We start from the raw sequence: 81,100 nt of genomic DNA, 5'->3' as shown, positions 1-81,100 counted from the left end.
GAGATCCGGCTCTTCGGCCTGGACCCCGCCAAGGAATCCGACGCCGTGCGCTCCCGCATCGGTGTGATGCTGCAGGGCGGCGGTGCTTACCCGGGCATCCGGGTCGGCGAGATGCTCAAGTTGGTTGCCAGCTATAGCGAGGACCCGCTCGATACCGAGTGGCTGCTGGACATGGTGGGGCTTACGAAACACCGCTCCACCACCTATCGGCGTCTCTCCGGCGGGCAGCAGCAACGTCTTGCGCTCGCCTGTGCGCTGGTGAACCGCCCGGAGCTGGTCTTCCTCGACGAGCCCACCGCAGGGCTGGACGCACAGTCCCGGCACGCAGTGTGGGACATCGTGCGCTCCATGCGCCGCGACGGCGTGGGCGTCGTCCTCACCACCCACCTGCTCGACGAAGCGGAGGCGCTCTCCGACCGGGTCGTCATCATCGACAAGGGCAAGGTTGTCGCCGCCGGTACGCCGAAGGAACTCACCTCCGAGCGCTCAGGGGGCGGAAGCGGGCACACCTTCCAGGTCAGCGTCGACGCTGACCTCGACCGGGATCACTTCCACCGTGCACTCCTCGAGGCCAAGGCCGGCGCTGCGAAGGCAGCACAGGGGGCGCTGCTGGATGAGGCCAGCGGCGCCGTGTCAGCGCCATCGGTACGGGTCCGGGAGATCAAGCCACGCCAGTTCGCCGTGGAGGGCATCCCCGCCACTCCCGACGGTGTCCTGATGCTCGCGCTCGCCACCCGCGACTGCGCGACGATGATCACGAAGCTCGATAGCACTGAACAGACCCTGGAGGAAGTTTTCCTCTCGCTGACCGGATGGGAGATGCGTTCATGACTTCCGCGAACAACCTAGGCGCCCAAGGTGGCCAGCCCGCAGGGACGCCAGCGGGTCAGGGCTCCGGTGTTTCCGCAGACCCGGCTACCGAGACGGGGGCCGTGATGGAGGATGCGCCAGCAACCGGCGGCCGCTTCCCCGTCGGCACCTTTGAACCCGCCCCGAAACAGGCCAGCTTTCTGCGGATGTTGCTGGCACAGACCAAGATCGAGTCCCTGCTCTTCCTGCGCCACGGCGAGCAGCAGCTGCTTTCCTTGATCATCCCGGTTGGCCTGCTGCTGGGGCTGGCCCTGGTACCGGTCGTCCCGTTGGACGACCCCGTGGCTAGCGCGTTCCCGATGGTGCTCGCGGTGGCGATCATGGGTGCCGGTTTCACAGGCCAGGCCATCGCCGTGGCCTTCGACCGGCGCTACGGGGCGCTCAAGCGAATCGGCGCGGCTGGGGTTCCCACCTCTGCCCTCATCGCCGGCAAGATCGCCGCGGTGTTGATCGTGGTTGCCGTCCAGGTGCTGATCCTCACGGTTGTCGCCCTGCTGCTGGGGTGGTCACCACCGGGACTCGGGCTGGTGATCGCCGTGATTTTCCTCATCCTGGGTGTGGGCTGCTTCACCTCGCTGGGCCTGTTGCTCGGGGGTACCTTGAGCTCCGAGATGGTGCTGGCACTCGCGAACACCATTTGGTTTGTGCTGCTGGGCGCGGTTGGTTACTCCACCGTCGCCTCCGACCTGGGACCCCAGGCACAAACCCTGTTGCAGCTGATTCCATCCGTGGCGCTGGCCGCCGGGCTGGAAGAATCCTTCGCCGGCGGGGTCGACTGGTTCGCCATCGTCGTTCTCGCGGTCTGGGCGATCGTGGGTGCGGCCGCCGCCCAGAAGCTCTTCTCCTTCACCATCAAGGGCGATTAGATCAAGACAGCTTCTCACCGCCGGAACTGGCCTCAACGCAAAGTTTTGTGTGTGCTTGTTCACAGCCTGCTGTGGTGGGCCTCGCCTAGCGCGCGCCCTTTAGCTTTGCTCCCTCACCGCGACTAATCTTGAGTGCTGTGATGGATCCGATTAGCCAACAAGCAGCCCAAACGAACAACCCGTTGAGCCGGGCAATGCTGAAACTCTACGCAGCGATTTACCGCGCGGACCGCAAGGTCGGCCTGCCGCGCGAGGTGGACGCCGATGGCACCAAGGCCGTGAAGGTCCCGCGCCTCAAGACCCAGTGGGTGCTGACCCTCATCCTGCTGATCTGCCAGACGGGCATCACCTTCACCGGATCCCTCGTCCGCGTGACCGGCTCCGGCCTCGGCTGTGAGACCTGGCCACAGTGCCACCCGGGTTCCTTCGTGCCGGTCCCAGGGTCGGCGCCCTGGATTCACCAAATCATTGAGTTCGGCAACCGGATGCTGACCTTCGTGCTGGCCGTCGCCGCACTTGCCGCCTTCATCGCGCTGCTGCGCGCAGGGCGACGCTCCTCGATCCTCCACCTGTCCTTCATCCAGGGTCTGGGCATCATCGCCCAGGCCGTCATCGGTGGCATCAGCGTGCGCCTGGATCTGGCGTGGTGGATCGTCGCCGCCCACTTCCTGCCCTCCATGCTGCTCGTCTTCCTGGCTGCGGTCCTGCTCGTCAAGGTCACCGAGGACGACGACGCCCCTATCAAGCCTCAGATGCCGGCCGCCCTGCGCGTGCTCACCACGATGAGCGCCGTGGCGCTGGCCTTCACTCTGATCACGGGTGTGCTCGTCACGAGTGCGGGCCCGCACGCCGGTGACGAGGCAATCAAGCCGGAGCACCGCCTGCAGGTGAGCCTCGAATCCATCGCCCATATCCATGCCCACGCGATGTACCTCTACCTGGGCCTGACGATCGGCCTGATCGCAGCCCTCATCGCCGTGGTGGCCGCACCGCGCGTGCGGAAGGCTGCCGCCTGGATGTGCGCCGGCATTCTCTTCCAGGGCGTGGTGGGCATCATCCAGTTCTGGCTGGGCGTGCCCCGCTGGACTGTCCCGGTCCACGTCATCGGTTCCGGTCTGGTCACCCTGGCCACCGGCTACCTGTGGGCGCTGCGCTACCAGAAGACCCACGAGGAACAGAGCGAAACGGTGAGCCACGCCGTCCAGGGAGACTAAACGGGTTTCCCCACCCGGCTCATAGGACACACTCAAGCGCCGGGCAAACGCCCCCCAAAAAAACTTCCAGGAGCCGCAACATATCGACGCGGCCCGTGACGTGCACCAGCCCGGGTGGATCGTTGTTTTCCAACGGCTCGGCCCGGGCTTTCACCACGACGGGGAGCGAGACCTATTCGCTGATGGCTGTATGCGCCTTGCGCACCGCGAGCATAACCAGCACAAACGTGATCCCCGCAGTTGGCAGAGTTGCGAAGCCAATCTGCTCGTCACTGGCAAAGGTAAAGAAGATTCCACCGAGGATCATCGGCAGGCTGCTGGCTTTGAGATAGCCCGCAGCCGCCTTATGCCCCGTCGGCCAGGCCTCATCGCTGGAAAGCGTCTTGTGGGTCCTGACTCCGATCCAGTCATTGAGGGGCAGAGTTTCTGATCCGCCCTTCACCCCAACCCTCAGCAATATTGCGCCTCCGGCCAGGTAAGAAGTCACCATGATGATGGAAAAGAGTGGCATCGGTACTCCTCTTCGCTAGCAAAAAAATAACGGCCGCATCTGGGAGGATGCGGCCTGCGGAAACGGGGCAGATCCCCGGGTTAGCTCTCCAGTTTAGTTGCTGCGCATCTGCTAGATGGTGTCTCAGCCAATAACGGTGTCGACGGAGAGCGCAACGAAGAGCAGGGAGACTAAACGGGTTTCCGTCCCGGTGCATGCGAGACGCTCAAGCGCCGGGCAAACGCGTCCCCCGCCCATAAAGCCGGACAGGGGTCGCAACACATGTGCACGGCCCGTGACCCGCACAAGCCCGGGTCGACCATTGATTCCAACGGTTCCACCCCGGCTTTTCCACGACGGGAGCGATAGCTACCCGCTAATGGCGGCTTTCGCTTTGCTGGCCGCGAGGATCACCAGCACGAGCATGACTCCGACGGCCGGCAGGCTGGCCCACGCGATCTGCTCCTCGCTGGCGAAGATGAAGAAGATCCCACCGAAGATCATCGGCATGCTACTGACCTTGAGATAGCCCGCAGCCGCCTTGTGCCCCGTCCGCCAAGCCTTATCGCTGGCGAGCGTCTTGGAGGTCCTGATGCCGATCAACTCGTTGCGGGGCAGGGTCTCTGCGCCGGCTTTAACTCCGGTCCAGAGCAGCAGAGCTCCAGAGGCTACGTAGACGGCAACCATGAGGATGTTAATGATGCTCATCAGATTCCTTCCGGCAACCATAAATAACGGCCGCACCCTCCCGGATGCGGCCTGAGGAACGGGGCGATGCCCCGGGTTAGCTCTCCAGTTTAGTTGCCGAGCATCTGCCAGACGGTGTCCCAGCCAACAACAGCGTCGACCGAAAGGGCAACGAAGAGCAGGGAAAGGTAGTTATTCGAGAGGAAGAACAGCTTCATCGGCTTGACCGGCGTGCCCTCCTTGACCCCGCGGTGCAGGCCGTGGGCGCGGAAGATGAACCAGGCGCCGGAGGCCAGAGCCGCGACGGCGTAGATCCAACCCGCGGCGGGGACCAGAAGCAGCGAGGTGATGACCGTCGCCCAGGTGTACCAGAGGATCTGGCGGGTGACCTCCAGCGGCGGCTTGACCACCGGCATCATGGGTACGCCCGCGGCCTTGTAGTCCTCTCGGTAGCGCATGCCCAGCGCCCAGGTGTGGGGCGGAGTCCAGAAGAAGATCACCATGAACAGGATGATCGCCTGAATCCAGGAGCTCCAGCCGGCGTTGAAAGCGCCGCCGTTGTTATCCGTCACAGCTGCCCAGCCGACCATGACGGGCATGCAGCCGGCGGCCCCACCCCAGATGACGTTCTGCCAGGTGCGGCGCTTCAACCACTTGGAGTAGACGTAGACGTAGAACCAGATGGTCAGCAGGATGAACGCGGCAGACAGCGGAGAGTGCACGAGGAAGGTCAGCCACAGCACGCTGGCGATCATCAGCACCCAGGCAAAGATCTTCGCGTGTTCGACCGGAACCGTGTCCTTGGCCAGCGGGCGGCGGCGCGTGCGGCGCATCAACTGGTCAATGTCGTAGTCGACGACCATGTTGAATGTATTGGCGGAGGCCGCGCCCATCCAGCCACCGATGAGGGTGAGGATGATCAGGCCGAGCTCAATCTCACCGCGATTGGCCTGGAGCATCGCCGGGATCGTCGCGACGAGGAGCAACTCGATGACCCGGGGCTTGGTCAACGCTAGATAAGCCTTGACCGCATCCAAGATTCCATTCACGAAGCCTTCTGCCTCCACTTCTCCACGTCTTATCCGCCTATACGCTACCCGAGCGCATTCTGTGGGCGAAACTGCGCCGATACCGCGAGTCGCCAGATTGGGGGCCGGATTGGGGACATTTGATCAAGCCCTCTTGAGTAGTCGAAAAGGCGGCTTGAAAAGTTCCCGCTGCCCCGAGAACGCAGTTTTTCTCGGTGGCCGGTAGATTGAATTATGCATAGCTAGGCCTCGCTCGCCCGTTCGTGGCAGAGAGAGCCCAACACCCGAGTACTTCACACCCCGAGGAAGGCCCAAGTTCGTGTCTTATAATCCGAATCTCCCTGCCGAGCTCCAAGCATTGATGGTCCGCAACTTCCCTGCGGATTGGTCTGAGAAGGACACCCGGGCAGTCGACCTTGCCCGCGTGCTCGCCGCCGATGCGGTGGAGAAGTGCGGTTCGGGGCACCCGGGCACCGCGATGAGCCTCGCCCCCCTGGCCTACACGCTCTACCAGCGCGTACTGCGCCACAACCCGAAGAACCCCACCTGGCTTGGCCGCGACCGTTTCATCCTCTCCTGTGGCCACTCTTCGCTCACCCAGTACATCCAGCTGTACCTGGGCGGTTTCGGCCTGGAGCTTGAGGACATCAAGCAGCTGCGCCAGTGGGGCTCCCTGACCCCGGGCCACCCGGAGGTCGGCCACACCGACGGCGTGGAGATCACCACCGGTCCGCTCGGCCAGGGCCTGGCTTCCGCTGTGGGCATGGCGATGGCAGCTCGGCGCGAGAAGGCACTCTTCGACCCGAACGCCGGCGACGGCGACTCCCCCTTCGACCACTTCGTCTACGTCATCGCCTCCGACGGCGACGTCCAGGAGGGCATCACCGCCGAGGCAGGCTCCCTGGCAGGTACCCAGGAGCTGGGTAACCTCATCGTCTTCTGGGACGATAACGGCATCTCCATCGAGGACGACACCACCATCGCCTTTACCGAGGACGTCGCCGCCCGCTACGAGGCCTACGGCTGGCAGGTCCTGGAGGTCACCGGCGAGGACGTCGAAGGCATCCTGGACGCCGTGGAGCGCGCGAAGCAGGAGAAGAACAAGCCGACCTTCATCCGCATGCGCAGCGTCATCGCCTACGGCGCGCCGACCGCAGTGAACACCGGCGCTTCGCACGGCGCGGCCCTGGGTGCCGAGGAGCTCTCCGGGGTCAAGGAGAACCTGGGCTTCCCGGACGAGCCCTTCCCGGTTGAAGAGGAGATCATCGAGCACACCCGCCAGCTCATCGCCCGTGGTGAGGCGGCGGAGGCCGAGTGGCGCAAGAGCTTCGACGCCTGGGCTGAGGCCAACCCCGAGAATAAGGCGCTCTTCGACCGCCTCTTCGCCGGCGAGCTGCCGGAGGGCTTCGACGCTGACCTGCCGAGCTACGAGGCCGGCGAGTCCGTCGCAACCCGCAAGGCCTCCGGTGCCGCGCTCCAGGCCCTGGCGAAGAAGATGCCGGAGCTGTGGGGCGGCTCCGCCGACCTGGCCGGTTCCAACAACACCCTCATCAATGGTGAGGACTCCTTCGGTCCGACCAGCATCTCCACCTCTACCTTCACCGCCTCCCCAACCGGCCGGAACCTGCACTTCGGCATCCGGGAGCACGCGATGGGCGCGATCATCAACGGCATCGCCCTGCACGGCCCGACCCACCCGTACGGTGCGACCTTCCTGCAGTTCTCCGACTACATGCGCGCCTCTGTCCGCCTGGCCGCGCTGATGAGCACCGATAGCTACTTCGTGTGGACGCACGACTCCATCGGCTTGGGCGAGGACGGGCCGACCCACCAGCCGATTGAGCACCTGGCTGCGCTGCGCGCGATCCCGAACCTTGCGGTGATTCGCCCGGCTGATGCGAACGAGACCTCCGCCGCGTGGGCCGAGGCGCTCGAGGCTCCGGTCGCGCCGAAGGCCATGATCCTTACCCGCCAGAACGTCCCGGTCCTGGAGGGCACCAAGGAGAAGGCCCGCGAGGGTGTGCGCCGCGGTGGCTACATCCTCCGCGAGTCCTCCACCGACACCCCGCAGGTCATCCTCATTGGTACCGGCTCCGAGGTGCAGCTGGCCGTGGCTGCGGCCGAGGCGCTCGAGGCCGAGGGCATCGGCACCCGTGTGGTGTCCATGCCGGTCGTCGAGTGGTTCAAGGCCCAGGACCAGGCCTACCGCGACGAGGTGCTGCCACCGTCCGTGACCGCCCGCGTCTCCGTCGAGGCGGGCATCGCGATGCCGTGGCACGAGTTCACCGGCTTCGGTGGGCGCAATATCTCCATCGAGCACTTCGGTGCCTCGGCGGATTACCAGCGCCTCTACCAGGAGTACGGCATCACGGCAGAGGCTGTCGCCGACGCCGCCCGCGAGCTCGTCTAGCCAGCTCGTTACGGCGCGCTCCCCCGGCGTTTTTTGGCGGGTTTTCTGCCCGGGGGAGCAAAGTCGAAACCATCACCTGCCAGCAGTAGGCTGGTGAGCGATGAACACTCCAAGCAATATCCAGAAACTCGCTTCCGCTGGCACCTCCGTGTGGCTCGACGACCTGTCCCGGCCACGCCTGACCAGCGGTGAGCTCGCCTCCCTCATCGATGCCAAGGGCATCGCGGGAGTGACGACCAACCCAGCCATCTTCGCGGCTGCCATGTCCCAGGGGGATGCCTACGACGAGCAGCTGCGCGAGCTCGCTGCTGCCGGCGTCGACGCCGACGAGGCAGTTTTCGCCATGGCTGTTAAGGACGTGCGGGATGCCTGCGACGTTCTGGCTGGTGTCCACGCGCAGACAGGTGGGGTCGACGGCTGGGTCTCCCTCGAGGTCGACCCTCGCCTCGCCCACGATGCCGCCGGGACGGTCGCCCAGGCCAAGGAGCTGGCGGCTCAGGTTAATCGCGCAAACCTGATGATCAAGATCCCCGCGACCACCGAGTGCCTGCCCGCGATCAGCGAGGTGCTGGCCGCAGGCATCAGGGTCAACGTGACCCTCATCTTCAGCGTGGAGCGTTACGAGCAGGTCATGGAGGCCTTCATCGAGGGCATCGCCGCCGCCGAGAAGGCGGGCCAGGACATCAGCAAGATCCACTCTGTTGCCTCCTTCTTCGTCTCCCGCGTGGACAGCGACATCGATCCGCAGCTGGCTGAGAAGGGTGCGGAGGCCGCAGCGCTGCAGGGCAAGGCGGCACTCGCCAACGCCCGCCTGGCCTACGCCTCCTACCTCGACAACCTCGCCAATAACCCCCGCTGGCAGGAGTTCGTGGGCCGTGGGGCGAACACCCAGCGCCCGCTGTGGGCGTCCACCTCCGTGAAGAACCCGGAGTACCCAGACACCCTCTACGTCACCGAGCTCGCGGGCCCCAACACCGTCAACACGATGCCGGAGGCCACCCTCGACGCGACGATTGACCACGGCGAGACCACCGGCGACCAGCTGAGCGGGCGTGCCAGCGAGTCCCTCGAGGTCTTTTCCGCGCTCACGAGCGCCGGAATCGACCTGCCGGAAGTCTGGCAGCGCCTGGAGACTGAGGGCGTGCAGAAGTTCGAGCAAGCCTGGAATGAGCTTCTCGAGACCCTGCGCGAGCAGCTCGCGAAGGTCAAGTAGTTTTCCGCCATAAGTACCGCCAATCGGAAAGGGGATCGCTTCGACGTGGGCGCTTCACAGGAGAACCTCAACAACCCGCTGCGCAATCCGCAGGATAAGCGCCTCCCGCGCATCGCCGGCCCCGGCGGCTTGGTGATCTTCGGGGTCACCGGCGACCTGGCACGCAAGAAGCTGCTGCCCGCGATTTACGACCTCGCCAACCGCGGCCTGCTGCCCCCGGGCTTCTCCCTGGTGGGCTACGGGCGACGCGCGTGGAGCAAGGCGGAGTTCGAGGCCCAGGTTCTGGAGAGCGTGAAGGCGGGAGCCCGCACCCCGTGGCGCGATGCGGTCTGGGACCGGCTCGCCGAAGGCATCGAGTTCGTCCAGGGCGACTTCTCCGACGACGCCGCTTTCGACAAGCTCGCCGCCGTCACCGCCCGGCTCGACGAGCAGCGCGGAACGTCCGGGAACTGGGCCTTCTACCTCTCCGTTCCCCCACAGCACTTTTCCAGCGTGATCCACCAGCTGCAGCGCTCCGGAATGGCCCGCAGCGAAAACGGGTGGCGCCGGGTGGTCATCGAGAAGCCCTTCGGCCACGACGAGGCCTCCGCGAAGGAGCTCAACGACGTCGTCAACGAGGTCTTCCCGGAGTCCGATGTTTTCCGCATCGACCACTACTTGGGTAAGGAAACGGTCCAGAACATCCTGGCGCTGCGCTTCGCCAACCAGCTTTTCGACCCGCTGTTTAACTCCCACTACATCGACCACGTGCAAATCACGATGGCCGAGGACATCGGGCTTGGCGGGCGCGCAGGCTACTACGACGGCATCGGTGCCGCCCGAGACGTCCTGCAAAACCACCTGCTGCAGCTGCTCGCCCTCATCGCCATGGAGGAACCCGTGGCCTTCAACCCCGCAGAGCTGCAGAGCGAAAAGATTAAGGTGCTGCGCGCCACCCGACCCGTCGGCCCCTTCGCGAAAACTACCGCACGGGGCCAGTACACCGCGGGCTGGCAGGGCAGCGTTCCGGTGTGCGGCCTGCGGGAGGAGGAGGGCTTCGACCCGGAGTCCACCACCGAGACCTTTGCGGCGGCCACCTTCGAGATCTCCTCCCGTCGCTGGGCGGGGGTGCCCTTCTACCTGCGCACCGGCAAGCGCCTGGGCCGCCGGGTGACGGAGATCGCGCTGGTGTTCAAGAAGGCCCCGCACCTGCCGTTCGTGGACGGCCAGACCACCGCCCAGGGCAGCAATATGCTGGTGATCCGCGTTCAGCCCGAGGAGGGCGTGCTCATGCGCTTCGGCTCCAAGGTGCCTGGCTCCGGAATGGAGGTCCGCGATGTGAACATGGACTTCTCCTACTCCGAGTCCTTCACGGAGGAATCGCCTGAGGCCTACGAGAGGCTGATCTTGGACGCCTTCCTCGACGAAGCGAGCCTCTTCCCCACCAACGAAGAGGTCGAGCTCTCCTGGCGCATCCTGGACCCCATCCTGAAGTCCTGGGAGAGCCACGGCGCCCCGGAGGACTATCCAGCCGGCACGTGGGGTCCACCGGGAGCAGACGAGCTCATGTCCCGCAGCGGCCGCCAGTGGCGCCGCCCATAAGCCCGCTTCCCCACCATTCAAGCGAGAGAAGGAAGAGTTCCGGCATGATCATCACGCTTCCGAACACCAGCACCCGTGAGGTGACCCAGCGGCTCAACAAAGCCCGCGAGGAGCGCGGCGAGGTCGCGTCTGGCCGCGTGCTCACCGTGGTCGTCAGCTCGACCGCAGCAACCCCGCTGGAGTCAATCCTGGTGCCGGTCACCGACGCCGCCCGCGAGCACCCCGCCCGCGTGATCATCCTGCAGGAAGCCGATGGTCCCAGCGACGAGCCGCGCTTGGACGCGCAGATCCACCTAGGCGGTAAGGCCGGTGCCTCCGAAATCATCGTGCTAAGCCTGCATGGCGGCCTGACCGAGCACGAGGATTCCATCGTGCGCCCACTGCTGCTGCCGGACACCCCGATCGTCGTCTGGTGGCCGGGAGATGCGCCCCGCAACCCCGCAGCCGACCCACTTGGGGTGCTAGCGGATCGCCGCATCACGGACGTCAACGCGGAGACCACCACCCGCAGCATTTACCGGCGCCGCACCACCTACTCCCGCGGGGATTCCGACCTCGGGTGGAGCCGCATCACCCTGTGGCGGGCCCTGCTGGCCTCCACGCTGGATCAGCCGCCCTTCGAGCCGGTGGAGTCCGCTGAGGTTACCGGGCCCGCCGACGACGCCGCCGTGGACCTGGCGGCGGGTTGGCTCGCCGACCAGCTGGGGGTTCCGGTAAAGCGGATCACTTCCGACGCCCCGGTCCCTCCCGTCGACGCCGCTGGACACGAGACCGTCCCGGTCCAGAGAACGGTTCTCAACCGCGCGGGTGCGGACATCACCGTCGCTGTTCAGGACGCCCACACCGCCGAGGTCACCGTCGGGACGCGACGTTCCCTGGTGGCCCTGGCTCCCCGCGATCTGGGCGACTGCCTCGCCGAGGAGCTGCGCCACCTGGATTCCGACTACGCTTTCGGGCGGGCCCTCCGTGGACTGGTTCGGGTTAATCGCCCTCGCCGCAGCGGCGAGACGGTCACCCGCATCGTCGAGGACCTGGAGAGCCTCGAGTCCCAGCGTTAAGCACTTCTTCCCTACCCAGTTGTGGCTGAACACAAGGAGAAAGCATGACCGCAGATAACCGTGCAGAACGCAGCACCATCGACGGCACCGTGAGCGACGGTGGCGTCACCGTCATCCAGAATGCTGACCAACGAGGCCTGGCTGCTGCCGCGGCCCGGGAGCTCGTGCGCGCGGTCACGAAGATCCAGCGCGAATACTCCGGCGTCCACGGCGATGGGGTCGCACGCGTCGTTCTGACGGGCGGGGGTGCTGGGATCCAGACGCTCCGCGAGCTCGCGGTGCTGGATCACGCCGCCACCACGGCCGCGGAGGACTTCCCCATCGATGCCATCGACTGGTCCCGGGTGCTGGTCTTCTTTGGCGACGAGCGTTTCGTGCCAGCGGATGACGCGGAGCGCAACGAGAAGCAGGCGCGCGACGCGCTGCTGGACCATATCGCGATCCCGGCGGAGAACATCGTGCGCTACCTTGCCCCCACCGGGTCGGCTCCGAATGATGGTGCGGAGCTGGATGAGGCAGCCCGTGACTACGAGGAGAAGCTGGCCCGCCTGGCGCCGCAAGGCTTCGACGTCCACCTGCTGGGCATGGGACCCGAAGGGCACATCAACTCCCTGTTCCCCCACACCCCTGAGCTGCTGGAGGCCACTGGTGAGGTGGTGGCGGTGCGTGACTGCCCCAAGCCCCCGCCGGAGCGGGTCAGCCTCACGATCAACGCGGTGAACCGGGCAGCCCAGGTGTGGCTGCTGGTCTCCGGGGCTGAGAAGGCCGAGGCTGCCCAGCAGGTGGCCAACGGGGGCAATGGGGCCCAGTGGCCGGGCGCGATCGTGGCGGGCATGGAGCGCACCGTGCTGTGGGTCGATGAGGACGCCTCCCCATGGCTGGCCGAGGGCGCCAGCGACTCTGCTACGGTCGCGGCCACAGAGGACGCCGAGAACGCCGAGAACTAGGTATAGGTAGCACGAAGCCCCGCTCGCAAGACTGACGAGCGGGGCTTAAAACTATTGAGCGTCGCTAGCCCAACGCAGCGACGCTAGTTTTCGGTGTCGCGAGAACTGCTTAGCCGTAGTGCAGAACCAGGTTCAGCGCGATGATGCACAGCAACCACACGACGCCGGTGCCGACGGTGAGCCGGTCCAGGTTCTTCTCTGCGACCGTGGAGCCGGAGAGATTGGTCTGCATACCGCCGCCGAAGAGGCTGGACAGGCCGCCACCCTTGCCCTTGTGCAGCAGCACGGACAGCCCCAGCAGCAGGCTGGTGATGACAAGGAGAATCTGGAGAGTGAGGATCAAAGCCTTAAACCTTTAAAAACTTCTCGCTGAAGAATCTAACTAACAGAATAAATCTACCCATCCAGGCGGGCGGCGGGCAATTCGGCGCGCCGCCCGATCGGCGGGAATGTTGCGTGCCGACTAGCTGACGGACGCCGCGACGAGGCGGGCGAACTCTGCACCGTCGAGGCTTGCGCCGCCGACCAGCCCGCCGTCGATGTCTGGCTGCTCCATCAGCTCGCCGATGGACTCCCGCTTCACGGAGCCACCGTAGAGGACCCGGATGCCAGCGGCGACGTCCTCTCCTCCCAGCTCAGCGAGCGCCTCGCGGACCGCGGCGCAGACCTCCTGCGCATCCGCGGCGGAGGCGACCTTGCCGGTGCCGATGGCCCAGACGGGCTCGTAGGCGAGCACGATCTTGGAGAGCTCCTCCCCACCAAGGCCGGAAAGCGATGCCTTGAGCTGGTCGACAACGTAGCCCACGTGATCGTCCGCCTCACGAACCTCCAGCGGCTCGCCGACGCAGACGATCGGGGTCAGACCGTGCTTGAGCGCGGCACGCGCCTTCGCGGCGACCGTCGCATCGTCCTCACCGTGGTACTGACGGCGCTCAGAGTGACCGACGACCGCGAAGCTGCAACCCAGCTTCGCGAGCATCGCACCGGAGACCTCACCGGTGTACGCGCCGGAGTCGTGGGCAGAGACATCCTGGGCGCCATAGCTGATCTGCAGCTTGTCACCCTCGACGATCGTCTGCACGGAGCGGATGTCGGTGAACGGCGGCAGAACCGCGACGTCCACTCGCTCGTAGTACTCCTTCGGCAGAGCGAAGGAAAACTTCTGCACCACCTGGATCGCCTCGAGGTGGTTGAGGTTCATCTTCCAATTGCCCGCGATCAGGGGCTTGCGCTTGACGGCGCTGTGAGCTGCCACTCAAGAATCCTTTCTGTGACTTCCCCCGCCCCGGGCCCGGGTGCGGGAAATCGGCGGGTTGTGGCCGGGTAGCTCGGACTAACCCAGTACCTCGACGCCCGGCAGGGTCTTGCCCTCCAGGAACTCCAGGGAGGCGCCGCCACCGGTGGAGATGTGGCTGAAGCCCTCCTCGTCCAGTCCCAGGGTCCGCACAGCGGCAGCGGAGTCGCCGCCACCGACCACGGAGAAGGCGCCGGCGTCGGTGGCCTTGATGATGGCCTCGGCGACCGCCTTGGTTCCAGCGGCAAACGCCGGGAACTCGAAGACACCCATCGGGCCATTCCAGAAGACAGTCTTCGCCTCGCCAAGCACCTCAGCGAACGCGGCCGCGGACTCTGGGCCGATATCCAGGCCCATCCAGCCGGACGGGATCTCGGAAAGACCGACGGCCTTGTGCTCGGCGTCCTTGGCGAAGTTTTCTGCAGCGACGACGTCCGTCGGCAGGACGATGACGTCGCCGAAGCGCTCCAGCAGGTCCTTGCAGGTGTCGATCATGTCTTCCTGGAGCAGGGAGCCACCGACGTCGTGGCCCTGGGCAGCCAGGAAGGTAAAGCACATGCCACCGCCGATGATGAGACGGTCGACCTTCGGTGCCAGCGCCTCGATCACGCCCAGCTTGTCGGAGACCTTGGAGCCTCCCAGCACGACCGCGTACGGGGCCTCCGGGGCGCCCGAGACCTTCTCAAGAACCTCGAGTTCCGCGGAGACCAGGCCACCGGCGTAGCTCGGCAGCTTCTTGGCCACGTCGTAGACACTGGCCTGCTCGCGGTGGACCACACCGAAGCCGTCGGAGACGAAGGCACCGTTATCGGCGGTGAGCTCGGCCAGCTCCGCGGCGAACTCCGCGCGCTCGGCGGCGTCCTTAGAGGTCTCGCGGGGGTCGAAGCGGACGTTCTCCAGCAGCAGGATGTCGCCGTCGTCCAGGCCATTGGCGCGCTCGTGGGCGTCCTCCCCCGTCACGTCGCCAGCCAGCGGAACCCACTGGTCGAGGCGCTCAGCGAGAGCCTCAGCAACCGGTGCCAGGGACAGTTCCGGGTCGACCTCGCCCTTGGGGCGGCCCAGGTGGGCGGCGACGATGACGCGAGCCCCCTCGTCCAACAGGGCACGCAGCGTCGGGATGGACGCGTCGATACGGCCCGGGTCGGTGATCTCCCCGTCAGCCAGCGGAACGTTCAGGTCCGAACGAACCAGCACGTGGCGGCCTTCCACGCTTTGGGCCAGAAGGTCCTTGAGGGTCTTTACTGCCATGAAACTCGACATCCTTTGAAAGAAGCTTGAGGGAAAGTTTTCTGCTCGCACCCACGCTCAGCGGCCGGAAGCCACCGGGCGTGCGCGATAAGTAACCGCTGCGATTCTACCTAGAGGCGGGCGCCGATATAGTCAGCCAGGTCCGCGAGTCGGCAGGAGTATCCCCACTCGTTGTCGTACCAGGAGACAACCTTGACCTGAGAGCCGATAACCTTCGTCAGCTCCGAATCGAAAATCGTGGAGTGCGGGTCACCGATGATGTCGGTGGAGACGTAGGGCTCCCCGTTGGAGTACAGGGCGATGCCCGACAGCGGCCCCTCCGCGGCGTTGCGCAGGGCGTTGTTGACGGACTCGACGGTCACCGGCTTGCTGGCCTCAAAGGTGAGGTCAACCAGGGAGCCGTTGATGACTGGCACGCGCACGGCGTAGCCATCCAGCTTGCCTTCCAGCTCCGGCAGCACCAGGCCGACGGCACGGGCAGCACCGGTGGAGGTCGGGACGATGTTTTGCGCGGCGGCGCGGGCACGGCGCAGGTCCTTGTGCGGGGCGTCGTGGATGCGCTGATCACCGGTGTAGGCGTGGACGGTGGTCATCAGGCCACGCTCGATACCGAAGGCGTCGTTCATGACCTTGGCCAGCGGTGCGAGGCAGTTGGTGGTGCAGGAGGCGTTGGAGACGACGGTGTGCTTCTCCGGGTCGTAGTCCTCGTGGTTGACACCCATGACGAGGGTGGCGTCGACCTCCTTGCCCGGTGCGGAGAGCAGCACCTTCTTCACGCCGGTCTCGAGGTGGCCGTGGGCCTTTTCGTTCTTCGTGAACTGGCCGGTGCACTCCACGACGATGTCCACGCCGGCCTCGGACCAAGGGATGGATGCCGGATCCGGCTCCGCGAAAGTGCGGATGGTCTCCTCGCCGATGCGAAGAGAGTGTTCGGAGTGCAGCACCGGCTCGCCGAGGCGGCCCATGACGGAGTCGTACTTCAACAGGTTCGCCAGGGTGGCGTTGTCGGTCAGGTCGTTGATCGCGACGATGTTGAGGTGCGGGTGCATCTCGCGCACCGCGCGGAAGAAGCTGCGCCCCACGCGACCGAAGCCGTTGATTCCGATGTTGATTTTCTTCTGGTTGCTAGCTGGCATGCTTATTGCCCCTGTCCTTTCGCTTCCTCGGTCCCCGTGGGGCCGGGTGCCGGCGGATGTCATCAGCCGCCGGCGGAGTATCTATTGCTCGTGGTGTTGGGTGTTGGAGGCTTCCAGTTCCCGATCTTAGGGATTATTCGACGTCCTGGAAGAGATCCTCTGTCACCGCCGCGTGGGTGTCCGGGATATTCAGCTCCTCGGCTCGCTTATCCGCCATCGAGAGCAGGCGGCGGATGCGGCCGGCCACCGCGTCCTTCGTCATCGGCGGTGTCGCCAGCTGGCCGAGTTCCTCCAGGGAGGCCTGCCGGTGCTTGACGCGTAGCTGACCGGCTTCGGCGAGGTGGGTGGGAACATCCTCACCCAGGATCTCCAGAGCCCGGTCCGCCCTGGCGGCAGCGGCCACCGCCGCACGGGCGGAACGGCGCAGGTTCGCATCGTCGAAGTTGGCCAGACGGTTCGCCGTGGCACGAACCTCCCGCCGCATGCGGCGCTCCTCCCAAACCAGGCGCGTGGCCTGCGCCCCCATCAGGGTCAGCAGCGCGCTGATCGATTCGGCGTCCTTGACCACAACGCGGTGCACCCCGCGGGTCTCGCGGGTCTTCGCGGTCACACCGATTCGGCGCCCCGCGCCCACGAGGGCGAGCGCCGCCTCATTGCTCGGGGTCGCGACCTCGAGCGCGCAGCTGCGACCAGGCTCCGTGAGGGTGCCGCGCGCGAGGAATGCGCCCCGCCACGCTGCCACGCAGGCGGACTTTGGGCCGCCGATGATCGTCCGTGGCAGCCCCTGCACGGGCCTTCCTGCGCGGTCGATCAGCCCGGTGCGGCGGGCAATCTCCGTGCCGCCCTTGATCCACTTCACGATGTAGCGCGCGCTCTTGCGCAGGTTGCCTGCGCCGATGATCTGCAGCTGCGCCTCGTGGTGGTAGAGCTGCTCCACAAATTCCATCAGGCGCCGCGCCGTCGCGGAGCTGTCCACCTCGGACTCCACCACGATCTGTCCGGCGACCAGATGCAGCGCGCCGCTATAGCGCAGCAGTGCTGCCACCTCGGCGTTCATGTCCTCAGCGCGAACGACGCTGACGCGGGCGATCTCGTCCTTCACATCGGCGGTGAGAGCCACGGCTTGATTACCTCTTTCCTCTTCACATTCTCTTCAACCCGGGTGCCATGTGGGCCCCGTGGGTTCTACCGGGCGCGGTGCTTCGCGGCGATGTCCGCCAGGGCGGCGGCCAGCTTCTTGGGTTTGTGCCGGTCAGTCCAGCGCCCCCGGTTGTCGTCCTCCCGGACGTCAGCGCAGATCAGCTCCGCCCCCATCGACGCCGCCGCGCGTTCGATGTGGGTGCCCATCGTCCCGCCCGGCATGGTGGACTGGTCGATCAGCATGTAGTCCACGTTCAGGTCGCGGGCGTGTTGGTGCAGCATGTGGACGTGATGCTCCTGGGAGAAACCGGAGGTCTCCCCGGCTTCTGCCACGAGGTTCAACACCACCACGGTCGGGGCCTGCGACTCGTTGAGAGCTTCAACGATCCCCGGAACCAGCAGGTGCGGAATCACCGAGGAGAACCAGGACCCGGGACCAAGAGTGATGAGGTCGGCGTCCTTGATCGCTGCGACGGCCGGCGCAGCAGCCGGCGGGTTGGCCGGGTGAACACGCACCCGACGCACCTCCCCGATGGTGGTGGCCACGGCAACCTGGCCGCGAACCTGCACGCTCTCTCGGGGGTCCTTCGCCAGCCCCAACACATCCGCCTCCAGATCCAGAGGCACGGTGCTCATTGGCAGAACCCGGCCCTTCACACCCAGCATCTTCGCGAGCGTATCCAGGGCGGCGATGTCGTCGCCCAGCACCTGGGAAATGCCGGTGATGAGGAAGTTACCGATGGCGTGACCGTTGAGAGCCCCATTTCCGCCGAAGCGGTGCTGTATGACTTCTTCCCAGAAGCGTCCCTTGTCGCTGTCCTGGGTCAATGCTGCCAGCGCCATGCGCAGATCTCCCGGCGGGAGGCAGTCCAGTTCCCGGCGCATGCGACCCGAGGAGCCGCCGTCGTCCGCGACGGTGACGACGGCGGTCACGTGATCCGCGATGGTGCGCCCCGCGCGCAGGGTGGCGAAGAGTCCGTGGCCACCACCGAGCGATACGAGGCGCTCGAGGGGCTTGTTACCCGTGTCAGTAGCGGGCGGGGTGGTCGGGTTATCGACCACGGGGTGATCGTTATGAGACATGAGGTGCAACTTCCCGGTGAGCTGTGTGTGCTCCCCACACGACGGGGAACGAAGGGGTGAAGGAAAAGTCCAGTGCGTCGGCGACCATCAGCCGCGTTCCAGATCGCGGTGCCTGGTCCGGACCTCCACTCCCCGTTCCCGCAGCCGAGCAGAGACCTCCTCGGTCACTGCGACGGACCGGTGGTGGCCGCCGGTGCATCCGATACCGATGCTTAGGAACCCCTTCCCCTCGCGGTGAAAGCCCGGCAGCATGGCCAGCAGCATCGACTCGAAGGACTCCAGGAATCCCGGGGCGTCTTGCTGGCTCAACACGTAGTCGGAGACCGGCTTGTCCACGCCCCGCAGGCCCCGGAGCTCGGGAACCCAGTACGGGTTTGGCAAGAAGCGCACATCCAGGAGGATGTCCACGTCCCGGGGAGCCCCGTGCTTGAAGCCGAAGGACTGGAGGACCACCCGCGTGCTGTCTGCACCTGCGCCCGAGAACTTCATTTCCAGGATGCGGCGGAGGTCGTGGATGCTGGTGCTGGAGGTGTCGACCACAATGTCGGCTTCCTGCTTAATCCCGTTCAGCATCTCGCGCTCGCGGTCGATGCCGCTCTGCAGCGGATCGCCGTCCTGCAGCGGGTGGGAGCGGCGCACCTCGTCAAAGCGGGAAATCAGGGCCTCGTCGGACGCCTCCAGGAAGAGCACGATGGGCTTGCGCCCGGAGTCGACCAGCTTCTCGAGCACCCCCGTCAGGCTGCCGGCAAAAGAACGCGACCGCACGTCGGTGACGATCGCCAGCTTTTCTACCGGGGATTCCGCGTCAAAGCTAAGCTCCACCATCCGGACGATCAACTCCGGCGGGAGGTTATCCGTGACGTACCAGCCCATTTCCTCGAGGACGGCCGCGGCGGTGCGGCGGCCAGCACCGGACATGCCGGTGACGAGGATTAAGGAGGGTTCTTTTTTCGGCGGGGTCATGCTGACCATAGTAGCTACCCCGCAGGCTTAGTGGGGCGGTGCTGTACCGCCTCGTGCACCTTTTCGGCCAGCGCAGGGCCGAAGCCGGGCACCTTGGCGATCTCCTCGACGCTGGCGGCGCGCACCTTCGCCACGGAACCGAAGTGTTTCACCAGCTCCTGCCGACGTTTCGGGCCCAAACCAGGGACCTCGTCCAATACGGAGGCGCGCATGCGCTTGCTGCGCTGCTGGCGGTGGAAATTGATCGCGAATCGGTGCGCCTCGTCACGGATGTGCTGCACGAGATAGAGGGCGTCGGAATCGCGCGGAATGATCACCGGGTACGGGTCCTCCGGCAGCCATAGCTCCTCCAGGCGCTTGGCGATGCCCACCAGGGTCACGTCGTTGACGCCCAGCTCGTCCAGCACCTTCTGCGCGGCGTTGACCTGCGGTGGGCCGCCGTCGACGATGAACAGCTGCGGCGGGTAAGCGAAGGCGCGCTTCGGCTCCTCGCCTGCCGCCTGCTCCAGTTCTTCCTCGCCTTCCAGCCGGTCGCCGGCGTCATCGCCGGTCGGGACTGCAGTGATGTCCTCCTTGTGCCGCAGAAAACGACGACGGACGACCTCGGCGATCGAGGCGACGTCGTCGGAATGTCCGTCGCCCGCGGCGTCCCGGATCTTATAGCGACGGTAGTCGGCCTTCTTCGGCAGGCCGTCTTCGAAGACGACGAGGCTGGCGACGACGTCCGTTCCCTGGATGTGGGAAATGTCCGTGCACTCAATGCGCAGGGGCGGCTCGTCCATCCAGAGAGCCTCCTGAAGGTCACGCAGGGCTGCGGAGCGTGCGGTGATGTCCCCGGAGCGCTTCAATTTGTGCTGTACCAACGCCTGGGTTGCGTTGGTGTGCGCGTTGCTCAGCAGCGCCTTCTTATCGCCGCGCTGCGGCACCCGGATGGTGACCTTGGAGCCACGAAGTTCGCTGAGCCACGCACCGAGGCGGGCATTGCCGGCGGGTAGCTCGGGCACCAGCACCTCGCGGGGCACGGGCGAAACCTGCACATCCCCCACCAGGTCCCCGAGCTCCGCGGCCGAGGCCGGGTTGATGACCGTGGCCAGGTCGACGTCGACATGCGAGCTCGCGGCACCGCCGACCGCCGTTTCCGTCGCGGCGACTAGCTCGGCCTCCCCGCCGTAAAACTGCGTGATGAACTGGCCGATCATCTCCGCACGGGTTTCGTCGGAATGCTCCACCACCCAGCCACGCTGGCCGTGGATGCGACCGCCACGGACGTGGAAGATCTGGATCGCGGCCTCCAGCTCGTCCTGCTCGATGGCAAGCACGTCGGCATCCGTGGCATCAGAGAACACCACCGCCTGCTTCTCCATCGCCTTCTCCATGGCCTGCAGCTGATCACGCAGGCTCGCAGCCCGCTCGAAGTCCAGGTTCTCGGCGGCCTCCTCCATCTCGCCGCGCACCCGGCGCAGCACGGGCTCGGTGTTGCCCGCCAAAAAGCTACTGAACTGGTCGACGAGTGCGCGGTGCTCGTCCTCGGTAACCTTGCCGACGCACGGCGCGGAGCAGCGGTCGATATAGCCCAGCAGGCAGGGCCTACCCAAGGCCTCGTGCCGGCGGAACACGCCGGGCGCGCAGGTACGGATCGGGAAGACCCGGGTGAGGGACTCCAGGGTCTCGCGGATCGCCCAGGCTTTCGGGTACGGCCCAAAGTAGCGCACGCCCTTGCGGCGCGGCCCACGGTAGAGATAGGCGCGCGGGAAGCGATCCTTCACGCTGATGGCCAGCATCGGGTACGTCTTATCGTCCCGGTACATGACGTTGAAGCGCGGGTTGAAGCGCTTAATCCACGTGTACTCGAGATTGAGGGCCTCGAATTCGCTGCCCACGACAGTCCACTGCACCCGGTTGGCGGTTTGCACCATCGTGCGGGTGCGCGGGTGCAGCTGGCTTAAGTCCTGGAAATAATTGGACAGGCGAGCCCGGAGGTTCTTGGCCTTGCCCACGTAGATGACGCGGTCGTGCTTATCGCGGAAAGTGTAGACCCCCGGCTGCGTGGGGATGGTGCCGGGGGCCGGCCGATAATCGACGGTGTTGGGGGTGCGTTCCGCCACCGGCTAGTCCTCCGGCATGTAGCGGTCCTCAAGCAGGCGGAACCGCTCGACGTTCGCGGCGATGGTCTCCTTGTCGTAGATATTCAGTGCCATCATCGGCACGAACTCGAAGTCCGGGAGCTCCAACCGCGCCATCTTCGCCTTGGCCGGGAAGGAGAGGCCGTGGATGATCTGCCAGGGGTAAAACTGCGCGTTGGCGATGTTGCGCACCTCAACTCCGCGCTCATCAATGCGGACGCGGGGGCGCAGCAGGAAGAGGCAGACGCCGGAGAAGAGCAGCCCGATGCCGATGAAGGACCACTGGTCCGCCGAGGTCAGCGTCACGCCGGTGTCGCCGATGCCAACGATGATGGCCATGATGATGTGGATGATCATGATGACGACGACACCGATGATCGCGATCCGCTTGAGGAACGGCGAACGGGCCTCAAAGAGCCACTGCCCCTTGGCCGGTGCTGCCTGCGACACTGGGTTACTCATCTGTGAAACTCGACCGCTCTCCTCGTTCGTACTGCCACAACGTATCGGCTACTACCCTACCGCCGCGATCTGGCGGAGAACTAATGCGGCGTGGATGGCCGCGGTCGCGGAGTCCGCGCCCTTGTTTTCCTTGGCATCCGGACCGCCCGCGCGGTCGACGGCCTGCTGGTAGTTGTCGACGGTGAGCACGCCGTTGCCGATCGGCACACCCGTATCCAGGCCGACGCGGGTCAGTCCGTAGGTGACGGCATCGCAGACCACGCGGAAGTGCTCGGTCTCACCTTCAATGACGCAACCCGTGGCGATGACGGCGTCGAAGTTCTTGCAGGCTGCGGCCACGACGACGGGCAGCTCGAGGGCACCGGCCACCCGCCAGTCCTCGACGCTGGCGCCGAGCTCGCGGGCAGCGGTGATGGCCTCGGCGTGGAGCTTATCGGTGATCTCGGAGTTCCACTGGGCGCTGATCACGGCGATACGCAGGCCCTCTGCTGCGCCGGGGCCCAGGTTGATCTGTGGGATACCTTCGGCTGGCATGCTAGTTCTCCTTCTCGGCTGCGGCGGTAGCCGGTACGACGTTGAGGTTGTCGAGCTGGTGGCCCATCTTGTCCCGCTTGGTCTGCAGGTAGCGGGCGTTGTCCTTCGTTGCCGGTGGCTGCACCGGGATGCGGCCGGTGACGGAGACGCCGAAGTTCTCAAGGCTCTGCTTCTTCGCCGGGTTATTGGAGATCAGGTGGACGCTCTCGATCCCGAGTTCCTTGATGATCGACGCTGCCGCGCTGTACTCGCGGGCGTCGGCTGGCAGGCCCAGGGCGGTATTCGCCTCCACGGTGTCCAGGCCCTCGTCCTGGAGGACGTAGGCACGCAGCTTCGGCACCAGGCCGATCCCGCGGCCTTCCTGGTTGCGCAGGTAGATGACGACGCCGTGGCCCTCGTCCTGGACTGCCTCCATGGCGGCGTGGAGCTGTTCGCCGCAGTCGCAGCGCAGGGAGCCGAAGACGTCGCCGGTGAGGCACTCGGAGTGCACGCGGACTGGGACGTCCTGCTGGCCGGTGACGTCCCCGTGGACGAGGGCCACGTGCTCGGTGCCGTCGACGAGGCTGGTGTAGCCCACGGCGCGGAACTCGCCGCGGGTGGTCGGCAGGCGGGCCTCGGTGCTGCGCTCCACGGTCTGCTCGGTGGCGCGGCGGTACTCGATGAGCTGCTCGATGGAGACCATGCGCAGGCCGTGCTCGTCGGCGAATCGGCGCAGCTCCGGGCCACGAGCCATGTCGGTGGGGTCGTCCTCGGAGACGATCTCGCAAAGCACGCCGACGGGAGCCCGGCCGGCGAGCCGGGACAGGTCGACGGAGGCTTCGGTGTGGCCTTCGCGGGTGAGCACGCCACCGCGGCGGGCGCGCAGTGGGACGATGTGGCCCGGCCGGGTGAAGGCCTCGGGGCCAAAGCTCTCGTCGGCCAGGCGAGTGATGGTTTCGCAGCGGCTGCGGGCGGAAATGCCGGTGGAGCCGGTGGCCGCATCCACGGTGACGGTGTAGGCGGTCGAGCGGGCATCCTCGTTGCGGGCGACCATCGGCGGCAGGTTGAGCGCGTCGGCGCGGTCATCCTCCATGGCAACGCAGATGTAACCAGAGGTGTAGCGCACCATGAAGGCCACGAGCTCTGGGGTTGCCAGATCCGCGGCGAAGATCAGGTCGCCTTCGTTTTCGCGGTCTTCATCATCGACGACGACCACCGCTTTTCCGGCGGCAATTTCGGCGATGGCGGATTCGACGGAATCCAGGACTAGCGAGTCTCGTTCAGCGGTCATAGCTTCTTTCCAACGATGCCACCCTCGCCCGGTCGGGGCGGGTGACTGTAGGCTTGTCGAATTCTTCTTTGTGGTTTGTTGCGGCGGGTCAGCGGTCGAGCATGGCGCGGACGTATTTCGCAAGCACGTCGCATTCGATATTGACCTTATCCCCCGGCTGGAGTTCGCCCAGCATCGTGGCCTCCAAAGTGGCGGGGATGAGGCTGACCTCGAAGAGTCCATCGGCTAGTTCCGCGATGGTCAGGGAGGTGCCGTTGACTGCAATCGATCCCTTTTTCACCAGGTAGGTGGCAAGCTCCGGGTCGTCAAGCTGGAAACGGAAGACCTCCCAATGCTCGGATGGCACGCGTTCCTGCAAGGTAGCGGTGCCGTCGACGTGTCCCTGGACGACGTGTCCGCCGAAGCGCCCCTGGGCGGACATCGCGCGCTCCAGGTTGACGGACGCCCCCTCGGAGAGCGTGCCCAGCGACGTGTAATCGAGGGTGACCTTCATGACGTCAGCGGTGAAGCCGGTGTCGTCGAAGTCGGTGACGGTCAAGCAGACGCCATTGACGGAGATGGAGTCTCCCAGGCCGGCATCAGAGACCACTCGCGATGCGGCGACGCGGATGCGCGCGGCGTCGGGAAGCCTCTCGATCTTCTCGACGTGACCGATCTCTTCGATGATTCCGGTGAACACAGCCATCCTCTCTGACGTCTGGGCCAAAACTACCAATGATGATATATCTTCTTGCGCTTAAGCACGGGTCAATCCCCGGTCTGGCGTTGCGCCAGCCAGAGGATGTCCTCGCCGATGCGCTGAACACTACGGGTGGCGAAGCGCTGCAGATCCGTGATCGACGTATTGCCGATGCCGCCGGCTCCCAGTGCTGGTAGGCCGCGCGGCAACCAGGCGGGGGCAAGATAGGCCCGGATCTCGTCGACCAGGCCGTAGGCAAGGAAGCTTCCCGCAAGTTCGGGTCCGCCCTCCACCAGCACATCCGAGATGCCCTGCCGGCGCAGCTCCGCCAGCGCGACATGGAGATCCCGGGTTGCCAGGTGCTGGCCTGCCGGCGCGTGAGTGCCAGCTTGCAGGAGGCGAGCGTTCGTGGGGAGTTCCCGCTGCCCCAGCGCGAAGCGCAGCGGCTGCCGAGGGCCTTCCACCCCGCCGGGCCGTGCGGTGAGCTGCGGGTTATCGGCCAGGACGGTTCCGGTGCCCACGAGGATCGCCTCCCGGTACTGCCGGTCGGCGTGGACGTCCGCGCGGGCGGGTACACCGGTGATCCACTGGCTCGTGCGGTCCGTGGCAGCAGCCAGGCCATTGAGGGTGCTGGCGAACTTCAGCGTGACGTGCGGCCTGCCCAAATGCGCGGCGCGCAGCCAGGGTTCCACGCTGAAACGGTGCTCCCCCAGGTGGAAGGGCTCAAGATAGGGGCCGGTGACGGTCACGCCGGCAGCGCGCAGGCGCTCGCCTCCCCCGCCCTCGGTCTTGCCCGGGTCGGCGAAGAGGTAGTGCACCTCCGCGATTCCGGTGGCGATCAGGGCCTCCGCACACGGCCCGGTGCGTCCGGTGTGGTTGCAGGGCTCCAAGGTGACGTAGGCGGTAGCGCCCGCGGCACGCGCGCCGGCGGCCTGCAGCGCGACCACCTCAGCGTGTCTGCCGCCTGCCGGCTCGGTCGCTCCCCGGCCCAGAATCTCGCCGGCCGCGCCCACAATCACGCAGCCCACTGGCGGGTTCGGCCAGGTATTGCCCGCAGCGTGCCAGCCCATCTCGTCGGCCAGCAGAAATTCCGCCGGGAGATCCGCTGGAACCTCGGTCCGCGACGGGGCCGTCCCCTGCTTTGCAGCCTGGGAACCGCGCTGGGGGGTGTTAGGCACGTGCGTTGGCCTCCGCGGCCGCGCGGATCTCACGGATCGCCTGATTGCGGTCCTCCTTGCCGAAGACCGAGGAACCCGCGACGTAGACGTCGACCCCGGCCTCGGCAGCCTCCGCGGCCGTCTCCGGTCCAATACCGCCGTCGATTTCGATGAGGGTGTCCAGCCCCTCAGCGTCGATGCGTTCGCGCAGAGCGCGCACCTTATCCAGCACCTCGGGCATGAACTTCTGCCCGCCGAAACCTGGCTCCACGCTCATCACCAGGACGAGGTCGAACTCCGCCAGGTGCTCCAGCAACGGCTCCACCGGGGTATTCGGCTTGATGGACACCCCTGCCTTGGTCCCGGCGGCGCGCAGGGCGCGGGCCAGCGCCACCGATTCCTCGACCCCGCCGGCAGCCTCCACGTGGAAGGTGACGTTGTCGAAGTCGGTGTACTCCTTCACCCAGCGCTGCGGGTCTTCGATCATGAGGTGGACGTCGAGGAACTGCTCGGTCTTCCCGATCAGGGACTTGGCGACTGGAGCGCCGAAGGAAAGGTTGGGGACGAAGTGGCCGTCCATCACGTCAATGTGCACCCACTCGGCGTCCGAAATGGCCTCGACTTCCGCGCCAAGGGCGGAGAAATCCGCGGCGAGGATGGAGGGGGCGATGATGGTCTGCTGTCCGTTGGCTGTGCTCATAACACTCACTCTACTTAGGCTTTTCTGATGCCCGCGACGAACATCGCATCGGTGCCGTGGCGGTGCGGCCACAGCTGGATATAAGGGCCGACCGCGCCCCCGGCGGCCGCTGCGGCAGCCAAGGCCGGCACCTCGGAGCCAAGGTCGATGGGCTGGGCTCCCACCTCCCGGCAGAAGGAGTCCACCAACTGCGTGGTCTCCAGCGGGTGCGGCGAGCACGTCGAATAGATGACGACCCCGCCCGGTGCGGTGGCCTCCCAGGCCGAGCGCAACAACTCGCGCTGGAGGGGAATCAGCTCGGTGACGTCCTTCTCCTGCTTTCGCCAGCGGGCCTCCGGGCGGCGGCGCAGCGCGCCCAGGCCGGTGCACGGGGCGTCGACGAGGACCCGGTCGAAACCGTCCTCGGGCAGCTGGAGGCCACGCACCTCAGCGAGATTCCGGCCGTCGCCGGTGTGAACCTGCACCGGCAGTTCCTTGGTGGATTTCGCAACGAGGTCGGCGCGGTGCGCGGAGATCTCGGTGGCATCCACCGTGGCCTGCTCGGCTTGTGCCCAGGAGCCGATGAAGGCGGTCTTGCCGCCCGGACCCGCACAGAGGTCGAGCCAGCGCCCTCGGTCCTCCCGTTTCAGCGGCGCCTGGACCAGGGCCAGGGAGATCAGTTGCGAACCCTCGTCCTGAACGCTCGCCAGGCCTTGGGTGATCGCCTCGAGCTCGCCCGGCGCTCCGGAGTCCAGATAGACCGCGTAATCGGACCAGCGCCCCTGCTCGCCCCCGGTGATGAGGGCGAGCTCCTCAACGGAGATCTGCCCTGGTCGGGTGGCCAGGTGCACGATGGGTCGGGCGTCGTCGGCTTCCAGAGCCTCGGCTAGATCAGCCGCAGGGTTTTCCGCCGTCCCGCCGAGCGCCTGGTTGAAAGCGGCGGCGATCCACTCCGGGTGGGAGAAGCGCAGCGCCATGCTGGCCAGGCTCGAACCGGGGGCCACCCGGTCCAGCCATTGCTCGGGTGTGCTGCGGGAAATCGTGCGCAGCACACCATTGACGAAGCCGCTGGCCTTGTCTCCGCCGTTGGCCTTGACCAACTCCACCGAGGTGTCCACCGCTGCGTGCGACTCGACCCGGGTGCGCAGCAGCTGATAGGCACCGATGCGCAGCGCGTCCAACGCCACCGAGTCGATCTTCTCTACTGGTCGTCCCGCGGCCTTGGCGATGATCGCGTCGAGCAGCCCGGTCGCTCTCAGCGTTCCGTAGGTCAGCTCGGTGGCGAAGTTCGCATCCCGGCCGCTGATCCCGCGCTCCCGCAGGACAGCGGGCAGGGCGAGGTTGCCGTAGGCGTCCTCCTCGGTGACTTGCCGAAGCACGGTGAATGCGGCGTCGCGGGCCTTATCCCCGGTCCCGGCACGTCGGCTCTTTTCCTGGCGGTGTTCCGGGCGGCGCTGCTGATAGCCCCGGGCCCGCCCCGATTCGCGTTGCTTAGCACGTCCGGTGCCGCGGGAGGCCGTGTTGGGGCGTGCCGTGCCGCTACGCGCGGACTCGGACCTGGAACGAAAAGAACTCATTTAGTCGTGTCTTCCTCGACATCAAAGCGTGGGGACTGCGCTAGCAACTCCTGCTGGCCACGGGCCCAATCGGCGGCCCGCATCATCTTCTTGCCTGGTGGCTGGATGCTTTCCACCAGCAGTGGATCGTCACCAGTGCCGACGAGCACCCGCGTCTTATCTGCCCACAGCTGGCCGGGGGCCAGCCCCGGGCACTCCTCCCCCTCTGGAACAGGCAGTAGCAGCCCGAACTTATAGCGCTGGCCGTCCAGCGTGCACCACGCACCCGGCGCCGGAGTGTGGGCGCGGGCGCGGCGTTGAATCACCTTCGCCGGCGTTGAGAAATCGATATGCGCGTCAGCGGGGTGAATCTTCGGGGCGTGCGTCGCCCCCTCCTCCGGCTGCGGCTGCAGGGTGGCCGAACCCTCGCCGAGTGCGACCAGAGTGTCGGCCAGCAGTGCCTTGCCGGAATCCGTCAGCTTGATGAGGACGTCCTCAGCAGTATCGCGGATGCCGATCTCATAAGCCTTCTTTGACAGCATCGGGCCGGTGTCCAAGCCCTGCTCGATGCGAAAGATCGTCGCACCGGTTTCCTCGTCGCCCGCGGCGATGGCGGCCTGCACAGGAGCAGCGCCGCGCCAGCGCGGCAACAGGGAGTAGTGCAGGTTCACCCAACCGTGTTCAACGGCGTCGAGCAGGTCAGCCGGGATCAGGTTTCCATAGGCAACCACGGCCACCGCAGTGGCGCCCGCCTCGCGATAGGCAGCCAGCGTGTCGCGGACATCGCTTGCGTCCTCGGCGCTCGCCCCGAGGGTGGCCCACTTGTGAACCTTCAGCCCCGCAGCCTCAGCGACCTCCGCGACGGGGCTAGGGTGCAGGCTGCGACCACGGCCGCGGCGAGCGTCGGGCTGTGTGATGACGCCGAGGACCTCCAGCCGTGGATCAGCGAGCAGATGCTCCAGAACGATTGCGGCGGGCTTGGGTGTGCCGGCGAAAAGAATCTTCATTTAAAACCACTCCGAGCGTCGAATATCTGCCATAGCTTGTTTGCGATCCTCCGGCGCGAGGTGCTTGAGGAAAAGCACGCCGTCCAGGTGATCGGTCTCGTGCTGTACGCAGCGAGCCAGTAGGCCCGAGACCTCCCGGTCGACCGGATCGCCGTCCACAGTCTGTCCACGCAGGCGCACGGTCTCCGCACGCTCTACCTCGCCGCGGATCCCGGGAATGGACAGGCAGCCTTCCGGGCCCGTTTGCGTCTCCTCTCCCACCGGCTCCCAGGTGGGGTTGATGACGTGCCCACGGTCGGACTCGCAGTCGTAGACGAAGACCCGCTTGGTCACGCCGACCTGGTTAGCGGCCAAGCCGACGCCACCGTGGTGGTCCATGGTTTCCAGCATGTCCGCCACGAGAGTGGCCAGGGCGGTGTCGGAGGAAAAATCGGCCGCGACCTCGGCGGCAGGAGTGCGTAGGACGGGATCGCCGAAGTAGCGCAGGGACAGAACAGCCATGGGGATACTCTAACCGATACGGACCGGATCCATGACCACGCGTAGGGGCGCAGAGTGTCGCTGCGAGGAGCGCACCGCGACAGCGCTTTTGAGAGCTCTGCCCAAGGACAGCGCGTCAGAGTGTGGCACGCGAATGATGAGCCGGCGTGCCTCATCCGCATGGCCGCTAGACAGCCCCGCGGGAAGCCTTACCCCGGTGGGAAGCTCGACGGGACCCAAAAGCTCCGCTGATTCTGGCAGCTCCCAGGACTCCTCGAGCTCGGCGAGGCTGGCAGGAATGCCGTCCACCACCGCCACCACAGCCGCCGGTGGGAATTCTGCCTCCACCCTGCGCGCCAACTCTGCGGAGGCGGCCGCATCCGGGTTCCAGCGGATGAGTTGCTGAATCGCGCTCAGCCGATAGTCCCCTGCCACGATGACCCGGCCACCGGCCTCACGGGGTGCGACGAGTGCGGCAGCGCCCATCCACTGGCGCAAGGCGTTCTCCTCAGCCCGCAGATCCGCGCGCGTCAGCGGTGCCCAGGGATCGAGGACGATTAACGCACCGTAGTGACCATTGGGCTGCTGAGGTGGTGTACCGGCGGCTCGAAGTATTGGTTCGGAGCCGGGGGTGGCGACGACGATGCGTCGCCCGGGTGGCACCGATGTTTTGACTTGTTCCCCGCCAGAGCCGGTCACCGGCACGCCCGGGAAGGCCCGGCCCAGTTCCTCAGCAGTGCGGTCGTGGCCGACCACGCTCATGCGCAGTGCGTGGTTGCCGCAGTTCGTGCAGGTGAAGGTCGGGTGCAGGTGCCCGCACCACCGGCAGGTGGGGGCGGAGTGATCTTTAGCTTGTGGCAATTCGAGTGGGCCATTGCAGTTCCGGCACCGGGCCGGGGTGCGACAGCGAGCACAGGCCAAGGCCGGAGCGTAACCACGGCGCGGCACCTGGACCAGCACGGCGCCGTCCGCATCCAAGGTCTCGCGAATCGTGGCGAAGGCCAGGGCCGGCAGCCGGCTCCCTGGACTGTGGCTCTCGGCTTCGAGCTGGCGTTCGGTATCCCCAAGCCCTCGAATCCAGGGCAGCTGCTCACGCAGGGTTTCGGGCGTGGGGCGGATGGAAGCCAGCTCCCCAGCCGCGACCCACTGCTGAACCTCGGCGGTGCGGTGGTGACCGATGATTGCCAGCGCCGCGGACTCACCCTGACTGCGGGCCTTCGCTACCTCCCTGGCGTGCAGGTAGGGGGCTCGTGGATCGACGAGGGAATCGTCCCCTTCCCCCAAAACGACCACCAAGCCGAGATCTTTGAGCGGCGCGAAGACTGCATTGCGGGTTCCGACGACGATCCTGGCCTGACCGAGCACGATGGAAAGGAAACGCCGGTAGCGCACATGCGAGGACTCTGCGGCCGTCATTTGGAGCACCTGCTCAGTGGACGTCCAGGCCGCCAGGGCCTCGCTGACGCGGTCCACGAGCCGCTGGTTTGGAGCGATCACCAGCGCCGACTTCCCTGCCCACGCGGTCGCAGCGGCGAGGACGGCGGCTAGGCGGGCGTCGTCGTCCCCAGGAGCGGTGAGCAGCGACATGCGCGGGGCGGCACCCTCGTCCAGGAGGGCAGCCAGGAAGCGCGGGCCAAAGTGGTACTTGCCGAGCGCGGATTCGGCATCTGACCGCGCCTGGGTGCGCAACTCGGCGACGGGCTCCAGCGTCGAGTAGAGATCCTCCCACGCCTTACCGCCTGCAAACAGCCCTGCCTTCTCGGCGCTCGCATGCCGGGGCGGGATCGCTGCCCGTAGAACATCCGCTCGGGTTCCGGCGGCGCGCTCGGCGAGCTGATTAACCAGTCGCCACATGTGCTCCGGCAGCAGCCGAATCGGGCTGATGACGCGCTCCAGCGGGCGCAGCTTTCCCGAGTGGTCGCTGCTCGAACGTCGCTCGATGATGAAACCGTCCACGAGGCGCCCGTTGAACCGGATACGGACTCGCACGCCGGCCTGGGCGTCGGCGTCCATCTCGGCGGGAACCTCATAGTCAAAGAGGCGGTCGAGGTGTGGCACCCCGACCAGCGGCAATACCCGCGCGATCCGGCGAGGTTCGCGCCCCGCACGGGCAGCGAGCAGTTCCCCATCACCGGGGTTAGCTGCGGCTGGCTGTGCGGTCGTGTTCATGAGCTACAGGCTAGCCGACGGTTCGGACACGCCTTCACAGGGCGCTGGAAGAACGCCCCGAGAGCTGCCGTTAGTTGCTGCCAACCGCCTTCTTGAGCTCCTCAACCTTGTCCAGGCGCTCCCACGGCAGGTCGAGGTCATTGCGACCGAAGTGACCATAAGCGGCCGTCTGGGCGTAGATCGGGCGGAGCAGATCCAGCTCGCGCAGGATCGACGCCGGTCGCAGATCGAAGACCTCGGCGACAGCGCGCTGGATGTCCTCCACGGGCGCCTTCTCGGTGCCGAAGGTTTCCACGTAGAGGCCGACGGGGCGGGCCACGCCGATCGCGTAGGCCACCTGCACCTCGGCGCGGTCGGCCAGGCCGGCTGCCACGATGTTCTTTGCCACCCAACGGGTCGCGTAAGCGGCAGACCGGTCCACCTTCGACGGGTCCTTGCCGGAGAAAGCGCCACCACCGTGGCGAGCCATGCCGCCGTAGGTGTCAACGATGATCTTGCGACCGGTCAGGCCGGCGTCACCGGCAGGGCCGCCCAGAATGAAGGAACCGGAGGGGTTAACCAACAGTTCCAGGTCCTCGCTCACGAAGGGCTTGAGGCTCTCATCAGAGAGAACGTGGTCCACCACATGCTCGGACAGGAGCTCCCGCAGCTCATCCTGGGTGCGCTCCGGGTCGTGCTGCGTGGAGATGACGACGGTATCCAGGCGCACCGGGGTGCCGGCCTCGTCGTATTCGAAGGTGACCTGGGTCTTGCCATCCGGGCGCAAGCCGGTGACGATGCCCTCCTTGCGCACCTCGGTCAGGCGACGGGAGAGGCGGTGGGCGACGGAGATGGGCAACGGCATGTACTCCGGGGTCTCGTTCGTCGCGTAGCCGAACATCAGCCCCTGGTCGCCCGCACCCTGACGGTCGTCCTCGTCGGTCGAGGAGGAACCGCGGACCTCATGGGAGGTATCCACGCCGGCTCCAATCTCTGGCGACTGTGCACCAATGGACACGGACACGCCGCAGGTAGTGCCGTCGAAGCCCATGTCGGAAGAGGTAAAGCCGATCTCCTTGAGGGTGTCGCGCACCAGCTGCGGGATCTCAACGTAGCCCGAGGTGCGGACCTCACCGACAATGTGGACGAGGCCGGTGGTGACCACGGTCTCCACAGCGACGCGGGCCTGCGGATCCTCGGCGAGCATGGCGTCGAGGATCGTATCGGAGATCGCGTCACAGATCTTATCCGGGTGACCCTCGGTCACGGATTCGCTGGTAAATAGGCGCTTAGACACTAGTTATCTCGCTTCTATCGTTCGTATTGTTGGTGTGACCCGTCGGTGGCAGGCGGCGGGCGACGACCTAGACGGTGAACTAATCCAATAATAATAGACCAAGCGGTCTAGAAATGCACGCTAGCGTTCGGCCGTGCGTGGCACAGCGTCGAGAATCGCTCCGGCCACCTCGAGCTTATGCCCTGCCGGGACTTCACGGACCTCCAGCGCCTCCGGATCGTCGCAACCGGTCGGATTGGCGATCAGCCAGCCCGCGGAATCCTCCTGACCGAAGACCTTACCCCGGCCAACGGCGTTCGCCATCAGCAGGTCGCAGCCCTTGCGGAGAAACTTCCGCTGCGCGTGCTCCAGAGGGGTAGATTCCGCATCACCGGTCTCTGCTGCGAAGCCCACGATGCGCAGATCCTTCGGCAGCTCCCCTGCCCGGCGCAGCTCGACGAGCCCCGCCAGGATATCTGGGTTTTCTACCAGTTCGATGACCTCCAGCTGATCCTTTCCGCCCTTCTTGAGCTTCGACTCAGCCTGCTGGGCGGGACGGTAGTCCGCCACCGCCGCCGCCATGATGACGACATCCGCTTCCCGTGCGGCCTGTTCGGTCGCGCCCTTCAGCTCCAGAGCGCTGCTGATCCGAGTCACCCGCGCGCCGGAAGGCGTCGGCAGGTCCTCGGTATGCCCCGCAATGAGGTGAACGTCGGCACCACGTTGCGCGGCGACGTCCGCCAGCGCGTACCCCTGACGGCCCGAGGAGGCGTTACCCAAAAAGCGGACCGGGTCGAGATCCTCGTGCGTGCCGCCGGCGGTGACCACCACGCGAGTGCCGATCAAATCCTGGTCGAAGATTCCCGGCTGGGCGTGAGCCGCCAGTGCCAATGCGGCGATGTGATCGGGCTCGGGCAGCCGACCGGGGCCACTATCCTTGCCGGTGAGGCGACCGTGGGCGGGCTCCAACACCGTGATCCCCCGGCTGCGTAGCATCGCCACATTATCCTGCGTCGCGGGATTTTCCCACATCTCGGTGTGCATCGCCGGAGCAATGACCACCGGGCAGGTCGCGACGAGGCAGCTCGCGGTGAGCAAGTCATCCGCACGCCCCATACGCAGTCGCGCCATAAGATCGGCCGTGGCCGGGGCGACCACGATGAGGTCAGCCTCCTGACCGAGACGGACATGCTGGACCCCGGAGACGTCGTCCCAGACGGTCGTGCTGACCGGATTACCGGACAGCGCCTCCCAGGTGGCAGCACCCACGAAGTTCAGTGCGGATTCGGTGGGAACGACGTGGACGTTGTGCCCCCGTTCCGTGAAATAGCGCACGAGGTGGGCCGCCTTAAACGCAGCAATGCCGCCCCCAACACCTACCAGGATGCGGAGCGGCTTGCTCGTATTCTTCTTCGAAGCGTTATCAGTCACACGTGACAGGATAGCCTCTTAGCCCTCGGTGTGCTCCAAGAGATCCGCGTTAATCTCGCGAAGGGCGATGGACAGTGGCTTCTCGTGCATCTCCGGAGTCACCAACGGGCCAACGAACTCCAGGACACCTTCGTCGATGCTCTGGAAGTAGTCGTTGATCTGGCGCGCACGCTTAGCTGCGAAGATCGCGAGGGCATACTTCGAGGACACCTTGGTCAGGAGCTCGTCGATCGGCGGGTTGGTGATGCCGACTGGCGGATCGAAAACCGTCTCGTTCGAGTTGACGTCCTGATTTTCCACGAAATGCACCTATTCTTTCGATTGCTTAGTTAAGCCGCGTCTAATCCCCACGACGGCTTAGGGGAAACTATATCTTAATCACCTGGAAGCGCCTAACCCCACGCCCACGTCGGTGGGTCGCGGGGTGCGGTAACAGGCTGGGTGGAGCCGCTGTCTCTGGGGCGAGGTCCCCTAGGCTTCCGGCACCAGGATGTCGCGGATTCCCGCGACGGCCTCGTCCACATCCGAGTTCACGATGACGTGGTCGAATTCATCCTTGGAGGCCAGCTCCCCGCGGGCGGTCTCCAAGCGACGCTGGATAACCTCCTCGGACTCGGTGCCACGGCCGGTCAGCCGGTCCACGAGCACCTCCCACGAGGGCGGAGCAAGGAAGACGGTGTGGGCCTCCGGCAGGAGCTTCTTCACGTTCCGCGCACCCTCGAGATCCACCTCAATGAGGACGGGGTGATGGGCGGCCATGGCCTCCTCCACCGGCTTGCGGGGCGTACCGGAGAGCTGCAGCCCACCGTGGATCTCAGCCCATTCGAGCATGAGGTCACTGTCGATGTTGGACTGGAACTCGTCTCGCGTCACGTAGAGGTAGTCACGACCGTGTACCTCGCCGGGGCGGGGGTCGCGGGTCGTCATCGACACGCTGAAAAAGAGGTTCGGGACCGACTCGCGGAGCCTAGAGACCACCGTGGACTTACCAACGGCGGACGGCCCGGCGAGGACGACCACGCGGCCGCGGCCCGATTCCTGCGTCATGGCTTAAGCCTCTGGGTCGAAGCCAAAGTGCTCCAGCAGAGCGCGACGCTGACGGTCGCCCAGGCCGCGCAGACGGCGGGTTGGGGCGATCTCGAGCTGGTTCATGATCTCCTCGGCCTTGATCTTGCCGACCTTCGGCAGGGAGACCAGCAGAGCGGAGACCTTCATCTTGCCCAGGATCGGGTCAGTCTCGGCGTCCTTCAGGACCTGCTGCAGATCGGTGCCGCCGCGCTTGAGCTTCTCGCGAAGTTCGGCGCGAGCCTTACGTGCCTCGGCAGCCTTCTTCAGGGCCTCTGCACGCTGCTCCGGGGTCAGCTGGGGAAGTGCCACGGGATTCCTCCGTACGTAATCGTTTTTTGAAAATCTTGTGGAATGTCTTGCATTTTAGCCAATCAGCGTCTGGCTGCTGGCTTGAACACCCCTTTTAAGGGCGTTACTTGCTTAAGTAAGCAAAGCACGAAGGTGAATCCTAAGGTGCTTTTGCCGTGGTGGCAACTGCGACGCGCGGATTCACTTCCGCCAAATATGCAGGCTACACCTGAAGTTCCGCGGCGAAGCGGCGCACAGCGGCCTGCAGCTCCGCCACGCCAGGCCCCTCGTTCAGGACCGCACGGGAGACATTCGGGCTCGCGAAGCGTGCCGCCTCCCCGCAAATACGCCGTACATCGGCCATCGTGCCGCCCTGGGCCCCGACGCCGGGCATGAGGATCATGCCGTTGACCTGGTCCAGAACCGGTGGATTTTCCACCGTCGCACCGACCACGACGCCGACGTTGCCGGGCTTGTCCCCCACGTTGAGTTCAGCGACGCGGTCGCACACCGCCTGAGCCAGCGTGGCGCCGGACTGCGTCTGGGATAGCTGCACCGACGGGGCCTCCGGGTTGGAAGTCGCCGCGAGCACGATCGCTCCCTTGTTGTACTCGGCCGCCAGCTCAAACACCGGGGCCAGGGAATCCACACCGAGCCACGGAGAGACCGTCACCGCATCCGCTTCCAGGGGCGAGCCCGGGCGCAGCCAGGCGCTGGCATAACCCGCCATCGTGGAACCAATATCGCCTCGCTTGGCGTCAGCGATCACCAGCACGCCGGCCTCCCGCAGCTCCGCCATCGCGTTCTGGAGCACCTCGAAGCCTTCTGCCCCGAAAGCCTCATAGAAGGCAACCTGTGGCTTGACGACAGCGACGCTATCCCGGAAAGCGGCAACCGCGGTATCGGTGAATTCTTTCAGCCCGTCCAGGTCATAGCTCAAACCCCAGCGCTCGAGGATGGGTGTGTGCGGGTCGAGCCCCACGCACAGCGGCCCCAGCTCGGCAGCCCGAGCCATGAAGCGCTCGCCGAAGGTCTGAGACTGGTCTGCAGCCGGCCCCAGCGGCGTGGTCATTAGTGCTCCACTTCCTGGATCGGGGTCACCGTGGTGTCGTGGTCCAGCAGTGCCTCGATCCCCTGCACCGCTGCGACGGTGCCCTGAACGGTCGTCGCACACGGCACGCCGCTGTTGACAGAGGCCGCACGGATCTCGTAGCCATCAGTGCGCGCATCAGCCGAGCCGGCCGGGGTGTTGATGACCAGGTCGATCTCGCCGTCGCGGATGTAGTCCACGACGTTGCGGGCATTCTCGCCGTCGCCACTGGTGGCGGAGACCTTCGCGACGACCTCGCACTCCACACCATTGCGACGCAGCATGCTTGCGGTGCCCGCGGTGGCAAGCACGTTGAAGCCCAGGGAAGCCAGGCGCTGGATCGGCAGGATCAGGGTGCGCTTATCGCGGTTAGCGACGGAGACGAAGACGTTGCCCTTCGTCGGCAGCGCACCATAAGCCCCCTCCTGGGACTTCGCGAACGCGGTACCGAAGTCCGAGTCGAGGCCCATGACCTCGCCGGTGGACTTCATTTCCGGGCTCAGCAGGGAGTCCAGCACCTTGCCCTCAAAGCTGCGGAAGCGGTTAAACGGCAGCACTGCCTCCTTGACGGCGATCGGGTGACCGATCGGCAGCGAGCCACCATCGCGATCGGAAGGCAGGATGCCCTCCTCCTTGAGCTCGGCGATAGAAGCGCCCAGCATAATGCGCGCGGCGGCCTTGGCCATCTGCACGCCCGTGGCCTTGGACACGAACGGGGCGGTACGGGAGGCGCGTGGGTTGGCCTCGATGACGTAGAGGATGTCGTCCTTCAGCGCGTACTGGACATTCATCAGGCCCTTCACGCCGATGCCCTGGGCCAGCTTGCGGGTGGATTCCCGGACCTTTTCGATGTCCTGCTCCCCCAGCGTCATCGGTGGCAGCGCACAGGCGGAGTCACCGGAGTGGATACCGGCCTCCTCAATGTGCTCCATCACGCCGCCGAGGTAGACGTCCTCGCCATCGCAGAGGGCGTCGACGTCGATCTCGATGGCGGAATCCAGGAAGCGGTCGACCAGGACCGGGTGCTCGTCAGTGATCTCCGTGGCGCGCGAGATGTAGTCACGCAGGCTGGCCTCGTCGTAGACGATCTCCATGCCGCGACCGCCGAGGACGTAGGACGGGCGGACCAGCACCGGGTAACCGATATTGGCCGCGACCTCACGGGCCTCCTCGAAGCTGGTGGCGGTGCCGAAGGCCGGGGCTGGCAGCTCGGCGTCGCGCAGGACCTTGCCGAACTCGCCGCGGTGCTCGGCCAGGTTGATGGCCTCCGGGGTGGTGCCGACGATCGGCACACCCGCGTCCGAGAGGCGCTGCGCCAGACCCAGCGGGGTCTGGCCACCGAGCTGGACGATCACGCCCGCGACGGTGCCGGACTCGGACTCCGCTCGGTAGATCTCCATGACGTCCTCGAAGGTCAGCGGCTCGAAGTACAGGCGATCGGCGGTGTCGTAGTCGGTGGAAACGGTCTCCGGGTTGCAGTTGACCATCACGGTCTCGTAGCCGACGCGGGAGAGCTCGAGGGCCGCGTGGACGCAGGAGTAGTCGAACTCAATGCCCTGGCCGATGCGGTTCGGGCCGGAGCCCAGGATGATGACCTTTTCCTTATCCTTCTGCGGCTCGACCTCGGACTCGGCGTTCGGGTCCAGCTCATAGGAGCTGTAGTGGTACGGGGTCTTCGCCTCGAACTCGCCGGCGCAGGTGTCCACGGTCTTGAAGACCGGGTGGATGCCGAGGGACCAGCGCAGGGAGCGCACGCCGTCCTCACCTGCGAACTCCGGACGCAGGGCGGCGATCTGGCGGTCGGAGAGGCCGAGGAACTTCGCGTACCGCAGGAGATCCACGTCCAGGACCGGCGCGTCGATCAGCTGCTGGCGGAACTCCACCAGGGCCATGAGCTCGTGCAGGAACCACGGGTCGATGCCGGAGGCCTGGTAGATCTCGTCAACGGTCGCGCCGAGGCGCATGGCGAGCTCGATGTCGTAGAGCCGGCCCTCGGTCGGACGCTTCAAGTCCTCGAGGACGGCTGCCTTGTCGGTGGCACGCTCGCCCGCAAAGTCCTCATCCGGGACGGTCCAGAAGCCAGCCTGCTTGGTCTCCAGGGAACGCATGACCTTGTTCAGGCCGGTGATGTAGTTGCGGCCGATGGACATGGCCTCACCAACGGACTTCATCGTGGTCGTGAGGGTGTCGTCGGCGCCCGGGAACTTCTCGAAGGCGAAGCGCGGCGCCTTGACGATGACGTAGTCCAGGGTCGGCTCGAAGGCAGCCGGGGTGACCTGGGTGATGTCGTTGCGGACCTCGTCGAGGGTGTAGCCGATCGCCAGCTTCGCCGCCAGCTTTGCGATCGGGAAGCCGGTGGCCTTGGACGCCAAAGCGGAGGAACGGGAGACGCGCGGGTTCATCTCAATCGTGATGACCCGGCCGTCCTTCGGGTTGATGGCGAACTGGATGTTGCAGCCACCGGTCTCCACGCCGACCTCGCGGAGGATGGCGATGCCTTGGTCGCGCATGATCTGGAACTCGCGGTCCGTCAGGGTCATGGACGGGGCGACGGTGACGGAGTCGCCTGTGTGGACGCCCAGGGCGTCGACGTTCTCGATGGAGGCGACGACAACCACGTTGTCCTTTGCGTCGCGCATCAGCTCCAGCTCGAATTCCTTCCAGCCGAGGATGGACTCCTCGATCAGGACGTTGGCTTCCGGGGATGCGGCGAGGCCGCCGCCGGCGATGCGGTCCAGGTCCTCGTAGTCGAAGGCCAGGCCGGAGCCCAGCCCGCCCATGGTGAAGGACGGGCGGACGACGACCGGCAGGCCCAGCTCGGCGACGGTCTCGTGGACCTCGTCCATGTTGTGGCAGACGCGGGAGCGGGCAGAGGATCCACCAATCTTCTCGACGATGTCCTTGAACTTCTGGCGGTCCTCGCCGCGCTCGATGGCGTCGATGTCCGCGCCGATGAGCTCGACGCCGTACTTGTCGAGAATGCCGCGGCGGTCCAGCTGGATCGCGGCGTTCAGCGCGGTCTGGCCGCCGAGGGTGGCCAGCACGGCGTCGATCGGGTGCCCCTCTGCCTTCTCCTTGGCGAAGATCTTCTCGATGTACTCCGGCTGGATCGGCTCGATGTAGGTGTGGTCGGCGAACTCCGGGTCGGTCATGATGGTCGCCGGGTTGGAGTTGATGAGGGTGACGCGGAGGCCCTCTTCCTTGAGCACTCGGCAGGCCTGGGTGCCGGAGTAGTCGAACTCGCAGGCCTGACCGATGACGATCGGGCCGGAACCGATGACGAGGACGTGGTTGATGTCTTCACGACGTGGCATGAGTGTTTTCTCTTTCTGTTGGGCGTTGTGCTGCTGGATGCGTTCTGTGCTGTGAGAAGGCGCCGGCTTAGGCCTTCTTCTCCTGCTCCAACAGGTTGAGGAAGTGGTCGAACAGGGGGTTTGCGTCGTGCGGGCCGGCGGCGGACTCCGGGTGGTACTGCACCGAGAAAGCGCGTCCGCTGGTCAGCGCCACGCCCTCGACGACGTCGTCGTTGAGGCAGATGTGGGTGACCTTGGCTGGCCCGAATGGGGTGTCGAATTCCTTATCCAGCCCGTCGGCGGGGGCTGCGAGGGCGAAGCCGTGGTTCTGGGCGGTGATCGCGACCTTGCCGGTCTCCAGGTCCTTCACCGGCACGTTGGTGCCGCGGTGGCCGAACTTCAGCTTGTAGGTGTCCAGGCCGAGGGCGCGGCCAAAGATCTGGTTGCCGTAGCAGATGCCGAAGAACGGGATGTCGGCCTCGAGGACCTTCTTGACCTGCTCCACCGTGTGGTCGGCGGTGGCCGGGTCGCCCGGGCCGTTGGAGACGAACACACCCTGGGCCTCGTACTCGCTCAAGTAGCCCTCGAGGGTGGAGAACTCGGTGTCGGCCGGAATGACGACGGTGCGGATGCCGCGCTTGGCGAACTCGCGCGGCGTGTTCGTCTTAATGCCCATGTCGTAAGCGAGGACGGTGTACTTGCGCTCCCCTTCCGCGTCGACGACATAAGGCTCGTCGGTGGTGACGTCCGCGGTCAGGTCCGCGCCGGACATCGACGGCTGCTCCTTGACCTGGGCGATCATCTCCTCGTCGGTGCCGAGGGCGTCTCCGGAGAAGATGCCCGCGGCGATGGAGCCCTCCTCGCGCAGGTGGCGTACGACGGAGCGGGTGTCCACGCCACAAATGCTGACGATGCCCTGCGCCTCAAGCTCCTCGTTGAGGCTGCGCTTGGCTCGCCAGTTGCTGACGGTGTTGGAGAGGTCGCGAATGACCAGGCCGGCGGCCCAGATCTTGCCGTCGAGGGACTCGGAGTCCTCGTCATTCCAGCCGGTGTTACCGATCTGTGGGGCGGTGAGCACCGTGATCTGACGGTGGAAGGAGGGGTCGGTGAGGGTCTCCTGGTAGCCGGTCATGGCGGTGGTGAACACTGCCTCGCCGAGGGTCTTGCCGGTCGCGCCCATCGCGAAGCCGCGGTAGATCGTGCCGTCTGCGAGAACCAGTGCTGCTGGAGTGTGAGTCTGCATATCTTTAGTCCTTAGTTTTTCTTTCAAGGTCAGTCGCCGATTGTTGGGTTATCGGGCAGCTAGTCGGTTGTCACAGGGTTGCCGTCGCGGCAGGTCACCTTGCCACGCAGGATCGTCGTGGATACCCGAACCGGCATGGGCATGCCTTCGTAAGGGTTGTTCTCGGACTTGGAGGCCATCTCCTTGGCCTCGGCGGTCCAGCTGGCGTTGGTATCCACCACGCACAGGTTCGCTGGCTCACCTTCGGCGATCGGGCGACCGTGGCCCGGCAGCTTGGTGATCTCGGCTGGCCGCTCGGACATCACCTTGGCGACGAAGCGCCAGTCCTGGTCACCGTTGATGACGAAGAGGTCCGCGATGATCGCCAGGGAGGTCTCCAAGCCGAGCATGCCCGGACGAGCCTGGTCGAATTCGCAGCACTTCTCCTCGGAGGAGTGCGGGGCGTGGTCGGTGGCCACGCAGTCCACCACGCCGTCGATGAGTGCCTGGCGCAGGGCCAGGGTGTCCCGCTCCTCACGCAGCGGCGGGTTCACACGGTTCACGCCGTCGAAGGTCTCCAACCGGGAGTCGGTGAGGATCAGGTGGTGCGGGGTGACTTCGGCGGACAGCGGGATGTCTTGGCTCTTCGCCCAGCGGAGAAGCTCGACGGTGCCTTCCGTGGAGGCGTGGCAGATGTGGATCCGACCGCCGTAGTCGCGAGCCATGAGGGCGTCGCGAGCGACGATGGACTCCTCCGCCACGCGTGGCCAGCCCCGAAGGCCCAGGCGGGCGGCGGTCTCGCCTTCGTGGGCAACCGCGCCCTCGGTCAGGCGGGGCTCCTCGCAGTGCTGAGCGAGCAGCACGTCCATGCCGCGCGAGTACTCGATTGCGCGACGCATCAGGCGCGGGTCGTCGACGCACTTGCCGTCGTCGGAGAACATGCGCACCTTGGCGTCGGAGGCGGCCATCATGCCAAACTCAGTGAGCTCCTTGCCCTCCAGCCCCTTGGAAATGGAGCCGACGGGGTGGACGTCGCAGAGGTTGGTGTTCTGGCCCTTGTACCAGACGCTTTCCGCGATGGCGGGGTCGTCCATGACCGGGGAGGTATTCGCCATGGTGAACACGGCGGTGAACCCACCCTTGGCAGCAGCGGCGGAGCCGGAGGCGATGGTCTCGGTGTCCTCGCGGCCCGGCTCGCGCAGGTGGACGTGCATGTCCACGAGGCCTGGCAGGAGTACCTGGCCGGCAAGGTCGAGCACCTCGGCCTCGGCCGGTGCCTCGGTGGACAGATCTGCGCCGATCTTGGCGATCATGCCGTCGGAGAGCAGGACATCCTGGGGCTCGCCCTCGCCGTAGATGAGCACACCCTTCAGGAGCACCGCGTTCTCGGCGCCCGCCGAGTGCGCAGCCAGTGGGCCAGTCGGGGGAAAGTTCTTGTTGTCGACCATAAAAATCGCTTGTCCTTTCTGGCCTTAAGCGTCCGTCTCGGTCTCGGAGGCGGAGTGGCCGCCGATCAGCAGCTGGAAGAGGATCGCCATGCGGACGTGGACACCGGCGGTGACCTGCTGGAGCACGACGGTGTTCGGGGCGTCCGCGACGCTGTAGTTGATCTCCATGCCGCGCAGCATCGGACCGGGGTGCATGACGACCGCGTCCGGCTTCAGCATGGCGTGGCGGGCTTTCGACAGCCCGTATCGGGTGGCGTACTCGCGGTGCGAGGGGAAGAAACCACCGTTCATGCGCTCCGCCTGGACCCGCAGCATCATGACCGCGTCGGCGCTCGGCAGTTCCGTGTCTAGGTCGTGGCTGACGCGCACGCCCCAGTTCTCCACCCCGATCGGTAGCAGCGTGGGAGGAGCGACGAAGGTGACGTCCGCGCCCAGAGCATTGAGGAGCTGCGCGTTGGAGCGGGCGACGCGGGAGTGCAGGATGTCGCCGACAATCACGACGTGCTGCCCCGACAGATCGCCCCGTTGGCGGCGCAGCGTCGTGGCATCGAGCAGCGCCTGGGTGGGGTGCTGGTTGGAGCCATCGCCGGCGTTGATCACGGCGGTATCGCCGATGAAGTTGGCAACGTGCTGCGCCGCTCCGGAGGACGGGTGGCGCATGACCAGTGCGTCGGCGCCGATGGACTTCAGCGTCAGTGCCGTGTCCCGGAGGGACTCGCCCTTCTTCACGCTTGAGGAGGACGCGGAGATATTGATGACGTCCGCGCTCATCCACTTCCCCGCCGTCTCGAAGCTGGCGCGGGTGCGGGTGGAGTTCTCGTAGAACATCGTGAACACGGTGCGTCCCCGCAGGGTCGGCAGCTTCTTGACCTCGCGGCCCTTCAGCGCCTCGGCGAAGCGATCCGCCTCGTCCATGATGCTCAAAATCTCATTCGGAGTGAGATCGGAAATGCTAAGCAGGTTCTTCACTACGCACGCCCCTTGTCTGCAGCGGGCGGTACCTGCCCGCCCTGATTCGCTGGTTGCTGGTCGGCGGGTGCGGTCGATCGGGTCAGGGTGACCTCGTCGCGGCCGTCGAGCTCGTGGAGAGCGACGGTGACGTCCTCGGAGGCCGCCGTCGGAATGTTCTTGCCCACGTAATCGGCGCGAATCGGCAGCTGCCGGTGACCGCGGTCAATCAGGACGGCCAGCTGAACGGCATCGGGTCGACCGAGATCCCGGAGGGCGTCCAACGCGGCGCGGATGGTGCGACCCGAAAACAGGACGTCGTCGACCAAGATGACGGTTGCGCCGTCGATCCCCTCGTCCGGGATGATCGTGGGCTTGAGCGCACGGTGCGGGCCGCGCCCCAGATCGTCCCGGTACAGCGTGATATCCAGCGAGCCTTGGAACACATCCACGCCACTGAATTCGCTGATCTTTTTCTGCAGCCGCTCCGCGAGCGGCACTCCCCCAGACGGAATACCCAAAACCACGACCCGCCGGGCGGATCCGCTGTCTAGAGCCGTCTTCTCAATGATTTGGTGCGCGATGCGTGCGACCGTGCGATTGACATCGTCCGGGTTCAGCAGAACCACGGAATGACTATCGACTGTCGGATTCATCGTGACCTCCTTTCCCGCCTCTCTGTGCGGTCTGTTAAAGGATGCCTCTGAAAGAAAACCTTTCATGTGAACGATAGCACAAAGCACTACCCCCGGCTGCGCGGGGCAACCGGGGCTAGATGGGTGCGAATCGAGCATTCGCCAGCACGGAGGTGCCGCTCAAAAACCTCGCGTTTTACACGGAATCCTTGTTTTCGGCGGCGGTGCTTTCAGCAGGGCCCGCCTGGCTGTCTTCGGGGCCTCCGGTGGCGACGCCCGCTGCCTGCTCGGCCGGGTCTGCGATCACGGAATCAACCAGCGCGTCGATGCCCGCCAGCTCAGCCGTAGTGCCATTCTCAGACCCCGACTGCTCCTGCTCCCGCTGGGCGGCCAGGCGATCAGCCATTGCGGCGTCGGCGTCTGTGGCCACGCCGTCGAGCACAGCGTTGACGTAGTCCGGGGCCTTGACGTGGGAGTACTCGCTGGCAAGCTCGATCCCCTCGGACAGAGCGACACGGTGCGGAACGTCCGCGTTGAACATCAGCTCCCACGCCGCGACGCGCATGACGGCGCGGTCCACGGCGGGGATGCGATCCAGGGTCCAATCGCTGGTGAGGTGCACAGCGATGGCGTCGTCGATCGCGTCGAGGTTGCTTGCCACGCCGGGCACGATCTGGGAGGTGTACTCCGGGATCGGCTTGATCTGGTTTTCCTGATCCTTGGCCAGCTCCGCGCGCTCTTCCATGATGTCGACCGGGTCGATATCGCGGAACTCCGCCTCGAAGAGGATGTCCACGGCACGGCGGCGGGCCTTGTAGCGCGCACCACGCCGCTTGAAACGCGCAGCCGAGCGCTCATCCTTCGAGCCAAACCCCTTCCCCGCAGACTGCGGGTCGTGGTTCTGAGGGCGCGAGGAGGGCGTCGGCGACTGTGGTTCAACCATGAGGAAGTATCAGGCTCCTGGGGTGTTACTGGGTGACGCGGGACAGGTACTCGCCGGTGCGGGTATCCACCTTGACGACGTTGCCGGTCTCGATGAACAGCGGCACCTGGATCTCGGCACCGGTCTCCAGGGTGGCTGGCTTGGAGCCGCCGGTGGAGCGGTCGCCCTGCAGGCCCGGATCGGTGTGCTCGATCTTCAGGTCAACGTTTGCCGGCAGCTCAGCGAACAGCGCCTGGCCGTCGTGGAAGGAGACGTTGACGCGGGAGTTCTCCAGCAGGAACTTCGCACCGTCACCCATGAGCTCCGGCTGCAGCTCGACCTGGTCGAAGGTCTTGTCGTCCATGAGGACGTAGGCGGAGCCGTCGTTATACAGGTAGGTCATGTCGCGGCGGTCAACGGTGGCCTGCTCGACCTTCACACCTGCGTTGAAGGTCTTGTCCACGGTCTTGCCGGAGACGACGTCCTTGAGCTTCGTGCGCACAAACGCCGGGCCTTTACCTGGCTTGACGTGCTGGAACTCCACGATCTGTTGCAGCTTGCCGTCGATCATCAGAACCATTCCGTTTTTGAAATCTGCAGTGGTTGCCACTAGTTCAGGCTCCTCTATTCTCGTTGAGATTTTTGCGCGCACGTCGACGCCCGAGGTTTCGGGCGAACTCGTTCGACTTATTCTAACACCTTAAACGATGCGCAGATCAGTGCTGGAGGCGTTGCAGCTCTTGGCACCATCGGCAGTGACCACGTAGGTGTTTTCGATGCGCAGGCCGGTTTTACCCGGGATGTAGATCCCCGGCTCCACGGTCAGCGTCATCCCCTCAGCCAGCGTCACTGATCGCTCGACCCGGGAGTTCGCCGACGGCGCTTCGTGGACGTCCAGGCCCACGCCGTGGCCCGTCGAGTGCACGAAGTACTCGCCGTAGCCCGCATCGGTGATGATGTCCCGGCAGGTCTTATCGACGTCGAACAGAGCGGCTCCCGGGGCGACGGTCGCGGCGCCAGCCCGCTGGGAGCGCAGGACGACGTCGTAGAGGGTGGCGGAGAGCTCGTCGGGCTCCCCCACGCAGACGGTACGTGTCTGGTCGGAGGCGTAACCGTCCAGGTAGATGCCGAAGTCGACGGTGACCAGACCCGGCACGATCGGGTCGCGGGAGACACCGGCGTGTGGCTTGGTGGCGTTGACTCCCGAAGCCAGGATGGTATCGAAGCTCAGTGCTTCGGCACCGGCCTTGCGCAGGCGGTACTCCAAGTCCGCTGCGGCCTCGATTTCAGTGCGACCCTCGCGGATGCCGCCCTCGTCGAGGAACTTCTGCCACACCGAGTCCGCGAGCGCCCCGGCTGCCTCGAGGGCGGCGATCTCCGCGCTGTCCTTGACCAAGCGAAGCTCCTCGACGATGCCGGCAGCCACCTCCGGCAGTGGCCCGTCCGCGGCAAGCTTCTTCGCTTCGCCGATGCTCAGGCTGGACTCCACGGCAAAGCCAGTGACCTGAGCCCGCTCCGGGACTTGCTCGAGCAACTTATTGTCGATGAGGATCTCGACGTCATCCGAGTTTCCGGTCTCGATCTCGACCTGTGTGGCGTATCGGCCATCGGTGCCGAGCACGCCCCGGCCGTCCGGCCGCTGCAGGTACACCGCATTGGAGCCGCTGAAACCGGTGAGGTAGCGAACGTTCTTCAGGTCAGTCACCAGCAGCCCCGGCAGGTCGCGCTCCTGTAGGCGTGCGGCAAGCTTGTTGCGACGCTCGGCGTATCGCTGAGTCTGGGTCATTCGCGCTCTCCTTCGATCGTTGTGTACCCCACGCTGGGCTCAATCACTCCTACGCTACTCCCCTGAGCTTTCACACTCGCAGGCGCGGGTTTGTGCGAGGAGCGTCAAGCCCAGGCGGTGCCCACATGCCGGGGTACCCCTAGCCCTTCGCGAGGTAACGCAGGGCCGCCCGGTATCCCTCGATACCGAGGCCTGCGATCACGCCACGTGCGATGGGACTGAGGTAGCTGTGGTGGCGGAAGGGCTCGCGGGCATGGACGTTGGAGATGTGGACCTCCACGAAGCCCTGGCCGTCGGCGACCTCCGCGAGAGCGTCGCGCAGCGCCACAGAAGTGTGCGTCCAGCCACCCGGGTTGATGATCACCGCGTGCCCCTGGTCGGCTGCCGCGTGGATGCGGTCCAGCATCTCCCCTTCGTGGTTGCTCTGGAAGAACTCCACCGCCACACCCAGGCGTGCTGCCTCCTCGGCGATGAGAGCCTCGACGTCGGCCAGCGTCGTCGCCCCGTAGACCTCCGGCTGGCGCTTGCCAAGCCGGTTGAGGTTCGGGCCGTTGAGCACACTTACCGTCAGCTGCTGTTCCTGTGCGGTCACTGCGAAATCGCCTCCCACGCTGCGTCCAGGTGTTCCCTGCTCGGGGACTCGAGCCGGGTCGGCTTAGCCAGGCCCTCGAGGACCACGAAGCGGATCTTGCCCTGCTTATTCTTCTTATCCCGGCCCATGACCTCAATGAGGGTATCGAAATCGGAGTGCTGATAGGTCGTCGCCAACCCGACGCTGCACAGGATGTCCCGGTGCCGGTCCACGAGCTCCTGGTCGATGAAACCGGCGGCCTTGGCCAGCTCGGCTTCGAACATCATGCCCACGCCCACGGCCTGACCGTGACGCCAGCGGTAGTTCTCCTGCTGCTCGACCGCGTGGCAGAAGGTGTGCCCGTAGTTGAGGATCTCCCGGATATAGGATTCCTTGAGGTCCTGGGCCACCACCTCTGCCTTGACCTTGATCGCCCGTGCGATCAGCTCCGGGAGTACATCACCGGCGGGGTTCAGCGCCTCGGCCGGGTCCTCCTCGTAGATCTCGATGATGCGCTCGTCACGGATGAAACCCGCCTTGATGATCTCCGCGGAGCCAGCGATGAGCTCCTCGCGGGGCAGGTCCTTGAGGGTGTCCAGGTCGATGAGGACCGCGGCCGGTTCGTGGAAGGCACCGACGAGGTTCTTACCCCGGGTGGTGTTGATCCCCGTCTTGCCGCCCACTGCGGCGTCGACCATCCCGAGCAAGGAGGTCGGGACGTGTGCCACGCGGATACCGCGCATCCAGGTGGCGGCGATGAACCCGGCGAGGTCGGTGGCAGCGCCACCGCCGACGGAGACGATGCAGTCCTGGCGCGTCAGCCCGGCATCTGCGCAGCGATCCCAGCAACGTTCGGCGGATGCAATGGTCTTGCCATCCTCGGCGTCGGAGATCTCCAACAGCTCGGCGACCTTGCCCTCGGCCTCCAGCAACTTCGCGACGTGGGCTGCGCGCTTAGCCAGGGCCGGCTGGTGGATGATCAGGAAGGTGCTGGCGCCCTCGGTGGCCTCGAGCATCGGCGGGATCATCGTCTCGATGCCGTGGCTGATGAGGACCGGGTACGGCGAAGCGGTGCGCACGTCGATGCGCCGTGGGGTGGGCTGTTGCGCGGGGGTGGGCGTTGTCACGCTGTCACGTTCTTTCTTTATTGCTGTGGTGGTTTGGTGGTCGGCCGTGGTGGCAGTGCCGCGGGTGAACGGCCCAGTGAGGTCGCCTAGAGCTGTTCCGCGTCTTCGAGGTACTGCAGGATGGCGGTCACTGTCCGCTGCGGGTCGTGGTTGCCGGAGCGGATGCGGAAGCTCGCGACCTCTTCATAGAGCTCGTGGCGCTCGTCGTAGAGTCGCTGATAGACCTCTTCGGGGTTGGGGACGTCCAGCAGCGGGCGGGTTTTGTTCCCGGAGGTACGGCGCACGCCCTCAGCGACGTCGACATAGAGGTAGACGACTTGGTGGTTCATGAGGGCCTCGCGGGTCTTCGCGCTCTTCACAGCTCCCCCACCAAGGGACACCACCGCACTGGTCTGCAGTGCCTGAGCGACGGCTTCCTCCTCAGCAGCGCGGAATTTCTCCTCGCCGAGCTCCCGCAGCACGTCGCCGCAGGGCTTGTTGAAGCGTTCGGCGATGAGCTCATCGGTATCGATGACGGGCAGGTGGAGGGCATGCCCGATGCGCCGGCCCATCGTGGATTTACCCGCGCCCGGCAACCCAGCGAGCACAACCTTTGGGCGCTGCCCAGGTGCCGTGTGCTGCGCGTTAACCGGTGTGGATTGCCCTGGTCGAGTCATCTTTCGCGAAGCCTCCTTGTCCGCGGGTTGGTTAGAAATCCAGCCGCTCGGCGACCTGCTGCTGATAGGCGGCCACGTTGCGCTTCATCTCGGCGAGGGAATCGCCCCCGAACTTCTCAACGGTGGCCCGAGCGAGGACGAGGGCGACCATCGCCTCGGCGACGACTCCTGCTGCGGGGACGGCGACGACGTCGGAGCGCTGGTGGATGCCGGTCGCGGCCTCTCCGGTGGCCATGTCGACGGTGCGCAGGGCGCGCGGGACCGTGCTGATCGGCTTCATCGCGGCGCGGACGATGACGTCCTCACCGTTGGTCATGCCGCCCTCGATCCCGCCAGCTCGGTTGCTCAGTCGCGTGATCTCTCCGTCCTCGCGCACCATCTCGTCGTGGGCTTCGGAGCCGCGGCGGCGGGCCTCCTCGAAGCCGTCGCCGATCTCGACTCCCTTGATGGCCTGGATTCCCATGACGGCGGAGGCCAGCTGTGCGTCGAGGCGAGCGTCACCGGACGTGTGGGAGCCCAAACCGATCGGCAGGCCCTTGACCACGACCTCCACGATGCCGCCGAGGGTGTCGCCACTCTTCTTCGCAGCCTTGATCTCCTCGACCATCGCGTCCTCCGAGGCCTGATCGAACGCGCGCACCGGGGAGGCGTCGATAGCTTCCAAGTCGGAGAAACTCGGGGTGGGGCCGGCATAGGGCTCGCTACGACCGATCGAGACGACGTGGCTGAAGACCTCCACTCCCAGCACCTCTCGCAGGAGGGCGCGGGCGAAGGTGGCGGCGGCGACGCGGGCAGCGGTCTCGCGGGCGGAGGCGCGCTCCAGGATCGGGCGGGCCTCGTCGTGGTCGTACTTCAGCATGCCGGCGAAGTCCGCGTGGCCCGGGCGCGGGCGGGTGAGTTTCGCCCCGCGACCGGAGGCCATCGCCTTGGCCACCTCCGGGTCCTCCAGATCAACCGGGTCGGCGGACATGATGGTGGTCCACTTCGGCCACTCGGTGTTGCCAATCATGACGGCAACCGGGCTGCCGAGGGTCTTGCCGTGTCGGACGCCAGAGACGAAGGTCAGCTCGTCCGCCTCAAACTTCATCCGGGCGCCCCGACCATAGCCGAGGCGACGGCGGGCGAGCTGTTCCGCGACGTCCTCGCGAGTCACGCTCAGCCCAGCGGGGAGGTTTTCCACCAGCGCAATCAGCGCCCGGCCATGGGATTCACCAGCAGTAGTCCATCGAAGCATGCCGACAAGTCTACTATGTGAGCCATCGAACATTTATAAGGACACCGCGAAGGCCAACAGCGTGCCCAGAACGCGGTGACGCAACGGTTCGCTGGGCCTACTGCTCACTCGCCCAGGCTGATCCAGCGATGAATGCCCTCTACGCGCCTTGGAGCGCATGATCTCAGCGAGCAGTGCCTACGAGCTAACCGTATAGAACGGGTAATCGGTGTAGCCGTGCTCTCCTCCTGTGTAGAACGTGGTCTCATCCGGCGCGGTGAGGGAAAGTTCCTCTTGCCAGCGGCGAACGAGGTCCGGGTTGGAGATGGCCAACCGGCCCACGGCCACGGCATCACCGTGCTGCACCAGATCCTCGGCTTCCGCGCGCTGAGTCACCTGTCCAAACCCCGAATTCAGGATGACACGCGTACGCCCGTTAGAACGGGCTTCGGCACTCAACTCAGTAATGAGCTCACCGGTGGGCTCGGCATGCAGGAAGGAGACGTAGGCCAAACCAAGGTCTGCGACTGCGCGAAGCAACCCGCCGTAGGTGGCACGCACATCCGCAGCGTCGGTTTCCTCAATGCCCTGAATATTGTGCTGCGGGGACAAACGCAACGCCACGCGGTCGGCCCCGATCTCCCCGGCCACAGCGGTGAGAATTTCCTCCACGAGGCGGTAGCGCTTCTCCGGGGTTCCGCCGTAGGCATCCTCTCGGTGATTGGAGCTCGGGGAAAGAAACTGGTGGAGCAGATAACCGTTCGCACCATGAAGCTCCACACCATCCATGCCAGCGTCGATGGCATTGCGGGCAGCCTGACGGAACTCATCGACGATGCGCGGTAGCTCCTCGATCTCGAGGGGGCGGGGCACTGGGCACTCCTTGCGGGATTCAAAATCCCTCACCGCAGTGCCCGATGCCAACGCAGAGGGTGCCACCGGCTCAGCCCCTTCGAGCAGGCTGGCATGGGACAAACGCCCGCCATTCATCACCTGCATGAAAATGCGTCCGTCGGCTTCGTGGACGGAGTCGGCCACACGCCGCCAGCCGAGAATCTGCTCCGGCGTTTCAATACCGGGCTGGCCGGGGAAAGCGCGGCTAGTCACTGCGGGGAATACCCCCTCCGTCACGATAAGCCCCATGGAAGCGCGCTGTGAATAGTACGTCTCATGCAAGGACGTAGGGACGCCGTCGCGTTCAGCCCGTGAGCGGGTCAAAGCTGCCATGGTCACGCGATTTGGCAGGGTTAGTCGTCCCAATTCAAGTGAGTCGAAGAGTGTAGTCATGCACCACACAACACGAGGCTAGTTTCGCTTATTCCTCATCCTGTTGTCACCGGTGGCGGAGCATCCCGCTAGGTCTACGACTAAGCCATTGAACTTTTATAAGGACACCGCGAAGGCCAGCAGCGTACCCAGAACCATGGCCGGTCCCATGGCAACGGCCCGCTGGGGTGGAGTCTTTCTGCCCCGATCCTGGATCAGTATCCCTCCGGTCGTGAGCACGCCGGAAGCGCCGATGGCGAGCAACACCCACCCCAATCCGTGCCAGGCGGCAAGGATGCCGCACAACGCCGCGAGCTTGGCGTCCCCGCCCCCGAAGTACTGGCCAGGAGCTCCGCTCCCTTCGCGGCGGTTCTTTACAGAGCGTTGGTGGAAGAAACTGAACAATAGCCACCACACCACGCCGCCGACAAGTGCTGCAGGCTGCCAGACACACGCCGCGACGACCGCGCACAGGATGTTGGGGAGCACCACGACGTTGGGGATGCGACGGTACCGCCAATCCACGACCGCCAGGTAGGCCACAGCCACTCCAAGCGTGGCAAGCACAGCGCATATCATCGATTGGCTCCCCTTAAGCCTGCTCCCCTGTAGTCTTCTCCCCTACCCCAAGAGCCCCCTGCTTCCCCGCGCAGGAATCTCCTTCCCCCTCCTGCGCTGAGAAGATAAGGCTCCGGCTTAGTCCAACGCCAGGTGCTGGTGCAGTTCGGCCAAGAATAGCCCCTCGGGAGCCTGCTGGCCGGTGAACAGCCGGAACTGCTCCTCCGCCTGGCCAGCGAGCATCTGCAGACCATCGGAGACTGGCAGCCCCTGATGCTTGGCCTGAGCCAACAGCGCGGTGGGATAGGGATCGTAGATAACGTCGATGACAGACTCAGCGCGACAGAACTCATCCACGTACTCCGCAGCGACGTCCTCCGGGACCGTCGAAATCAGCGCTGCAGCCTGGCCACACACATGGCCCAGCTCCGGGGCGTCGAACCGGGTCCAGGAAAACTCCATGCCGAGCGACTCGGTGAGTGCCTGCAGGTTCAGAGCACGCTCCGAACGGGCGACCACGTTAATCTCGGCAAAGCCGGCAGCTGCTGCGGCAGCGACGGCGGGGCGGGCGGTGCCACCGTTACCGACGATGATGGCGGTCTGACCGTCGAAGGGTGCGCCTCGTTCCGGATCGCGCTCGGTGATCTCGGCTGCCGCCGCGTCCAGGCAGGCGGTGAGACCGTCGACGTCGGTGTTATCCGCGAGCCAGCGACCATCCTCCTGCGGCACCATCGTGTTGGCGGAGCCGATGTCCTCGGCCCGCTTCGTCGCCAGTCCCGCCAGCTCGAGTGCTGCGCCTTTCCCCGGCATGGTGACAGACAGGCCGCGGATGTCCGGGTCCTGTGCCTGAACGATCACCCGGATGTCCCGGGCCTCTGGCGCCTCCACGCGGTAGTAATCCAGATCCAGGCCCGTGGCCCGGTAGCCGGCCTTGTGGATTACCGGGGACAGCGAATGCGACACCGGGCTGCCCAGGACCGCACAGCGGGGGCCGCTCAGCGCGACGAATTCCTCGGGGCTGAGGACGCTCGCGCCCGTCGAGTCCGCAGTGGGGCGAGGGTCACCGCCGGTAGACAGCTGGGCATCCTGGTTTTCCGACATCGGCTTCCTCTTCTTCCTGGCTTATTGCTTAGCGGGCCGAGTCCAGCACGCCGTTGGCGCGTGCCTTCTCGATCGCAACCTCGTGGGCATCGAAGTCCCGGTTGAACACGGTCTCACCATCCTTGTTGATGGTGACGAAGTAGAGCCAATCGCCCTCGGCGGGGTGTTCCATCGCCTGCAGCGCCTGAATACCCGGGGAGGCGATCGGGGTCTCCGGCAGCCCCTTCTTCGCGTAGGTGTTCCACGGGGTGCGGCGGGCGCGGTCGCTATCCGTCGTGGCGACCTCCTGCTCGGCGACGTCATAATTCACCGTGGAGTCGAACTCCAGGCGCTGGTCTTCCTTGAGTCGGTTGAGGATCACGCGAGCAACCTTGTCGAAGTCCCCGGCAGGCGCCTCGCGCTCCACCAGGGAGGCGGCCGTGATCATCTCATAAGGGCTCAGACCCACGGCCTCCGCGGCGCTGAGAAGCCCCGTCGCCTCGTATTCCGCCGCAGAGTTGCTGATCAGCTCGCGCATGATCTCCTGCGGGGTCGAGGTCGGGTCGAAAAGGTGCACGCCCGGGGAGATCAGCCCCTCGATGCGGCGCGGATCGTCTCTGCGTTCCGCGACCGCTCCCTTCGCCCACTGCGGCACCTCCAACTCCTCCGGGGCGGAGCTGACCACGGCATCGCGCAGCGCATCGGAGGAAATGCACTCATCCTCGCTCGAGCAGGTCTGAGCGGAGATCAGCGAGTAGATTCCCTCACGCGTCTTCCCGCCCACGACCGTGACGTCCTCCAGCGTCAGGCCAGTCGGAATATCGACGACGCCGCGGCGGTTGGCGTCGTCCGTCAGCGCGTCAAGTGCGGCCGAGGCCGACATCTTCTCCTGGAGCGGGTAGTAGCCGGTCTGCAGGCTCGCCTCGCGGGCCTCGGCCTCCCGCATCAGTGCCCGCCGGGAGCCGACAATCTCTTTCTCCACCAGGGTCGGAGCGATGGAAGACAGGCTATCGCCCTCGCCGACCTTGACCATCACGACCGTTCCGTTGCCCGCACCCTCGTAGTCGCGCTGGCCGACGACGGACCGCTGGTACCAGACGTACCCGGAGATACCCACCAACAAGAGGGTGAGCGCCAAAGCCAGCGCGACGGCCAGTTGACGGCGGCGCCGGTACTTCGGTTGCATACTCCGCTTCAGGGTCATGCAACTATGCCTTTCGGATCTCGGGTGCTACGGAAGGCGCGGCCACGCTCGAGAGCGTGAAGGCAACGCGAAGCATCGCTATAGGACAGCGATGCATCCGATGATCGTGGATCGATCATCGGACATTATTCCATGATCACGATTCGATTACGACATGACCCGCCGACGGGCGTCGAGCCACCCCTGCAGAATGTGCACTGCCGCAGCTTGGTCAATCCGCTTCCGACCCTTCTTGGCGCTCACCCCGGAGGCCTGGAAGGCCTGGGTGGCTGCCATGGTGGACATGCGTTCGTCGACGAGCCGTATCGGCAGGTCGGGCAGCTCTTCGTCCAGGTCCTCGTAGAAGTCGAGGGCTGCCGCGGTGCTCGCGGTGTGGTTGCCGCGCAGCGCTACCGGAAGACCGACGACGACCTCCACGACGAAGTTCTCCGCGATCAGTTCCACGACGCGCGAAACGTCGGAGCCGTCGACGGCGGCGGCGACCGTCTCCAGCGGAGAGGCCAGGATCCCATCCGGGTCGCTCAGGGCAACGCCGATCCGCACACTACCGACGTCGAGAGCCAGCCGCCGTCCCCGCCCCGGATCTGTCTCCGGGTCGGGACGGTCCGGAGTAATCTCCTCGCGGGAAAAATCGGATGCCATCGACGATCGACCTCGCAGAACTAGCTCAGAGTCTCGTTCACGAGGCGCTGAACGGCGGCCAGGCCGGTGTCGATGCCGGAAGCATCGGAACCGGAGCCCTGCGCCAGGGCTGGCTTACCGCCACCACGGCCACCAACCTCGGCGCCGAATGCCTTGACCAGGTCGCCAGCCTTCAGGCCACGCTCGACAGCCTGCGGATTTGCCGCGGCCACGAACGGAACCTTCTCGCCGTCCTGGGCAGTGAAGAGCACGACCGCCGCCTCGGAGTTGAAGCGGGCGATGGCGTCCTGCGCCACCGAGCGCAGGTCCTTCGCACCCAGGCCCTCCCCGAGGTTCTGGGTCAGCACCTTCACGCCGGACACATCCGCGGCGCTGTCCACGATGCTGCCGACCTGGGCTGCCAGCTGTTGGGCACGCAGCTGCTGGACCTGCTTCTCTGCGGCCTTGAGCTTGGCGGTCAGCGCGTCGATGCGCTCCGGGATCTCCTCGCTGGTGGCCTTGAAATTCGCCGCGAGGTTCGCGACCAAGGAACGGTCAGCGGCGAGGTGGCGGAAGGAATCCATTCCGGTGTAGGCCTCGATGCGACGCACGCCGGAGCCCACGGAGGACTCACCGAGCACGCTGATCGGGCCAATCTGGGAGGAGTGGTCCACGTGGATACCGCCGCACAGCTCCATGGAGAATGGTCCGCCGATCTCGACGACACGAACCTGGTTGCCGTAGTTCTCGCCGAACAGAGCCATCGCACCCATCGCCTTGGCCTCCTCCAGGGAGGTCTCGATGGTGTTGACCTGGTAGTCGGTGTCCACCGCGGAGTTCGCGATCTCCTCGATCTGCTGCAGCTGCTTCTCGGTTAGTTGATCCCCGTAGGAGAAGTCGAAGCGCAGGTAGCCGGGCTTGTTCATGGAACCGGCCTGCACGGCTGTCGGCCCCAGCACCTCGCGCAGCGCGGCGTGGATCAGGTGGGTACCGGAGTGCGCCTGGCGGGCCTGGTGGCGCCACTTCTGGTCGACGCGGGCCTCGAGGAGCTCTCCGATGGCGAGCTCTCCCTCGGTAACCTCGATCTGGTGCGCCCAGACCTTCTTGGCGATCTTTTGGACGTCCACGACCTTAGCCAGACCACCCGGGCCGCGGAGGGTGCCACGGTCGGCCATCTGGCCACCCGACTCGGCGTAGAACGGGGTCTGGTCCAGGATGACCTGGGCGTGCTGTCCGGCGGCCGCACGGTCGGCGAGCTGGCCGTCGACGACCAGGCCCAGAACCTTGCCCTCGTCCACCGTGTTTTCGTAGCCGGTGAAGTGGGTCGGGTGGGAATCGATGAACGCGCGGTAGATGCTCAGGTCCGCGTGGACGTGCTTCTTGGCGGCGTTATCCGCCTTGGCGCGGGCCTTCTGTTCGGCCATCAGCTCGTGGAAGCCCTCCTCGTCGACCGTCAGCGAGGCCTCCTCGGCCATCTCGCGGGTTAGATCGATCGGGAAGCCGTGGGTGTCGTGCAGCGAGAAGGCGACATCGCCCGGAACCACGGTGGCGCCGCTGTTGCGGGCCTCCGTAAGGAACTGCTCGAAAAGCTGGGAGCCGGACTCGAGGGTCTTAAGGAAGGCCTTCTCTTCGGTCACGCCCACGGAGCGGATGCGCTCCCAGTTCTCCTCGATCTCCGGGTAGGACGGGGTCATCGCCTCGCGGACGGTGTCCAGGAGCTGCTCGATGACTGGCCCCTGAGCACCCAGCAGTCGGGCGGAGCGAATGATGCGGCGGATCAAGCGACGCAGGATGTAGCCACGCCCCTCGTTGCCTGGGGTCACGCCGTCGAGGATGAGCATCAGCGCGGTACGGCTGTGATCGGCGATGACACGGAAGCGGATATCGCCCTTGTCCTCCGAGCCGTAGCGAGTGCCGGTCAACTTCTCGGCGGTGTCGATCACCGGGCGCAGCAGGTCGGTCTCGTAGACGTTATCCACTCCCTGCAGCAGGAATGCGAGGCGCTCCACGCCCATGCCGGTATCGATGTTCTTCTTCGGCAGGTTGCCTACGATGTCGAAGCTGCCGTCGGGCTTGGTTTCGCCACGCTCGAACTCCATGAACACCAGGTTCCAGATCTCGATGAATCGGCTATCGTCCACCGCCGGGCCACCGTCCGCGCCATAAGCCGGACCGCGGTCGTAGTAGATCTCGGAGCACGGACCACACGGACCGGGCACGCCCATGTGCCAGTAGTTATCCTCCATACCGAGGCGCTGGATGCGCTCGGTAGGGAGACCAACGAGGTCGTGCCACAGCTGCGCAGCCTCGTCGTCGTCCTCGTAGACGGTGACCCAGAGGCGATCCGGGTCCATACCGAGGCCACCGTCGTCGACGGAGTTGGTCAGCAGCGTCCACGCGTTCTTGATCGCGCCTTCCTTGAAGTACTGGCCGAAAGAGAAGTTGCCAGCCATCTGGAAAAAGGTGTTATGGCGGGTGGTGATGCCGACCTCGTCGATGTCGAGGGTGCGCACGCACTTCTGGATGGAGGTGGCGGTGCCGAACGACGGGGTCTCCTGACCCAGGAAGTACGGCTTGAAGGGGACCATGCCCGCGTTGACGAAGAGCAGGTTCGGGTCGTCGAGGATCAACGACGCGCTGGGCACCTCGGTGTGACCGCTTTTCACGAAATGGTCGGTGAAGCGCTGGCGAATCTCATGCGTCTGCACGGTTGTGCTACCTCAATCTGTCTCGGGTTGTCTCGGCGGCCTTGGTGGGGCCAACCGCCTCCTGCGGGTTGCGTGCCGCAGGGAAAGCTAAAACTACAGATGGCATTCTACTTGCCCGGGCGCGACCCACGCACAATACCCCGCAGCGTGTCCAGGCGACTGTGGATCGTACGCTCGTGGCCGTGAGTGGTGGGCCGGTAGTACTCCACTTCGGCCAGGTCATCCGGCAGGTACTGCTGGCGCAACACGCCCCGGGGATCATCGTGCGGGTACTGGTAGCCGGTGGCGTTTCCGAGGGCCTTCGCGCCGCTGTAATGCCCGTCGCGCAGGTGGGCGGGAACGATGGCCCCCTTGCCTGCCCGGATGTCGGCGATGGCCTCGTTGATACCGACGTAGGCGGCGTTGCTCTTCGGGGCGGTAGCCATGTGGACGGTGGCATGGGCCAGCGTGATTCGGGCCTCGGGCATACCGATGAAGCTCACTGCCTGGTGCGCCGCGACGGCGACCTGCAGGGCGGTGGGGTCCGCAGTGCCGATGTCCTCGGAGGCGACGATGACCAAGCGCCTAGATATGAACCGGGGGTCCTCGCCACCCTCAAGCATCCGGGCGAGGTAATGCAGTGCGGCATCCGGGTCGGAACCTCGCATGGACTTGATGAATGCGCTGGTGACGTCATAGTGCTGGTCGCCGTCGCGGTCGTAGCGAGCCACCGCCTTATTCGTGGAGCGGGTGACGTCGGCGACCGTGATCGTGGGAGACTTATCACCGTCCTGCTGTTGTTGCAGGACGTCCTCGGCGACGGCCTCGAGGTAGGTCAGGCTGCGTCGGGCGTCCCCGCCGGAGACCGCGGCGAGCTGGCCCAGAGCGTCGTCTGCGATCTGCACCTGGCCGGCCAAGCCCCGCTCATCGGCGATGGCGCGACGCAGCACGGACTTGATTCCTTCTTCATCCAGCGACTTTAGCTGGACCAGCAGCGAGCGACTAAGCAGCGGCGAGACCACGGAGAAGCTCGGGTTCTCGGTTGTGGCGGCAACCAGCAGCACCGTGCGGTTCTCCACGGCGGCCAGCAGGGCGTCCTGTTGAGTTTTGGAGAACCGGTGCACCTCGTCGATGAAGAGCACGGTGCGCTCTCCGTGGAGCAATCGGCGACGGGCGTCCTCGATGACGGCCCGCACCTCCTTGACCCCCGAATTCAGGGCGGACAGGGCGACAAAGTGGCGTCCGGATGCCGCGGAGATCAGGGAGGCGATGGTGGTTTTGCCCGTGCCGGGCGGACCGAAGAGGATGACGGAGGAGTCGCCACGCCCGTCGATAAGCCGCTGTAGCGGGGTTCCCGGCCCGAGCACGTGGTCCTGCCCCACCACTTCAGCGAGGCTGCGCGGTCGCATGCGGACCGCCAGCGGCGCATGCGCCCCAGGGTGAAAATATGCTTCCGCCTCCGCAGCACCAGCCCCAGACTGGTTGGGTTCGGCCTGGCTGAACAGGTCCTCCACGGCGCGCCTAGTCCTCGCGTCGCTGCGGGTGGGCGCCCAGCGGGGCGAGCGCCGCCAGGAGATTTTCTGCAAGCTCGACGACGGGGGCGAAACGATCCTCCCCCAGCTCCGCCGTGAAGCGCAGGATAGCGTCCACGGTCGTGGCGAGGTCGATGAGCTGCGCGGTGGTCAGCTTCTTCAGGTCATCAGCCTCGATATCGAATTCGCGCAGGTCGTTGACCCTATCTGAGCCGTAGTACAGGAGCGCGAGAGAGAAGAGGGCCCACCCGATCAGCGAGGCCACCAGAACCTCGTTGAAGTAGGCGTCCTCCCGGAACTCCGGCCAGTAGTGCACCACCTCGGCTCGCCAGGCATCGAGGAACTCGGCGGTCTCCTTATCGCTTAGTGCCGGGGTCGTGAGGTCCTGCGGGAAACCGGCCACGACGCACGCGACGTCGAAGGCGATATCGCGGAAGCCTGCCCACTCGTAGTCGAGGAAGAACACCCGCTGCGCCAACACAATGTTGTCCGGCATCAGGTCGAATGGGGTGAAGGCGCGAGCGGTGGAATCCGACTGCCGTTTCCCCGCCACGTTGGCCAACCGGGTGACCTCCGGGTGCATGGAGATCTGGTTGCGCTCCATCAGCTCCCGCCCGAGCTCAACAGTTTCCGCAATATCCGGCTGCTGGCCGGCGACGTCCTCAGCAGCGTAGCCGTGCTTCTGGCACTGGCGGCGGAAGAGAGTATCATAGGACTCTTCTTTGCCTGCCGTGGCTACGTGCATACGGCCGAGGGAACGCCCCAGCTTCCGCAGCGCAGTGCGCCGTTCCTTGGCGGGCAGCTGGGTGAGCACCTCAGCGAAGTTTTGACCTTCACCGAGGTCCGAGAGGATCAGAAGGCGTTCCTCGATGTCATAGGCGAGCAGCAACGGACCCGGCCGTGACTCCTCAGCCAGGGTGTTTGTGAACTGGTACGCCACGAGCTCGCGGAAAAGCCCGGTGCGGTCGAAGGAGATTCGCCTGCTGCCGCGAGACCGGTTGGCCTCCGGGTCTGCGAGGGATGAGTGCTCCTCCCCCGAGGTCTCCGGTGGCAGCTGCTTGACCACCACCGTGCGCTCCTGGAGGAAGTCATTGTGCCCGACCCGAGCGCGCAGAACCAGGGAGGATCCGTTTCCTCCGAGGTTCTCCGGATTGCTCAGTGCCGGCGATCCCCCGAAGCGGGCGGCGAGAACTCGCTGTGCGGATTCGACGACCGCTGCCACGGAGAGGGCTGGATTGTGTTCGGACACCTGTTTACTCATCCTCATCGCCAACGGGGTGGCACTGTGCGCCATCCCAGCTGGTCTTTAGTCTTTTCGCTCTACTGGGAGCTGGCCTTGGTTGCGCCGGCCTGCGCCGCGGCGGCCTTCTTTGGCTTCGCGTCGATACCGGACTCCTTGCGCTGCTCTGGGGTGATCTCGCTCGGCGCATCCGTCAGCGGGTCGACACCGCCGCCGGACTTCGGGAAGGCGATGACGTCGCGGATGGAGTCGAATCCACCCAGCAGGCTGACAATTCGGTCCCAACCGAACGCGATGCCGCCATGTGGCGGAGCGCCGAAGGCGAAGGCGTCGAGCAGGAAGCCGAACTTCTCGCGAGCCTCCTCCTGGGAGATGCCCATGACCTGGAACACTCGCTCCTGGACGTCCCGCTGGTGAATACGGATGGACCCGCCGCCGATCTCGTTGCCGTTGCACACGATGTCGTAGGCGTAGGCCAACGCGGAACCCGGGTCCTGGTCGAAGGAGTCCAGGAACTCCGGCTTCGGGGAGGTGAATGCGTGGTGCACGGCAGTCCATGCGGAATTGCCGAGCGCCACGTCGCCCTCTGCGCGGGCATCGGCTGCAGGCTCAAACATCGGCGCATCAACGACCCAGGTGAAGGCCCACTTGGTGTCGTCAATGAGTCCCAGCTTCTGGGCGATCTCGCCGCGTGCCGCGCCCAGCAGGCCGCGGGAGGACTTGGTGTCGCCGGCAGCGAAGAAGATGCAGTCGCCCGGCTTCGCGCCGACGTGATCGGCGATACCAGCGCGCTCCTCGTCGGTGATGTTCTTCGCAACTGGACCGGACAGCTCGCCGTCCTCGCCCACCAGGATATAGGCCAGGCCCTTCGCGCCACGCTGCTTGGCCCACTCCTGCCAAGCGTCGAGCTGACGGCGTGGCTGGCTGGCGCCACCATCCATCACGACGGCACCGACGTACTCGTTCTGGAACACGCGGAAGGTCGTATCCTTGAAGAACTCGGTGCACTCGGTGATCTGGATGTCGAAACGCAGGTCCGGCTTATCGGAGCCGTAGAGGCGCATCGCGTCGGCGTAGGTCATGCGCGGGAACGGAGTCTGGACCTCGTAGCCGGCGGTGGACCACACCTCGGTGAGGATCTCCTCGGCCAGGGCGATGACATCCTCCTGGTCGACGAAGCTCATCTCGACGTCCAGCTGGGTGAACTCTGGCTGGCGGTCGGCGCGGAAGTCCTCGTCACGGTAGCAGCGGGCGATCTGGTAGTAACGCTCCATGCCGGCGACCATAAGCAGCTGCTTGAACAGCTGCGGGGACTGCGGCAGAGCGTAGAAGGTGCCTGGCTTCAGGCGTGCCGGAACCAGGAAGTCACGTGCGCCCTCCGGGGTAGAACGGGTCAGCGTCGGGGTCTCGATCTCGGTGAAATCGTGGCTCTCGAGTACCTTGCGGGCCGCAGCGTTGGCCTTGGAGCGCAGGCGGAGTGCGTCGCCCTGGGAGGCACGGCGCAGATCCAGGTAGCGGTACTTCAGGCGGGTCTCTTCGCCGACTTCGCCGGCAGAGGACGGGTCGTCGATCTGGAACGGCAGTGCGGCGGACTCGTTGAGCACTTCGAGCTCGTTGACGTTGACCTCGACGGCACCGGACGGCAGGTTCAGGTTCTCGGAGCCCCCAGGACGGGCCTCCACGCGACCGCGGACGCGGACACAGTACTCGCTGCGCAGCGCATGGGCGCGCTCGGCGACCTCGGACTCGCGGAACACGACCTGGGCCACGCCGGAACGGTCGCGCAGGTCGATGAAAATCACGCCACCGTGGTCTCGACGACGGCCTACCCAGCCGGTGAGGGTGACCTCCGAGTCGATGTCTCCTGGGCGAAGTTCGCCTGCTAGATGGGTTCGCAGCACGTCGCTTATCCTTCCGATGCATTCAATCTTTGAATAGGGTGTCGAATTCAACCCTTCAGCTTAGTCCATCTCCACGTATGGCAAACTTTAGGGCGTGACCTTTAATCAGAATCTAGGCGACTCCTCCGGCCGCGCCCAAGGTGGCGGCAATTCCGGGGGCTCCAACTTCGGCGGCGGCAACCGTGGTGGTGGCAACTCCCTCGTCAACATGCTGGTGAGTCAGGTGGGTGCTCGTTTCGGGCTGCCCGGCATCATCATCGCCGGTTTGGTGATCTTCTTCCTCAACAGCGGCGGTGGAATCCCAGGCATTGGCGGCGGCGCCAACAATGTGCAGAGCCCGCAGACTGACTCGGATGCGCTCGCGCACTGCAAGACGTACGAGGACGCCAACGAGCACGACGACTGCCGCATCCAGGCTACCGCGACGGTTCTAGACGACTTCTGGCAGGAGGCTCTCCCCCAGGAGGCGAATATCCAGTACACCAAGCCGGGCCTCTTCATCGGCTCGGGTCAGCTGAACACCGCCTGCGGGGCGGCGGATGCCTCCCAGTCCGGGCCGTTCTACTGCCCGGGCGATGAGACCGTTTACTTCGCGACCCCGTTCTTTAAGCAGCTGCGGCAGATGGGCGGATCCGATGGCCCGTTCGCCCAGATGTATGTTGTCGCCCACGAGTTCGGCCACCACATCCAGCATCTCGAGGGCAACCTCGGGCTCTCCGATTACAACAACCCGGGTGAGGACTCCAACGCCGTGAAGATGGAGCTGCAGGCCGACTGCTACGCGGGCCTGTGGGCTAGCCAGGCGGATAAAGGGCCGGATGCCATGCTCGACCCGATCACGCAGGACCAGGTGGATCAGGCTGTGAAGACTGCCCAGTCCATCGGCGATGATGCGATCCAGAAGTCCGCCGGCCGCTCGGTCAACCCGGAGAAGTGGACTCACGGCTCCTCCCAGCAGCGCGTCGACGCATTCCTGCGCGGCTACCAGGGCGGAACGATGGCCAGCTGCGAGGCGAACTTCCGCCGCTAGGGTCGCCCCCGGCTAGGGCTCCCCAGTAGCGCTTCGCCCCGGGCGGCCGAAGAACCCACGGCAACGAAAACGGCACTGCGCTACCACACAGTGCCGTTCTTTTTTTGGCCGAAAGCCCCGCGTGGTGATCCGGGGATCTACGCAAGCTGCTGGCGGATGTGAGTGGTCAAGTCTGCCACCGCGACGTCGTGCTGCTCCCCGAGCTGCAAGTCCTTCACCGCCACGGTGCCGGCCTCGAGCTCCTGATCACCGATGACGACTGCGAGCTGAGCGTTCGCCCGGTTGGCTGCCTTCATCGCCCCCTTGAGCCCGCGATTGCCGTAGGCCATGTCCGCAGCAACGCCCGCCGCCCGCAGCTCGTTGATCAGGCCAACCATGTGGCGCTTCGCAGCATCGCCCATCGGAATGCCAAACACGTCCACGCGGCGACCGGTCGAGGCGGTCTTGCCCTCCGCGTCGAGCGCCAGCAGGGCTCGGTCCACGCCGAGGCCGAAACCGATGCCGGAGAGATCCTGGCCGCCGAGCTGAGCCATCAGGCCGTCGTAGCGACCGCCACCGCCGATCCCGGACTGAGCCCCGAGGCCGTCGTGGACGAACTCGAAGCAGGTCTTGGTGTAGTAATCCAGCCCGCGGACCATGCGCGGGTTGATCGTGTACGCCACGCCCATGTCCTCCAGCAGGCCGGTGACGGTTTCGAAGTGCTCACGGGAGGAATCGGAGAGGTGGTCCTTCATCAGCGGCGCGTCTTGCAGCATCTCCTGCATCTGCGGTCGCTTATCGTCCAGCACTCGCAGGGGGTTGAGCTCCGCGCGGCGCTGGGTCTCCTCATCCAGCGGCAGCGTGGCCAGGAATTCCTGGAGCTTCGCGCGATATGCCGGGCGATCGGTGCTATCCCCCAGGCTCGTCAGCTCGAGGCGGAAGCCGTCCAGCCCGATGGAGCGGAAGCAGCGGTCTGCCAGGGCGATGACCTCGGCATCCAGTGCTGGATCGTCGATCCCGATCGCCTCCACGCCGACCTGCTGGAGCTGGCGGAAACGGCCGGCCTGCGGGCGCTCGTAGCGGAAAAACGGACCGTGGTAGGCCAGCTTGGCTGGCAGCTGCCCACGATCAAGGTTGTGCTGGATCACCGCACGCATCACGCCAGCGGTGCCCTCCGGGCGCAGCGTCACTGAGCGACCACCCCGGTCGGCGAAGGTGTACATTTCCTTGCTCACCACATCGGTGGACTCCCCCACGCCGCGGGCGAACAGCGAGGTGTCCTCGAACACGGGAAGCTCGATGTGCTCATAACCGGCGTTGTGGGCGGCGTCGAGAAACGCGGTGCGCACAGCCAGGAATTCGCTGGACTGCGGCGGCACGTAGTCCGGAATCCCCTTCGGGGCGTGCAGCGGCTGGAACTTCTTTTCACCTGAGTTAGTCACGCCACCAGATCTTAGTGGCTGGCCCGCCACGGGCGTAGCACTACCCCACCTCGTGCAAGAAGGGGTTGGTCTTCTTCTCCTGACCGATCGTTGTCTGCGGACCGTGACCGGGCAGGACGACGTCGTCGTCATCGAACTCGGCAGACAGACGCTTAAGGGAGAGCGTCATATCCGCCGGGTCCGAACCAGGCAGGTCCGTGCGCCCCACGCCGCCGTTGAAGAGGACGTCCCCGCCCAGGATCAGACCCGGGATGCGGAACATGACGGATCCGGGCGAATGCCCCGGCATGTGGTGGACGGTAAAGGTTTGACCACCGATGCTGATCTCGTCGCTAAGGTTCCGGATTTCCTCCGGGACCCGCATGTTCTCCGTGTCGAAGATGCGAGCAAAGTCGGGGAAATTGGTGTACATGCCCGGGTTCTCAAGCATCGAACGGTCATATTCGTGGACGTGCACGGGCACCCCGAACTCCGCGGCATCGCGCATGTGGTCAATGTGGCCATGGGTCAGCACGATCGACTCCACATAGAAGTTGTGCTCGCTCGCAGCGCCGCTCATCACCTCATGGGCTCCGTGCCCCGGATCCACCACCGTTGCGGGCCTGCGTCCTTGCTCGTCGTGCGCGACCGACTCATCCGTGTTGATCAGCACGTAGCAATTGGTCTGGAAGGCGCCCGCCGGAAAGCCCAGCAGCTCGAAGGTGGGTGCGGGCAACCCTGCACCAGTGTTCTCGGAGTTCTTCATGCCCCCATCGTGTCAGAAAATAGTTTTCTTAGGGCATAATGGGAAAGGTTACGCAGGCCCGGTCCCCTGAACCCAGGCTCTGCGCGAATCGTCCATGATCACGCTGAAGATGATCACGCAGGAAGAAAGGCACCGGTTCAACACGTGAGTGAGAACACTGGGCGCAAGATGCCCAACGCGCAGCGCCGCGACGAGGCGCTGGATAACCTCGACAAGGCGATCAAAGCCCGCGAGCGCAAGGCTAAGCTCGCGCCGCTCGGCGTGATGGTGACCACCGTCGTGGTCCTGGCCGCGATCGTGGGCGGCATCTACTTCGCCAGCACCTACACGGGCTCCGATGACTCCGAGGATCAGACGGAAACCCAGGCTCAGGAGGAGCAGCAGTACCCGCCGCTGCCGGACGGCCCGATGAAGGCCTACCCGAAGCAGGTCAGCTGCGAGTACGAGGACGAGGGCGGCGCGGCCAAGCAGGTCGATAAGCCGGGCACCGAGAACATCCCGACCGATGGCCTGGTCAAGGTGAACCTGAAGACCACCGCCGGCGAGATCCCCATCGAGCTGGACCGCGGCACCTCCCCGTGCTCGGTGAACAGCTTCGAGTCGCTGGCCAAGCAGAACTACTTCGATAACACGGTCTGCCACCGCCACGTGAAGTCCGATCAGATGGGCATCCTGCAGTGCGGCGACCCGACCGGCAAGGGCACGGGCGGACCGGGCTACAAGTTCGGCGACGAATTCCCGCTCAACGGTGTGGCTGAGGGCGAGAGTCAGTCCCCGCTGACCTACCCGCGCGGCACCCTGGCAATGGCTAACTCCGGCCCGGACACCAACGGCTCCCAGTTCTTCCTCGTCACGAAGGACACCACGCTGCCACCGGCGTACAACGTCTTCGGCAAGATCAGCGACGAGGGTCTGGCCACCCTGGACAAGATCTACGACGCCGCCCCAGAGGGCGACGGCAAGCCGGCTGATGAGGTCAAGATCGAAAAGGCCACCGTCAGCTAGGTTCCTACTCCAGCTGCACAAAGCCCGGGTACCCCACGAGGGTGCCCGGGCTTCGTCGTTGCTCATTCACCGCGACGCGGTTAGCAGGAGCCTAACCGCCGGTGGTGACTCGGTAGACGTCGAAGACGCCCTCGATGTTGCGCAGCTGCCCCATCAGGTAGCCCAGCTGCTTGGTATCGGAGACCTCGAAGGTGAAACGGATCATCGCCACCCGGTCCTCCGAGGTGCGCGAGCTCGTCGCGATGATCGGCACCTTCTGCTCGCTGACCACTCGGGTGACTTCGGAGAGCAGGCCGTTGCGGTCCAGGCCCTCGATCTGGATGGTCACGAGGAACACGGCGTTCTGGAAGCTCTGAGCCCAGCCCACCTCGATGATTCGCTCCTGGTCCTGGTGCAGCTTCGGCGCGTTGGTGCAGTCCGTGCGGTGCACCGAGACTCCGCCACCCTTGGTGATGAATCCAAAGATCGCATCGCCCGGCACCGGGGTGCAGCACTTCGCCAGCTTCGCGGAAAAGTCCGCCTCTCCCTGCACGAGGATGCCGGAGCCGTCGCCACGGCCCTCCTGCGGGGTGTTCGCGATCCGGCTCGCCGGGTGGACGGGCACCTCGTTGGGCAGCATCGGGGGCGCATCGTCCTCGCCAGCGAGCTGATCCATGAGCTGGTTGACGACGTGACCGGCGGTGACGTCGTGGCGGCCGATGGCCGCATACAGGGCATCGAGGTCGTCGTACCCCAGGTCCGCAGCCAGGGCACGGACTGACTCGGGAGTGAACAGGCGCTGCACCGGCACGCCATTACGCTGCACCTCCGCGGCGAGCGCGTCGCGTCCGACCTCGACAGCCTCACCGCGACGTTCCTTGGCGAACCACTGTTTGATGCGGGCACGCGCCCGCGGAACAACGACGAAGCTCAGCCAGTCCTTGCTGGGTCCTGCCGACTGGTCCTTGGAGGTAAAGATCTCTACCTTGTCGCCGGTCTGCAGCTTGCTTTCCAATGCGACCAAGCGTCCGTTGACCTTCGCGCCGATGCAGCGGTGCCCGACCTCGGTGTGCACCGAGTAGGCGAAGTCCACGGGGGTTGCTCCCGCTGGCAGCGTGATGGCGTCGCCCTTGGGGGTGAACACGAAGATCTCGTCGGTGGAGAGGTCGTAGCGCAGCGAATCCAGGAACTCGTTCGGATCCGCCGCCTCCTTTTGCCAGTCCAACAGTTGGCGCATCCACGCCATCTGGTCCAGGTCCTCGCTGTTTCCGCTGTGGGTGCCCCGGGTCTCCTTGTAGCGCCAGTGCGCAGCAATGCCGTATTCGGCGTTGCGGTGCATCTCCAGGGTGCGGATCTGGATCTCCAGCGGCTTCGCGTCCGGGCCAAGCACGGTGGTGTGCAGCGACTTGTAGACGCCGAAGCGCGGGGAGCTGATGTAGTCCTTAAACCGGCCGGGCATGGGCTGGTACAAAGCGTGGACCGCGCCGACGGCGGCGTAACAGTCGCGGACGGTCCCTACGAGGATTCGGATCCCCACCAGGTCGAAGATCTCATCAAAATCGCGGCCTCGGACGATCATCTTCTGGTAGATCGACCAGTAGTGCTTCGGCCTGCCCACGACCTCGGCGTTGATACCGGTGTCCTGCATCGCGGACTCGATTTCATCCTTGACGCGGGCAATATACTGGTCGCGCTTGGGGGCTCGGTCCGCGACGATGCGGACGATCTCCTCGTACTTGCGCGGATACAGGATCGCAAAGGCGAGGTCCTCGAGTTCCCACTTGACGGTCGCCATCCCCAGTCGGTGCGCCAGCGGTGCGATGACCTCCAGCGTTTCGCGGGCCTTCTTCGCCTGCTTCTCGGGCGGCAAGAAGCGCATGGTCCGCATGTTGTGCAGCCGGTCGCAGACCTTGATGACCAGCACGCGGGGGTCGTGCGACATCGCCACGATCATCTTTCGGACGGTCTCGGCTTCCGCTGCGGAGCCGAGCGCCACCTTGTCCAACTTGGTGACACCGTCCACGAGGCGGGCAACCTCTTCGCCGAAATCGGCGGTGAGCTCCTCGAGTGAGTAGTCGGTGTCCTCCACCGTGTCATGCAGGAGTGCGGCCACCAGCGTGGTGGTGTCCATGCCGATCTCCGCGGCGATGGTCGCCACGGCGAGCGGGTGGGTAATGTACGGCTCCCCCGATTTGCGCATCACGCCGTCGTGCAGTCGCTCCGCGGTGTTATACGCCCGGTTGAGAACCTCAAGGTTCGCCTTCGGGTGGAACTTCCGGTGCACCACGATGAGTGGTGCCAACACAGGGTTCACCTTCGGGCGGGCGGTCCCCGTCAGGGTGCGCGCGATGCGCGCCGCCATCCACAGTGAACCCTTTTCGTTACTCATGATCGGTTCCTACGACATACAGCGGGATATCAGGGAAGCGCTGGCGACCGTCCAGCGCTTGTACCTCAAGTACTACCCCAAGGCCACAGACCGTCGCACCAGCTTTGTCAAGCAAGCTGCGAGCGGCCTGGAGGGTACCCCCGGTCGCCAGGACGTCGTCGAGCAGCAGTACCCGGCGGCCCCGCAGGTCCAGGCCGTCGGCTGGGATCTCTAGCGTGGCGGTGCCGTACTCCAGCAGATAGTTGGCCTGGTGAACCGGCGGCGGTAGTTTTCCACCCTTACGCACCGCGAGGATGCCGAGGCCCAGCTCGTAAGCCACGGCACTGCCAAGCAAGAAACCGCGCGCGTCGAGCCCTGCGATCAAGTCGGGTTCCATCTCGCGGGCAGCATCAGCCAAGGAGGAAACGACGGCTCGGAAGGACTCCGCGTCGGCGAGAGCCGGCGTGAGGTCCTCGAAAACGATGCCCTCGACGGGGAAGCCCGGAACGAGCCGAATGTGAGCAGCGAGTTGCTTTTGGGCGTACTTCTGGCGTTCGATCGCGCTCGGGTCGGAGAGAGTGAACTCTGATGCCTGGGTCATGGTTTTCGACTAATCTTTTAAGACTTCTTGGTGGGGGTGTCCGTTGGGCTGGTGGTTTCGGGGATGTGGTCGAGCTCGACCCACCGGTCCATGTTCCAGCTGAGCCCCACATTGCCCGGGTTATCCACGACGTTGTCCACGTTTTTCAGGGTGGCGATGGCTCGCGGCTCGGTGGTCAGCGGGATCGTCCACATTGCTTGCTGCAGTTCCTTCTCCGCCCGCAGGAGCTCCGGCAGCAGCGAAGCCTGGTTGGCCTTGCTGAACCCATTGCGGCCGAATCCGCTGAAGGTCGACAGCCGCGCGTCGTAGTCCTCCCCCAAAGTTCCATAATTCGCGGCGACAAGTGGCACCGCCTCTACGGTGATCCCGGCCTCCGCGCAGCTGTTCTTGATGCTCTCCACCTGCTTGGCGTAGCGCTCGTGTTCCTTGAGGTAGCCGATGCGCACGGTAGCTCCCTCGAGAGTCCCCTTTGCCGCCGGGATATCCCGGTTCATGTGGGCCCCGGAGAGTGCGCGCAAGCGGGGGTGCGTCGGCGTAGATGGTTGCACAACACGCAAACCGGTGGCTGTCACACGGTTGCGGGAGAACTCCGACACGGTCTTCACGAGGGCCTTGCGGTCGATGCAGGCGCTGAAGGCGTGCCGGGCGCCTTCGTCGGCGAAAATCCCGGTGTCGGCGAGGCTGAGGGTGTCCAATCGGTCGCTGGGCTGGCGGCTAATCGAGAACTTCTCGGACGCGATGCCAGCTGCGGCGAAATCCGTGTTTACGGGTGCATCGAGCACCGAAATCTGATGGTCCTCGGCGAGCTTCGACAGGTCTGCTCCCGGGCCCCATACGTAGATCGGCACCTGCGCGGGGCTATCCCCCGCCCATTCCGGGTTCTCCCGGAGCACCAACTGGCCTTGCTCCCCCTTCTCAGCGATTCGGTATGGGCCGAATGTCGGGACGGAGGCGGGGTCCGTCTTGGTAATGTCGAAGAGCTCTTGCCAGGCCTTGCCGAGGCGAGCCAAGTCCTCCTCCACCCCAGACTCGGTGGCTGCGGTGACTGATTCTACCTCGGCCCGCTTGGTGACGCTGTGGGCTGGAAGTACGGTTCCCGCGCTGAAAAGTTCGCGGTACCGCTGGCCGAACCCCGGTTTGAACACCACCCGGAAGCGGTCGGCCCCCGGGGCGCAGTAGAGTTCGGCGACCTGGTGATAGATCGGCAAATCGGAGGCGAAAAGATCGGCACGCTCGCTGGCCAGTTTTGTCAGCTGGAAGTCATCACACACGACCTTGTGCCCATCGGAGTACTTTGCCTTCGGGTTGATCTTGTAGTCGACGACTTCCTGGTGCTTCTCGCTCGGTGTGACCTCGACCAGATCCCGGTTGGGCAGCATTTGGCCCTCCGGCCCCGCGAGGAAGGCACCTGGATACAGGCGCGCGGAAAGCTTCGCCGCGTCAGTAGCCACCCCGACAGCCGACCCCGCGTTGGTGGTGGCCGGGGTGGTCGGAAGCTGGTAGCCGAACTGTGGTTCGGCGCGCCCCAACCCTCCGCCATCGCTCCCGCAGCCGGCCAGCAGAGCGCCAACGGCCAGGGTCGCTATTCCCGCGCGGAATCCGCGATGTTTGAACACTTCACGCCTCCTTGAGCGTCCGCTGGGATTCACCGCCATGCGAACACTCCCCAGGGTTTCCCCGAGTCTTTGAGCTTTCGCCAGCTACATTCCAGGTCGCCAGGATACCCCGCTGGTATCCGGGCCTGCGGCATCCGGTTGCTGTTCACGCCGGGTGCGAAGCCCAGCGTTCGGGCTCACGACGGTGCGGGTTCCCGCGCGGGGCGCATCCTCGGCGTCGTCAGCCGGTTCTTCGCCAGCACCTGCCCGTTCGCGAGCCTTGCGAACCTGCTCATCGTGCTCCTGGTACTTCTTCTGGCGCATCTTCAGGCTTACCAGCATGGGGGCAGCGAAGAAGATGGAGTTGAAGGTACCGCAGATCACGCCGATGAACTGCACGAGCGCGAGGTCCTTGAGGGTGCCCACGCCCATGAGCCACACGGCGATAACCAGCAGCGCGGCGATCGGCACCAGCGAGAAAATGGAGGTGTTGATGGAGCGCATCACCGTCTGGTTGATCGCGAGGTTGACCTGCTCCCCATATGTCGCGCGGTTCGAGTCGAATAGCCCCGCAGTGTTCTCCTGCACCTTGTCGAATACGACAACGGTGTCGTAGAGCGAGTAGGCCAGGATCGTCAGCAGGCCGATGACCGTCGCCGGAGAAACGTCGAGTCCCAGAAGGGAGTACAGGCCCGAGACGATGGTGAGGTCGATGAGCACACCGATGATCGCGGAGATCGCCATATCGCGCTCCATACGCAGCCCGATGTAGGCGAAGACAGCGAGCACGAACACGCCGAGTGCAAGCAGCATGCGCTGGGTGATGGACGAGCCCCAGGACTCGGAAACCGTGGAATCATTCACGGCGTCCTCGGAGGGCTGCCCCTGAGCATTCTCGGGCTTGAACTCCTCGAAGAGGGCAGTCCGGGCCTCGCGGATCTGCTCTTCGCTGAGCCGCTGGGAGTTGATCTCGATGACTCGAGAGTCTCCCGAACCGACGGTCTGAACCGCATTGGGCTCAACTCCCGTGGCCTCGGTGAAAACGCGCTCAACGTCATCCTGCTGGACGCTTGCGGTCGGCGGCATGCTGATGCGCGTACCGCCCTCGAAATCGATGCCGAGGTGAAAGCCCCGGAAGCCGATTGTCGCGATGCACACGACGAAGATGGCAATGAGAATCTGGTACGAGAGGCGCCGCTTCGCAACGAATGGGAAGTTGCCGGTGCCGTTGTACATCTGGCTCAACCAGGAGCCCTTGTCCTGTTCCTTCTGCTGCGCAGTGTCCACGCTGCTCATGTCGGTGTCCGTGCTGCTCATCGGGTCTCCTCCTCGGTCGAGCTGCTCTCTGTGGAGCCTCTCGTCGTTTTAACGTCCGCCGTGGCGGCAGCAAACTGTGGTCGGGTCGGCGAGTAGCCACGGGACTCCGCAAGGCGAAATGCCGGGCCCAGACCGTTGAACTTGCGGTTGGCGATGAAAGGCCTGCGGGACAACATGATGGTCAGAGGCGCGGTCAGCAGGAAGGCGACCAAGACGTCGACGACGGTGGTGAGCCCCAATGTGAACGCGAAGCCCTTGACGTCGCCGATGGCGAGGAAGTAAAGGATCACCGCTGCAATGAGGGACACGAAATTACCGGTGACGATCGTCCCGCGAGCCCGATCCCACGCGCGAGGCACGGCGGAACGGAAGGTCGAACCACCGAGGATCTCGTCCTTGATGCGCTCGAAGTAGACCACGAAGGAGTCAGCGGTGGTGCCGATACCGATGATCAGACCAGCAATGCCGGCCAGGTCCAGGCTGTAACCGATCCAACGACCCAGCAGAACGAGGAGACCGAAGACCGTCGCCACGCTGGTCACCAGCGAGAAGATGGCGATCAGGCCGAGTCCGCGGTAGTACCAAAGTGCGTACAGGGAGGCGAGCACGAGCCCCACGAGCCCGGCGATCAAGCCAGCGCGCAGGGAAGCCTCACCCATGGTTGGCGAGATCGTCGTCGCGGTGCCACCCGGCTCGCCGTTCTCGCCGACGAAGCTCAGCGGCAGCGCACCGTAGCGCAGGTTGTTGGCGAGGTCCTGCGCTTCCTTCTCAGTGAACTCGCCCGTGATCTGGGAAACCTCGCCTGGCGGGGTTGCGCCCTGAATCTGCGGGGCGGAAATGACCTGGGAGTCCAGGGTGATGGCGACCTGCTGATTCATCATGTCCTGGCCGAGCTTGTACCAGGTCTCGCCACCCGGGGTATCCTTGCCAGTCTTGAAACGGAACGTGATAGCCATCTGTGCGGACTGGGCGTCGAAACCACCGGTGATGGTGGAATTCGTATCGATCATGTCACCGGTCAAGCGGCGGGGCTTGTCCTTGTTCTCATCACCGATCAGCACCGGGGCAGGCCCCAGCACCATCGGCCCCTGCGGCGAACAGGTCACCAGCGGCTTGGCAGGATCGTCGGCACCAGAGAGCGGATCAGGTCCAGAGCAGTCGAGCAGCCCCGCTGCTGCGGATTGCGTATCCGGGTCCTCGGACTGGCGGTCCTTCAGCAGGATCTGAACCTGCTTGTCACGGCGCTTCTGCTCCTCGACGGAGTTCTTCGGCTCCGGTGGCTCCTTGGCCGTCACCGTTAGCTTGTCCGGGAGCCCCGGAGCATTCTGCTCCTTCATGGCCTTGAGGAGATCGTTCATCTTCTCCTGGGTGGCCTTCTTCTCTACGATGCCCGCCTCAACCCACCGGTTGGCCATGCCCTTGTAGACCTCTGCGAACTTCGGGGTCGTCGGCTGTGGCTGGGAGTTCGGGCGGAACAGCAGCTGGGAGGTCTGCCCCAGGGCACGGGCCTCGCTGGCGTCCTCACCCGGGACGGTGATCACGAGGTTATCGCCGTCGGTGACGACCTCGGCGCCGGAAACTCCCATGCCGTTGACGCGGGATTCCAGGATGCGGCGTGCCTGCTGCAGCTGGTCGGAGGTCGGGCGTTCGCCCTGCGGGGCGAGAGTTACTCGCGTTCCGCCCTGAAGTTCGATGCCGAGTTTTGGCGTAGCGGACTTATCGCCGGTGGTGAAAATGAGTCCGTAAACGGCGAGGAAAATAACGATGAAGACGAGCAGCGAGCGCTTCAACCACTTCTTTTGCGTGGGTTTCTGCTGCCGAGTTCGCGCTGTGGCCACAGTTGGGCTCCTGAGCTGTTAATCGGGATTAAATGAAAAGCTGGGAAAATATCTTAGTGCCTGCTGGAGACACAAAACATCTGGCACCCGGGTTCCTGTCTCCGGTCACCAGATGTCCAAGTCCGCGCGGGGTCTGCGTGCGCGTTCAGCGGGTCGCGCACCGACGCCTAGTTGCGGGACTCGCCGCCGGTGTTGGTACCACCGTCGACGTCGAAATCCGTGTTCTGGACGTCACCGTCCACCGTCTCGACCTGGTCATTCGGGCGGTTGCTCAGCTGCTCTTCCTGCTGCGAGCCGGGCTCCACGGAGGTCACGGCCTGCAGGACGGCGGCGCGGTCCCAGGTAGTCACCACCGCAGGGCTGATCTCCAGGTCAATGGAGGTATCACCCACGTGCGCCACACGCCCCTGGATGCCCGAGGTCATCTGGACGACCATGCCCGGCTGGAGGGAATCCTGGAATTCGCGGATCTGCTTCATGCGCTGGTTCTGCTTGCGGATCTGCAGCAGCGGCAAGGCGATGAACACGACAACGATCAGGATGAGTATCAAAGAATTCATAGTTTTCAGTGTCTCACATTCTTAGGTTTTTGCACGTAGCCGCCACCGTTCCTACCTCGGGTACTCGACGCCCGGGCCCTCGACGCTCTAGGCGTCGCGCCAGGCGCGGGACCGTCGGCGCTGCTCCCCAAGCGGCGCTACATGCCAGGTGCCTTCTCCGGTGGTTCCAAACCGACGTGGCGCCATGCTGCCGCGGTAGCAACCCTCCCCCGCGGCGTGCGGGCCACCATGCCTGCGCGCACGAGGAATGGTTCGCAGACCTCCTCGACTGTCGAGGGCTCCTCCCCAACCGCCAGCGCAAGGGTGTTCACTCCCACCGGTCCGCCGCCGTGGCCACGCACCAGCGCATCCAACACCCCGTTGTCGAGACGGTCGAGCCCCATCTCGTCGACGTCGAAGACCACGAGCGCCTGCCGGGCGATGTCCACGGTGATCTGGCCGTCGGCCTGCACGTCGGCATAATCTCGCACGCGGCGGAGCAGCCGGTTGGCGATACGCGGCGTGCCCCGCGAGCGGGAGGCGATCTCGGTAGCAGCGTCGTTATCGATTTCTACTCCGAGGATCCCGGCGGCGCGGGTGACCACCCGGGTGAGCTCGGGGGTGTCGTAGAACTCCATCTGAGCGGTGAAACCGAAGCGGTCACGGAGCGGACCCGTGAGCATGCCAGCCCGGGTCGTCGCGCCAACAAGGGTGAATGGGGCAATCTCGATGGGGATCGACGTTGCTCCCGGCCCTTTACCGACGATGACGTCGATGCGGAAGTCTTCCATCGCCATGTAGAGCATCTCTTCGGCGGGGCGCGCCATGCGGTGGATCTCGTCGATGAAGAGCACGTCGCCCTCCATGAGGTTCGACAACATGGCAGCCAGATCCCCTGCCCGCTCGAGAGCAGGGCCCGAGGTCATGCGCAGAGAGGAACCGAGCTCCTGGGCGATGATCATCGCCATCGTCGTCTTACCTAGCCCTGGCGGGCCCGCAAGCAGCACGTGATCGGGCGCAACACCACGGCTGCGGGCCCCGCCAAGCACGAGCTCAAGCTGCTGGCGCACCTTGGGCTGGCCGATGAACTCCTTCAGGCTCTTCGGGCGCAGCGAGCTATCGAACTCGGTATCTCCGGGGATCTGTGCACCGGAGAGCTCGCTGTTCGGCGCTTGCCCCGCGGGCTGATTGCCGGGCTCAGGGCGTGGGGTAGGCAGCGACGAACCCGGCAATTCGAATTCGGTGCGTTCGATGTCTGACATTGGTGCGTCCTTTGCCTGCGTGGTCTGCTGCTGTGAATCCTAGGTGCTGTGTGGCCCTCGCGCGATTAACGCTTTTGACCACTCAGCCGCTGCAGGGCCTCACGCAGCACTGCCGAAGGGTCGGCGGTTCCGTCCTGCTCCTCAAGAATATTCTTCACAGCCGTAGCAGCCTTGGATTCAGTGAAGCCGAGGCCGACGAGCGCCTCCACGACCTGCGGCTGCAACGCCGTGTCGGTGCCGTTCGCTGCGATATCTCCAATGGTTGCCTGGTCGCTCGTAGCTTCCGGAGCCGGAAACTTGCCCTTGAGATCCACGGCCATGCGTTCGGCCAGCCGCTTGCCCACCCCAGGAGCCTGCTGCAGGGTCTTGGTATCCCCCTCCTCGACAGCCCGAGCGATGTCCACGGGCTGCAGCACGCTCATCACTCCCATGGCGAGGCGGGCGCCTACGCCGGAGACCTTCTGCAGGATTCCGAAAGTTTCGCGCTGTTCGGGAGTCGAGAAAGCATAGAGCGTGTGCGCGTCGTCCCGGACCACGAGGCTGGTGAGGACGAAGGCCTGCTCGCCGCGACGCAACGTGGCGAGGGTATCGCCTGTGGCGAGGCAGCGGTACCCCACCCCGGCGCATTCGATCACTACATAATCCAGGCCCTTATCGATCACGTCGCCGCGCAGCGAGGAAATCATGTCGAACTCATCATCCTTCTGTTGTGTTTTTCTATCCCAGGCGCCTCAGGCGCGCAGGAATTGATTCATCGGTCCCCGCCAGCAGTGGCAGACCGCCAGCGCGAGCGCATCGGCGGCATCCGCGGGCTTGGGGGCCTCTGAGAGCCCCAGAATGCGGGTGATCATCTTGGTCATCTGAGCCTTATCGGCCCGGCCGTTGCCGCTGATCGACTTCTTCACCTCACTGGGCGTGTAGCTCTCCACGGCCAATCCGTGCTCCGCCGCGGCGAGCATCAGCACCCCGGAGGCATGAGCCGTATTCATGACTGTCGAGACGTTTGAGCGTTCGAAAACCCGCTCGATCGCGACCACATCCGGAGAGTAGTCAGCGATCCACTCGCTCACGGCGCGGTATAGCCGCTGGAGTCGCTGCTCCAGCGGGACATGGGACTCGGTGCGAACCACTCCGACGGCGACGGGGAACACTGCGCGGCCTTTGCCGGCTTGTACGACGGAAAGCCCACAGCGGGTCAGACCAGGGTCGATTCCCATGACGCGTTTGCCCACCATCGATTCGGTCCGCCGAAATCCAGTGGGCGAACCCCACCCTCCCGCCGACCGGGAGGCGCGGCCGAGGGCCTCCTGATCCGACTCTCCGGGGGCCCCATCCGGCACTGCATTAGACCTCGCACTCATGATAAATACCGAATATAGCACACATGATCGAAATCGACGTCAGCTCGGAGCAACCCGTCATGCGGCCGGGCAGCCACCCCAGCCCCTTGGGCGGGCCAGGCACGTACCGCCCCGTAGGTAGGCCGATTAGTCCTCGGCGAGTTCGGCCGCAACCTCGTCGGAGACGGACATGTTGGTGTAGATCTCCTGGACATCGTCGACGTCGTCGAGAGCATCGATGAGGTTAGCGACCTTGCGGGCCAACTCCGCGTCCGCCGGGACCTCCAGATTGGAGCGATAGACCTGCTCGACGGAGTCGTACTCGATCTCCGCTTCCTTCAGCGCCTCGCGGACGGCCATGAGGTCCGAAATATCGCAGAGCACCTCGAACTGCTCGCCGTGGTCCTTGACCTCTTCGGCGCCGGCGTCGAGGACAGCCAACAGCAGGTCGTCCTCGGTCAGCTCCCCCTTATCGAGAAGCGCCTGACCCTTGCGCTCAAACTGGTAGGACACGGAGCCGGCATCCGCCATGTTGCCGCCGTTCTTCGTCATCGCAGTGCGGACGTCGGTGGCAGCGCGGTTGCGGTTATCGGTCAGACACTCGATGAGCATCGCAACGCCGCCCGGGCCGTAGCCCTCGTACATGATGGTCTCCCAGTCGGAGCCACCAGCTTCCTCGCCGGAGCCACGCTTGCGGGCCCGCTCGATGTTGTCGTTGGGGACGGAGGACTTCTTGGCCTTGGTGATGGCGTCCTGGAGCGTCGGGTTGGCGTCCGGGTCGCCGCCACCCATGCGCGCCGCAACCTCGATATTCTTCACCAGGCGGGCGAATTCCTTGCCACGCTTGGCGTCGATTGCTGCCTTCTTACGCTTCGTGGTCTCCCACTTTGAATGGCCTGCCATCGTCCTCTTCCTACTAGCCGAATAATTCCTTCAAACTGCGATGCAGTTTTTCGCGCCTACCAGCTTACTACGCGCCTCCGGCGGGTTTTCTTTAGAACCACTGGTCCGCGCGTCCCAAGAAGGCCTTAACGCGCTTCTCGTCGTGGGTAGTTGTTCGGGAAGGTGCGTTTCTTGGACGCAAAAACCGCCGTGCTTTTCGGCACGGCGGTTCTGATACTGCATCGAGGCTGCAACCCCCGCGTGGTAAGGGTGCGGGGGCGAGTGTTACTTCCCTTCGAAGCCCTTGAGTGGGACAGCCAGGCGGTCGCCCACGATCCTTCGGGTCAGCCCCTCCTGGGTCACGACGGCGACCAATTCCCCGGCCTGGTTGAAGATGCGGCCGTGGGTAATGGCACGCCCCGCGTGCGCCGACGGACTGACCTGGTCGTAAAGGAGCCATTCATCGGCGCGGAACGGTCGCAGGAACCACATCGCGTGGTCGAGGGAAGCCTCCTGGTACTGCTCGCCGCGGTGCGGAACAAGGGCGGAGGACAGCAGCGTCATGTCAGACATATATGCCAGCGTGCAGACGTGGAAGGTCTCGTCATCCGGGAGTCTGGCCTTCGACTTGAACCAGACGACCTGCTGGGAGGCCGCATACTTATTCGGCTCGAAGTCCCCATCCGGCACCACCCGCAGATCCCACTCGCGCCACTCATCAAACAGCGCCTTGCGCACCGGCGGCAGCTCCTCGCGGTTGACCACGACGTCCTCTGGCGGCACCACCCGGCGCATCTCGTCGGAGTGTTCCGGCCCCTCATCAGTGCGGACGTGGAAGCTGGCCTGCATGATGAAGATCGGCTTGCCGTGTTGAACCGCCTTCACCTGCCGGGAGCAGAATGACCTACCGTCGCGGATGCGCTCCACAATGTACAGCGTGGGCTCTTCGGATCGCCCGGGGGCAACAAAATACCCGTGCAGGGAATGCACCTGGTACTCCGCGCCCACGGTGCGGGTCGCAGCGACGAGGCATTGGGCCGCCACCTGCCCGCCGAACGTTCGGCTCAGGCTCGAGGGAATCACGCGTCCCCGGAAGATATCCCCGTCGATCTTCTCAAGATCGAGAACGTCGAGGATGCGGGGGTGGTCGGCAAACGAGGAGGAGACCATGGGGAATTACCAGCCGCGCTCTGCGAGGCGGTGGGACACCGGCAGCTCGTCGACGTTGATGCCGACCATGGCCTCACCCAGGCCACGGGAAACGTCCGCGATCACCTTCGGGTCCTGGTAGTTCTGCGTTGCCTTAACGATGGCTGCGGCACGCTGAGCCGGGTTACCGGACTTGAAGATACCCGAGCCGACGAACACGCCCTCAGCACCGAGGTGCATCATCATCGCGGCGTCAGCGGGGGTGGCGATGCCACCGGCGGTGAACAGGGTGACTGGGAGCTTGCCGTTGCGCGCAACCTCAACGACGAGCTCGTACGGTGCGGCCAGTTCCTTGGCGGCGACGTAGAGCTCATCCTCGGCCATGTTGCTCAGGCGGTTGATCTCGGCGCGGATGGTGCGCATGTGGGTCACAGCGTTGGACACATCGCCGGTGCCGGCCTCACCCTTGGAGCGGATCATGGCTGCGCCTTCGTTGATACGGCGCAGGGCCTCGCCCAGGTTGGTGGCGCCACACACGAATGGGGTCTCGAAGTCGAACTTGTCGATGTGGTTTTTGTAGTCGGCCGGGCTCAGTACCTCGGACTCGTCGATGAAGTCCACGCCGAGAGCTTCGAGCACCTCTGCCTCGACGAAGTGGCCGATACGAGCCTTGGCCATGACCGGGATCTCGACGGCGTCGATGATGCCTGCGATCATGTCCGGGTCGGACATGCGGGACACGCCACCCTGTGCGCGGATATCAGCCGGAACGCGCTCCAGTGCCATGACAGCGGAGGCTCCTGCGTCCTCGGCGATCTTGGCCTGCTCTGGGGTGACGACGTCCATGATGACGCCGCCCTTCAGCTTGTCGGCAAAACCGCGCTTAACGCGCGCGGAACCGGTGGTGATGGACGCGTCCGCCGCAGCGGTCTTGGATGCCTTGCTCACGTAGTTATTCCCGTCTCTTCGTGGCTGGGCGTGTTAACTCCTACTCGCCTCAGCCCTCGGATTCACCTCGCGGTGGTCCCTCGGGAGCGCGATTTTGAGGCCGCCAACACGTTCCAGCTCGTTGGTGTTTTAGGCCACTAGTCTAACCTGTCTAGTTCTGACCCGTCTAACAGGGCTAGGTTCACGCCACGTGATCGGTCGTGGCGGCCTCGTAATACTCGGGCAGAGGTGCGAAACCGGCCAGCTTAAAGGCCCGAATGCTTGCCCGAGAACGAAGCTGGCGGGTGTCGCACACGGCGTCGTTATAGAAGCGGGAGGCCAGGTCAACGCGCGTGGAGGCGGCGATGAACGCCGGGTGCTCAATAACGGTGGCATCCAGTGCCGCTAACAGGCTGTTTTCCGCCTCCGAGTGCGCCCCCATATCGGTCGCCTGCAGGGGCACCCGGGACACCCGATCCGCCTGCTTCTTCAAATCTGGCCGCAGCGTGGCTATCAACATCGCGCGAGCATGCAGCGCGCCCTCCAGAGTGAGTCGGGCGCTATCAGTGCGGATGTGCAGGCGGTTGAGGCGAGCGGCGGTGAAATAGGCCCACAGGCCGAGCACCGCCAAAACAGCCAATACGGCGATTAGTACAACGAGCCAGGTCGGTATCGCGATCACGAACAGGTCACCTTCCGTCCCTTGAGCGTGGCTG

At 65.3% G+C, this 81,100-nt stretch carries 72 protein-coding genes and 1 pseudogene; 10 read left to right on the top strand and 63 right to left on the bottom strand.

Translation table 11 applies throughout. The annotated features are described in order from the left end of the window. From Q1V78_RS05540 to Q1V78_RS05530, 3 genes are all read left to right on the top strand, one after another. On the top strand, positions 1–831 hold an 831-nt coding region (locus tag Q1V78_RS05540), incomplete at its 5' end, for an ABC transporter ATP-binding protein (RefSeq protein ID WP_300612488.1). Continuing rightward, positions 828–1,736, top strand: a complete 909-nt coding sequence (locus tag Q1V78_RS05535) for an ABC transporter permease (RefSeq protein ID WP_300612486.1) — start codon at positions 828–830, stop codon at positions 1,734–1,736. The genes Q1V78_RS05540 and Q1V78_RS05535, both read left to right, overlap by 4 nt. 140 nt (positions 1,737–1,876) lie before the next feature. Beyond that, a complete protein-coding gene (locus Q1V78_RS05530) occupies positions 1,877–2,950 on the top strand; it encodes a COX15/CtaA family protein (protein WP_300612502.1) in 1,074 nt (357 codons plus the stop codon). A 172-nt stretch (positions 2,951–3,122) separates the two neighbouring features. On the opposite strand, the gene Q1V78_RS05525 is transcribed toward Q1V78_RS05530, so the two are convergent. The 3 genes from Q1V78_RS05525 to Q1V78_RS05515 all read right to left on the bottom strand — a co-directional run bounded on the left by Q1V78_RS05525 (position 3,123) and on the right by Q1V78_RS05515 (position 5,164). Next, positions 3,123–3,461, bottom strand: coding sequence for an SdpI family protein (locus Q1V78_RS05525; RefSeq protein ID WP_300612484.1), 339 nt, complete (start codon positions 3,459–3,461; stop codon positions 3,123–3,125). A gap of 348 nt (positions 3,462–3,809) precedes the next feature. Further along, on the bottom strand, positions 3,810–4,148 hold the full coding sequence (locus Q1V78_RS05520) for an SdpI family protein (protein ID WP_300612482.1): 339 nt from the start codon (positions 4,146–4,148) through the stop codon (positions 3,810–3,812). Positions 4,149–4,237: 89 nt separating this feature from the next. Then, positions 4,238–5,164 (bottom strand): heme o synthase, encoded by a 927-nt coding sequence (locus Q1V78_RS05515; RefSeq protein WP_300612500.1) that lies wholly within the window; start codon positions 5,162–5,164, stop codon positions 4,238–4,240. 352 nt (positions 5,165–5,516) lie between these two features. On the opposite strand from Q1V78_RS05515, the gene tkt reads away from it, so the two are divergent. From tkt to pgl, 5 genes are all read left to right on the top strand, one after another. Beyond that, positions 5,517–7,565 (top strand): transketolase, encoded by a 2,049-nt coding sequence (tkt, locus tag Q1V78_RS05510; RefSeq protein ID WP_300612498.1) that lies wholly within the window; start codon positions 5,517–5,519, stop codon positions 7,563–7,565. A 100-nt stretch (positions 7,566–7,665) separates the two neighbouring features. Further along, positions 7,666–8,778, top strand: a complete 1,113-nt coding sequence (gene tal / locus Q1V78_RS05505; RefSeq protein ID WP_300612480.1) for a transaldolase — start codon at positions 7,666–7,668, stop codon at positions 8,776–8,778. Positions 8,779–8,823: 45 nt separating this feature from the next. Then, entirely contained in the window at positions 8,824–10,359 is a 1,536-nt protein-coding gene (gene zwf / locus Q1V78_RS05500; protein WP_300612478.1) for a glucose-6-phosphate dehydrogenase, read from the top strand. A gap of 44 nt (positions 10,360–10,403) precedes the next feature. After that, positions 10,404–11,417: a glucose-6-phosphate dehydrogenase assembly protein OpcA gene (locus tag Q1V78_RS05495; RefSeq protein ID WP_300612476.1), complete on the top strand. Its 1,014-nt coding sequence runs from the start codon at positions 10,404–10,406 to the stop codon at positions 11,415–11,417. 44 nt (positions 11,418–11,461) lie between these two features. Next, on the top strand, positions 11,462–12,364 hold the full coding sequence (gene pgl / locus Q1V78_RS05490) for a 6-phosphogluconolactonase (protein ID WP_300612474.1): 903 nt from the start codon (positions 11,462–11,464) through the stop codon (positions 12,362–12,364). Between the two features lie 109 nt (positions 12,365–12,473). Here pgl and secG read toward each other — a convergent pair whose 3' ends face one another. The 45 genes and pseudogenes from secG to aspS all read right to left on the bottom strand — a co-directional run bounded on the left by secG (position 12,474) and on the right by aspS (position 62,386). Continuing rightward, complete coding sequence (gene secG / locus Q1V78_RS05485) at positions 12,474–12,707, bottom strand: preprotein translocase subunit SecG (protein ID WP_070758920.1); 234 nt, start codon at positions 12,705–12,707, stop codon at positions 12,474–12,476. A gap of 120 nt (positions 12,708–12,827) precedes the next feature. Then, entirely contained in the window at positions 12,828–13,619 is a 792-nt protein-coding gene (tpiA, locus tag Q1V78_RS05480; RefSeq protein WP_300612471.1) for a triose-phosphate isomerase, read from the bottom strand. A gap of 78 nt (positions 13,620–13,697) precedes the next feature. Next, positions 13,698–14,906, bottom strand: a complete 1,209-nt coding sequence (gene pgk, locus Q1V78_RS05475; RefSeq protein ID WP_300612469.1) for a phosphoglycerate kinase — start codon at positions 14,904–14,906, stop codon at positions 13,698–13,700. A 110-nt stretch (positions 14,907–15,016) separates the two neighbouring features. Continuing rightward, positions 15,017–16,042 carry a type I glyceraldehyde-3-phosphate dehydrogenase gene (gene gap / locus Q1V78_RS05470; RefSeq protein ID WP_300612467.1) on the bottom strand — a complete coding sequence of 342 codons (1,026 nt, stop codon included), beginning with the start codon at positions 16,040–16,042 and terminating at the stop codon, positions 15,017–15,019. Positions 16,043–16,175: 133 nt separating this feature from the next. Further along, entirely contained in the window at positions 16,176–17,162 is a 987-nt protein-coding gene (gene whiA / locus Q1V78_RS05465; RefSeq protein ID WP_300612465.1) for a DNA-binding protein WhiA, read from the bottom strand. A gap of 65 nt (positions 17,163–17,227) precedes the next feature. Continuing rightward, on the bottom strand, positions 17,228–18,265 hold the full coding sequence (gene yvcK / locus Q1V78_RS05460; RefSeq protein ID WP_300612463.1) for a uridine diphosphate-N-acetylglucosamine-binding protein YvcK: 1,038 nt from the start codon (positions 18,263–18,265) through the stop codon (positions 17,228–17,230). Between the two features lie 87 nt (positions 18,266–18,352). Further along, a complete protein-coding gene (gene rapZ, locus Q1V78_RS05455) occupies positions 18,353–19,237 on the bottom strand; it encodes an RNase adapter RapZ (RefSeq protein ID WP_300612461.1) in 885 nt (294 codons plus the stop codon). 5 nt (positions 19,238–19,242) lie between these two features. Beyond that, positions 19,243–21,333, bottom strand: coding sequence for an excinuclease ABC subunit UvrC (uvrC, locus tag Q1V78_RS05450; protein ID WP_300612459.1), 2,091 nt, complete (start codon positions 21,331–21,333; stop codon positions 19,243–19,245). Positions 21,334–21,336: 3 nt separating this feature from the next. Continuing rightward, positions 21,337–21,813, bottom strand: coding sequence for a PH domain-containing protein (locus Q1V78_RS05445; protein WP_300612457.1), 477 nt, complete (start codon positions 21,811–21,813; stop codon positions 21,337–21,339). 51 nt (positions 21,814–21,864) lie between these two features. Continuing rightward, positions 21,865–22,347 carry a 6,7-dimethyl-8-ribityllumazine synthase gene (gene ribH, locus Q1V78_RS05440; protein ID WP_300612455.1) on the bottom strand — a complete coding sequence of 161 codons (483 nt, stop codon included), beginning with the start codon at positions 22,345–22,347 and terminating at the stop codon, positions 21,865–21,867. A gap of 1 nt (position 22,348) precedes the next feature. Next, positions 22,349–23,617 (bottom strand): bifunctional 3,4-dihydroxy-2-butanone-4-phosphate synthase/GTP cyclohydrolase II, encoded by a 1,269-nt coding sequence (locus Q1V78_RS05435; protein ID WP_300612453.1) that lies wholly within the window; start codon positions 23,615–23,617, stop codon positions 22,349–22,351. Positions 23,618–23,705: 88 nt separating this feature from the next. After that, the gene (locus Q1V78_RS05430) at positions 23,706–24,296 is read right to left on the bottom strand and encodes a riboflavin synthase (RefSeq protein WP_300612451.1); all 591 of its coding nucleotides are present in this window, start codon (positions 24,294–24,296) and stop codon (positions 23,706–23,708) included. Positions 24,297–24,364: 68 nt separating this feature from the next. After that, entirely contained in the window at positions 24,365–25,474 is a 1,110-nt protein-coding gene (gene ribD, locus Q1V78_RS05425) for a bifunctional diaminohydroxyphosphoribosylaminopyrimidine deaminase/5-amino-6-(5-phosphoribosylamino)uracil reductase RibD (protein WP_300612449.1), read from the bottom strand. Then, the gene (gene rpe, locus Q1V78_RS05420) at positions 25,467–26,153 is read right to left on the bottom strand and encodes a ribulose-phosphate 3-epimerase (protein ID WP_300612447.1); all 687 of its coding nucleotides are present in this window, start codon (positions 26,151–26,153) and stop codon (positions 25,467–25,469) included. The genes ribD and rpe overlap by 8 nt, the downstream gene beginning before the upstream one ends. A 14-nt stretch (positions 26,154–26,167) precedes the next feature. Further along, positions 26,168–27,709 (bottom strand): transcription antitermination factor NusB, encoded by a 1,542-nt coding sequence (locus Q1V78_RS05415; RefSeq protein ID WP_300612445.1) that lies wholly within the window; start codon positions 27,707–27,709, stop codon positions 26,168–26,170. Next, a complete protein-coding gene (gene fmt, locus Q1V78_RS05410; RefSeq protein ID WP_300612443.1) occupies positions 27,706–28,695 on the bottom strand; it encodes a methionyl-tRNA formyltransferase in 990 nt (329 codons plus the stop codon). Before fmt ends, Q1V78_RS05415 begins: the two co-directional genes overlap by 4 nt. After that, positions 28,696–29,196 carry a peptide deformylase gene (def, locus tag Q1V78_RS05405; protein WP_300612441.1) on the bottom strand — a complete coding sequence of 167 codons (501 nt, stop codon included), beginning with the start codon at positions 29,194–29,196 and terminating at the stop codon, positions 28,696–28,698. Between the two features lie 9 nt (positions 29,197–29,205). Further along, positions 29,206–31,344: a primosomal protein N' gene (locus Q1V78_RS05400; RefSeq protein ID WP_300612439.1), complete on the bottom strand. Its 2,139-nt coding sequence runs from the start codon at positions 31,342–31,344 to the stop codon at positions 29,206–29,208. Between the two features lie 70 nt (positions 31,345–31,414). Next, entirely contained in the window at positions 31,415–32,620 is a 1,206-nt protein-coding gene (metK, locus tag Q1V78_RS05395) for a methionine adenosyltransferase (protein WP_300612437.1), read from the bottom strand. A 120-nt stretch (positions 32,621–32,740) separates the two neighbouring features. Continuing rightward, the gene (gene coaBC, locus Q1V78_RS05390) at positions 32,741–34,030 is read right to left on the bottom strand and encodes a bifunctional phosphopantothenoylcysteine decarboxylase/phosphopantothenate--cysteine ligase CoaBC (protein WP_300612435.1); all 1,290 of its coding nucleotides are present in this window, start codon (positions 34,028–34,030) and stop codon (positions 32,741–32,743) included. Between the two features lie 18 nt (positions 34,031–34,048). Further along, a complete protein-coding gene (rpoZ, locus tag Q1V78_RS05385) occupies positions 34,049–34,330 on the bottom strand; it encodes a DNA-directed RNA polymerase subunit omega (protein WP_012360221.1) in 282 nt (93 codons plus the stop codon). A gap of 171 nt (positions 34,331–34,501) precedes the next feature. After that, the gene (gmk, locus tag Q1V78_RS05380; protein WP_300612432.1) at positions 34,502–35,077 is read right to left on the bottom strand and encodes a guanylate kinase; all 576 of its coding nucleotides are present in this window, start codon (positions 35,075–35,077) and stop codon (positions 34,502–34,504) included. A gap of 3 nt (positions 35,078–35,080) precedes the next feature. Further along, entirely contained in the window at positions 35,081–35,407 is a 327-nt protein-coding gene (gene mihF / locus Q1V78_RS05375) for an integration host factor, actinobacterial type (protein ID WP_012360219.1), read from the bottom strand. A 202-nt stretch (positions 35,408–35,609) separates the two neighbouring features. Further along, positions 35,610–36,458 carry an orotidine-5'-phosphate decarboxylase gene (gene pyrF / locus Q1V78_RS05370; RefSeq protein WP_300612428.1) on the bottom strand — a complete coding sequence of 283 codons (849 nt, stop codon included), beginning with the start codon at positions 36,456–36,458 and terminating at the stop codon, positions 35,610–35,612. After that, complete coding sequence (carB, locus tag Q1V78_RS05365; protein WP_300612426.1) at positions 36,458–39,790, bottom strand: carbamoyl-phosphate synthase large subunit; 3,333 nt, start codon at positions 39,788–39,790, stop codon at positions 36,458–36,460. The genes pyrF and carB overlap by 1 nt, the downstream gene beginning before the upstream one ends. Before the next feature lie 67 nt (positions 39,791–39,857). Continuing rightward, positions 39,858–41,012 carry a glutamine-hydrolyzing carbamoyl-phosphate synthase small subunit gene (carA, locus tag Q1V78_RS05360; protein WP_300612424.1) on the bottom strand — a complete coding sequence of 385 codons (1,155 nt, stop codon included), beginning with the start codon at positions 41,010–41,012 and terminating at the stop codon, positions 39,858–39,860. 59 nt (positions 41,013–41,071) lie between these two features. Further along, entirely contained in the window at positions 41,072–42,439 is a 1,368-nt protein-coding gene (locus Q1V78_RS05355) for a dihydroorotase (protein ID WP_300612422.1), read from the bottom strand. Positions 42,440–42,463: 24 nt separating this feature from the next. Then, positions 42,464–43,408, bottom strand: a complete 945-nt coding sequence (locus tag Q1V78_RS05350) for an aspartate carbamoyltransferase catalytic subunit (RefSeq protein ID WP_300612420.1) — start codon at positions 43,406–43,408, stop codon at positions 42,464–42,466. Then, a complete protein-coding gene (gene pyrR / locus Q1V78_RS05345) occupies positions 43,408–44,043 on the bottom strand; it encodes a bifunctional pyr operon transcriptional regulator/uracil phosphoribosyltransferase PyrR (RefSeq protein WP_300612418.1) in 636 nt (211 codons plus the stop codon). The genes Q1V78_RS05350 and pyrR overlap by 1 nt, the downstream gene beginning before the upstream one ends. 175 nt (positions 44,044–44,218) lie before the next feature. Further along, a pseudogene (gene nusB, locus Q1V78_RS05340) lies at positions 44,219–44,860 on the bottom strand (transcription antitermination factor NusB); the annotation flags it as partial. A gap of 130 nt (positions 44,861–44,990) precedes the next feature. After that, complete coding sequence (gene efp / locus Q1V78_RS05335; RefSeq protein ID WP_070758946.1) at positions 44,991–45,554, bottom strand: elongation factor P; 564 nt, start codon at positions 45,552–45,554, stop codon at positions 44,991–44,993. A gap of 90 nt (positions 45,555–45,644) precedes the next feature. Then, complete coding sequence (locus Q1V78_RS05330) at positions 45,645–46,730, bottom strand: Xaa-Pro peptidase family protein (RefSeq protein WP_300612413.1); 1,086 nt, start codon at positions 46,728–46,730, stop codon at positions 45,645–45,647. A gap of 139 nt (positions 46,731–46,869) precedes the next feature. Beyond that, positions 46,870–47,301, bottom strand: coding sequence for a type II 3-dehydroquinate dehydratase (aroQ, locus tag Q1V78_RS05325; protein WP_300612496.1), 432 nt, complete (start codon positions 47,299–47,301; stop codon positions 46,870–46,872). A 17-nt stretch (positions 47,302–47,318) separates the two neighbouring features. Beyond that, positions 47,319–48,428, bottom strand: a complete 1,110-nt coding sequence (gene aroB, locus Q1V78_RS05320) for a 3-dehydroquinate synthase (protein ID WP_300612411.1) — start codon at positions 48,426–48,428, stop codon at positions 47,319–47,321. Between the two features lie 86 nt (positions 48,429–48,514). Continuing rightward, entirely contained in the window at positions 48,515–49,084 is a 570-nt protein-coding gene (locus Q1V78_RS05315) for a shikimate kinase (RefSeq protein WP_262369141.1), read from the bottom strand. 31 nt (positions 49,085–49,115) lie between these two features. After that, entirely contained in the window at positions 49,116–50,318 is a 1,203-nt protein-coding gene (gene aroC, locus Q1V78_RS05310; protein ID WP_300612407.1) for a chorismate synthase, read from the bottom strand. A gap of 177 nt (positions 50,319–50,495) precedes the next feature. Beyond that, on the bottom strand, positions 50,496–51,584 hold the full coding sequence (locus tag Q1V78_RS05305) for an alkene reductase (RefSeq protein WP_300612405.1): 1,089 nt from the start codon (positions 51,582–51,584) through the stop codon (positions 50,496–50,498). 96 nt (positions 51,585–51,680) lie between these two features. Then, complete coding sequence (locus tag Q1V78_RS05300; protein WP_300612403.1) at positions 51,681–52,130, bottom strand: A24 family peptidase; 450 nt, start codon at positions 52,128–52,130, stop codon at positions 51,681–51,683. Between the two features lie 129 nt (positions 52,131–52,259). After that, the gene (locus tag Q1V78_RS05295; protein WP_300612401.1) at positions 52,260–53,222 is read right to left on the bottom strand and encodes a shikimate dehydrogenase; all 963 of its coding nucleotides are present in this window, start codon (positions 53,220–53,222) and stop codon (positions 52,260–52,262) included. A 28-nt stretch (positions 53,223–53,250) separates the two neighbouring features. Then, the gene (gene mltG / locus Q1V78_RS05290) at positions 53,251–54,405 is read right to left on the bottom strand and encodes an endolytic transglycosylase MltG (protein ID WP_300612399.1); all 1,155 of its coding nucleotides are present in this window, start codon (positions 54,403–54,405) and stop codon (positions 53,251–53,253) included. A 147-nt stretch (positions 54,406–54,552) separates the two neighbouring features. After that, positions 54,553–55,020 carry a Holliday junction resolvase RuvX gene (ruvX, locus tag Q1V78_RS05285; RefSeq protein WP_300612494.1) on the bottom strand — a complete coding sequence of 156 codons (468 nt, stop codon included), beginning with the start codon at positions 55,018–55,020 and terminating at the stop codon, positions 54,553–54,555. 47 nt (positions 55,021–55,067) lie between these two features. Next, a complete protein-coding gene (alaS, locus tag Q1V78_RS05280) occupies positions 55,068–57,734 on the bottom strand; it encodes an alanine--tRNA ligase (protein WP_300612397.1) in 2,667 nt (888 codons plus the stop codon). Between the two features lie 107 nt (positions 57,735–57,841). Then, a complete protein-coding gene (locus Q1V78_RS05275) occupies positions 57,842–59,227 on the bottom strand; it encodes a replication-associated recombination protein A (protein WP_300612395.1) in 1,386 nt (461 codons plus the stop codon). A gap of 7 nt (positions 59,228–59,234) precedes the next feature. Next, on the bottom strand, positions 59,235–60,494 hold the full coding sequence (locus tag Q1V78_RS05270) for a phosphotransferase (protein ID WP_300612393.1): 1,260 nt from the start codon (positions 60,492–60,494) through the stop codon (positions 59,235–59,237). Between the two features lie 71 nt (positions 60,495–60,565). Next, a complete protein-coding gene (gene aspS / locus Q1V78_RS05265) occupies positions 60,566–62,386 on the bottom strand; it encodes an aspartate--tRNA ligase (RefSeq protein ID WP_300612391.1) in 1,821 nt (606 codons plus the stop codon). A 94-nt stretch (positions 62,387–62,480) separates the two neighbouring features. On the opposite strand from aspS, the gene Q1V78_RS05260 reads away from it, so the two are divergent. Beyond that, the gene (locus Q1V78_RS05260; RefSeq protein WP_300612389.1) at positions 62,481–63,416 is read left to right on the top strand and encodes a neutral zinc metallopeptidase; all 936 of its coding nucleotides are present in this window, start codon (positions 62,481–62,483) and stop codon (positions 63,414–63,416) included. Positions 63,417–63,553: 137 nt separating this feature from the next. Here the strand turns inward: Q1V78_RS05260 and hisS are convergent, their stop codons facing one another. Together hisS and Q1V78_RS05250 are read right to left on the bottom strand one after the other, a co-directional pair. Then, on the bottom strand, positions 63,554–64,837 hold the full coding sequence (gene hisS / locus Q1V78_RS05255; RefSeq protein WP_300612387.1) for a histidine--tRNA ligase: 1,284 nt from the start codon (positions 64,835–64,837) through the stop codon (positions 63,554–63,556). Between the two features lie 40 nt (positions 64,838–64,877). Beyond that, on the bottom strand, positions 64,878–65,582 hold the full coding sequence (locus tag Q1V78_RS05250) for an MBL fold metallo-hydrolase (protein ID WP_300612385.1): 705 nt from the start codon (positions 65,580–65,582) through the stop codon (positions 64,878–64,880). 144 nt (positions 65,583–65,726) lie between these two features. Between Q1V78_RS05250 and Q1V78_RS05245 the strand changes: the two genes are divergently transcribed. After that, the gene (locus Q1V78_RS05245) at positions 65,727–66,587 is read left to right on the top strand and encodes a peptidylprolyl isomerase (RefSeq protein WP_300612383.1); all 861 of its coding nucleotides are present in this window, start codon (positions 65,727–65,729) and stop codon (positions 66,585–66,587) included. Positions 66,588–66,678: 91 nt separating this feature from the next. Here the strand turns inward: Q1V78_RS05245 and Q1V78_RS05240 are convergent, their stop codons facing one another. From Q1V78_RS05240 to Q1V78_RS05180, 13 genes are all read right to left on the bottom strand, one after another. Beyond that, entirely contained in the window at positions 66,679–68,955 is a 2,277-nt protein-coding gene (locus Q1V78_RS05240; RefSeq protein ID WP_300612381.1) for a bifunctional (p)ppGpp synthetase/guanosine-3',5'-bis(diphosphate) 3'-pyrophosphohydrolase, read from the bottom strand. After that, complete coding sequence (locus tag Q1V78_RS05235; RefSeq protein ID WP_300612380.1) at positions 68,948–69,535, bottom strand: adenine phosphoribosyltransferase; 588 nt, start codon at positions 69,533–69,535, stop codon at positions 68,948–68,950. The genes Q1V78_RS05240 and Q1V78_RS05235 overlap by 8 nt, the downstream gene beginning before the upstream one ends. A gap of 17 nt (positions 69,536–69,552) precedes the next feature. Further along, a complete protein-coding gene (locus tag Q1V78_RS05230) occupies positions 69,553–71,151 on the bottom strand; it encodes an ABC transporter substrate-binding protein (RefSeq protein WP_300612378.1) in 1,599 nt (532 codons plus the stop codon). Positions 71,152–71,235: 84 nt separating this feature from the next. Further along, positions 71,236–72,426, bottom strand: a complete 1,191-nt coding sequence (secF, locus tag Q1V78_RS05225; protein ID WP_300612492.1) for a protein translocase subunit SecF — start codon at positions 72,424–72,426, stop codon at positions 71,236–71,238. 17 nt (positions 72,427–72,443) lie between these two features. Beyond that, positions 72,444–74,285, bottom strand: a complete 1,842-nt coding sequence (secD, locus tag Q1V78_RS05220; RefSeq protein WP_300612376.1) for a protein translocase subunit SecD — start codon at positions 74,283–74,285, stop codon at positions 72,444–72,446. A gap of 167 nt (positions 74,286–74,452) precedes the next feature. Then, on the bottom strand, positions 74,453–74,845 hold the full coding sequence (gene yajC / locus Q1V78_RS05215) for a preprotein translocase subunit YajC (protein WP_300612374.1): 393 nt from the start codon (positions 74,843–74,845) through the stop codon (positions 74,453–74,455). Positions 74,846–74,982: 137 nt separating this feature from the next. Further along, a complete protein-coding gene (ruvB, locus tag Q1V78_RS05210) occupies positions 74,983–76,086 on the bottom strand; it encodes a Holliday junction branch migration DNA helicase RuvB (protein WP_300612372.1) in 1,104 nt (367 codons plus the stop codon). Positions 76,087–76,151: 65 nt separating this feature from the next. Beyond that, complete coding sequence (ruvA, locus tag Q1V78_RS05205) at positions 76,152–76,772, bottom strand: Holliday junction branch migration protein RuvA (protein ID WP_300612370.1); 621 nt, start codon at positions 76,770–76,772, stop codon at positions 76,152–76,154. Between the two features lie 45 nt (positions 76,773–76,817). Then, positions 76,818–77,321, bottom strand: a complete 504-nt coding sequence (ruvC, locus tag Q1V78_RS05200; RefSeq protein ID WP_367279555.1) for a crossover junction endodeoxyribonuclease RuvC — start codon at positions 77,319–77,321, stop codon at positions 76,818–76,820. A 252-nt stretch (positions 77,322–77,573) separates the two neighbouring features. Further along, positions 77,574–78,329 (bottom strand): YebC/PmpR family DNA-binding transcriptional regulator, encoded by a 756-nt coding sequence (locus tag Q1V78_RS05195; protein WP_070758972.1) that lies wholly within the window; start codon positions 78,327–78,329, stop codon positions 77,574–77,576. Between the two features lie 264 nt (positions 78,330–78,593). Further along, positions 78,594–79,478, bottom strand: coding sequence for an acyl-CoA thioesterase II (locus Q1V78_RS05190; RefSeq protein ID WP_300612363.1), 885 nt, complete (start codon positions 79,476–79,478; stop codon positions 78,594–78,596). Positions 79,479–79,484: 6 nt separating this feature from the next. After that, positions 79,485–80,405 (bottom strand): pyridoxal 5'-phosphate synthase lyase subunit PdxS, encoded by a 921-nt coding sequence (pdxS, locus tag Q1V78_RS05185; protein WP_012360180.1) that lies wholly within the window; start codon positions 80,403–80,405, stop codon positions 79,485–79,487. Positions 80,406–80,586: 181 nt separating this feature from the next. After that, positions 80,587–81,100 (bottom strand): hypothetical protein (locus Q1V78_RS05180; RefSeq protein ID WP_367279554.1); only part of this gene is annotated, 514 nt, incomplete at its 5' end.

The sequence above is a fragment of the Corynebacterium sp. genome, from assembly GCF_030152825.1.
Lineage (GTDB): Bacteria > Actinomycetota > Actinomycetes > Mycobacteriales > Mycobacteriaceae > Corynebacterium.
The sequence above is the reverse complement of the archived record's forward strand: the minus strand, read 5'-3'. Positions and strand labels throughout refer to the sequence as shown.

Excerpts from the sequence above, each read along its gene's own strand:
- Q1V78_RS05235 (WP_300612380.1), bottom strand. The coding sequence starts at position 69,535 with ATGACCCAGGCATCAGAGTTCACTCTCTCCGACCCGAGCGCGATCGAA.
- pgk (WP_300612469.1), bottom strand. The coding sequence starts at position 14,906 with ATGGCAGTAAAGACCCTCAAGGACCTTCTGGCCCAAAGCGTGGAAGGC.
- Q1V78_RS05435 (WP_300612453.1), bottom strand. The coding sequence starts at position 23,617 with ATGACCGCTGAACGAGACTCGCTAGTCCTGGATTCCGTCGAATCCGCC.
- aroC (WP_300612407.1), bottom strand. The coding sequence starts at position 50,318 with ATGCTTCGATGGACTACTGCTGGTGAATCCCATGGCCGGGCGCTGATT.
- ribH (WP_300612455.1), bottom strand. The coding sequence starts at position 22,347 with ATGCCAGCCGAAGGTATCCCACAGATCAACCTGGGCCCCGGCGCAGCA.
- gmk (WP_300612432.1), bottom strand. The coding sequence starts at position 35,077 with ATGACGCAGGAATCGGGCCGCGGCCGCGTGGTCGTCCTCGCCGGGCCG.
- rapZ (WP_300612461.1), bottom strand. The coding sequence starts at position 19,237 with ATGGTCAGCATGACCCCGCCGAAAAAAGAACCCTCCTTAATCCTCGTC.
- yvcK (WP_300612463.1), bottom strand. The coding sequence starts at position 18,265 with ATGTCTCATAACGATCACCCCGTGGTCGATAACCCGACCACCCCGCCC.
- Q1V78_RS05355 (WP_300612422.1), bottom strand. The coding sequence starts at position 42,439 with ATGGTCGACAACAAGAACTTTCCCCCGACTGGCCCACTGGCTGCGCAC.
- Q1V78_RS05520 (WP_300612482.1), bottom strand. The coding sequence starts at position 4,148 with ATGAGCATCATTAACATCCTCATGGTTGCCGTCTACGTAGCCTCTGGA.
- Q1V78_RS05445 (WP_300612457.1), bottom strand. The coding sequence starts at position 21,813 with ATGAGTAACCCAGTGTCGCAGGCAGCACCGGCCAAGGGGCAGTGGCTC.
- pyrF (WP_300612428.1), bottom strand. The coding sequence starts at position 36,458 with ATGACCACGCCGCTGGGGCCGGCTGCAGACCAGTCTCAGACCTTCGGC.
- Q1V78_RS05330 (WP_300612413.1), bottom strand. The coding sequence starts at position 46,730 with ATGACCCAGACTCAGCGATACGCCGAGCGTCGCAACAAGCTTGCCGCA.
- yajC (WP_300612374.1), bottom strand. The coding sequence starts at position 74,845 with ATGAATTCTTTGATACTCATCCTGATCGTTGTCGTGTTCATCGCCTTG.
- Q1V78_RS05190 (WP_300612363.1), bottom strand. The coding sequence starts at position 79,478 with ATGGTCTCCTCCTCGTTTGCCGACCACCCCCGCATCCTCGACGTTCTC.
- pyrR (WP_300612418.1), bottom strand. The coding sequence starts at position 44,043 with ATGAATCCGACAGTCGATAGTCATTCCGTGGTTCTGCTGAACCCGGAC.
- carA (WP_300612424.1), bottom strand. The coding sequence starts at position 41,012 with ATGCAGACTCACACTCCAGCAGCACTGGTTCTCGCAGACGGCACGATC.
- pgl (WP_300612474.1), top strand. The coding sequence starts at position 11,462 with ATGACCGCAGATAACCGTGCAGAACGCAGCACCATCGACGGCACCGTG.
- Q1V78_RS05240 (WP_300612381.1), bottom strand. The coding sequence starts at position 68,955 with ATGAGTAACGAAAAGGGTTCACTGTGGATGGCGGCGCGCATCGCGCGC.
- rpe (WP_300612447.1), bottom strand. The coding sequence starts at position 26,153 with ATGAGCACAGCCAACGGACAGCAGACCATCATCGCCCCCTCCATCCTC.
- fmt (WP_300612443.1), bottom strand. The coding sequence starts at position 28,695 with ATGAAGATTCTTTTCGCCGGCACACCCAAGCCCGCCGCAATCGTTCTG.
- tal (WP_300612480.1), top strand. The coding sequence starts at position 7,666 with ATGAACACTCCAAGCAATATCCAGAAACTCGCTTCCGCTGGCACCTCC.
- Q1V78_RS05495 (WP_300612476.1), top strand. The coding sequence starts at position 10,404 with ATGATCATCACGCTTCCGAACACCAGCACCCGTGAGGTGACCCAGCGG.
- secF (WP_300612492.1), bottom strand. The coding sequence starts at position 72,426 with ATGAGCAGCGTGGACACTGCGCAGCAGAAGGAACAGGACAAGGGCTCC.
- carB (WP_300612426.1), bottom strand. The coding sequence starts at position 39,790 with ATGCCACGTCGTGAAGACATCAACCACGTCCTCGTCATCGGTTCCGGC.
- gap (WP_300612467.1), bottom strand. The coding sequence starts at position 16,042 with ATGCCAGCTAGCAACCAGAAGAAAATCAACATCGGAATCAACGGCTTC.
- ruvC (WP_367279555.1), bottom strand. The coding sequence starts at position 77,321 with ATGGTGGGCAAACGCGTCATGGGAATCGACCCTGGTCTGACCCGCTGT.
- Q1V78_RS05315 (WP_262369141.1), bottom strand. The coding sequence starts at position 49,084 with ATGACTCGACCAGGGCAATCCACACCGGTTAACGCGCAGCACACGGCA.
- Q1V78_RS05400 (WP_300612439.1), bottom strand. The coding sequence starts at position 31,344 with ATGAACACGACCGCACAGCCAGCCGCAGCTAACCCCGGTGATGGGGAA.
- Q1V78_RS05195 (WP_070758972.1), bottom strand. The coding sequence starts at position 78,329 with ATGGCAGGCCATTCAAAGTGGGAGACCACGAAGCGTAAGAAGGCAGCA.
- Q1V78_RS05525 (WP_300612484.1), bottom strand. The coding sequence starts at position 3,461 with ATGCCACTCTTTTCCATCATCATGGTGACTTCTTACCTGGCCGGAGGC.
- tkt (WP_300612498.1), top strand. The coding sequence starts at position 5,517 with ATGGTCCGCAACTTCCCTGCGGATTGGTCTGAGAAGGACACCCGGGCA.
- mltG (WP_300612399.1), bottom strand. The coding sequence starts at position 54,405 with ATGACCCTGAAGCGGAGTATGCAACCGAAGTACCGGCGCCGCCGTCAA.
- Q1V78_RS05250 (WP_300612385.1), bottom strand. The coding sequence starts at position 65,582 with ATGAAGAACTCCGAGAACACTGGTGCAGGGTTGCCCGCACCCACCTTC.
- Q1V78_RS05295 (WP_300612401.1), bottom strand. The coding sequence starts at position 53,222 with ATGTCGGAAAACCAGGATGCCCAGCTGTCTACCGGCGGTGACCCTCGC.
- ruvB (WP_300612372.1), bottom strand. The coding sequence starts at position 76,086 with ATGTCAGACATCGAACGCACCGAATTCGAATTGCCGGGTTCGTCGCTG.
- Q1V78_RS05535 (WP_300612486.1), top strand. The coding sequence starts at position 828 with ATGACTTCCGCGAACAACCTAGGCGCCCAAGGTGGCCAGCCCGCAGGG.
- Q1V78_RS05415 (WP_300612445.1), bottom strand. The coding sequence starts at position 27,709 with ATGAGTTCTTTTCGTTCCAGGTCCGAGTCCGCGCGTAGCGGCACGGCA.
- Q1V78_RS05530 (WP_300612502.1), top strand. The coding sequence starts at position 1,877 with ATGGATCCGATTAGCCAACAAGCAGCCCAAACGAACAACCCGTTGAGC.
- def (WP_300612441.1), bottom strand. The coding sequence starts at position 29,196 with ATGGCTGTTCTGTCCCTGCGCTACTTCGGCGATCCCGTCCTACGCACT.
- ruvA (WP_300612370.1), bottom strand. The coding sequence starts at position 76,772 with ATGATTTCCTCGCTGCGCGGCGACGTGATCGATAAGGGCCTGGATTAT.
- Q1V78_RS05305 (WP_300612405.1), bottom strand. The coding sequence starts at position 51,584 with ATGACTACACTCTTCGACTCACTTGAATTGGGACGACTAACCCTGCCA.